Annotated in this window: 98 protein-coding genes (1 of these 98 only partly in view); 58 read left to right on the top strand and 40 right to left on the bottom strand. The window is 64.7% G+C overall.

Annotation, left to right across the window (positions count from 1 at the left end; genetic code table 11):
- Positions 1–316 precede the first annotated feature (316 nt).
- Complete coding sequence (locus LU671_RS12760) at positions 317–1192, top strand: formate/nitrite transporter family protein (RefSeq protein ID WP_232855828.1); 876 nt, start codon at positions 317–319, stop codon at positions 1190–1192.
- Here LU671_RS12760 and LU671_RS12755 read toward each other — a convergent pair.
- Positions 1189–2283 (bottom strand): MBL fold metallo-hydrolase, encoded by a 1095-nt coding sequence (locus LU671_RS12755; protein ID WP_203647721.1) that lies wholly within the window; start codon positions 2281–2283, stop codon positions 1189–1191. The two genes, LU671_RS12760 and LU671_RS12755, sit on opposite strands and share 4 nt — an antisense overlap.
- A 125-nt stretch (positions 2284–2408) precedes the next feature.
- On the opposite strand from LU671_RS12755, the gene LU671_RS12750 reads away from it, so the two are divergent.
- Together LU671_RS12750 and LU671_RS12745 are read left to right on the top strand one after the other, a co-directional pair.
- A complete protein-coding gene (locus tag LU671_RS12750) occupies positions 2409–3485 on the top strand; it encodes a diguanylate cyclase (RefSeq protein WP_232855827.1) in 1077 nt (358 codons plus the stop codon).
- Positions 3486–3535: 50 nt separating this feature from the next.
- A complete protein-coding gene (locus tag LU671_RS12745) occupies positions 3536–6121 on the top strand; it encodes a bifunctional diguanylate cyclase/phosphodiesterase (protein WP_232855826.1) in 2586 nt (861 codons plus the stop codon).
- Positions 6122–6336: 215 nt separating this feature from the next.
- Here the strand turns inward: LU671_RS12745 and LU671_RS12740 are convergent, their stop codons facing one another.
- Both LU671_RS12740 and LU671_RS12735 read right to left on the bottom strand, forming a co-directional pair.
- A complete protein-coding gene (locus LU671_RS12740; protein WP_232855825.1) occupies positions 6337–6657 on the bottom strand; it encodes a DUF2025 family protein in 321 nt (106 codons plus the stop codon).
- A 125-nt stretch (positions 6658–6782) separates the two neighbouring features.
- The gene (locus LU671_RS12735; RefSeq protein ID WP_232855824.1) at positions 6783–7703 is read right to left on the bottom strand and encodes a LysR family transcriptional regulator; all 921 of its coding nucleotides are present in this window, start codon (positions 7701–7703) and stop codon (positions 6783–6785) included.
- Between the two features lie 115 nt (positions 7704–7818).
- On the opposite strand from LU671_RS12735, the gene LU671_RS12730 reads away from it, so the two are divergent.
- A complete protein-coding gene (locus LU671_RS12730; RefSeq protein ID WP_232855823.1) occupies positions 7819–8577 on the top strand; it encodes an SDR family NAD(P)-dependent oxidoreductase in 759 nt (252 codons plus the stop codon).
- A 170-nt stretch (positions 8578–8747) separates the two neighbouring features.
- Here the strand turns inward: LU671_RS12730 and LU671_RS12725 are convergent, their stop codons facing one another.
- The gene (locus LU671_RS12725; RefSeq protein ID WP_232855822.1) at positions 8748–9527 is read right to left on the bottom strand and encodes a LysR family transcriptional regulator; all 780 of its coding nucleotides are present in this window, start codon (positions 9525–9527) and stop codon (positions 8748–8750) included.
- 101 nt (positions 9528–9628) lie between these two features.
- Here LU671_RS12725 and LU671_RS12720 point away from each other — a divergent pair, with 101 nt between their 5' ends.
- The gene (locus tag LU671_RS12720; protein ID WP_203647728.1) at positions 9629–10357 is read left to right on the top strand and encodes an SDR family oxidoreductase; all 729 of its coding nucleotides are present in this window, start codon (positions 9629–9631) and stop codon (positions 10355–10357) included.
- A 128-nt stretch (positions 10358–10485) separates the two neighbouring features.
- Here LU671_RS12720 and ccoM read toward each other — a convergent pair whose 3' ends face one another.
- From ccoM to LU671_RS12705, 4 genes are all read right to left on the bottom strand, one after another.
- A complete protein-coding gene (gene ccoM, locus LU671_RS29525; protein WP_023629476.1) occupies positions 10486–10602 on the bottom strand; it encodes a cytochrome c oxidase subunit CcoM in 117 nt (38 codons plus the stop codon).
- Between the two features lie 135 nt (positions 10603–10737).
- Positions 10738–10899: a hypothetical protein gene (locus LU671_RS12715; protein WP_177330824.1), complete on the bottom strand. Its 162-nt coding sequence runs from the start codon at positions 10897–10899 to the stop codon at positions 10738–10740.
- A 73-nt stretch (positions 10900–10972) separates the two neighbouring features.
- Positions 10973–11299 (bottom strand): aspartate-semialdehyde dehydrogenase, encoded by a 327-nt coding sequence (locus tag LU671_RS12710; RefSeq protein ID WP_110739592.1) that lies wholly within the window; start codon positions 11297–11299, stop codon positions 10973–10975.
- Between the two features lie 112 nt (positions 11300–11411).
- On the bottom strand, positions 11412–12107 hold the full coding sequence (locus LU671_RS12705) for a M949_RS01915 family surface polysaccharide biosynthesis protein (protein WP_203647730.1): 696 nt from the start codon (positions 12105–12107) through the stop codon (positions 11412–11414).
- A 127-nt stretch (positions 12108–12234) separates the two neighbouring features.
- Here LU671_RS12705 and rapA point away from each other — a divergent pair, with 127 nt between their 5' ends.
- Both rapA and LU671_RS12695 read left to right on the top strand, forming a co-directional pair.
- A complete protein-coding gene (gene rapA, locus LU671_RS12700) occupies positions 12235–15081 on the top strand; it encodes an RNA polymerase-associated protein RapA (protein ID WP_232855821.1) in 2847 nt (948 codons plus the stop codon).
- 317 nt (positions 15082–15398) lie between these two features.
- Positions 15399–17663: a putative bifunctional diguanylate cyclase/phosphodiesterase gene (locus tag LU671_RS12695; RefSeq protein WP_232855820.1), complete on the top strand. Its 2265-nt coding sequence runs from the start codon at positions 15399–15401 to the stop codon at positions 17661–17663.
- Here LU671_RS12695 and LU671_RS12690 read toward each other — a convergent pair.
- Positions 17563–18450, bottom strand: coding sequence for an NAD(P)-dependent oxidoreductase (locus tag LU671_RS12690; protein WP_232855819.1), 888 nt, complete (start codon positions 18448–18450; stop codon positions 17563–17565). The two genes, LU671_RS12695 and LU671_RS12690, sit on opposite strands and share 101 nt — an antisense overlap.
- 193 nt (positions 18451–18643) lie before the next feature.
- Between LU671_RS12690 and LU671_RS12685 the strand changes: the two genes are divergently transcribed.
- Positions 18644–20827, top strand: a complete 2184-nt coding sequence (locus tag LU671_RS12685) for a hypothetical protein (protein ID WP_186735307.1) — start codon at positions 18644–18646, stop codon at positions 20825–20827.
- A gap of 245 nt (positions 20828–21072) precedes the next feature.
- On the opposite strand, the gene LU671_RS12680 is transcribed toward LU671_RS12685, so the two are convergent.
- Positions 21073–21378, bottom strand: a complete 306-nt coding sequence (locus tag LU671_RS12680) for a DUF2288 domain-containing protein (RefSeq protein WP_062363838.1) — start codon at positions 21376–21378, stop codon at positions 21073–21075.
- Between the two features lie 357 nt (positions 21379–21735).
- On the opposite strand from LU671_RS12680, the gene LU671_RS12675 reads away from it, so the two are divergent.
- The 7 genes from LU671_RS12675 to LU671_RS12645 all read left to right on the top strand — a co-directional run bounded on the left by LU671_RS12675 (position 21736) and on the right by LU671_RS12645 (position 29354).
- Entirely contained in the window at positions 21736–22851 is a 1116-nt protein-coding gene (locus LU671_RS12675; RefSeq protein ID WP_186735311.1) for a branched-chain amino acid ABC transporter substrate-binding protein, read from the top strand.
- A gap of 236 nt (positions 22852–23087) precedes the next feature.
- Entirely contained in the window at positions 23088–24011 is a 924-nt protein-coding gene (gene livH / locus LU671_RS12670) for a high-affinity branched-chain amino acid ABC transporter permease LivH (RefSeq protein ID WP_028692119.1), read from the top strand.
- Positions 24008–25264, top strand: a complete 1257-nt coding sequence (locus LU671_RS12665) for a high-affinity branched-chain amino acid ABC transporter permease LivM (RefSeq protein ID WP_028692120.1) — start codon at positions 24008–24010, stop codon at positions 25262–25264. Before livH ends, LU671_RS12665 begins: the two co-directional genes overlap by 4 nt.
- A complete protein-coding gene (livG, locus tag LU671_RS12660) occupies positions 25261–26028 on the top strand; it encodes a high-affinity branched-chain amino acid ABC transporter ATP-binding protein LivG (protein ID WP_084856089.1) in 768 nt (255 codons plus the stop codon). Before LU671_RS12665 ends, livG begins: the two co-directional genes overlap by 4 nt.
- On the top strand, positions 26029–26730 hold the full coding sequence (locus LU671_RS12655; protein ID WP_203647733.1) for an ABC transporter ATP-binding protein: 702 nt from the start codon (positions 26029–26031) through the stop codon (positions 26728–26730). It abuts the gene before it with no gap.
- 235 nt (positions 26731–26965) lie between these two features.
- Positions 26966–27643, top strand: a complete 678-nt coding sequence (locus LU671_RS12650; protein WP_203647734.1) for a COG3650 family protein — start codon at positions 26966–26968, stop codon at positions 27641–27643.
- A gap of 103 nt (positions 27644–27746) precedes the next feature.
- Complete coding sequence (locus tag LU671_RS12645) at positions 27747–29354, top strand: NAD(P)/FAD-dependent oxidoreductase (protein WP_232855818.1); 1608 nt, start codon at positions 27747–27749, stop codon at positions 29352–29354.
- Positions 29355–29429: 75 nt separating this feature from the next.
- Here LU671_RS12645 and LU671_RS12640 read toward each other — a convergent pair whose 3' ends face one another.
- A complete protein-coding gene (locus tag LU671_RS12640; protein WP_050704227.1) occupies positions 29430–29894 on the bottom strand; it encodes a glycine zipper 2TM domain-containing protein in 465 nt (154 codons plus the stop codon).
- A 146-nt stretch (positions 29895–30040) separates the two neighbouring features.
- Here LU671_RS12640 and LU671_RS12635 point away from each other — a divergent pair, with 146 nt between their 5' ends.
- The gene (locus LU671_RS12635; RefSeq protein ID WP_028692125.1) at positions 30041–30271 is read left to right on the top strand and encodes a hypothetical protein; all 231 of its coding nucleotides are present in this window, start codon (positions 30041–30043) and stop codon (positions 30269–30271) included.
- Between the two features lie 111 nt (positions 30272–30382).
- Here LU671_RS12635 and pdxH read toward each other — a convergent pair whose 3' ends face one another.
- The 5 genes from pdxH to dinG form a co-directional block, all read right to left on the bottom strand.
- On the bottom strand, positions 30383–31030 hold the full coding sequence (gene pdxH, locus LU671_RS12630; RefSeq protein WP_203647735.1) for a pyridoxamine 5'-phosphate oxidase: 648 nt from the start codon (positions 31028–31030) through the stop codon (positions 30383–30385).
- A 19-nt stretch (positions 31031–31049) separates the two neighbouring features.
- Complete coding sequence (locus tag LU671_RS12625) at positions 31050–32027, bottom strand: OmpA family protein (protein ID WP_232855817.1); 978 nt, start codon at positions 32025–32027, stop codon at positions 31050–31052.
- Between the two features lie 99 nt (positions 32028–32126).
- Positions 32127–33272, bottom strand: coding sequence for a serine hydrolase domain-containing protein (locus LU671_RS12620; protein ID WP_232855816.1), 1146 nt, complete (start codon positions 33270–33272; stop codon positions 32127–32129).
- A 169-nt stretch (positions 33273–33441) separates the two neighbouring features.
- Positions 33442–35670, bottom strand: coding sequence for a beta-galactosidase (locus tag LU671_RS12615; RefSeq protein ID WP_232855815.1), 2229 nt, complete (start codon positions 35668–35670; stop codon positions 33442–33444).
- 81 nt (positions 35671–35751) lie between these two features.
- Entirely contained in the window at positions 35752–37896 is a 2145-nt protein-coding gene (gene dinG, locus LU671_RS12610; protein ID WP_203647739.1) for an ATP-dependent DNA helicase DinG, read from the bottom strand.
- A gap of 98 nt (positions 37897–37994) precedes the next feature.
- Here dinG and LU671_RS12605 point away from each other — a divergent pair, with 98 nt between their 5' ends.
- A complete protein-coding gene (locus LU671_RS12605; protein ID WP_232855814.1) occupies positions 37995–38459 on the top strand; it encodes a CopD family protein in 465 nt (154 codons plus the stop codon).
- A gap of 902 nt (positions 38460–39361) precedes the next feature.
- On the opposite strand, the gene LU671_RS12600 is transcribed toward LU671_RS12605, so the two are convergent.
- The 4 genes from LU671_RS12600 to LU671_RS12585 all read right to left on the bottom strand — a co-directional run bounded on the left by LU671_RS12600 (position 39362) and on the right by LU671_RS12585 (position 41987).
- The gene (locus LU671_RS12600; RefSeq protein ID WP_232855813.1) at positions 39362–40120 is read right to left on the bottom strand and encodes a collagen-like protein; all 759 of its coding nucleotides are present in this window, start codon (positions 40118–40120) and stop codon (positions 39362–39364) included.
- Positions 40113–40388, bottom strand: coding sequence for a DUF1145 domain-containing protein (locus tag LU671_RS12595; protein WP_050704046.1), 276 nt, complete (start codon positions 40386–40388; stop codon positions 40113–40115). The genes LU671_RS12600 and LU671_RS12595 overlap by 8 nt, the downstream gene beginning before the upstream one ends.
- Positions 40389–40485: 97 nt before the next feature.
- Positions 40486–41205: an OmpA family protein gene (locus tag LU671_RS12590; protein WP_203647742.1), complete on the bottom strand. Its 720-nt coding sequence runs from the start codon at positions 41203–41205 to the stop codon at positions 40486–40488.
- A gap of 89 nt (positions 41206–41294) precedes the next feature.
- On the bottom strand, positions 41295–41987 hold the full coding sequence (locus tag LU671_RS12585) for an OmpA family protein (protein ID WP_110738786.1): 693 nt from the start codon (positions 41985–41987) through the stop codon (positions 41295–41297).
- A 160-nt stretch (positions 41988–42147) separates the two neighbouring features.
- Between LU671_RS12585 and LU671_RS12580 the strand changes: the two genes are divergently transcribed.
- From LU671_RS12580 to LU671_RS12560, 5 genes are all read left to right on the top strand, one after another.
- Positions 42148–42642 (top strand): DUF6231 family protein, encoded by a 495-nt coding sequence (locus LU671_RS12580; RefSeq protein WP_232855812.1) that lies wholly within the window; start codon positions 42148–42150, stop codon positions 42640–42642.
- 4 nt (positions 42643–42646) lie between these two features.
- Positions 42647–43123 carry a YchJ family protein gene (locus tag LU671_RS12575; RefSeq protein ID WP_232855811.1) on the top strand — a complete coding sequence of 159 codons (477 nt, stop codon included), beginning with the start codon at positions 42647–42649 and terminating at the stop codon, positions 43121–43123.
- Between the two features lie 2 nt (positions 43124–43125).
- Complete coding sequence (locus LU671_RS12570; RefSeq protein WP_203647745.1) at positions 43126–43602, top strand: LEA type 2 family protein; 477 nt, start codon at positions 43126–43128, stop codon at positions 43600–43602.
- A gap of 7 nt (positions 43603–43609) precedes the next feature.
- Positions 43610–43813 (top strand): SEC-C metal-binding domain-containing protein, encoded by a 204-nt coding sequence (locus LU671_RS12565; RefSeq protein ID WP_012313055.1) that lies wholly within the window; start codon positions 43610–43612, stop codon positions 43811–43813.
- A 193-nt stretch (positions 43814–44006) separates the two neighbouring features.
- Positions 44007–46442, top strand: coding sequence for a penicillin acylase family protein (locus LU671_RS12560; protein ID WP_232855810.1), 2436 nt, complete (start codon positions 44007–44009; stop codon positions 46440–46442).
- 80 nt (positions 46443–46522) lie between these two features.
- Here LU671_RS12560 and LU671_RS12555 read toward each other — a convergent pair whose 3' ends face one another.
- Both LU671_RS12555 and LU671_RS12550 read right to left on the bottom strand, forming a co-directional pair.
- Positions 46523–46948: a type II toxin-antitoxin system HicB family antitoxin gene (locus LU671_RS12555; RefSeq protein ID WP_203647746.1), complete on the bottom strand. Its 426-nt coding sequence runs from the start codon at positions 46946–46948 to the stop codon at positions 46523–46525.
- Entirely contained in the window at positions 46945–47151 is a 207-nt protein-coding gene (locus LU671_RS12550) for a type II toxin-antitoxin system HicA family toxin (protein ID WP_232855830.1), read from the bottom strand. Before LU671_RS12550 ends, LU671_RS12555 begins: the two co-directional genes overlap by 4 nt.
- A gap of 236 nt (positions 47152–47387) precedes the next feature.
- On the opposite strand from LU671_RS12550, the gene LU671_RS12545 reads away from it, so the two are divergent.
- On the top strand, positions 47388–48503 hold the full coding sequence (locus LU671_RS12545) for a succinylglutamate desuccinylase/aspartoacylase family protein (protein WP_232855809.1): 1116 nt from the start codon (positions 47388–47390) through the stop codon (positions 48501–48503).
- 6 nt (positions 48504–48509) lie between these two features.
- On the opposite strand, the gene LU671_RS12540 is transcribed toward LU671_RS12545, so the two are convergent.
- Both LU671_RS12540 and dcd read right to left on the bottom strand, forming a co-directional pair.
- Positions 48510–48752 (bottom strand): hypothetical protein, encoded by a 243-nt coding sequence (locus LU671_RS12540; protein ID WP_203647748.1) that lies wholly within the window; start codon positions 48750–48752, stop codon positions 48510–48512.
- Positions 48753–48849: 97 nt separating this feature from the next.
- On the bottom strand, positions 48850–49416 hold the full coding sequence (gene dcd, locus LU671_RS12535) for a dCTP deaminase (RefSeq protein ID WP_050704036.1): 567 nt from the start codon (positions 49414–49416) through the stop codon (positions 48850–48852).
- Positions 49417–49744: 328 nt separating this feature from the next.
- Between dcd and LU671_RS12530 the strand changes: the two genes are divergently transcribed.
- Complete coding sequence (locus LU671_RS12530; protein WP_003254922.1) at positions 49745–49954, top strand: cold-shock protein; 210 nt, start codon at positions 49745–49747, stop codon at positions 49952–49954.
- Positions 49955–50173: 219 nt separating this feature from the next.
- Here LU671_RS12530 and apbC read toward each other — a convergent pair whose 3' ends face one another.
- The gene (gene apbC, locus LU671_RS12525) at positions 50174–51268 is read right to left on the bottom strand and encodes an iron-sulfur cluster carrier protein ApbC (protein WP_232855808.1); all 1095 of its coding nucleotides are present in this window, start codon (positions 51266–51268) and stop codon (positions 50174–50176) included.
- A 158-nt stretch (positions 51269–51426) separates the two neighbouring features.
- Between apbC and metG the strand changes: the two genes are divergently transcribed.
- From metG to LU671_RS12490, 7 genes are all read left to right on the top strand, one after another.
- Positions 51427–53469 (top strand): methionine--tRNA ligase, encoded by a 2043-nt coding sequence (gene metG, locus LU671_RS12520; RefSeq protein WP_232855807.1) that lies wholly within the window; start codon positions 51427–51429, stop codon positions 53467–53469.
- A gap of 89 nt (positions 53470–53558) precedes the next feature.
- A complete protein-coding gene (locus LU671_RS12515; RefSeq protein ID WP_232855806.1) occupies positions 53559–54107 on the top strand; it encodes an Rnf-Nqr domain containing protein in 549 nt (182 codons plus the stop codon).
- Positions 54108–54182: 75 nt separating this feature from the next.
- Positions 54183–55157 carry an RnfABCDGE type electron transport complex subunit D gene (locus LU671_RS12510; protein ID WP_232855805.1) on the top strand — a complete coding sequence of 325 codons (975 nt, stop codon included), beginning with the start codon at positions 54183–54185 and terminating at the stop codon, positions 55155–55157.
- The gene (locus LU671_RS12505) at positions 55154–55765 is read left to right on the top strand and encodes an RnfABCDGE type electron transport complex subunit G (protein WP_232855804.1); all 612 of its coding nucleotides are present in this window, start codon (positions 55154–55156) and stop codon (positions 55763–55765) included. The genes LU671_RS12510 and LU671_RS12505 overlap by 4 nt, the downstream gene beginning before the upstream one ends.
- Positions 55762–56286, top strand: coding sequence for an Rnf-Nqr domain containing protein (locus LU671_RS12500; RefSeq protein WP_232855803.1), 525 nt, complete (start codon positions 55762–55764; stop codon positions 56284–56286). The genes LU671_RS12505 and LU671_RS12500 overlap by 4 nt, the downstream gene beginning before the upstream one ends.
- A 4-nt stretch (positions 56287–56290) precedes the next feature.
- Positions 56291–56929, top strand: coding sequence for an endonuclease III (gene nth, locus LU671_RS12495; RefSeq protein WP_232855802.1), 639 nt, complete (start codon positions 56291–56293; stop codon positions 56927–56929).
- A gap of 104 nt (positions 56930–57033) precedes the next feature.
- A complete protein-coding gene (locus LU671_RS12490) occupies positions 57034–57210 on the top strand; it encodes a PA3496 family putative envelope integrity protein (protein WP_203647754.1) in 177 nt (58 codons plus the stop codon).
- A 46-nt stretch (positions 57211–57256) separates the two neighbouring features.
- On the opposite strand, the gene LU671_RS12485 is transcribed toward LU671_RS12490, so the two are convergent.
- Positions 57257–57883, bottom strand: a complete 627-nt coding sequence (locus LU671_RS12485) for a response regulator transcription factor (RefSeq protein ID WP_028690074.1) — start codon at positions 57881–57883, stop codon at positions 57257–57259.
- A 367-nt stretch (positions 57884–58250) separates the two neighbouring features.
- On the opposite strand from LU671_RS12485, the gene LU671_RS12480 reads away from it, so the two are divergent.
- Positions 58251–58706 carry a hypothetical protein gene (locus tag LU671_RS12480; RefSeq protein WP_232855801.1) on the top strand — a complete coding sequence of 152 codons (456 nt, stop codon included), beginning with the start codon at positions 58251–58253 and terminating at the stop codon, positions 58704–58706.
- Positions 58707–58748: 42 nt separating this feature from the next.
- On the opposite strand, the gene LU671_RS12475 is transcribed toward LU671_RS12480, so the two are convergent.
- Both LU671_RS12475 and LU671_RS12470 read right to left on the bottom strand, forming a co-directional pair.
- Complete coding sequence (locus LU671_RS12475; RefSeq protein WP_110738802.1) at positions 58749–59966, bottom strand: argininosuccinate synthase; 1218 nt, start codon at positions 59964–59966, stop codon at positions 58749–58751.
- Between the two features lie 128 nt (positions 59967–60094).
- The gene (locus LU671_RS12470; RefSeq protein WP_232855800.1) at positions 60095–61072 is read right to left on the bottom strand and encodes a flagellar protein MotY; all 978 of its coding nucleotides are present in this window, start codon (positions 61070–61072) and stop codon (positions 60095–60097) included.
- A gap of 130 nt (positions 61073–61202) precedes the next feature.
- On the opposite strand from LU671_RS12470, the gene pyrC reads away from it, so the two are divergent.
- Together pyrC and rnt are read left to right on the top strand one after the other, a co-directional pair.
- Entirely contained in the window at positions 61203–62249 is a 1047-nt protein-coding gene (gene pyrC / locus LU671_RS12465; RefSeq protein ID WP_203647756.1) for a dihydroorotase, read from the top strand.
- 59 nt (positions 62250–62308) lie between these two features.
- Positions 62309–62920, top strand: coding sequence for a ribonuclease T (gene rnt / locus LU671_RS12460; protein ID WP_225933324.1), 612 nt, complete (start codon positions 62309–62311; stop codon positions 62918–62920).
- Between the two features lie 201 nt (positions 62921–63121).
- Here the strand turns inward: rnt and LU671_RS12455 are convergent, their stop codons facing one another.
- Positions 63122–63724: a peroxiredoxin gene (locus tag LU671_RS12455; RefSeq protein WP_023629028.1), complete on the bottom strand. Its 603-nt coding sequence runs from the start codon at positions 63722–63724 to the stop codon at positions 63122–63124.
- Positions 63725–63938: 214 nt separating this feature from the next.
- Here LU671_RS12455 and LU671_RS12450 point away from each other — a divergent pair, with 214 nt between their 5' ends.
- Both LU671_RS12450 and bfr read left to right on the top strand, forming a co-directional pair.
- Positions 63939–64160 carry a bacterioferritin-associated ferredoxin gene (locus LU671_RS12450; RefSeq protein ID WP_203647757.1) on the top strand — a complete coding sequence of 74 codons (222 nt, stop codon included), beginning with the start codon at positions 63939–63941 and terminating at the stop codon, positions 64158–64160.
- Positions 64161–64361: 201 nt separating this feature from the next.
- A complete protein-coding gene (gene bfr, locus LU671_RS12445; protein WP_028690081.1) occupies positions 64362–64835 on the top strand; it encodes a bacterioferritin in 474 nt (157 codons plus the stop codon).
- 284 nt (positions 64836–65119) lie between these two features.
- Here bfr and grxD read toward each other — a convergent pair whose 3' ends face one another.
- Positions 65120–65455: a Grx4 family monothiol glutaredoxin gene (gene grxD, locus LU671_RS12440; protein ID WP_103449407.1), complete on the bottom strand. Its 336-nt coding sequence runs from the start codon at positions 65453–65455 to the stop codon at positions 65120–65122.
- Positions 65456–65546: 91 nt separating this feature from the next.
- Entirely contained in the window at positions 65547–67655 is a 2109-nt protein-coding gene (locus tag LU671_RS12435) for a molybdopterin oxidoreductase family protein (protein ID WP_232855799.1), read from the bottom strand.
- Between the two features lie 364 nt (positions 67656–68019).
- Between LU671_RS12435 and argF the strand changes: the two genes are divergently transcribed.
- Complete coding sequence (gene argF, locus LU671_RS12430; protein WP_232855798.1) at positions 68020–68940, top strand: ornithine carbamoyltransferase; 921 nt, start codon at positions 68020–68022, stop codon at positions 68938–68940.
- Positions 68937–70046, top strand: a complete 1110-nt coding sequence (locus LU671_RS12425) for an ABC transporter ATP-binding protein (protein ID WP_232855797.1) — start codon at positions 68937–68939, stop codon at positions 70044–70046. Before argF ends, LU671_RS12425 begins: the two co-directional genes overlap by 4 nt.
- A 132-nt stretch (positions 70047–70178) precedes the next feature.
- Here LU671_RS12425 and LU671_RS12420 read toward each other — a convergent pair whose 3' ends face one another.
- Entirely contained in the window at positions 70179–70958 is a 780-nt protein-coding gene (locus LU671_RS12420; RefSeq protein WP_203647760.1) for a PhzF family phenazine biosynthesis protein, read from the bottom strand.
- A 99-nt stretch (positions 70959–71057) separates the two neighbouring features.
- A complete protein-coding gene (gene ybaK, locus LU671_RS12415) occupies positions 71058–71528 on the bottom strand; it encodes a Cys-tRNA(Pro) deacylase (RefSeq protein ID WP_050704020.1) in 471 nt (156 codons plus the stop codon).
- Between the two features lie 306 nt (positions 71529–71834).
- Here ybaK and LU671_RS12410 point away from each other — a divergent pair, with 306 nt between their 5' ends.
- The 4 genes from LU671_RS12410 to glpD all read left to right on the top strand — a co-directional run bounded on the left by LU671_RS12410 (position 71835) and on the right by glpD (position 77359).
- Positions 71835–72686 carry an MIP/aquaporin family protein gene (locus LU671_RS12410; RefSeq protein WP_050704019.1) on the top strand — a complete coding sequence of 284 codons (852 nt, stop codon included), beginning with the start codon at positions 71835–71837 and terminating at the stop codon, positions 72684–72686.
- A 79-nt stretch (positions 72687–72765) separates the two neighbouring features.
- Positions 72766–74265, top strand: coding sequence for a glycerol kinase GlpK (gene glpK, locus LU671_RS12405; RefSeq protein WP_232855796.1), 1500 nt, complete (start codon positions 72766–72768; stop codon positions 74263–74265).
- A 157-nt stretch (positions 74266–74422) separates the two neighbouring features.
- Positions 74423–75178, top strand: a complete 756-nt coding sequence (gene glpR, locus LU671_RS12400; RefSeq protein WP_232855795.1) for a DNA-binding transcriptional repressor GlpR — start codon at positions 74423–74425, stop codon at positions 75176–75178.
- A 651-nt stretch (positions 75179–75829) separates the two neighbouring features.
- Positions 75830–77359 (top strand): glycerol-3-phosphate dehydrogenase, encoded by a 1530-nt coding sequence (gene glpD / locus LU671_RS12395; RefSeq protein ID WP_203647764.1) that lies wholly within the window; start codon positions 75830–75832, stop codon positions 77357–77359.
- Here glpD and LU671_RS12390 read toward each other — a convergent pair whose 3' ends face one another.
- A complete protein-coding gene (locus LU671_RS12390; RefSeq protein WP_232855794.1) occupies positions 77360–81490 on the bottom strand; it encodes an NEL-type E3 ubiquitin ligase domain-containing protein in 4131 nt (1376 codons plus the stop codon).
- 319 nt (positions 81491–81809) lie between these two features.
- On the opposite strand from LU671_RS12390, the gene LU671_RS12385 reads away from it, so the two are divergent.
- From LU671_RS12385 to LU671_RS12355, 7 genes are all read left to right on the top strand, one after another.
- Positions 81810–82727, top strand: coding sequence for a glutamate/aspartate ABC transporter substrate-binding protein (locus LU671_RS12385; RefSeq protein ID WP_232855793.1), 918 nt, complete (start codon positions 81810–81812; stop codon positions 82725–82727).
- Between the two features lie 147 nt (positions 82728–82874).
- Positions 82875–83621: an amino acid ABC transporter permease gene (locus LU671_RS12380; RefSeq protein ID WP_232855792.1), complete on the top strand. Its 747-nt coding sequence runs from the start codon at positions 82875–82877 to the stop codon at positions 83619–83621.
- Positions 83622–84293: an amino acid ABC transporter permease gene (locus LU671_RS12375; RefSeq protein ID WP_203647768.1), complete on the top strand. Its 672-nt coding sequence runs from the start codon at positions 83622–83624 to the stop codon at positions 84291–84293.
- A complete protein-coding gene (locus tag LU671_RS12370; protein ID WP_203647769.1) occupies positions 84290–85024 on the top strand; it encodes an amino acid ABC transporter ATP-binding protein in 735 nt (244 codons plus the stop codon). The genes LU671_RS12375 and LU671_RS12370 overlap by 4 nt, the downstream gene beginning before the upstream one ends.
- Positions 85025–85092: 68 nt before the next feature.
- Complete coding sequence (locus LU671_RS12365) at positions 85093–86997, top strand: sensor histidine kinase (RefSeq protein ID WP_203647770.1); 1905 nt, start codon at positions 85093–85095, stop codon at positions 86995–86997.
- Positions 86994–88322, top strand: coding sequence for a sigma-54-dependent transcriptional regulator (locus LU671_RS12360; RefSeq protein ID WP_203647771.1), 1329 nt, complete (start codon positions 86994–86996; stop codon positions 88320–88322). Before LU671_RS12365 ends, LU671_RS12360 begins: the two co-directional genes overlap by 4 nt.
- Positions 88323–88349: 27 nt before the next feature.
- The gene (locus LU671_RS12355; RefSeq protein WP_050704011.1) at positions 88350–88685 is read left to right on the top strand and encodes a GlpM family protein; all 336 of its coding nucleotides are present in this window, start codon (positions 88350–88352) and stop codon (positions 88683–88685) included.
- Positions 88686–88762: 77 nt separating this feature from the next.
- Here LU671_RS12355 and LU671_RS12350 read toward each other — a convergent pair whose 3' ends face one another.
- Positions 88763–89758: an alpha/beta fold hydrolase gene (locus LU671_RS12350; protein WP_232855791.1), complete on the bottom strand. Its 996-nt coding sequence runs from the start codon at positions 89756–89758 to the stop codon at positions 88763–88765.
- Between the two features lie 197 nt (positions 89759–89955).
- Here LU671_RS12350 and metR point away from each other — a divergent pair, with 197 nt between their 5' ends.
- Positions 89956–90873 (top strand): transcriptional regulator MetR, encoded by a 918-nt coding sequence (metR, locus tag LU671_RS12345; RefSeq protein ID WP_019097212.1) that lies wholly within the window; start codon positions 89956–89958, stop codon positions 90871–90873.
- Here metR and LU671_RS12340 read toward each other — a convergent pair.
- Positions 90857–91270 carry an NUDIX hydrolase gene (locus LU671_RS12340; RefSeq protein ID WP_232855790.1) on the bottom strand — a complete coding sequence of 138 codons (414 nt, stop codon included), beginning with the start codon at positions 91268–91270 and terminating at the stop codon, positions 90857–90859. The two genes, metR and LU671_RS12340, sit on opposite strands and share 17 nt — an antisense overlap.
- 175 nt (positions 91271–91445) lie before the next feature.
- On the opposite strand from LU671_RS12340, the gene LU671_RS12335 reads away from it, so the two are divergent.
- On the top strand, positions 91446–95732 hold the full coding sequence (locus LU671_RS12335) for a DEAD/DEAH box helicase (RefSeq protein ID WP_232855789.1): 4287 nt from the start codon (positions 91446–91448) through the stop codon (positions 95730–95732).
- Between the two features lie 75 nt (positions 95733–95807).
- Here the strand turns inward: LU671_RS12335 and LU671_RS12330 are convergent, their stop codons facing one another.
- Positions 95808–96059 carry a type B 50S ribosomal protein L31 gene (locus LU671_RS12330; protein ID WP_203647775.1) on the bottom strand — a complete coding sequence of 84 codons (252 nt, stop codon included), beginning with the start codon at positions 96057–96059 and terminating at the stop codon, positions 95808–95810.
- A 180-nt stretch (positions 96060–96239) separates the two neighbouring features.
- Between LU671_RS12330 and LU671_RS12325 the strand changes: the two genes are divergently transcribed.
- Complete coding sequence (locus tag LU671_RS12325; RefSeq protein ID WP_203647776.1) at positions 96240–97859, top strand: FMN-binding glutamate synthase family protein; 1620 nt, start codon at positions 96240–96242, stop codon at positions 97857–97859.
- 121 nt (positions 97860–97980) lie between these two features.
- Here LU671_RS12325 and LU671_RS12320 read toward each other — a convergent pair whose 3' ends face one another.
- A complete protein-coding gene (locus LU671_RS12320) occupies positions 97981–99390 on the bottom strand; it encodes an amino acid permease (RefSeq protein WP_232855788.1) in 1410 nt (469 codons plus the stop codon).
- Between the two features lie 425 nt (positions 99391–99815).
- Between LU671_RS12320 and LU671_RS12315 the strand changes: the two genes are divergently transcribed.
- From LU671_RS12315 to LU671_RS12305, 3 genes are all read left to right on the top strand, one after another.
- Positions 99816–102935: a transglycosylase domain-containing protein gene (locus LU671_RS12315; RefSeq protein ID WP_232855787.1), complete on the top strand. Its 3120-nt coding sequence runs from the start codon at positions 99816–99818 to the stop codon at positions 102933–102935.
- 104 nt (positions 102936–103039) lie between these two features.
- Complete coding sequence (locus tag LU671_RS12310; RefSeq protein ID WP_203647779.1) at positions 103040–103573, top strand: PadR family transcriptional regulator; 534 nt, start codon at positions 103040–103042, stop codon at positions 103571–103573.
- Positions 103570–104331 carry a siderophore-interacting protein gene (locus LU671_RS12305; protein ID WP_232855786.1) on the top strand — a complete coding sequence of 254 codons (762 nt, stop codon included), beginning with the start codon at positions 103570–103572 and terminating at the stop codon, positions 104329–104331. The genes LU671_RS12310 and LU671_RS12305 overlap by 4 nt, the downstream gene beginning before the upstream one ends.
- Before the next feature lie 161 nt (positions 104332–104492).
- Here the strand turns inward: LU671_RS12305 and LU671_RS12300 are convergent, their stop codons facing one another.
- On the bottom strand, positions 104493–105119 hold the full coding sequence (locus LU671_RS12300; RefSeq protein WP_203647781.1) for a Pr6Pr family membrane protein: 627 nt from the start codon (positions 105117–105119) through the stop codon (positions 104493–104495).
- A complete protein-coding gene (locus LU671_RS12295; protein WP_028690109.1) occupies positions 105119–105340 on the bottom strand; it encodes a VF530 family DNA-binding protein in 222 nt (73 codons plus the stop codon). Before LU671_RS12295 ends, LU671_RS12300 begins: the two co-directional genes overlap by 1 nt.
- 293 nt (positions 105341–105633) lie before the next feature.
- Here LU671_RS12295 and LU671_RS12290 point away from each other — a divergent pair, with 293 nt between their 5' ends.
- The 3 genes from LU671_RS12290 to LU671_RS12280 all read left to right on the top strand — a co-directional run.
- Positions 105634–107679, top strand: a complete 2046-nt coding sequence (locus LU671_RS12290; RefSeq protein ID WP_232855785.1) for a TonB-dependent receptor — start codon at positions 105634–105636, stop codon at positions 107677–107679.
- A gap of 283 nt (positions 107680–107962) precedes the next feature.
- Positions 107963–109309, top strand: coding sequence for a carbohydrate porin (locus LU671_RS12285; RefSeq protein ID WP_232855784.1), 1347 nt, complete (start codon positions 107963–107965; stop codon positions 109307–109309).
- A gap of 31 nt (positions 109310–109340) precedes the next feature.
- Positions 109341–111002 carry the 5' portion of a glucose/quinate/shikimate family membrane-bound PQQ-dependent dehydrogenase gene (locus tag LU671_RS12280; protein WP_203647784.1) on the top strand. It continues 750 nt past the right edge of the window, so only the first 1662 of its 2412 coding nucleotides appear in the window; the start codon lies at positions 109341–109343; its stop codon lies beyond the right edge, outside the window.

Genomic DNA, 111002 nt, shown 5'->3' with positions numbered 1-111002 from the left:
GATTCAATTTGTTAAAGAGCGTTTGGTTAAGAGCTTTTCGTCTCAACCGAGGCGCGCATTCTACGCTTTCCTCATTTGCTGTCAAGCGTTATTTTGAAGTTTATTTCGAAGTCGTTTTCTGCAAACACCTTCAACCTCAACAACTTACCGCTTGCCTCGTGGCGTTCAACGCTGCGAGGAGGCGAATAATACGCGGTTTGATTTCAGAGTCAACACCTTGATCTGAAAAAACTTTCGATCGCCATCCGGCGGCCGCTCGGCAACTATTCGGCGCGGTTGCCGCTCTGTAGAGAAACACGCAAGCGGAGCGGCTGCCATGAGCGATGCACAGAGCGAGAAGACCCCGGGGCTGTCGCCGGACGAAGAGCAGGAAGTCAGCCATAACCAGCCGCCCCGGGCGGCGGTGCTGCACGAGATCATCCGCGCCCAGGGCGACCAGGAGTTGGAGCGCACCCTCGCCGCCCTGTGGTGGTCGGCGCTGGCGGCCGGCCTGACCATGGGCCTGTCATTGATGGCCATGGGGCTGTTCTATGCTCGCCTGCCCGAGGGCGACAGCGCCCAGGTAGTCGCCAGCCTGGGCTACAGCGCAGGCTTTCTGGCAGTGATCCTCGCCCGCCAGCAACTGTTCACCGAGAACACCCTGACCGCCGTGCTGCCGTTGATGACCACCCCCACCCTCATCAACCTGGGCCGTCTTCTACGCCTGTGGACCATCGTCCTGCTCGGCAACCTGGCCGGCACCCTGCTGGTGGCCTGGGTAATGCTCGAACTGCCGATCTTCGATAGCAAGACCGACATCGCCTTCCTGGATGTGGGCCGCAAGGTGATGGAGAACGACATCGGCCAGATGTTCGCCAAGGGCATCGTTTCGGGCTGGATGATCGCCACCATGGTCTGGATGATCCCGTCCATGGAGCACGCCAAGATCTGGATCATCCTGATGATCACCTACCTGATGGCCCTGGGCGACTTCACTCATATAGTAGTGGGCTCGGTCGAGGTGTCTTATCTGGTCTGGGCCGGCGAGCAGAGCTGGAGCGCCTTCTGGCTCGACTTCGCCCTGCCCACCCTGGCCGGCAACATCATTGGCGGCAGCTTCATTTTCGCCTTGATCAGCCATGCCCAGGTGCGCAGCGACAGCGGCAAGCCGCCCTCGAAACTGTTGAAGGACGACAAGCAGGTCAAGGATTAGCGCGCGACAACCGCCCGCTCGGATGACCTGCCCCGCTGCGGCAATGGCCGCGGCCGCCACCAGTTCTGCCCCGGATGCGGCGAGTCGAGGCTGAGCCGCTCGCCCATCTGTGGCGTGCTCAGTTGCACCTGGGCGGCATTGGCCAGCGCCAGGATGCGCTCGAAGGGTTCCTGCCAGCTGTGGATCGACAGGTCGAAGGTACCGTTGTGAATCGGCAGCAGCCAACGGCCTTTCAGATCCCGGTGCGCCTGCAGGGTCTGCTCCGGCTGCATGTGCACATTGGGCCAGGCAACGTTGTAGGCGCCGGTCTCCATCAAGGTCAGGTCGAACGGCCCGTAGCGCTCGCCGATCTCGCGCAAACCGGCGAAGTAACCGGTGTCGCCGCTGAAGAACAGCCGCAGCCCTTCGTCGATCATCACCCAGGACGCCCACAGCCTGCGGTTGCTGTCGAACAACCCGCGCCCGGAGAAGTGCTGCGCCGGCGTGGCGGCGAAGCGCACGCCTTCGACCTCGGTTTCCTGCCACCAGTCCAGCTGCCGCACCTTGGCCGGCGGCACGCCCCACTCGATGAGCAGGTCGCCCACCCCCAGCGGCGCGAGAAAGTGCTCGGTGCGCGGCGCCAACCGGCGGATGGCCTGCTCGTCGAGGTGGTCGTAATGGTCATGGGACAGGATCACCGCGGTCAGCGGCGGCAGGTCGTCGAGCGCCAACGGTGGCGCATGGAAGCGCAGCGGCCCGGCCCACTGCACCGGTGAGGCGCGTTCGGCGAACACCGGGTCGGTAATGAAGAAGCGCCCGCGCAGCTTGAGCAGTACCGTGGAGTGGCCGAGGCGCCACAGGCTGTGATCCGGTGCTTCGGCCACCTGCTGGCGGGTCATCGGCTGCAGGCTCAGCGCCGCGTCTGGCCGGGTTTGCGGCGGCTTGCGCAACAGCAGGTACTTGACGCCGATGCGTAGCTTCTTGAGCACGCCATCCCGGGGCAGCTCGACCTGGTTGTGAAAGCGTCCGTCCCGGTGCGGTGCCGGCTCGCCGGCGGGGGTAGCCATGGGGACCATGAGCAGCAGCACTCCGCATAAGAGGAAAGCCTTCATATTACTCCACAGGGTCGGATCAACCGTGAAATGGCTTGTAAGGTCATTTTTCGCCGATGAACGATTGTTCAACAATATTCACACGACTTATGCGATAAACGGCGCCCCACAGAAGAACGACAACCATGATCGACAACCGCAGCGGCAAGGGGCTCTCTTTCGTCAGGCGCATCTACCTGCCGCGCATCATCGGCCTGGGGATCGGCCTGTTCAGCGTGATGGCCGCCATCGGCCCGCTGAACCCGCCGCAGTGGGCCTGGGCCCTGCTGCTGTTCAACGGCTTGCTCTGGCCTCATGTGGCCTATCAGTGGGCTCGGCGCTCGGCTACGCCCTACCAGGCCGAACAGCGCAACATCCTGCTGGACTCCTTGATGGGCGGATTCTGGACCGCGGCGATGCATTTCAACCCGCTGCCCACCGTGACCATCCTGTCGATGATGACCATGAACAACGTCGCCGCCGGTGGCAAACGGGTGCTGCTGCGCGGCCTGCTGGCCCAGCTGTGCGGCATGCTGCTGGCCAGCGCCCTGCTCGGCACCGGCCTGCAGCTCCAGGCCACGCAGTTGCAGGTGCTCGCCTGCCTGCCGATGCTCACCTTCTACCCCCTGGCCCTGGGCTGGGTGTGCTACCAGCTGGCGATCAAGCTGGCCGAGCACAAGCGCCGCCTCAGCGCCCTGAGCCGCACCGACAGCCTCACCGGCCTGCTCAACCATGGCTCATGGAAAGACCTGCTGCTGCTCAAGTTCCAGATCTGCCAGCAACAACAGCTGCCGGCGGTCATCGCCCTGATCGACATCGACCACTTCAAGACCATCAACGACACCTACGGCCATGTGGTCGGCGACTGCGTGCTGCGCCAGCTCAGCCAGGAACTGCGGCGCAGCCTGCGCGAGGACGACCTGGCCGGGCGCTACGGCGGCGACGAGTTCTGTGTGATCCTCCCCGGCGCCCAGGAGGCCCAGGCCTGCCAGGCCATGGAACGCCTGCGCGAGCGCGTCGGCGCCTACCGCAACCCGCAACTGCCGGACCTGCGCATCAGCCTGAGCATCGGCCTGGCGGACTTCCGCGCCACCCTCGCCTCGCCCGAGCATTGGCTGGAACAGGCCGACAAGGCCCTGTACGCCGCCAAGCACCAGGGTCGCGACCAGGTCAATTTCGCCCGCGGCGAGGCCGCCATGCTCAAGCTGGCCTATCCTGACTGAACCTTCGCCCAGGCCTGGGCGCAGACAGCAGTTGAAGGAGTCGCCCGTACATGGACAGGAACGTCGACCTTTCATCCTCCAGCCCCACCTCGCGCCTGCAGGTGCGCCGCCTGGTCGGCGGCTTCTGCGCGCTGTTCGGGCTTGCCTGCGTGTTCACCCTGGTGGCGCTGTTCAACATCGCCGCCACGCTGGACCACCAAGCGCAGCAGCAAAGCACCTTCCAGGCCACCCAGGCGCTGGAGCAGCGGCTGGTGGCCTCGCGCCAGTTCCTCTCCAGCTACGCCGTCTGGGACGTCGCCTATGAACATCTGGTCGGCAAGGTCGACTGGCAGTGGGCCTATGACGAGAAGAACGTCGGCGAGTCGCTGTACAGCGCCAGCGGCTACGAAGGCGTGTTCGTGGTCGAGGATGGCCGCACCACCTACGCCCTGTTCAAGGGCAAGCCCACCGACTCGCCGGCCAGCGCCCATATCGACAGCCCCCTGGCGGCGCTCATCGACGCGGCGCGCAAGGCGGCCCCCGCCCGCGAGCAGGTGACCCACTTCGTGCGTTTCAACGGCTGGCCCGCAGTGCTCAGCGCGGCGGCGGTGCGCCCGGATAAAGAGGTGAGCGAGGCGGATGTGCGCCAGGCGCCGGTGATGGTGTTCGTCGACCAGCTGACCGAGGCCAAGCTCGCCGTGCTGGGCAAGGGCGCTGGCCTGACCGGCATGCGCCTGGAGAAGAACGGCTCTGCCCAGGCCGGACAACCGTATATAGCCCTGGGCGAAACCGGCTATCACCTGGCCTGGAACACGCCGCTGCCGGGCCGCCAACTGCTCCACGCCTTCCTGCCACCGCTGCTGGCGGTGCTGCTGGTGCTCGGCCTGGTGCTGCTCTACCTGTTTCGCCATGCCCTGCGCAGCTCCCGCGCCATCGACGACAGCCTGCTGCGCCTGCAGCAGAGCAACCGTGCCCTGGAGGCGAGCGAACAGCGCTTTCGCGCGGTAGCCGAGGCCGCGTCCGACTGGATCTGGGAAACCGACCGCCAGCACCGCCTGACCTACCTGTCGCAGCGCTTCGTCAGCGTCACCGGTTACCGGCTAGAGGACTGGATAGGCCAGCCGCTCAACCAATTGCTGGCCTGCGACACTACACCGCTTTTGCCTTGGCTCGACAGCCAGGCCGACGAAAACCCGCAGCAACTGGCCAACCTGCGCTGCAACTACGATGACGCCAGCGGGCAGAACCGCTACTGCCGCGTATCGGCGCGCTCGATCATCTACGAGGGCAAGCTTGTCGGCTTTCGCGGTACCGCCAGCGACATCACCGACGAGGTCGCCGCCCATGCCCGCATCCAGCACCTGTCGATGCACGATGCCCTGACTGGCCTGGCCAACCGCAACAAGTTGTCACGCCACCTTGAGCAGGCACTGTTGCGCGGCAGCGATTCACCGCCGCTGACCTTGCTGCTGCTCGACCTGGACAGCTTCAAGCCGATCAACGATTCCCTCGGCCACCCGGCCGGCGACGCGGTACTGCAGGAGGTGGCCGGCCGCCTGCGCGACACCACTCGCGACAATGACCTGGTGGCCCGCCTGGGCGGCGACGAGTTCGTCCTGGTGCTGCATGGCCTGGACAACCGCAGCGAGATCGACCGCTTCTGCGCCCGCCTGCTCGACCTGCTGCAGCAACCCATCGCCTACGAGGAGCACCAGTTGCACATCGGCGCCAGCATCGGCATCGCCCAGACCCGGGTGCAGGGCTACGATGCCGGCGAGCTGATCCGCTGCGCCGACATCGCCTTGTACCAGGCCAAGGCCGACGGCAAGAACACCTGGCGTTACTTCTCGCCGGAGATGAACCAGCAGATCCAGTACCGCCGGCAACTGGAAAACGACCTGCGTCGGGCGATCAAACAGCACGAGTTCGTCCTGCACTACCAGCCGCGCTACCGCCTGGACGACCTGAGCATCGTCTCGGTGGAGGCCTTGTTGCGCTGGCAGCATCCCGAGGAAGGCCTGCTCGGGCCGGACACCTTCATTCCCCTGGCCGAGCAGAGTGACCTGATCGTGCCTCTTGGTCGCTGGGTGCTGGCCGAGGCTTGCCGCAATGCCCGCGACTGGCCCGACGAACTGCTGGTCTCGGTCAACCTGTCGCCGGCGCAGTTCTCCCGCAGCGATGTGGTCGCTGATGTGCGCCAGGTGCTGCTGGACACCGGCTTCCCGGCCCAGCGCCTGGAACTGGAGATCACCGAGAACGTGATGCTCAACGACATCGAAGGCGCGTTGGGCACCATGCTCGCGCTCAAAGAGCTGGGCGTGCGCCTGAACATGGACGATTTCGGCACCGGGTACTCGTCGCTGGGTTACCTGCGCACCTACCCGTTTGACAGCATCAAGATCGACAAGCGCTTCATCGCCGGGCTCAGCAGCCAGAGCGGCAACGACCGTGCGGTGGTCCAGGCCATCATCAACCTGGGCAAGGCCATGGGGCTGACGGTCACCGCCGAGGGGGTGGAGACCGAGCAGCAGCTGCAGGCGCTGGACAAGGAGCAGTGCCATGAGGTCCAGGGCTACTACCTGAGCAAGCCGGTGGACCGGGCGGGGTTCGAGGCGCTGCTGGCGGGCCGGGAGGTGCGCCAGCAGGATGTGTCCTGAGTCCCTCGGGAGAGGGAGCTGTATCTCTGTGGGAGCGGGCTTGTCGGAACGCCGCACCGCCCGGATCACCGGCAAAGCCGGTGCCAAACATCGCATCGCGGGGCAAGCCCGCTCCCACGCAGGTGATGCTTAAAACTCTGTTTCCTGCGCGACAGCGCAGCCCGAAGGACTGGGGGGGGGTCTACAGGGATTGCGTTTGCCCTTGGGAGACGCCTTCAGCGCAGGCTGCGTTCGGCCACGATCTCCGGCAGGTCGGTGCGCTTGAGGTAGATGCGCAGCGGCTCGCCGATGTTCAGCCGGTCGTCCACGTGCTGCTCGAGCAGCAAGGCCAGGCGCTCCCGGCACAAGGCCATGCGCGTGTCGGCCTCGGGCCGCCAGACGAACTCGTTGCAGGGGGTAATGCTGTCGTCGGCGACATCCATGCCGAACGAATCTTCGGAAAACCGCACGATATGAATGCCGCGCTTGCCGTGGAAGCCGACAAAGCCCTTGAGCTGGTCGGCGGCGTTGCAGATGTCCTGGGAAGTGATGGCCATGGCGTAACCTCGCAAAATTCGGAAGTGACGCACGCAGGGAACGGTCACCTCTGGCGGGCGACGCGCAGGTGCCAGCCTAACGCAACTGCCGGAATCTTCGCCACGCTTTCTCGCCCCTTCCCGTTTCAGCCGGTTGGCGCCGCCACCGGGTCGACCTGCGACGCCAGCAGCGCCGCCAGCCAGTTCATGAACGCCTGGACCCGGCGCGGCACATGGCGCTGCCGCGCATACAGCAGCGACACCGGCATGGCCCGCGCCTGCCAGGGCTCGAGCAGCGATACCAGTTCACCATTGCGCAGGTGTTCATCGACACCCACCGCCGGCACCTGGATCAGCCCGAGCCCGGCCAGGCAGGCGGCGGAGTAGGCTTCGGCATTGTTCACCGTGACCACGCCGGCCATGGCCTGGAAGCGCAGCTCGCCCTCCTGCTCGTATTCGAACCCGGCGCTGCGGGCACCGAGGTTGCGCACGTAGTGGACCAACCGATGGCCAGCCAGGTCCTGCAGGTTCTGCGGCACGCCGTACCGCTCGAGGTAGGCGGGGCTGGCGCAGTTGCGCATGCTCAGGCGCCCCACCGGACGGGCCACCACATCCAGGTCGCTGAGCGCGCCGATGCGCATCACGCAGTCGAAGCCTTCGCGCAGCAGGTCGACCTGGCGGTCGGTGCAACTGAGCTCCACCTCCAGACGCGGAAAACGCTCAAGGAACCCTGGCAGCGCCGGCACGATCAGCCGCCGCGCCATCATGGTCGGCAGGTCGATGCGCAAACGCCCGGCCAACTCGGCATCGTCGGCGCTGAACAGGCTTTCGATCTCGTCCATGCCCGACAGCAGGTCCTTGCTGCGCTCGTAGAGCAAGGCGCCGTCCTGGGTGGTCTGCACCCGTCGCGTGGTGCGGTTGAACAGGCGCGTGCCGAGCAACCGCTCCAGCGCCCGCACCTGCTCGGAGACGGTCGAGCGCGGCAGGCCCAGGCTCTCGCCGGCGAGGGTGAAACTGCTCAGTTCGCTGACCCTGACAAAGGTGCGCAACAGCTCCAGCTTGTTCATCACGGGCTCCGATTGTCCATTCTATGCGAACAGTATTTCCGGAATCCGTGGATTTAACAGCCATCAACCGATCAATAACCTGTCATTCAACAGCCACCCCACCGAGGTAATCGACATGACTCGCAAGATCGCACTGATCACCGGCGCCAGCCGCGGCCTGGGCAAGAACACCGCCGAACACCTGGCCGCTCGCGGTATCGACATCATCGGCACCTACCACAGCAAGGCCGACGAGGCCCGCGCCGTGGCCGCCTCGCTGGAGCAGGCCGGCGTGCGCGCCGCCATGCTGCAACTGGATGTCAGCGACAGTGCCAGTTTCGCCGCCTTCGCCGAGCGCCTGGGCGACACCCTCGAACAGCAGTTCGGCCGCCGCCAGCTGGACTTCCTGGTGAACAACGCCGGCATCGGCCTGAACGCGCCGTTCAGCGAGACCAGCGAGGCGCAGTTCGACCAGTTGCTGAACATCCAGCTCAAGGGGCCGTTCTTCCTCACCCAGCGCCTGCTGCCGCTGTTGGCCGACGGCGGGCGCATCGTCAACATCTCCACCGGCCTGACCCGCTTTGCCCTGCCCGGCTACGCCGCCTATGCGGCCATGAAAGGCGCCATGGAGGTGCTGACCCGCTACCAGGCCAAGGAGCTGGGCGCGCGCGGCATCCGCGTGAACATTCTTGCGCCGGGCGCCATCGAGACCGACTTCGGCGGTGGCGTGGTGCGCGACAACCCGCAGGTCAATGACTACATCGCCGGCAACACGGCGTTGGGACGCGTCGGCCTGCCCGACGATATCGGAGCGGCCATCGCCCTGTTGCTGGAGGACGGCAATGGCTGGATCACCGGGCAGCGGCTGGAGGTGTCTGGGGGGATGTTTCTCTAGGCGCGCGTTGTTCAGTCGATGCGCAGTTCCTGTGTAGGAGCGGCCTTGTGCCGCGAAAGGGCTGCGCAGCAGCCCCGGGATTTCAGCGTTGATGCAACGATTGCCGGGGCTGCTGCGCAGCCCTTTCGCGGCACAAGGCCGCTCCTACACGTAGAAACGCCTACCACCCTTCAAACGCGGCTCAGGGCCTGATGCAGCGCCGCCACGGCGGGCAGTGCCAAGGCCTCGTGGGACATGCACAGCCCGACCCGACGCCGCAGCGCCAGGCCACTGCCCGGCTGCCAGTAGACACCCGGGCAACGCTCGACCAGCGACTGCGGCAACCAGGCCGCGCCTTGCCCGGCGGCGACCATGGCCAGGACCAGTTGCAACGAACCGGCCTGGCCGACCTGCTCGCCCCCGTCATACAAGCCCATCAGGCGTTGGTGCGACGGGTGCTGCGGGCAGGTGACCCAGCGCCCGTCCGGCTGGCTGCCGGTGGCCATCACCCGCACGAACGCTTCCTCCCACAGCGCCAGGAACAGTTCATCCTCGCAACGCTGGGCCTCGTCAGCCAGGCGGACGTCGCCGTCGCAGCCTTCCAGCAGGGTCAACTGCAAACCAGCCACCGCCTGGCTGGCCAGGCGCACGCAGGCCTCGACCTGGGCCGGCGCGATGTCCGCCTCGATGCCCAGCGCCAATGGCACCCGCTCCTGCCCCTGGCGAAACCGCAGGCGCAAGGCCTCGGCCTCGGCCACCATGCGGCAGGCCTGGGGATACAGCTCGCGGGCGTGTTCGCTGACTTCGACGCCGCGGGCCTGGCGCAGGAACAGTTCGGCGCCAAGGTCCTCTTCCAGCTGGCGAATGGTCACCGACAAGGTCGGCTGGGCCACGCACAAACGCTGGGCGGCTACAGTGATGTTGCGCGCTTCGAAGACCGCGATGAATGCCTTGAGATGACGGATATCCATAGATAGAACCGATGCCAGCCAGAGAAATAAGCCGTTTTTCATGGCCGCGAGCGCTATCTAGAATCTTGGCCATCGAAAGTGATTATGCCTTGGAGGCAACCATGAACAAACCCCTGATCATCGTCACTGGCGCCAGCTCCGGTATCGGCGCCGCCACCGCCCGGCGCTTTAGCGCCGCGGGGCATCCGCTGCTGCTGATCGCCCGACGCCTGGAACGCCTCGAGGCGCTGGCGCTCCCCGATTGCCTGTGCCGCGCCGTGGATATCCGCGACCGGGCGGCGCTGGTCGCCGCCGTGGCCGAGGCCGAAGCGCTGTACGGCCCGGCCGATGCCCTGGTGAACAACGCAGGCGTGATGCTGCTGGGGCAGATGCACGAGCAGGATCCAGAGCAGTGGGAGCGCATGTTCGACATCAACGTCAAGGGCCTGCTCAACGGCGTGCATGCGCTGGTCAGCGGGATGATCGAGCGGCGCCACGGCACGCTGATCAACGTCAGCTCCGTGGCCGGGCGCAAGACCTTCCCCAACCATGTCGCCTACGTGGGCAGCAAGTTCGCCGTGCACGGGCTGTCGGAGAACCTGCGCGAGGAGCTGGCGCCGCACAATGTGCGGGTGGTGACCATCGCCCCGGGCGCGGTGGAGACCGAGTTGCTCGGGCACACCACCGACGAGGGCATCAAGCGCGACTACGAGGCGTGGAAGGCCAATGACATGGGTGGCGTGGTGCTGAGCGCCGAGGATGTGGCCGGAGCGATCGTCTGGGCCTACCAGCAGCCGCAGCAGGTGTGCATTCGCGAGATCGTGCTGGCAGCGACCGCCCAGCAGCCCTGAGATGGATGTATCCGGGGCGCGATGCGCCCCGTTCGTCGGCAAGCCCCACCCCGCGATAAAAATACAGGCAAAAAAATGGGCGACCGAAGTCGCCCTAAATGCCTTGCGTGCTCGTGAATCGGGAAGGATCAGCGCTGATTGCGCTTTTTCGAGTCCTTCCAGATGAAAATGCCCAGACCGGCGAAGAACGCCAACATCAACCCGACCGTTACCACACCGGCGATAACCACGTTGTCGAAGAACATGTCGGCCCCTCCCTTGATGTGCCGTCATCCGATGGGTGCAAGGTAACCAATGCCGGGAGGGGGAAAATTGACCGGAGTCAATGGCGCCCGAGGCCGGGCGCGCGAGGCGGGTGCAGGGTTGACCTGCATCAAGTTTCAGCGCTTCTTGGGTTTGCCCTTGGGCTTTTTCTTCTTGGCCTGGGTTAGCGGCATGGCCTGCTCGAAGGCCTGGCGCATGTCGTTCAGGCGCTTGTCATTGAGGTCGTGGATGCGTTTGGCGCGTTCGGCGCCGAAATCGATCAGGTTGTCTTGGCTCATAGTGGGCTCGACGGACAGCAGAGGCCTTCATGATGACGGCAAGCGGCAACGCTGACTAAGGTACAGAGCCTGGTCAGACTTCGATATCCACCAACAGCCCCTGACGCGTGCGCTCGCCCATCGGCGCCACCGGCACGGTGTTGTCGGCGTTGAGCTCCTCGCCGGGCACGGCTTCGTAGCGGTCCCCTTCGGCCTGCTTGCGCCGTTGCTGCTGGCGGCGCTGCTCCTCGCGCAGCAGCAAGGTCTGCTCCTCGGGGTCGCGGTGGTGCTTGAGGTCGATGGTGCCGTCACTGGAGGTCGGCTGCGCGGGTACCACCGGCGGGATGGTCGGCGGCGGCTTGACCGGATCCTGTTGCGAGGTCACGGGGGCGGCACTGAGCGGGATGATCGGCGGCAGCATGATGGGTCTCCTGTAGCCTTGTTATCGGCTGGTGGTGCGCCGCCTTGAATGCCCGCGGTCAAAGGTGTGCGGCGTATCACAAGGCCACACTGCGCTGGAGTATAGCGTGGGCTTACTCGGCTTCTTCGTCCGGGTCGTCGTCGGGCGCGGCGCTCGACTCGCTCCAGGGCCGCTTGTAGACCTGTTGCCAGACAGCATCCATGTGCTCGCGCACGACCTGCGGGGCGCTCTTGAGCGAGGCGCTGTCCTCGCGCTCGCCGCCGAACGCATCCTCACCGGGCGGGCTGATCAGCGACTGGCCGGTGATGGTGTAGATCGCCTGGCCCTCACGCATCTCGATGGCGATGTCATGGGGGTCGATGCCGCCGCCGCAGAAAGCATGGCTGGCCACCGTCACTTCGGCGACACCGTCCTTGTTCAGGTCGCCGACATCGCTGACATCGGTATAGAAGTCGACGTCCAGGTCCAGCCCGGCGCAGGTGGTCTCCTGCTCGATCTGCCAGCGCGCCTTGAAGGCGTCACCACCGGCAGCGCGGCCATACAGCGTGGCCTTGAGCACCACCTTGTCGACTTCCTCCTCGGTATCGGGGTCGGTGGCCTGGCCATCGGCCCGGCTCAGCACCAGCAGGCCTTCGCCCTCACGGTCGTGGAAGTGCACGCTCTTGATCGGCGTCTGCACACCGAGCACCTCCAGTTGCTCGACCGGAATAGGCGGCAGGACCTCGAAGCTCTTCTGTTCACAGGCGGCCAACAGCGCGAGGCTGCCCAGGCCCAGGGTGACGTTCAACCAGCGGTGCTTGGCAACCATGTTGGCGCGTGGCCCTCGTGACGGGACGGTGTTCGTCGATGAAAGCGCTAGACTCTTCACATTCATTGGTCTGGCGAAGCCGATCCGTTAACATAGTCGGCTTTTTCATCGCGGGAGTTTTGGCAGTATGGCGCAGCAGTATCAACCGGGGCAACGCTGGATCAGCGACAGCGAAGCCGAGCTCGGTCTTGGGACCATCCTGGCGCAGGATGGCCGCCTGTTGACCGTGCTCTACCCGGCCACGGGCGACACCCGCCAGTACTCGCTACGCAATGCGCCGCTGACCCGCGTGCGCTTCTCGCCCGGCGACCTGATCACCCACTTCGAAGGCTGGAAGCTGACCGTGCAGGAGGTCGATGACATCGACGGCCTGATGGTCTACCACGGCATCGACGGCCAGAACCAGCCGCGCACCCTGCCCGAGACGCAGCTGTCGAACTTCATCCAGTTCCGTCTGGCCAGCGACCGCCTGTTCGCCGGGCAGATCGACCCGCTGTCGTGGTTCTCGCTGCGCTACAACACCCTGCAGCACACCAGCAAGCAGATGCTCTCGTCGCTGTGGGGCCTGGGCGGCGTGCGCGCCCAACCCATCGCCCACCAGTTGCACATCGCCCGTGAAGTGGCCGACCGCATCGCCCCACGGGTCCTGCTGGCCGACGAAGTGGGCCTGGGCAAGACCATCGAGGCGGGCCTTGTGATCCACCGCCAGCTGCTGTCCGGGCGCGCCAACCGCGTGCTGATCCTGGTGCCCGAGAACCTCCAGCACCAGTGGCTGGTGGAAATGCGCCGACGCTTCAACCTGCAGGTGGCGCTGTTCGACGCCGAGCGTTTCATCGAGAGCGACGCCAGCAACCCGTTCGAGGATGCCCAGCTGGCGCTGGTGGCCCTGGAATGGCTGGTCGAGGACGAGAAGGCCCAGGACGCGCTGTTCGCCGCAGGCTGGGACCTGATGGTGGTCGACGAGGCCCACCACCTGGTCTGGCACGAGGAGCAGGCCAGCGCCGAATATGCGCTGGTCGAGCAACTGGCCCAGGTCATCCCGGGCGTGCTGCTGCTCACCGCCACCCCGGAACAGCTCGGCCAGGACAGCCACTTCGCTCGCCTGCGCCTGCTCGACCCCAACCGTTTCCACGACCTGGCCGCCTTCCGCGCCGAGAGCGAGCACTATCGCCCGGTGGCCGAAGCCGTGCAGGAACTGCTCGACGAAGGCCGTCTGTCGCCGAAGGCCCACGCCACCATCCAGGGCTTCCTCGGCGCCGAAGGCGAGGCTCTGCTGGCCGCGGTCAGCGATGGCGACAGCCAGGCCAGTGCCCGCCTGATCCGCGAGCTGCTCGATCGCCACGGCACCGGCCGCGTGCTGTTCCGCAACACCCGCGCGGCGATCCAGGGCTTCCCCGAGCGCCAGCTGCACCCCTACCCGCTGGCCAACCCCGACGCCTACGCCGAGCTGCCCTCGGGCGAGCGCGCCGAGCTGTACCCGGAAGTGGCCTTCCAGGCCCAGGGCGAGAGCGGCGACGACGAGCGCTGGTGGCGTTTCGACCCACGGGTCGACTGGCTGATCGACACCCTGAAGATGCTCAAGCGCACCAAGGTCCTGGTGATCTGCGCCCACGCCGAGACCGCCATGGACCTGGAAGACGCCCTGCGCGTGCGTTCCGGCATCCCGGCCACGGTGTTCCATGAAGGCATGAGCATCCTCGAGCGCGACCGCGCCGCCGCCTACTTCGCCGACGAGGAATTCGGCGCCCAGGTGCTGATCTGCTCCGAGATCGGCAGTGAGGGCCGCAACTTCCAGTTCGCCCATCACCTGGTGATGTTCGACCTGCCGGCCCACCCGGACCTGCTCGAGCAGCGCATCGGCCGACTCGACCGGATCGGCCAGAAGCACACGATCCAGCTGCACATCCCGTACCTGCAGGACAGCCCGCAGGAGCGCCTGTTCCAGTGGTACCACGAAGGCCTCAACGCCTTCCTCAACACCTGCCCGACCGGCAACGCCCTGCAGCACCAGTTCGGCCCGCGCCTGCTGCCGCTGCTGGCCGACAGTGACGAGAAGAGCTGGAGCAAGCTGGTGGCCGAAGCCCGCGCCGAGCGCGAGCGCCTGGAAGCCGAGCTGCATAGCGGCCGCGACCGCCTGCTGGAGCTCAACTCCGGCGGCGCTGGCGAAGGCCAGGCGCTGGTCGAGGACATTCTCGAGCAGGACGACCAGTTCGCCCTGCCGATCTACATGGAAACCCTGTTCGACGCCTTCGGCATCGACAGCGAGGACCACTCGGAAAACGCCCTGATCCTCAAGCCGAGCGAGAAGATGCTCGACGCCAGCTTCCCGCTGGGCGACGACGAAGGCGTGACCATCACCTACGACCGTGGCCAGGCGCTGTCGCGCGAGGACATGCAGTTCCTGACCTGGGAGCACCCGATGGTCCAGGGCGGCATGGACCTGGTGCTGTCCGGCTCGATGGGCAACACCGCGGTGGCGCTGATCAAGAACAAGGCGCTCAAGCCCGGCACCGTGCTGCTCGAGCTGCTCTACGTCAGCGAAGTGGTGGCCCCGCGCAGCCTGCAGCTGGGCCGCTACCTGCCGCCGGCCGCGCTGCGCTGCCTGCTCGACACCAACGGCAACGACCTGGGCCCGCGGGTGGCGTTCGAAACCCTCAACGACCAGCTCGAAAGCGTGCCCAAGGCCAGCGCCAACAAGTTCGTCCAGGCCCAGCGCGACGTGCTGGCCAAGCGCATCGCCGCCGGCGAAGCCAAGGTCCTGCCGATCCACGACGAGCGCGTGGCCCAGGCCCGGCAGCGGCTTACCGCCGAGGCCGACGAGGAGTTGGCGCGCCTGACCGCGCTGAAGGCCGTGAACCCGAGCGTGCGTGACAGCGAGATCGATGCGCTGAGCAAGCAGCGCGAAGAAGGGCTGGCGGCGCTGGAAAAAGCGGCGCTGCGTCTCGAGGCAATCCGGGTGCTTGTCGCCGGTTGATCAGGACTCACGCATCCTCTGTAGGAGCGGCCTTGTGCCGCGAAAGGGCTGCAAAGCAGCCCCAGGATTTCAGCGTTCATGCAAAGATCGCCGGGGCCGCTGCGCGGCCCTTTCGCGGCACAAGGCCGCTCCTACAGGGTTTGTGCGGGGCAGCGGTATCCGTTTAGACCATCCAGCTATTGCCTTCATATCCAAATGGTAGAAACCAAAGTGCCATTAATCAGGAAGGCTTAAGCACCCGTTTCTATACTCCTGCAGGAACAGTCTCCATCCGTGCTTTTTTGGGGACGAGTGAAGACTCGACGAAGAGGCCTGCAATGGAGTGGCTGGGACTGCAATTGTTCGCCGAGCTGCCGGCGACCGGACAGATCATCCTCGACTGTCGACACAACCCCTTCCTGGTGCTGCTCGCCTTTATCGTGGCCAGCGCCGCCTGTTTCGCCACGCTGGACATGAGCGAAAGGCAAAGCCACTGCGATGACCGTTTCGCCCGCCGGCAATGGCGGGTGCTCGGCGCCTGCTGCCTGGCCGGCGGGATCTGGGCCATGCACTTCATCAGCATGCTGGCGTTCCAGGCGCCGCTGGAGATCCACTTCGACGCGCCATTGACCGGCCTGTCGCTGCTGGTGGCCCTGCTCGCCGCCTGGCTGGCGATGAACAGCCTCAACCGCAGCGAAATGCGCCTGCGCCACTACCTGCAGACCGCGCTGTTCATCGGCCTGGGCATCAGCCTCATGCACTACACCGGCATGGCCGCCCTGCAGACCAGCGCCCAGCAGTACTACCAGACCGGCCTGCTGCTCGCCTCCATCGGCATCGCCGTGCTCGTCAGCCTGCTGGCGCTGCTGATGGCCCGTTATTTCAACAAGGGCAGCGGCACCTTGCACCTGCTGCTCAAGTACGGCGCCAGCCTGTTGATGGCCGGCGGCATCGTGCTGACCCATTTCACCGGCATGGCTGCCATGACCCTGGTGATTCCTGGCGAAACCGCCCTGCGCCTGCCCTCGGCCGACAACAGTCTGCAACTGGCGCTGACCATCGCCGTCATCACCCTGCTGATCAGCGGCGGCAGCATCAGCGCGGCGCTGGCCGACAAGAAGCTGCAGAGCAAGGAGCACGACCTGCGCCGGGTCAATGTGCTGCTCAGCCAGCTCGACCAGGCCCGTGCCTCACTGCAGCAGGCCGCCCACTACGACGCCCTGACCAACCTGGTCAACCGCCGCGGTTTCAACCAGGTGTTCGCCGAGCGCCTGGCCGAGCAGGCCGCCCATGAGGGCATGCTGGCGGTGATGTTCCTCGATATCGACCATTTCAAACGCATCAACGACAGCCTCGGGCATGCCGCCGGCGACGAGCTGCTCAAGGTCATCGCCGACCATATCAAGGCCGCCACCCGCGGCCAGGACCTGGTGGCCCGCTTCGGCGGCGACGAGTTCTGCATCGTCACCAGTCTCAACAGCCGCGACGAGGCCCGTCATCTGGCCCAGCGCATCATGCAACGAATGAAGGAGCCGATCGACCTGGCGGGCCGGCGCATGGTGATGACCACCAGCATCGGCATCAGCATCTTCCCCGACGATGGCCAGAGCACCGAGGAACTGCTGAAGAACGCCGACCTGGCGCTGTACCAGTCCAAGGGCTGCGGGCGCAACAGCCTGAACTTCTTCAACAACGGCCTGAAGACCCGCGCCACCCTGGAGCTGCAACTGGAAGAGGAACTGCGTGTGGCGCTGTTCGAGGAGCGCGGCCTGTGCGTGCACTACCAGCCGATCTTCGACCTGCGCAGCGGCCAGGTGGCCAAGCTCGAGGCCCTGGTGCGCTGGCAGCACCCGCAACACGGCTTGCTCAGCCCCGACCGCTTCATCTGCATCGCCGAGGCCAATGGCCTGATCGCCGAGCTGGACCTGTGGGTGCTGCGCCGGGCCTGCGAGGATCTGGCCCAGCTCAATCGCCATGGCTACGGCGAACTGAAGGTCACGGTGAACTGCTCGGCGCTCACCCTCGGCCGTGAGGAGCTGGCCACCGAGGTGGAAATGGCGCTGTTCCAGGCCGGCCTGGCGCCGCGCCAGCTGGAGTTGGAGGTCACCGAGAACGCGCTGATGGGTGACATCCACCACACTATCAGCCTGCTCAAGCGCATCCGCGCCCAGGGCGTTGCGCTGTCGATCGACGACTTCGGTACCGGTTATTCCTCGCTGGCCTACCTCAAGCGCCTGCCGCTGGACGTGCTGAAGATCGACCGCTCGTTCATCCAGGACGTACCGGGCAGCCAGAAGGACCGGGAGATCGTCCAGGCGATCATCATCATGGCCCACACCCTGCACCTGAAGGTGGTCACCGAAGGCGTCGAGACCGTCGAACAGCATGAATTCCTTGCCAGTCATGGCTGCGACTACCTGCAGGGCTACCTGCTCAGCCGACCAGTGCCGCTGGCCGAACTGCGGCCGATCCTCGAACGGCTCGACCGCCAGCCGGGCGAGCTCAGTCCTTGTTGCGATACAACGTTACCAGGGTCGCCGGATCTTTTTGCAGATAGCCCTGGCTACCGTGCAGGCGCATCAATTGCGCGGCGAGGCCACTGAGCGGCGTCGCCGAGCCCTGCTCGCGGGAGAATTTCACCGCGGTGTCGAGGTCCTTGAGCAAGGTGCGCACATGCCACTTGACCGGCTCGAACTGGCTCTCGGCCATTTGCGGAGCAAGAATCTGCAGCGGCCTGGAGTCGGCAAACCCGCCCGCCAGCGCCTCGGCGATCAGCCGCGCATCGACCCCTGACTGCTCGGCCAGCGCCACCACCTCGGCGATCACCAGCGCATTGCAGGCCACGATCATCTGGTTGCACGCCTTGGTCACCTGGCCGGCGCCCACCGCGCCCATGTGCGTCACCCGCTGGCCCAGGGTCTGCAGCAGCGGCCGCGCCCGCTCAAGATCATCGGCCTCGCCACCGACCATGATTGCCAGAGTACCCGCCTCGGCCCCCGGCGTGCCGCCGGACACCGGCGCATCGAGCCAGGCCATGCCGCACAGGGCAGCCAGCTCGGCGGCCATCTCCCGGGTGGCGGTCGGCTCAAGGCTGGAGAAGTCCACCAGCAACTGACCGCTGCGCCCGCCCTGGGCGACGCCCTGCTCGCCGAACACCACCTCGCGCACCACCGCCGTGTCGGCCAGGCACAACAGCACCATATCCGTCGCCTGGCACAGCTCGGCGGGGCTGGCGGCCAGTCGCGCACCGGCGGCGACCAGCTCGGCGCACTTGTCCGGGCTGCGGTTCCACACGGTCAGCGGATACCCGGCGGCCAGCAGCCGACGGCACATCGGCAGGCCCATCAGGCCGATCCCGGCAAACCCCAGCGAAGGCAATGCAGTACTCATGAGCGACTCCAGATTAAAGAAGCGTGACAAACGGACGATGCAATGCGGGTGCGAAGGGAAAAACCTTAGTCCGACTAAGGAAACCCCCTATCGCATAAGAAAAAGACGCACTGATAAAGTCGCGAAATTTCTCCGTGATGGCTAGATGATATTCATCACCGGGAAGCCAACCACTCCAGGCAAATGGCGCACTATGACCTCTACGAACACTTCTGCCAATGCGGCTCCCGAGCCGACCCTCAGCCCCACCTCGCTGACCGCCGGCAGTGCTCGAGACCTACCCGCCGCCCGCAGCACGCCGGCGCAACAGTACCTGTACTTCACCGAGCAGGACATCCAGCGCATCCTCGACAACCTCGACGGCCTGCGCGACCTGGTGTTTCCGCCGAACCTGCACGTCGAGGACGAGGACCAGCTGCGCCTGGAGCAGCAGTTCCCGTCGGTGTGCCTGATCGGCCTGGGCCGCTGCGGCTCGAACATCGCCCTGGACGTCGCAGAGCTGGTGTACAACGCCCGTACCTTCTTCCTCAACGAGTACAACAACGAGGACCGTTTCAAGGGCGAGGCCGGCTACAGCCCGGCGCGCTGGATCCGCCAGAACCTGCGCCTGGTGCAGAACAAGGCCGCCAAGCCGGTGTTCCTGGTCGAGCCGCTGGTGATGCTGGGCGACCTGGACAAGGACATCGCCGGGCGCATCCGCTTCTCGCGCAAGGGCGAGCGTGGCGGCTTCCTGCGCGACTACAGCAAGATGAAGATCATGGACCTGTCCGAGGTGCATGCCGGGGGCGCCGGCAACGCGCCGATCCTCGGCCAGTACCTGGCCAAGATCATCCTCAACAAGGACACCCAGCGCTTCTCCAGCGCCGACTGGAAGCTGATCCACTCGTACCTGATCGACTCCTGCGGCATCAAGGCCAACCAGTCGCGCCTGTACTTCTACATCTTCAGCGCCGGCGGCGGCACCGGCTCGGGGATGGCCTCGGAGTTCGGCCTGGCCCAGCAGTACTCGTACATGAACAAGACCTTCGACACCAAGCCGGCCGACGAGAACGACGGCAAGAGCGGGCACTCGTTCGTCTTCGAGCCGATCTTCACCAGCGGCATCTGCGTGCTGCCCAACGCCTCCGATCACCGCAGCGAGATGTCCGAGGCGCTGCACATCAACGCCGGGCGCCTGCTGTGCAAGTACCTGTCGGAGGAATGGGACTTCTCGTACAACTTCGACAACGAAGACAGCAGCGAAGCCAGCGTCATGGGCCGGATCCGCCCGTGGAACGCGATGATGCTGATCTCCAACGACATCATGCGCTACGCCGAGGAGAGCGATGACGGCACGATCCAGAACATCGACGTCAACGCCATGGAGAAGCACGCCAACCAGTACATCTCCCAGCAGATCTTCAACATCCTCACCGCCCAGGCGGTGACCACCGACTACGACCAGAACTACTTCCGCCGCGCCGGCATCGACATCGGCGAGACCATCCGCCTGGACGCCAACGACCTGTTCATGAGCCTGGCAGGCCCCGTGGCCATTGCCTACGCCGAATCGGTGGTGCCGGAAGTGCCGCCGGCGGGCTCGGACAAGTTCAAGGTGTTCGAGCGCGAGCAGCCGCGCCTGGACATCGACGACCTGTTCTTCCGCTCCATCGACCTGCCGCACTTCAACAAGCAGACCCAGGCCATCGAGGGCATCAGCCTGCTGCCGATCGAGTCGCGCCGCTACCGTGCCGCGCTGGAGCAGTACCAGGCCTCGGGCTACGACGCCGCAGCCTTGCACGACCTGCACTTCTTCAAGAACTGCTCGTCGGTGGTGTCGATCGTATCCCTGCCCAAGGACTACAAGCTGTCGTACATGGACCTGAACCGGCTCAAGACCCACCTCAACAGCCTGTTCCCCAACACCACGCTCAAGCGCTACGCACTGGTGATCGGCGCCTCGGCCAACCTGTCGCTGACCACCCTGATCGCCAAGAGCCCGTGCCTGTCGGATGACTTCCTGACCCTGATCGTGGCGTTCATCAAGCGTTGCTTCGCGCGCAACCCGTACCGCTTCGACGACACCATGGACAACGCGATCCTGGAGTTCATCACCAGCGAGCACTTCGATGAAGACAGCATCGACGACCTGCTCAACGAGTTCGAGAACCCGGCGAAGATCCTCGACACCAACTGGTATGCGATCAAACCGATGTACGAGAAGAAGTACCGCGAGCTGATCAACGACAAGAGCCGCTTCGTCTCGATCAACGATATCCGCCTGTCGCGCGAGTGCGTGAAGAAGGCGGTGAAGTACCTGCGCGAGATCTTCCGCCATCGCATCGGCAAGACCCGGGTGATTTCGCTGAACAGCCATACCGGGCGCGTGGATTACTGATAGAGCTGGGGCCACTTAGTGGCCCTTTCGCGGCACAAGGCCGCTCCTACAGGAAATCGCGCCCTCCTGTAGGAGCGGCCTTGTGCCGCGAAAGGGCTGCGCAGCAGCCCCATTTACGCATCCCGTAAACTGTTACCGCCCCGCCAAATCACCCCGCCACTGTTACCAACTTCCACCTTACGTGAGCGTCAACGCGCACCAACGTGAGGCGCCTGCGCGTTTTTGCGCACTAAAAAAGCGCGTGCTTATTCCGCTTTCTTCGCCTGGATCACGATGAACGGCGAAACCACCACCGCCCAGATCTCTGGATCGCGGGTTTGCAGGTCGAGCGCCTGCTCGGCGGAAACCGCCCCGACAGTGCCATCATTACGCCACTTGGCGAAGATCTCGCTGCGATTCTCGGCCATCGCCTCGGCAACGGTGATCAGGTCAAGGCTGGGGTCGACCCAAATCAGGTCACCCTTGGCCCAGAAACGCTCCAGGGCTTTCCACTCGATGACGGCGGTCTCGCCGAGCAATTTGGCATAGAGGGTGCTTACTTGATCAGTCATGGGTTTACCTGCGCAAAGATCGTCCAACAAAAAGGCCGGCATTTTTGCAGAAAAACCTGGTTTCAAATACGTAATTTGGTCGATCAGGCCCGAACTTGTGGGGGCGGGCCGCAGATACCGGCAAAGTGATGGCGCTTTTCTGTATCTTTATGTCGACCAGGCGACACCCCTCGAAACAGACGCTTTTCGCCCGCTTTTCAAGCGCTCGGACAGCGCTCTACACTGTACCGGTACAGTTCCGGGACATGTTCCGGGGGAAGGTGGGCTTACGGCATGGCGTAGCCAGGCCGAAATCCCGCCCGGTCTGTAGCCCTGGCCTCAGGACTATAAGAATTACAACAGAATGAGTGGAGCACTATGATCAAGATTTCCAAGCTGTTTGCCGCGATGGTTCTGGCCGGAGTCGCCAGCCATTCGTTTGCCGCCGACACCATCAAGATCGGCATCGCCGGTCCCAAGACCGGGCCGGTGACCCAGTACGGCGACATGCAGTTCGTCGGCGCCAAACAGGCCATCAAGGACATCAACGCCAAGGGCGGCGTCGATGGCAAGATGCTCGAAGCCAAGGAATACGACGACGCGTGCGACCCTAAACAGGCCGTGGCCGTCGCCAACAAAGTGGTCAACGATGGCGTCAAGTACGTGATCGGCCACCTGTGCTCCAGCTCCACCCAGCCTGCGTCCGACATCTACGAGGACGAAGGCGTGATCATGATCACCCCCGCCGCCACCTCCCCGGACATCACCAGCCGTGGCTACAAGATGGTCTTCCGCACCATCGGCCTGGACAGCGCCCAGGGCCCGGCCGCCGGCAACTACATCGCCGACCACGTCAAGCCGAAGGTCGTCGCGGTCCTGCACGACAAGCAGCAGTACGGCGAAGGCATCGCCACCGCGGTCAAGACCACCCTCGAGAAGAAAGGCACCAAGGTCGCCGTCTTCGAAGGCCTGAACGCCGGTGACAAGGACTTCTCCTCGATCATCCAGAAGCTCAAGCAGAACAACGTCGACTTCGTCTACTACGGCGGCTACCACCCAGAGCTGGGCCTGATCCTGCGCCAGGCGCAAGAGAAGGGCCTGAAGGCCAAGTTCATGGGTCCGGAAGGCGTGGGTAACGACTCCATCTCGCAGATCGCCCAGGGCGCCTCCGAAGGCCTGCTGGTCACCCTGCCGAAGTCGTTCGACGCCGACCCTGCGAACAAGGCCATCGTCGACGCCATCAAGGCCGACGGCAAGGACCCGAGCGGTCCGTTCGTGTTCCCGGCCTATTCGGCTGTCCAGCTGATCGCCGAAGGCATCAAGGCCGCCAAGTCCGAAGACACCGACAAGGTGGCTGCCGCCATCCACGCCGGTACCTTCAAGACCCCGACCGGCGACCTGTCCTACGACGCCAAGGGCGACCTGAAAGACTTCAAGTTCGTGGTCTACGAATGGCACTTCGGCAAGCCGAAGACCGAAGTCTCCCCTCAGTAACTGCGTGACTAATAGCTGACCGAGAAGCCCACTGTGCGAGCAGTGGGCTTTGTTTTACGAGGTTCTATGGACCTGATTCCCGTGATCCGGGAGCCGGTTCACCTGAAAATCTTAAAACCGTCACCCGCGGTTTCCTGGTTGTGCCCGCACAAGATCACGTGGCGTAGACCACGAGAACATGGGCCGGGGTCATCCCCCGCCAGAGAAATGCAAATCAGGTTTTTAGGAGCGCTGTAATGCCTGAGATCTACCATTTCCTACAACAACTGGTTAACGGATTGACCATCGGCAGTACCTACGCGCTGATCGCCATCGGTTACACGATGGTGTACGGCATCATCGGCATGATCAACTTCGCCCACGGCGAGGTGTACATGATCGGTTCCTACGTGGCCTTCATCGCCCTTGCCGGGCTGGCCATGATGGGCATTCACTCGTTGCCGATCCTGATGACCGTGGCTTTCGTCGCCACGATCTTCGTCACCAGCGCCTACGGCTACAGCATCGAACGGGTCGCCTACCGGCCGCTGCGCAACAGCAACCGGCTGATCCCGCTGATCTCCGCCATCGGCATGTCGATCTTCCTGCAGAACACTGTCCTGCTGTCGCAGGACTCAAAAGACAAGTCCATCCCCAACCTGATCCCCGGCAGCTTCTCGTTCGGCCCGGGGGGCGCTGAGGAAGTACTGGTCTCGTACATGCAGATCCTGGTGTTCGTGGTGACCCTCGTCGCCATGACCTGCCTGACCCTGTTCATCTCCCGTTCCCGCCTGGGCCGCGCCTGCCGCGCCTGCGCCGAGGACATCAAGATGGCCAACCTGCTGGGCATCAACACCAACAACATCATCGCCCTGACCTTCGTCATCGGTGCCGCGCTGGCGGCGGTGGCGGCCGTGCTGCTGAGCATGCAGTACGGGGTGATCAACCCCAACGCCGGTTTCCTGGTGGGCCTGAAGGCCTTCACCGCGGCGGTACTGGGCGGCATCGGCAGCATCCCGGGCGCCATGCTCGGCGGGCTGGTGCTGGGCGTGGCCGAAGCGTTCGGCGCCGACATCTTCGGCGACCAGTACAAGGACGTGGTGGCATTCGGTCTTTTGGTTCTTGTCCTGCTGTTCCGGCCGACCGGCATCCTGGGCCGCCCGGAGGTTGAAAAAGTATGAACAGAAATCTCAAACAGGCGTTCTTCAGCGCCTTGCTGGTCTGGGCCGTGGCCTTCCCGGTGCTGGGCCTGAAACTCAGCATCGACGGCATCAGCCTGATCGTGCACAGCCAGGGCTCGTTCACCATCAGCATCATCGCCGCTTGCTCGGTGCTGATGTTCCTGCGCGTATTGTTCGACAAGCAGTGGAGCGCGGTGATGGGCCGCCGCTCGGAGCGCAAGCTGGTTCCACCTTCGGTGACCAACTTCCTCACCCTGCCGAAGACCCAGCGCTGGGTCATCATGGGGCTGATCGTGGCGGCGCTGATCTGGCCGTTCTTCGGCTCGCGCGGCGCGGTCGACATCGCCACGCTGATCCTGATCTACGTGCTGCTGGGCCTTGGCCTGAACATCGTGGTAGGGCTTGCGGGCCTGCTCGATCTGGGTTACGTCGGTTTCTACGCCGTCGGCGCCTACAGCTACGCGATGCTCTCGCACTACCTGGGCTGGAGCTTCTGGGTATGCCTGCCGATCGCCGGCCTGATGGCCGCCACCTTCGGCTTCCTGCTCGGTTTCCCGGTGCTGCGCCTGCGCGGTGACTACCTGGCGATCGTGACCCTGGGCTTCGGCGAGATCATCCGCCTGTTCCTGCGCAACCTCACCGACTGGACCGGCGGCCCCAACGGCATCAGCAACATCCCCAAGCCTGAGTTCTTCGGCCTGACCTTCGAGCGCCGCGCCGCCGAGGGGATGCAGACCTTCCATGAGTTCTTCGGGCTGGAATACAACTCGATCAACAAGGTCATCTTCCTCTACCTGGTGGCCCTGCTGCTGGCACTGCTGGCGCTGTTCGTCATCAACCGCCTGCTGCGCATGCCGATCGGGCGCGCCTGGGAAGCGCTGCGTGAAGACGAGATCGCCTGCCGTGCGCTGGGCCTGAACCCCACCGTGATCAAGCTCTCGGCGTTCACCCTGGGTGCCTGCTTCGCCGGTTTCGCCGGCAGCTTCTTCGCCGCCCGCCAGGGGCTGGTGACACCGGAGTCGTTCACCTTCATCGAGTCGGCGATCATCCTCGCCATCGTCGTGCTGGGTGGCATGGGTTCGCAGCTGGGCGTGATTCTCGCGGCCATCGTGATGATCCTGCTGCCGGAGATGATGCGTGAGTTCAGCGAATACCGGATGCTGATGTTCGGTGCGCTGATGGTGTTGATGATGATCTGGCGTCCGCAGGGCCTGCTGCCCATGCAACGTCCGCACATGGAGCTGCCTCGATGAGCCGCGAAATTCTGCAAGTCAGCGGCCTGAGCATGCGCTTCGGCGGCTTGTTGGCGGTCAACGGCGTGGGCCTGACCGTCAAGGAAAAACAGGTGGTGGCACTGATCGGCCCGAACGGCGCCGGCAAAACCACCGTGTTCAACTGCCTCACCGGCTTCTACAAGCCCAGCGGCGGCACCATCCTGCTCGACGGCCAGCCGATCCAGGGCCTGGCCGGCCATCAGATCGCCCGCAAGGGCGTGGTGCGGACCTTCCAGAACGTGCGCCTGTTCAAGGAAATGACCGCGCTGGAAAACCTGCTGATCGCCCAGCACCGTCACCTGAACACCAACTTCTTCGCCGGCCTGTTCAAGACCCCGAGCTTCCGCCGCAGCGAGAAGGAGGCCATGGAGCGCGCGCAGTACTGGCTGGAGAAGGTCAACCTGACCGAGTTCGCCAACCGTACCGCCGGCACCCTCGCCTACGGCCAGCAACGGCGCCTGGAAATCGCCCGCTGCATGATGACCCAACCGCGGATCATCATGCTCGACGAACCGGCCGCCGGCCTGAACCCCAAGGAGACCGAGGACCTCAAGGCCCTCATCGCCTATCTGCGCGAATCCCACAACGTGACCGTGCTGCTGATCGAGCACGACATGAAGCTGGTGATGAGCATTTCCGACCACATCGTGGTGATCAACCAGGGCACGCCCCTGGCCGATGGCACGCCGGAAGAGATCCGCGGCAACCCTGATGTGATCAAGGCCTACCTGGGGGAGGCGTAAATGCTGAAGTTCGAGAACGTTTCCACCTTCTACGGCAAGATCCAGGCGCTGCACAGCGTCAACGTGGAGATCAACCAGGGCGAGATTGTCACCCTGATCGGTGCCAACGGCGCCGGCAAGTCGACCCTGCTGATGACCCTCTGCGGCTCGCCCCAGGCGAGCAGCGGCAGCATCAAGTACCTGGGCGAGGAACTGGTCGGCCAGCCGTCCTCGCACATCATGCGCAAGAGCATCGCGGTGGTGCCGGAAGGCCGCCGCGTGTTCTCGCGCCTGACCGTCGAGGAGAACCTGGCCATGGGCGGTTTCTTCACCAACAAGGGCGACTACCAGGAGCAGCTGGACAAGGTCCTGCAGTTGTTCCCGCGCCTTAAGGAGCGCTACATCCAGCGCGGCGGCACCATGTCCGGCGGCGAGCAGCAGATGCTGGCCATCGGCCGGGCGCTGATGAGCAAACCCAAGCTGCTGCTGCTCGACGAGCCGTCCCTGGGCCTGGCGCCGATCATCATCCAGCAGATCTTCGACATCATCGAACAGCTGCGCCGCGATGGCGTGACCGTGTTCCTGGTGGAGCAGAATGCCAACCAAGCGCTGAAGGTCGCCGACCGGGCATATGTGCTGGAGAACGGCAAGGTGGTGATGCAGGGTACCGGTGAAGCGTTGCTGACCGATCCGAAGGTGCGCGACGCATATCTGGGGGGTTGAATGATCAAAGGGCCTTCGCAAGGCCCTTTTTTCTGCCTGCCAGGAATATATCGCCTATGCCGGCCTCTTCGCGGGCAAGCCCGCTCCCACAGGTACATCACTGCATACAAGGGTGGTGGTGAACCTGTGGGAGCGGGTTTACCCGCGAAAGGGCCGACACACGGTCCACTTGTGATCAGCGCCCAGCCTCGGTACCGTGGCCCGTTATTCTGCAAAGTCTCCCGGAGCCCGCCCCATGCGCCTCACCCCTTCCCTGCTGCTCACCGCCTTGCTGCCGCTGTTCACCGGCTGCCAGATGCTGGCCGAAAAACCGGTAGACCCGAACCTGGGCACCACCCGCATGCAAGGCGAACTGAGCGCGGCCGGCGGTCATCTGCTGTTCAAGCCCTGCAGCGAAAGCCGCCGCTTCATCGTCAACGACGCCGCCGCCACCGGCATCCTGCAGGAAGCCGCCAACCTGGCCGACGACGCCGGTGACAAGCTGTTTGCCGACGTCCGCGCGCGCATGACCGGCAGCAAGCAGGCCGGCAGCGACGGCCAGCTTGACGTGACCCGCCTGTACCGCCTCGAAACCTCCGAATATTCCGGCTGCGAAGACCCGAACTTCAGGCAACTGACCCTGCGTGCCGGCGGCCACGAACCGGACTGGGACATCAAGGCCAGCGGCAAGGGCATGGTGCTCAACCGCATCGGCCAGGATCCGCTGGCGCTGCCTTACCTGGAAGAGGCAATGCCCGGCGGCGGCCTGAGCCTGTCCAGCGAGGCCAATGGCCAGCGCGTCGAGCTGTGGGTCGCGCCGCAACGCTGCGTCGACGGCGCCACCGGGGCCATCCGCCACCTCAAGGCCGAACTGCGCATCGACGGCAAGACCCTGCAGGGCTGCGCCTACTACGGCGGCGCCCGCGACCTCTGATCACCAGGCGCTTTTATCCTGCCTGTCGGGGCGGCTAACAGCTTATACTTGGCGGTTTGTGTAAAGCCGCCGGCCGCCCATGGCCGGGATACTGGACCCTGCCATGCTACGAATCACCGAACTGAAGCTGCCCCTGGACCACTCCGACGACGAATTGCGCGCCGCCATCGTCCAGCGCCTGGGCATCAGCGATGAGCAACTGCTCGGCTTCACCCTGTTCAAGCGCAGCTACGATGCGCGCAAAAAGAACAGCGAGCTGCTGTTCATCTACACCATCGACCTTGAAACCAGCAACGAAGACGAACTGCTGCGCCGCTTCGAAGGCGACGGCAAGATCGGCGTGGCCCCGGACGTCAGCTACAAGTTCGTCGGCCAGGCCCCCGCCGACCTGCCTGCGCGCCCGATCGTGGTCGGCTTCGGCCCCTGCGGTATCTTCGCCGGGCTGCTGCTGGCGCAGATGGGCTTCAAGCCGATCGTGCTCGAGCGCGGCAAGGAAGTGCGCCAGCGCACCAAGGACACCTGGGGCCTGTGGCGCAAGAGCGTGCTCAATCCCGAGTCCAATGTGCAGTTCGGCGAAGGCGGCGCCGGTACCTTCTCCGACGGCAAGCTGTACAGCCAGATCAAGGACCCGAACCACCACGGTCGCAAAGTGCTGGAAGAGTTCGTCAAGGCCGGTGCCCCGGACGAAATCCTCTACATCAACAAGCCGCACATCGGCACCTTCCGCCTGACCAGCATGGTCGAGAAGATGCGCGAGGAAATCATCACCCTGGGCGGTGAGGTGCGCTTCGAGCAGAAGGTCACCGACCTGCTGGTGGACGGCGAGCAGCTCACAGGCGTGGTACTGCAAAGCGGCGAACAGCTGCACTCGCGCCATGTGGTCCTTGCCCTGGGCCACAGCGCCCGCGACACCTTCCGCATGCTCCACGCCAAGGGCGTGTTCATGGAGGCCAAGCCGTTCTCGGTCGGTTTCCGTATCGAACACCCGCAGTCGCTGATCGACAAGGCGCGCCTGGGCAAGTACGCCGGCCACCCGAAACTCGGCGCCGCCGACTACAAGCTGGTGCACCACGCCAAGAACGGCCGTTCGGTCTACAGCTTCTGCATGTGCCCGGGCGGCACCGTGGTCGCCGCCACCAGCGAACCGGGGCGCGTGGTCACCAACGGCATGAGCCAATACTCACGCAATGAGCGCAACGCCAACTCCGGCATCGTCGTCGGTATCGACCCCGAGCGCGACTACCCGGGCGGCCCGCTGGCCGGCATCGAGCTGCAGGAGCGCCTGGAGGCCCATGCCTACGTGATGGGCGGCAGCAACTACCAGGCACCGGCGCAGCTGGTGGGTGACTTTGTCGCCGGCCGTCCGTCCACCGCACTGGGCAGCGTCGAGCCGTCCTACAAGCCGGGCGTGACCCTGGGCGACCTGGCCCCGAGCCTGCCGGACTTCGCCATCGAGGCAATCCGTGAGGCGCTGCCGGCCTTCGACCGCCAGATCAAGGGCTACAACCTGCACGACGCGGTGCTGACCGGCATCGAGACCCGCACCTCGTCGCCGCTGCGCATCACCCGTGATGCCAGCTTGCAGAGCCTCAACCTCAAGGGCCTGTTCCCGGCCGGCGAAGGTGCGGGCTACGCTGGCGGCATTCTCTCCGCCGGCGTGGATGGCATCCGTATCGCCGAGGCGGTGGCGCGGGACATGCTCGGCCTGTAATCGCATCGCGGCTACAGGTAAAAGAAAACCCCGAACAGGCCTGGCCCGTTCGGGGTTTCTTTATATGAGCCGGAATCAGTGAGTGACGCGGCTGGTGCCATCGACGGTCATGATGCGCACACGTTCGCCCACGCGGAAAACCTCGTTCTGCTGCACTTGCTGCACATAGGCGCGCATGCTGCCATCGTCTTCACGCACGGTGATCTCGACCCCCTGGGTGCGGGTCAGGCCTTCTTCGGCGGCAGAGCCGGCCAGACCACCGGCCACGGCACCGATCACCGCAGCCACGACGCTGCCACGGCCGCCACCGATGGCGCTGCCGGCGACGCCACCGACGATGGCGCCAGCACCACCACCGATCGGGGTCTTGGTGCCTTCGATCTTCACCGGACGCAGGGATTCGATGGTACCCATGCGCACGGTCTGCACGCGGCGGGCCTCATCACGGGAGTAGCTGTCGCCGGTCAGCGACGACTGGCAGCCGCCCAGCAGCAGCGACACGGTGGTGAAGCTGGCCAGCAGCAAAGCGGATTTACGCATGGGTCAATCTCCATAAGACAGGTGTCCATTAGACTCCGCGCCTTGACAAGTGTCACGGCGCAAACGTTATAAAATTGTTTTCATTCAGCCCAGGTACAGCCTGCGCCGACTGTGTGGCGGGCTTTTACGTTCGACCAAGGATAGCCATGGATTACTTCATCGTCGTCGTGGTGACGATCGCCGGCCTGTATTTTCACGGGTGGCTGTATGTGCGCATGCGTCGCTGGATGGACCGGGACCTGGCGCTGTCACTGGCCGGGGAGGATCCGGCGAAGCGGGATTTCATGCTCAAGCTGCTGGAGCGGGCACGGGTGGAGAAGGTGCGGCGCAAGGAGTTGGCGGCGTGGCTGGAGCGGGAGGCGGCGGGGTATCGGTAATGCTGGGGCTGCTTTGCAGCCCATCGCGGCACAAGGCCGCTCCTACAGGGGTTACGCGATCCCTGTAGGAGCGGCCTTGTGCCGCGATGGGCCGCGCAGCGGCCCCAGATGTCAGGGCGCCAAACGCTCGCGCAGCCACTGGCCATCGACCAACCGGAAGTTCAGCCGGTCGTGCAGACGACTGGCACGCCCCTGCCAGAACTCGACACGCTCCGGCACCAGGCGGTAGCCGCCCCAGTGTTCCGGGCAATGCGGTTGGGTGTCGGAAAAGCGCGCCTCGGTGGCCTTGACCAGCCCTTCCAGTTCCTCGCGGTCGGCAATCACCCGGCTCTGCGGCGACGCCCAGGCGCCCAGGCGGCTGCCTAAAGGACGTACCTGGTAGTAGTCATCCGACTCCTTGGCCGTGACCTTTTCCACCCGCCCTTCGATCCGCACCTGACGCTCCAGCGCCGGCCAGAAGAAAGTCATGGCCGCGAACGGGTTCGCCGCGATGTGCTGGCCCTTGGCGCTTTCATAGTTGGTGAAGAACGTGAACCCTCGGGCATCGAGGGCCTTGAGCAACAGCACCCGGCAATGCGGACGGCCATCGGCGTCGACGGTCGCCAGGGTCATGGCGTTGGCTTCCACCGGCAGCTGCTCGGTCTTCAGCGCATCGGCGAACCAGTGGTGGAACAGCGCGAACGGCTCCCCCGGGGCCTGGGCTTCAGCCAGGCCATCACGGGTGTAGTCGCGGCGCATATCGGCCAGGGATTGGGTCATGACTGCGTTTCCTTGACGATCAGTTGGTCTTCGCAGGGCTGTTGGCGGCGACTTTCTTGTCGGTGGCGGCCTTCTTCGCGGCGGGCTTGGCCGGAGCGGCTTTCTTCTTCGCGGCGGTGCTGGCCTTGGCAGGCGCCTTGGCCTTGGCGGCCGGCTTTTTCGCGGCTGGCTTGGCAGCGGCCTTGGCGGCTGGCTTGGCCGCCGGGGCCTTGGCGTCCTGGGTGGCGACCATTGCCGCCGGGGCTGGCGCCGGGGCGGCCTGCTGGTACTTGGCCAGCAGCGCGATCATGGTGTTCTGCGGGGTCAGCAGCAGCTCGACGCGGCGGTTCAGGGCGCGGCCCTCTGCGCTGTCGTTGGCGGCGCGCGGCATCACCGAGCCCATGCCCTTGAGCATCAGGCGGTCACGCTGCAGGCCGCTGAGACGGAAGATCGCCGACACCGAAGCAGCGCGCTCGAGGCTGAGCTTCTGGTTGGCGGCGGTGGCGCCGCTGCTGTCGGCGTGGCCAAGCACCAGCACGGCGGTCTTGGTGTCGGTCTCGATGGCCTTGGCCACCTGGGTGATCGGGCCGAGGGTGACCGGCAGCAGCATGTTCGGACGGTCCGGGTTGTAGGAGCTGTCCACCGGAATGGTTACCGCCAGCACATCTTCACGGCGTTCGAGTTCAAACTTGCTGCCCTTGATCGCCTCGCGGACCTTCGGCTCGTACTGGTCGAGCCAGGCCTGGGTGGCCTTCTGGTCGATCTTCGGCACCGTCGCGACCTTGTCCTTTTTCTCATCGCTACCGAACGGCCACCACCAGCGGCTGGCGCTTTCGGACTTGGCATCAGCCTTGGCGACGTTTTCGACGACGGCCTCCTTCACTTCCTTGTCGGCGACCTTGTCGGAGCCGAAGGGCCACCAGTTCAAGCCACTGTCCTTGGCGGCGTCCTGGGAATGGCTGGCGCAGCCGGTCATGGCCAGGCACAGGGCGAGTGCTAAGGTTTTATGTGAAGACATCAGCGATACACCATGAAATAGAAAGAAATTTTGCCCATACGCGTCAGGCGTTGGCATTGAGGATAGTCAAAGGGTCCGGGCAATACCCGCGTTACCCGATCAAAGGCAACTGCCAAGGACCCGCACCAGGCGTTGGGCGCGCGGGTCCATCAGCACGTAGGGGCCCAGGGTATTGGTGACGAAGCCAAAGGCCACGTCGTGTTCGGGGTCGGCGAAGCCAACCGAGCCGCCCGCGCCGGGATGGCCGAACGCCCGTGCGCCAAGGCCGAAAGTGGCGTTGGCCACTTCTGGCTGGTCGAGCATGCAGCCCAGGCCGAAGCGGGTCTGGGTCAACAGGGTGCGATCCTGGCCAAGGCTGTGCTCGCGGGTCAGTTCGTCGAGCAGTTCGGACTCCAGCAGGCTGCCGTCGAGCAGGCCGGCATAGAAGCCCGCCAGGCTGCGGGCGTTGCCGTGGCCATTGGCCGCCGGCTGCTGCATGCGCCGCCATTCGGGCTTGTTGGTGCTGGTGAGGATCGCCGGCGGGTTGGTGAAGGCCCGGGTGGACAGGGCCTCGGGCTCGCGCATGGTGACCTGCAGCAGGCGCTGGGCCGCGGCATCGCCGGGGTTGCCCTTGCCGCGGGCGATGTGCGCCACGCGGTGGAATTCGTCGTCCGCCAGGCCAACATGGAAATCCAACCCCAATGGCCGGGCGGTACGGGCCACGATCGAGTCGCCGGGCCCGCGACCGTCGGCGCGGCGAATCAGCTCGCCGATCAGCCAGCCATAGGTGATCGCCGCATAACCGTGTTCGCTGCCGGGCGTCCACCAGGGCGCTTCGGCGGCCAGGGCATCGACCATGGTCTGCCAGTCGTACAGCGCCTCGGCTGGCAGCAGCTCACGGATGGCCGGCAGGCCGGCGCGATGGCTGAGCAGCTGGCGCAGGGTGACCTGCTCCTTGCCGGCCTGGGCGAACTCCGGCCAGTAGCGTGCCACCGGCGCATCGAGGGCCAGCTTGCCCTCGCCCACCAGTTGCAGGGCGGTGACGGCGGTGAAGGTCTTGGTGCAGGAGAACAGGTTGGCGATGGTATCGCTGTGCCAGGCCTCGCGGCCGTCCTTGTCGGCGCTGCCGGCCCACAGGTCGACCACGGTCTCGCCGCCAACCTGGATGCACAATGCGGCACCACGTTCCTGGGGATCCTCGAACAACGCGGCGAAGGCATCGCACACCGCCTCGAACTTCAGCTCATAGTGACCCTGGATCTGCACCCGACTACCTCTCTGTACGACCTGGCTTGCAAAGGGGTGCATTGTTTCAGTAGTTGGGCGATTTGCAAACTGGATATGGCTGGGTGGTTGTCAGGGGCGTCCTTGTTCCCTGATGGAACGCTATCGCGGGGCAAGCCCGCTCCCACGAAAGCGCTCCCAGGGACAGCGCTCATTTTTTGGGGGCGGGCTTGTCCAGTTCGGTGCGTAGCTGCGTGAGGATCTGCAGGTTGCTCCGGCGCACGGTTTCGACGAAGCCCGGGTAGCTCACGTCGGTAATGGCTACCAGGCCCAGGTGGCCGTTTTCGCCATCCAGCAGCCTGCCGCTGGCCGGTTGGTCGAGATACTGGAACCAGTGCGCGCCGACGATCATCGGTTGGGCCATGGCGGCCTTGAGGAAGTTGGCATAGGCCGGGCCCCGATCCTCCTCGCGGGCCACTTCAAGCGGGCCGGGCCAGAACGGACCGCGATCGCGGGAGCCGAACTGGAACTCCGAGACCAGCACCGGCTTGTCCAGCTCGGCCAAACGGGCGAAGTCATAGCCGTCATCTGGCTTCAAGGTATAGAAGTTGAAGCTCAGCACATCGCAGAACCTGGCGCAGGCCTTCACCGCCTCGGGCGTGCTGACCGCATAGCGCCCGCCCAGCAGCAGATGGTTGGGCGCATGCCATTTCAGGGCATCGGAAATGGTCTTGAAATAGGTTTCGGCAAACACCTGCTGGAAATACTGGTAGTCGCGCTCGATTTCCGGGTGCTCCGGATTGGGCAATGGCGCCTCGAACCCTGGGTCTTCCATCAACTCCCAGGCGGTCAGCTCGATCCCCCAGGCCTTCGACAACCCTTGCTGGTTGCGGTATTTGTCGCGCAACTGCTTGAGGAAGGCACGCTTGGCCGGCACATCGGTGGTCAGGCGCAAGGTGCCATAGGCCAGGCCGTAGCGTGCCTTGGGGTCGTCGCCGGGGGCGGCCCAGGCCAGTTCGTTGTCGGCGAAGTAACCGATCAGCCAGGGGTCGTCGCGGTGATCCCGGGCGGCGATGGCCACGGCGCGCTCAGTGGCCATGGCGAAGCGCGGGTCGAACGGGTCGGGCATGCGACCCCACCAGTCCATGCCGGTGCTGATGCTGGCGTAGTCACCGACAATCGACAAAGGCAACGTGAACGGCAGGCGCCTGGCTTGAGCGAGCGCCGGGTCGCTCCAGTTGCCGAGTGTGTTGAAGCCCCAGGCCTGCAGGCGATCCAGGGTGTGGGCCTGCCAGCGCAGTTCGTCCAGGGCCGGCGCCGGGCAGGCCGTGCCATCCTGCGGGCAAGGCTTGCCGTACGTGCGCTGCAGGTTGGCCGCATAGAAATCGAACCAGCGCCCTTGCTTGAATCCCCGGCCTTGGGACGAGGCATTGCCGTCGTCGTTGTTGCCTTCGCCGTAGAAGGCAGTCAACGCATCGCCTTCGCCCGGCAAACCCTTGAACATGCCTTCGCGACCGGCAACATAGGTGCGCCCACCATCGGCGGCAACGGCATTGACGCCGAGCGAATAGAACGGATGCCCGTCCGGCGTCACCAGGTACCAACGCCCGTCGCGTTTCTCGGTGCGGAAGAAGCCCTTGGCTTCGAAGGCCGGCCCCGCGAGCAGACCGCCATAGGTGTCCAGCTTGAGTTTTTCGCGCTCGGCCAACCAGGCTTTGAGCAATGCCTGTTCGCGGTTGTCGGCGGCCTTGAGCTGCTCATCACCGACGATCTTCTCCGGCCAGCGGCCACGGGTCGATTGCCCATAGGCATCGATCAATTCGCTGTAGGCAGCCTTGAACGCCTGGTCGTCATCCTGCAGGCCGACCTTCTCGATCAGCAGGCTCTGGGCCACCTTGGGGCCGGGAATGCTCAGGCTGACCGAAGTAACCTGTGCCAGGTCCACCGCACCTTCGCTGCTGGTGAGCAGCAGGCGCTGTCCTTCGAAAGTCCAGGGCATCGGAGGCCCGGCGCGCATGCCCCGGCTCAATGGTGAACTGGCCTTGAGCGGAATCATCACGGTCTGTGCGGGCCCGGCCGGCAGATCGATGCGGCTGGTGAGGGTGCGCCCGTCGCTGCTTTGCACCGTCACATCGACGGTCAGCGCCCAGTCCATCCCGCTCTGCAGGCGCAGGGTCAGTGCCTGGCCGGTGCTCCAGTCCCACGCTCCGCCTTGCGGTGCGAGGCGCAGGGTCGGCTGCGCCACCGGGTTGAACACCACCCGCCGCAACACTTCGCCTTCGGCTGTCTGTTCCGCGTTGTACTGCGGCAGGCTGGCGTCCTGGGTGACGACATTCACCACCGAGGCCGGGCGCACGAAACTGAACAGCGTCTGTTGCCCGGCCAGCAAGGGCGCACTGAACAACAGGGAGAACACGACAGGCAGGGTGCGGCGGATCATAGGGCGGTGACTCTCCTTCGGAGCCCGTCATGGGCTCACAATCGAGTAATGGACAACGGGATGTGCGTCTTGCTCCGACGCTCAGCCGATTTCCCGTCGGAACGGTGGCAGCGCATTGAGGATAGCCTTGCCGTAGCGCTGCGTGACCAGACGGCGGTCGAGCAAGGTGATGACGCCTCGGTCCTGCTCGGTGCGCAGCAGCCGTCCGCAGGCCTGGATCAGGCGCAGCGAGGCGTCGGGTACGGCGATTTCCATGAACGGGTTGCCGCCACGGGCCTCGATCCACTCGGCCAACGCGGCCTCGACCGGATCATCCGGCACGGCGAAGGGGATCTTGGCGATCACCACGTGCTCGCAGTAGGCACCCGGCAGGTCGACACCCTCGGCGAAACTGGCCAGGCCGAACAGCACGCTGTGCTGGCCGTCGTCGACCCGCGCCTTGTGCTTGTTCAGGGTCTCCTGCTTGGACAGGTTGCCCTGGATCAGCACCAGCTTGCGCCAGTCGCGGTCCAGGCCATCGAACACGTCCTGCATCTGCTTGCGCGAGGAGAACAGCACCAGTGCGCCACGCGCGTCCTCGACGATGCCCGGCAGCTCGCGGATGATCGCCGCTGTATGGGCCGTTGCGTCCCGCGGGTCGGCGCCCAGGTCCGGCACCCGCAGCAGGCCGGCGTCGCCATGCACGAACGGACTGGGCACCACGCACTGCACCGCGTCGCGGGGCAGGCCCGAACGCATGCGGAAACGGTCGAATTTGCCCAGGGCAGTGAGCGTCGCCGAAGTCACCAGGGCGCCATAAGCGACGTTCCACAGGCTCTTGCGCAGCATCTCGGCGGCCAGGATGGGGCTTGCATTGACCTCGATGTCGAACAGCGCGCCGCTTTCGGCCAAGGTCAGCCAGCGGGCCATGGGCGGATTGTCTTCCGGGTCTTCGGCGGTGAAGGCGGTCCACAGTTCCCAGTTACCCTGGGCGCGGGTCACCAGGCTGCCGAACAGCGGGTACCACTCCTCGGCCTGGTGGCTGGCAATCCCGATGTTGTTCTCGCCGTCCATGCCTTCCTTGAGCAGGTCGGCCAGGCGGGTGAACAAGTCGTTGAGGCGGGCGAAGCCTTTCTTGAGCTCGATGCCGACTTCGCGGATCTGCTCCGGCACCACGCCACCTTCGAAACGGTAGCGCGGGCGGTCGCGGCCTTCCATGTCCTCGCCGGCGCGGAAATCCGCCACCTGCTCACAGAGGGTGAACATGAACTGCTGCTGGGTGCGGACCTCACGCGCCAGCTCCGGAACCTGCTCGATGTACTTGCCAAGGTCGCCCGGCAACGGATGCTGGGCCAGCAGCTTGGTCAGGTTCTTGGCGGTCTGCTCCAGCCAGTCGGCGGTGGAGCGCAGGCGCGAATAATGGGCGAAGTGGCCGATGGCCTTGTCGGGCAGGTGGTGGCCTTCATCGAACACGTACATGGTGTCGCGCGGATCGGGCAGCACGGCGCCACCGCCCAGGGCCAGGTCGGCCAGGACCATGTCGTGGTTGGTGACGATCACGTCGACCTTGCCCATGCCTTCACGGGCCTTGTAGAACACGCACTGCTGGAAGTTCGGGCAATGTCGGCCGGTACACTGGCCATGGTCGGTGGTCAGGCGAGCCCAGTCCTGGTCTTCGACAGCCTCCGACCAGCTGTCGCGGTCACCGTCCCAGCGGTTGCCGGCGAGCTTCTCGATCATGCTGTTGAACAGCTTCTGGCTGCGCTCGTCGACCTCGATGCGAAAGCCTTCCTCCTCGAACAGCTGGGCGGTGGCCGACTGGGCATGGCCTTCCTGCAACAGGACGTCGAGCTTGGACAGGCACAGGTAGCGCCCGCGCCCCTTGGCCAGGGCGAAGCTGAAGTTCAGCCCGCTGTTGCGCATCAGGTCGGGCAGGTCCTTGAAGACGATCTGCTCCTGCAGGGCCACGGTCGCGGTGGCGATCACCAGGCGCTTGCCGGCGGCCTTGGCGGCGGGGATTGCGGCCAGGCTGTAGGCGACGGTCTTGCCGGTGCCGGTGCCGGCCTCGACGGCCACCACGGCGGGCTCACCGGCACGGCGGCCGTCGTCGTCGCAGGCGATGTCGCCGAGCACCTTGGCCACTTCGGCGATCATCAGGCGCTGACCGTAGCGTGGCTTGAGGCTTTTGGCTTCGAGGAAACGCGAGTAGGCGCCCTGGATGGTGGCTTTGAGTTCGTTGCTGATCATGGTCTGCAGGCGCCCGGAGGGCTGGATATATTTTCAGTGTTTCGCATGGGCCGGCTATCATACCCCGCTATTGCCCTTTGTGCCGCATGGAGATCCGGATGCTTGCCTTTGCCCTGCCCTACACCTTGCATGTCCTGGCCGCCCTCGTCTGGGTCGGGGGGATGTTCTTCGCCTGGCTGGTGCTGCGGCCGGCAACGGTTGCCGCGCTGGAGGGGCCCGCGCGGCTGCGGTTGTGGGTGGAGGTTTTCCAGCGGTTCTTCAGATGGGTCTGGCTGGCGGTGGCGGTGTTGGCTGTCAGCGGGGTCGGGATGATTCACCTGCGGTTTGCCGGATTCGAGACCGCGCCTCGTTACGTGCAGGTGATGATTGGCGGGGGGATTGTCATGTTTGCGTTGTTCATGCGGGTTCAGTCTTTGTTGTTGCCTGAACTGCGGGCGGCGGTGGAGGCTGGGGATTGGGCTTCGGGGGCTGGGGTGCTGGGGCGGATTCGGCGGTTGGTGGGGGTTAATTTGTTGATTGGGGTGGTGGTGGTCGGGGTGGCTAGCTCGCGGATTTTGGTTTGAGGGCTTCGGCTTCGGCTTCGGCTTCGGCTTCGGCTTCGGCTTCGGCTTCGGCTTCAAAGATGATTGTTTTGGTTTTTGTAAGCACATTCGTAGGCGATGTCGACACTTAGTCACCTTTTCGCCTTTACGGCGACCTACTTTTCTCTAGGGAAAAGTAGGCAAAACCGTTCCGCTCCGTTCATCCGGCCCCTGCGCTTCGCTCCGGGGTTCCCTCGCTCCGTTCTTGCTCCCGGGAGGACCGCGCTGAACGCCCCATCCTGGGGCGCAGCGCTTGACGGCCATCCATGGCCGTCACCTCCCTCCGCAAGAACTCCGCTCGGCCTCCTGAAGTCGCAATTGGCGGCGCCTGGACTATTGCGCGTTTAGAAGCAAGAGCAAGAGCAAGAGATGCGAAGTTATTTGTTTTACAGTTATTTATATATTGGCTGTTCCGGCCCATTCGCGGGGCAAGCCCGCTCCTACAGGGTTATATATAACGGCGACTATTTCGTGGGAGCGGGCTTGCCCCGCGATGCGATCGAGAGATTAATTAAATTTCAACTAGCGACAGCTGCGCCAGTTCAGGCGCCGCCCGTAACTTCGCGACTTCAGGAGGCCGAACGCAGGCCTTGCGGAGGGAGGTGACGGGCATGGATGCCCGTCAAGCGCTGGGGCCCAGGATGGGCCCTGCAGCGCGGTCCTCCCGGGAGCAAGGCCGGAGTGAGGGAACCCGGAGCGAAGCGTAGGGCCGGATGAATGGAGCGAGGATTTTTTGGTGACTTTTTGATCCTTCAAAAAGTTACCCGCCGTAAGGGCGGAAAGGTGAATAAGCGTCAACATCGCAAATGAATGCACATACAACTCTCAACACCAACCAAAACAACCAAACAACCAAACAACCAAACAACACTAACCCAGAAAACTCAAAGCCGCTGAAGAATCAACTCCCCCGAGCCCCCAGCCAACCCAGGCTGCCCGGCCTGCCCAGGCCGCCCATTCCCCCCAGCATCAGTCCGATAAACCAGACACCCCTTACTGACCCCACCCAAACCAGCCTTCCCAGCAGCCCCCGCCTTACCCGGCGCACCACCATCAAGCCGCACCACAATCCGCTCCTTAGCAAACCCTTCAGGCACCGCCAGACGAACCCGCCCACCGGCAGCACCATCGTGCCCATTGCCACCATCATCACCATTGGCCCCCCGGCTGGCCTGCCCCCAGGTACACCCCCCGGGCTTGCCATTGGCCCCATCGAGCCCGACATACCCAGGCGCCCCAGCCCCACCCCGGGCATCGATCGACAGCCGATCCGCCTCCAGCGCCTGCAACCGCAGATCCAGGTTACGCCCCGGCCGCGCGGCACGTTCATAGGTCCCGGGCGCCCCGGGCGCGCTGAACTCGCTGCCTTCGCCCAGGTAGGCACTCAAAGCCTCGATACTCAGGTCCCGCTCGGCCGGCGCAATGGCGATCCGCGCATCACGCCCCAGCTCGAGCCGGTCGATCTTCAGTTCGGTAAGCGTGGCCGGCAGCAGCAACGTCGCCGAGTCGGCCACCCGCAACTGCTCCAGGTGCACGCTGGCCGCCTTGTTGGGCAGACGCAGCATCGAATGGGCGGCGACCTCCAGGCTTTCGGCCTGGACCAGGGGGCTGGCCAGTGCGGCCAGCAACATCAATTTACGCATGGCTCGACGCCTCCTGCGGACGGGGGATGGACATGACATGGAAGATACCGGTCAGCAGGATCTGCAGGCGGTCGAACCAGCGATGGCTGCGCCCGCGCAGGCTGCCATTGAAGAACAGCACCTCCAGCGCATGCAGCGACAGCAGGACGATACCCGCGGCATTGATCAGCAGATTGAGCGGCAACGGCTGCGGCATGAACAGGTTGAACAGCACCACGCCCCAGAACGCCACCGTCAGAGCCTTGCCCAGGCCCAGGATGAACTTCATGTCCGGCCCCCATGGATTGTTGTTATGTCGGCGCGGCCCGTTCGAGCGGACCGCGCCAACAACAGTAACCCTACTGCCGAGGTATGCGCCAGAGGGGTCAGTTCAGGTGCAGTTCCACCCGACGGTTGCGCGAGCGGCCCTCGTCGGTGTCGTTGTCGGCCACCGGCTCGCTCTCTCCGCGGCCCTGACTGGTCACCTTGTTCGGCGCCAGCCCCTGGCTGATCAGGTACTCGGCAACACCGCTGGCGCGGCGCTCGGACAAGCGCTGGTTGTAGGCGTCCGAACCCACACTGTCGGTGAAACCGAGAACCTTGACACTGGCCACGCCGGGCTCGTTGAGCTTGGGCAGCAAACCTTGCAGGCGCTGCTGGGCGCCCTGGGTCAGCTCGGCGGAGTCGAAGGCGAACAGCACCTGGCCCTGGTCATCGAGGGTGATCACCTCCGGGGTTGCCGCCGGCTCAGGTGGTGGCGCCGATGCCGGATACTGCGGCAACGGGCAGCCCATGTGATTGACCTGGGTGCCTGCCGGAGTATCCGGGCAGCGGTCGCGGCGGTCGAATACGCCATCGCCATCCTCGTCGCCATCCTGGGCATAGCAGATCAGGCCACCGGCAATCGCACCGGCAACACCGGCACCAGCCGCCCAGGTGGAACTCTCGATGGCGCCCAGGCCGCCGCCGACCAGTCCGCCAAGCAGGCTGCAGATGGGCCAGGTCCTTTGATTGAGGGGCGCGCTGCCATCGCTGTGGGTGGCGCAGCCTGTAAGCAGGCTTGTGGCCACCAGCAACGGCAGTGCCGCTTTCGACAAAACACGCATGGTGATTGCTCCTGTGTCACCGGCCGCTACCGGTCACACAGGAGTAAAGACGCGCCCGCGCCACTTCTCAAGGCGCGGGCGCACGGCACTCAACGCTGGATCTTGATCTCGGTGCGGCGGTTCATGGCACGGCCGTCGGCGGTGGCGTTATCGGCCACAGGCTGAGTCTCGCCAGCGCCCACCACCGAGACAAAGCTCGCACGCGGTACACCGCTTTCGACCAGGTAGTTGGTCACGGACTGGGCACGACGCTCGGACAGCTTCTGGTTGTAGCTGTCGGAACCGACACTGTCAGTGTGGCCGGAAACGCTCAGGCGGGCGCCCGGGGCTTCCTGCTTGAGGCGTGTCGCGATGGTGTTCAAGCGCTCCTTGTCAGTGGCAGTCAGGCGCGCCGAGTCGAACTCGAAACGCACGTCACGGATGACAATGACTTCTTCCTTCTGCACCACCACTTCCTCGACCACCGGCGCCGGCTCAGGCGGGCAACCGTTGGCATCGACCTGCACGCCTCGCGGGGTGCCGGGGCACTTGTCGCGGCTGTCCGGCACGCCATCGCCGTCCTCGTCGCCATCACCGTGGGCCCAGCAATAGCCAGCCGCCAGACCGCCACCGAGCAACGCGCCCCAGCCGGCCCAGCTGGAGCTTTCGATCGCGCCCAGGGCCGCGCCGCCCACGCCCCCGACGGCAGCACACTTCGGCCAGTCGGTTTTTTGCAAACCTGCACAACCAGTCAACACACTGGTGAGCAGAACCAGGGGTATCGCTGTGCGTACTATGCTCATCTTGTTGCTTCTCCTAGGGGGAATCGGTGCATTACCGATGCTCTGGGAGTAAAGACCGGCGATTACCGCTCTGCCAGCAATAAGCCACGACGTGGCGACGCGCCTCTTTGCCCGATCGCCTGGGACCGCTAGTCTTGAGCGACCTGAACGAGGAATGGCAATGACCGAGGTTTTCTCACAACGCACGCCGCAGCAGGCCCTGGCCGCCCTGCTCGATCGCTTCACCCCGCGCCACCTGCTGCTGGTGGGCAGCCGCTTCCCGGCCCTGGAGGCCTTCAGCGCCGCCCATCCCGAGACCCGGATCGAGGTCGCCGCACCCGGCCCGCTTCCCGCCGAACAGGCGGCCCGACGCTTCGATCTGGCGGTACTGGTCGACTGCCTGGAGCACCTGCCCAAGCGCACCGGCCTGGAGCTGCTGGGCGGTATCCGCAACCTCAATGCCAGCCGCGTCGCGGTGCTGGCGGATCTGAACGCCTGCGGCTGGCAGGACACCGACTTCTATTCACTGGCACTCTCGGCCAGCGAGAAATTCCAGCGCGACGAACAGGTGCTGAGCCTGTTCACCTATGATCTGCATGACTACAAGCAGGTCCCGGACTGGCTCAATGCAAAGTTCTGGGCCAACCCTGAAAACTTCGGCAAGTACTGGTGGTGACTGGATGAGTGTCTCGATCTGCCCCTGCGGCAGCGGCAACCTGCTCGACGCCTGCTGCGGGCATTATCACAGCGGCACCCCGGCGCCGGACGCCCAGGCCCTGATGCGTTCGCGCTACAGCGCCTACGTGCTGGGCCTGGTGGACTACCTGGTCGACACCACCCTGCCGGCCCAGCAGGCCGACCTTGATCGCACGGCCATGTCGGTGTGGAGCGCGCAGAGCACCTGGCTAGGGCTGGAGGTGGAAAGCGCCGAGGTACTGGGCGGGCAACCCGAACACGCCTTCGTCACCTTCACCGCGCGCTGGCACGACCTGGAAGGCGACCACCGGCACCGCGAGCGCTCGGCATTCGTCCAGCATGCAGGACGCTGGTACTTCATCGACCCGACCGTGCCGCTCAAGGCCGGTCGCAACGATCCCTGCCCCTGCGCCAGCGGGCAGAAGTTCAAGAAATGCTGCGCCAGTTACCTCGGTAGTTGAACATGCGCCCCCTGGCCCGCCTGCTCACACTCTGCCTGCTGCTGGGCTGGCTGACGGGCTGCGCCGGCTGGGGCGGCGACACCTGGCGCGAGCCACAGCTGCACCTGCTTGAGGTGGAGCCTGTGAAGATGCGCCTGCATCAGCAGGAGTTTGTCCTGCACCTGCAGGTCGACAACCCCAACGACGGCCGCCTGTTCATCCGCCACCTGGCCTACTCGGTGCGCCTGGGCGACCTGCTCCTGGCCGAGGACGAGGCAAGCCTGTGGCGTAGCGTCGGCGGCCAGGCCCGGCGCACCTTCAAGATCACCGTGCGTACCAACCTCTGGCAGCACCTCAAGCCCCTGGCGAAGCTGCTCAAGAGCGGCCAGCCACTGCAATACCAGCTGCGCGGCGAACTGGCCACCGGGCTGATCGTCCATCGGGACCTGCACTTGTCGCAAAGGGGTGAGATAATCCCCGGCGATCTACAACCGGAGTAACCCCGCAATGACCCAGCAACCCCATGTCCATGGCCCCGACTGCAACCACGGTCACGACCATCACCACGACCACGACCATGGCCATGTGCACGGCCCGCACTGCAACCACGGCCACCAGGAGCCGGTGCGCAACGCCCTGAAGGACGTCGGCCGCAACGACCCTTGCCCGTGCGGCAGCGAGAAGAAATTCAAGAAGTGCCACGGCGCCTGATCGACGTCAAATCAGGCCATCGCGGGTCAAGCCCGCTCCCATGCAAATCGTCATGGGAGTGGGCTTGACCCGCGATCTGCACCTACCAGCACTACCACTGGTAAATAAAGCTTCCCGGCACCTTGCACGGCGACTGCGCGCTCACTACCTTAGCGCCTTTCAGAACCCCGCCACGCCCTGCAGGAGCCTAGTCATGGCCGCCCCCGTCCTTCCGCCCTTCCCTCTCCGCCTCGGCAATGCTGCCGCGTTGCTTGGCCTGCTCGCGCTCGGCGGCTGCCAGATGGGTGGTCACCAGGACAGCGTACTGCCGACGACCGGCGTGCAACCGCTCAAGGGCCTGGCGCAGAACGTCTCGGTTCGGCGCAACGCGATGGGTGCGCCGCTGATCGAAAGCAGCAGCTTCCACGACGCGCTGTTCAGCCTGGGCTACCTGCATGCCGGGGATCGCATCGAGCAGATGGTCGCCATGCGCCTGCTGGCCCAGGGGCGCCTGGCCGAGCTGGCCGGGGCCGACGCCCTGGAGTTGGATCGCCTGATGCGCGCCGCCAACCTCAAGCAAAGCGCCGGCCAGCTCTATGCCGACGCCTCGCCGCGCCTGAAGCGCTTCTTCGAGGTGTACGCCCGCGGGGTCAACGCCTACCTATTCCGCTACCGCGACAAGCTGCCGGGCGAGCTCGCCCGCAGCGGCTACCGCCCGGAATACTGGAAACCGGAGGACTCGGCGCTGATCTTCAGTCTCTACGCCTTCAGCCAGTCGGTGAACCTGCAGGAGGAACTGTCGGCCCTGACCCTGGCGCAGAAGGTCGGTGCCGACAAGCTCGCCTGGCTGCTGCCCGGCGCCCCCGACGAGCCACTGGCCGAAGGCGAGGTCGACAAACTCAAAGGCGTGAACCTGGCCAGCCAGCTGCCGGGGCTCGGCGCACTCACCGCCGCCGGGCAGCAACTGGCCGATCTCGGCCTGCTGGGCGCCCCCGGCTCGGCCAACCTGGCCCTGGCGCCCCAGCGTAGCCGCAGCGGCAATAGCCTGCTGGCCAGCGACAGCCGCGCCGCCTGGGCGCTGAGCCCGGTGCAGATCCACACCACCAAGTATCGGGTCGCCGGCCTGTCGCTGCCGGGCCTGCCGATCGTGCTGGCCGGCTACAACGGCAAGCTGGCCTGGAGCAGCAGCGCGGTGATGGCCGACAACCAGGACCTGTTCCTCGAGCAGGTACGCCGCCAGGGCAGCCAGCTGAGCTACCTCGCCGACGGCAAGTGGCAGCAGGCCCGCGCACGCAACGAAACCTTCTTCGTGCGCGGCCAGCGCCCGCAGCGCGAGGTGATGTACGACACCCGTCACGGCACCCTGCTGCCGGGCCATGGCAGCCTGGCCCTGGCCCTGCACCTGCCGCAGCTCAAGGAAGATCGCAGCCTCGACGCGCTGTTCGACCTGACCCGTGCGCAGAACATAGAACGCGCCTTCGACAGCACCCGCGAGGTCACTGCGGCGGCGCTGAACTTCGTGTTCGCCGAGCCGCAGCACATCGGCTGGCAGGTCAGTGGCCGCTACCCCAACCGCCGCGAAGGCCAGGGCCTGCTGCCCTCGCCGGGCTGGGACGGGCGCTATGACTGGGACGGCTACGCCGACGCGATGCTGCACCCCTACGACCAGGATCCGCCCGCCGGCTTCATCGGTCACGCCAACCAGCGCAGCCTGCCCAAGGGCTATGGCATGCAGCTGTCGAGCAGTTGGTACTACCCCGAACGCGCCGAGCGCATGGCCCAGCTGGCCGGCAACGGTCGTCACGACAGCCGCAGCCTGATGGCGCTGCAGAACGACCAGGTGACGCTGCTGGCCGACAAGCTCAAGCAGATGTTCGACGCCCCCGGCATGGCCCAGCCGCTCAAGCAGTCCATCGATGCCCTGCCCGCCGCGCAGCGCGACAAGGCCCGCGACGCCCTGGCCCGGCTCAAGGCCTTCGATGGCCGATTGAGCCAGGTGTCCGCCGATGCCGCGCTGTATGAACTGTTCCTGCAGGCGGTCACCCGGCAGACCTTCCTCGACGAGCTGGGCCCGGAATCCAGCCCGGCCTGGCAGGCCTTCGTCGGCAATGCCCAGCTGTCCTACTCCGCCCAGGTCGATCACCTGCTGGGTCGCGACGACAGTCCGTTCTGGGATGATCGCGGCACGCCGCAGAAAGAAGACAAGCCGACCATCCTCGCCCGCAGCCTGGCCGCCGCAGTAGATACCGGCACCGCCCAGCTCGGCGCCGATCGCCGCGCCTGGCAATGGGGCAAGCTGCACCAGTACCGCTGGCCGGCACCGGCCTACCACGGCCTGGGCGACAAGCTCGACCGCGCGCCCCTGGCGGCGGGCGGCGACTTCAGCACCCTGGCCCTGACGCCCTTTGCCTGGGGGAGCAACTTCGACACCCAGCTACCGGCCTCGGCGCGGATGATCGTCGACTTCGGCCAGGCAGAACCGCTGCAGGTACTGACCAGCAACGGCCAGTCCGGCAACCCGGCCAGCCGCCACTACAGCGACGGGCTCGATGCCTGGTTCAAGGGTCGCTTCACCAGCCTGCCGCTGCAACCACAGAACTTTGCCCGTGCCTATGGCAGCCAGCGGTTGACGCTGGTGCCTGGCAAATAAGTCCTATTGCGGTCCATCCGCGGTAGCCCTGGATGGACCGCAATAGAAACTTCGCCAGGAGGTAAGCTCCCGGAGCCCTCTCAGGCAGCCACCACTGCAAGTTCGATGCGCTGCCCCAACACATGCAAGGCATGCTCGACCTGTTCGATCTTGGAGCGATGCAGCAGGTCGACCAGGCGATCCACCTGCGGTCGGTTAACGCCAAGCCGTCGGGCCATTTCAGTCTTGGTCACATTCTGGGCGATCATGGTGTTCCACAAGGCCGCCTTGGCTGCGGTCAGCGCCGGCAACCTGACAACGGCCTCGGCCGATTGCAATGACGTAGGCAACGGAATGGCGACCCGCCGCTCCACGTACAGTGAAAGCGCCGATTCCAGGCCATCCACGGCATCGAACAGCGCCTCATCGAGCGTATCCCCCGCACTGGCCATCTCGGGAATATCCGGGCAACTGATCCAGACACTGCCTGCATCACGGTGCACGTTCACCGGATAATCGAAATTCATTTAGTCACCTCGTTGCGTGGCCAATCGCGGAACCCAAGATCCTTGAGGATCTTCTTCCTCAATCCTTCACCCATTTCCTTGGCGCCATGATCGGGGAAGATGGTTTGTCGATCACCCAGGTAAACCTTGAAATGGCTGCCTTTGGCAGGAACAAAGGTGGCGCCCTGGGACCGCAGCCATCGACGTAGCTCGCTGTACTTCATGCGTGCACCAGAAGAAAAATGCAGCAAACAGGCCGCAATCGCAACATATTTGTTGCGCACTACGATGAAGCCCCAGTAAACAACACCTGAAGGTTCAGCATTTCTTCATTTCAGGTAGTCCGTGTCTGTACCGTGCTCCTCGGTCCCGCGATCTGAATAGTGCGCCACTCCCGAAGTTATGCTTCTATCCTTGATCCCAGCCTTCGCCCTACAACGCTGACGACATCAGGACCACCATGCACCACTCGACCCACGACCTGCTCTCCCCTGTCCCGGGTATCGCCCGCCAGCTGCACAGCTTCCACTTCGGCCCGCGTGGCGCCGGCAAGGTGTACATCCAGGCCTCGCTGCACGCCGACGAGCTGCCGGGCATGCTGGTGGCCTGGCACTTGAAGCAGCGACTCGGGAAAATGGAGCAGCAGGGCCGGTTGCACAAGGAGATCATCCTGGTGCCGGTGGCCAACCCGGTGGGCCTGGAGCAGGTGCTGCTGGACGCGCCGCTGGGCCGTTTCGAACTGCAGAGCGGCGAGAACTTCAACCGCAGGTTCGTCGACCTGTCCGACAGCATTGGCGACCAGATCGAGGGGCACCTCACCCAGGATCCGGCGCACAACCTGGCGCTGATACGCGAATACCTGCGCCGGGGCCTGGATGCCCACCCCGCGCACACGCCGCTGCAGTCGCAGCGCCTGACCCTGCAACGCCTGGCCTGCGACGCCGACATGGTGCTCGACCTGCATTGCGACTTCGAGGCCGTCGAGCACCTGTACACCACGCCGGAGGCCTGGCCCCAGGTCGAGCCGCTGGCCCGTTACCTGGGCGTGCAGGCCAGCCTGCTGGCCACCGATTCGGGCGGACAGTCGTTCGATGAGTGTTTCAGCCTGGTGTGGTGGCAGCTGCAGCAGCGCTTCGGCAAACGCTTCCCGATCCCCCAGGGCAGTTTCTCGGTGACCATCGAGCTGCGCGGCCAGGCCGATGTCAGCCACCCGCTGGCGACCCGGGACTGCCAGGCGATCCTCGACTTCCTTACCCATGCCGGGGTCATCGAGGGCCAGCCGGCGCCGTTGCCCGCATTGGTTCACCCGGCAACGCCGCTGGCGGCGGTTGAGCCGGTCATGACGCCGCTCGGCGGGCTGCTGGTGTTCCACGCCACGCCCGGCCAGTACCTGCAAGCCGGTGAGCTGATCGCTGAGGTCATCGACCCGCTCAACGACCGGGTCACGCCCCTGCGCAATACCCAGGCCGGGCTGCTCTATGCGCGCAGCATCCGGCGCATGGCCACGGCGGGCATGGTGGTTGCCCATGTGGCCGGCGAGCAGGTCTGTCGCAGCGGCTACCTGTTGGGCAACTGAGAAAAATCAGGCCACTGGGGCTGGAGGCGGCTCATCGGGCAGGGTCGGCTCGCCCGGCTCCATCGGCGGGTGCTCGCCAGGTTCCGGCGGTTGCGGCGTATCGGGATCGGGCTGGTGCGGCACGCCACCGGCCTGCATCGGCAGCGGTGTGTGGATCGGCGGGTGGGCCATCAGCGACCAGGCCAGCAATCCGATCTGGTTCGGCTGCAGGACGGCCAGCTTGGCACTGATTGAGGGGTCGAGTTTCATCGGCGGCTCCTGACGAGGCCCGGCGCACGGCATGCGCGCCGAAACTGTATTCTCGTTGGAGTGCCGGGCGCGGAAACAATTCCCGCGCTTTGTCGGCTCAGGTGCGTGGCAGGGTAACGCCGCGCTGGCCCTGGTACTTGCCGCCACGATCCTTGTACGAGACTTCACATGCCTCGTCGGACTGCAGGAACAGCATCTGTGCCACGCCTTCGTTGGCGTAGATCTTCGCCGGCAGCGTCGTGGTGTTGGAGAACTCCAGGGTCACATGGCCTTCCCACTCGGGCTCGAGCGGCGTGACATTGACGATGATGCCGCAACGGGCATAGGTGCTCTTGCCCAGGCAGATGGTCAGCACGTCACGTGGGATGCGGAAGTACTCGACGGTGCGGGCCAGGGCGAAGGAGTTCGGCGGGATGATGCACACGTCACTCTTGATGTCAACGAAGCTGCCGGCATCGAAGTTCTTCGGATCGACGGTGGCCGAGTTGATGTTGGTGAAGACCTTGAATTCGTCGGCACAGCGCACGTCGTAGCCGTAGCTGGAGACACCGAAGGAAATGACCCGGCTGTCCTGCTCGCCGCGCACCTGGCGCTCGACGAACGGTTCGATCATGCCGTGTTCCTGCGCCATGCGGCGAATCCACTTGTCCGATTTGATGCTCATGGCGGGGTGTCCTGAAGAGTGCGGGGTAAAAAACGAGAGGTGCATCTTACCGGTCCCGGCGCCCGGGTTAAAGTTTCCTCGCCCTATCCCGCGCCGGACGGGGCCTGCACCGGCCGTCGATCCGAATTTCATCAAAGCGCTTCTTGGCCATTGGCAGGTTGTGGAAAGTGGGTTAAGGTGGCGCCACTGTGCTGCACGTGACACCGAGAATCTCTAGTTTGATGCACGATCCTGATCGGCCCATCGCTGAATTTTCTGCTCTCTTTGCGCTCAGTCCCGGTCAGGGTGTTTCCTGACCGTTATCAACTTTGTCCAAGGAGACAGAAAAATGTCCAACCGTCAATCCGGTGTTGTCAAGTGGTTCAACGATGAGAAGGGCTACGGCTTCATCACCCCTCAGTCGGGCGACGACCTGTTCGTGCACTTCAAAGCCATCCAAGCTGACGGCTTCAAAACCCTGAAAGAAGGCCAGGCTGTTACTTTCGTCGCTACCCGCGGCCAGAAAGGCATGCAGGCTGAAGAAGTTCAGATCGCCTAAGTCGATCTCGCTTCCTCGCTTTCAAAAAAAACCCGCCATTGGCGGGTTTTTTTGTGCCTGAACAAAACAGAGGCTGGATTTGCGCATTTCCCTGTAGGAGCGGCCTTGTGCCGCGAAAGGGCCGCAGATAGCGGCCCCGGCAATATCTGCTTGATACACAGATTCTGGGGGCGCTTCGCCCCCCTTTCGCGGCACAAGGCCGCTCCTACAGGTAACGCGTCAATCTTCGCTGATGGTAATGCTCGGCATCGCCGGCGCCGCCGCTTCCTGCAGCACGATCCGCGCCCCCACCTGCCGCGCCAGCTCCTGGTAGACCATGGCGATCTGGCTTTCCGGCTCGGCGATGGCGGTCGGCTTGCCGCTGTCGGCCTGTTCGCGAATCAGCATCGACAACGGCAGCGAGGCCAGCAGCTCGACACCGTACTGCGCCGCCAGCTTCTCGCCACCGCCTTCGCCGAACAGGTGCTCGGCATGGCCGCAGTTGGAGCAGATATGCACCGCCATGTTCTCGACCACGCCCAGCACCGGGATGTTGACCTTGCGGAACATCTCCACGCCTTTCTTCGCGTCCAGCAACGCCAGGTCCTGGGGCGTGGTGACGATCACCGAGCCTGCCACCGGCACCTTCTGCGCCAGGGTCAGCTGGATGTCGCCGGTGCCCGGCGGCATATCGATCACCAGGTAGTCGAGGTCGTCCCAGGCGGTCTGGGTCACCAGTTGCAGCAATGCGCCCGAGACCATCGGGCCACGCCAGACCATCGGCGTGTTGTCGTCGGTGAGAAACGCCATGGACATGACCTCGACGCCATGGGACTTGATCGGCACGAACCACTTCTGCTCGCGCACCTGCGGGCGGGTGCCTTCGGCGATGCCGAACATCACCCCCTGGCTCGGGCCATAGATGTCGGCATCGAGAATGCCCACCCTGGCACCTTCGCGGGCCAGGGCCAAGGCCAGGTTGGCGGCGGTGGTCGACTTGCCGACCCCGCCCTTGCCCGAGGCCACGGCGACGATGTTCTTCACGTTGGCCATCGCCGGCACCTGGGCCTGGGCCTTGTGAGTGGCGATCACGCAGTCGATGCTGACGCTGGCCGAAGTGACGCCATCAAGGTTGCCGATGGCGGTCTGCAGCACCTGCGCCCAGCCGCCCTTGAACAGGCCGGCGGCATACCCCAGCTGCAACTGCACGCTGACCTGCCCGCCCTGGATGTCGATGGCGCGCACGCAACCGGCGCTGACCGGATCCTGGTTCAGGTAGGGGTCGGTGTACTGGCGAAGCACGCCTTCGACGGCGGCACGGGTAACGGCACTCATGGAGGCTCCCATTGGCAAACTGGATACGGAACAGGCGCCTATGCTAACCCGTCAATCGTCAGCAGATGCGTCCTTGGGGTGAAATAAATTCGCCAGCCCTTTATAGTGGCCGATCACCCTCATTTTTACCCCGTAGCCAGATAAGTAGCCGAGCCACCATGTCCGAGCCACGTCAGATTCTCGTCACCAGCGCCCTGCCCTATGCCAATGGATCGATCCACCTTGGCCATATGCTGGAGTACATCCAGACGGACATGTGGGTGCGCTTCCAGAAGCTGCGCGGCAACCAGTGCATCTATGTCTGCGCCGACGACGCCCACGGCTCGGCCATCATGCTGCGCGCGGAAAAGGAAGGCATCACGCCGGAGCAGCTGATCGCCAACGTCCAGGCCGAGCACAGCGCCGACTTCGCCGACTTCCTGGTCGATTTCGACAACTACCACTCCACGCACAGCGAGGAGAACCGTGAGCTGTCGAGCCTGATCTACACCCGCCTGCGCGACGCCGGGTACATCGCCACCCGTTCGGTCACCCAGTATTTCGATCCCGAGAAGGGCATGTTCCTCGCCGACCGTTTCATCAAGGGCACCTGCCCCAAGTGCGCGGCTGAGGACCAGTACGGCGACAACTGCGAGAAATGCGGCGCCACCTACGCCCCGACCGAACTGAAGAACCCCAAGTCGGCGATCTCCGGCGCCACACCGGTGCTGCGCGACTCGCAGCATTTCTTCTTCAAGCTGCCTGACTTCCAGGCCATGCTGCAGCAGTGGACCCGCAGCGGCACCCTGCAGGACGCGGTGGCCAACAAGCTCGCCGAATGGCTGGACTCGGGCCTGCAGGAGTGGGATATCTCCCGTGACGCGCCGTACTTCGGCTTCGAGATCCCGGGCGAACCGGGCAAGTATTTCTACGTCTGGCTGGACGCGCCGATCGGCTACATGGCCAGCTTCAAGAACCTCTGCGACCGCCGTCCGGAGCTGGACTTCGACGCGTTCTGGAACGAAGGCTCCAAGGCCGAGCTGTACCACTTCATCGGCAAGGACATCGTCAACTTCCACGCCCTGTTCTGGCCGGCCATGCTCGAAGGCGCGGGCCTGCGCAAGCCGACCGCGGTCAACGTGCACGGCTACCTGACCGTCAACGGCGCGAAGATGTCGAAATCGCGCGGCACCTTCATCAAGGCGCGCACCTACCTCGACCACCTGCAGCCGGAATACCTGCGCTACTACTACGCCGCCAAGCTGGGTCGCGGCGTCGACGACCTCGACCTGAACCTCGAGGACTTCGTGCAGAAGGTCAACTCCGACCTGGTCGGCAAGGTGGTCAACATCGCCAGCCGCTGCGCCGGCTTCATCCACAAGGGCAACGACGGTGTGATGGTTGCCGGCGATGCCGCGCCCGAGCTGACCGAGGCCTTCCTCGCCGCCGCGCCGTCGATCGCCGAGGCCTATGAGGCTCGCGACTTCGGCCGCGCCATGCGCGAGATCATGGCCCTGGCCGACCGCGCCAACGCCTGGATCGCCGACAAGGCGCCGTGGTCGCTGGCCAAACAGGAAGGCAAGCAGGATGAAGTGCAGGCCATCTGCGCCCAGGGCGTCAACCTGTTCCGCCAGCTGGTGATCTTCCTCAAGCCGGTACTGCCACTGCTGGCAGCCGACGCCGAGGCGTTCCTCAACGTCGCCCCGCTGACCTGGAACGACCACCTGTCGCGCCTGGAAAACCACCAGCTCAACCCGTTCAAGGCCCTGATGAGCCGCATCGAGCCGGCCAAGGTCGAAGCCATGGTCGCCGCCAGCAAGGAAGACCTGCTGGCCGCCGAAGCCAAGGCTGCTCCGGCGGGCAATGGCGAACTGGCCAAGGACCCGCTGTCGGCCGAGATCGAGTTCGATACCTTCGCCGCAGTCGACCTGCGCGTGGCGCTGATCGTCAAGGCCGAAGCCGTGCCCGGCGCCGACAAGCTGCTGCAGCTGACCCTGGACATCGGTGACGAGCGCCGCAATGTGTTCTCGGGCATCAAGTCGGCCTACCCGGATCCTTCCCAGCTGGAAGGCCGCCTGACCATGATGGTGGCCAATCTCAAGCCGCGGAAGATGCGTTTCGGCGTTTCCGAAGGCATGGTCATGGCCGCCGGCCCCGGCGGTGAAGAGATCTACCTGCTCAGCCCCGACAGCGGCGCCAAGCCAGGCCAGCGTATCAAGTAAGCCCTCCTGCCCCGGCCAATTGGCCGGGGCAGTTGCATCTGCCGCCCGCTACCCGATAATGATGGCACCCTCCGGCTTTCGACATCGCCATGAGTGACTACGTCCTGATCCTGGTCAGCGCCGCGCTGGTCAATCACCTGGTCCTGCAGGCCGAGCCGGTCGAGCGTGCGCGCCTGCATGCATTGGGTCTGTGTTCGGCCCTGTTGATCCTCGTCGCACTACCTGTCGGCGTCTGGCTACACCGGCAATTTTTCCTGCCCATGGGGTTGCAGGACCTGCAATTGTTCATCTTCCTGCCCTTGCTGGCGGCATTGGCCTGGACACTGCCAAACCTGCTCCGACATTTTCGGCCAGGCTGGCCCCTGCACGATCTGCAACCTCTGCTGAGCGCAAACGCCGTGGTGCTAGGCTTGCTGTTACAGCTTGCCAACGGCGCCGTCGACGGCTGGGGTATTCTGGCGTGGGCCACTGTCGGCGCGCTGGGATTCTGGCTGGCCCTGGCGCTGTATGCCGACCTTGACGCCCGCTGCCGCCATGCAGAGATGCCCGCAGCCCTGCGCGGCCTGCCCGTCCAGCTGATCGGGGCTGGGGTGATGGCCATGGCGTTTTCTGGACTCAACGGACTCTTCACCCAATGAGCCCGGCTCCACGCATCGCCCTGCCCCTGGCAACGGAAGCCATCGCTGTGCAACACCTCGAGGACCTGTAAAGCCATGCCGACCACTGATCCGCGCCTGCGCAGCACCATGCAGCTGGTTCTGCTGGCCTGCGTCCCTGGCCTGCTGGTGCTGTTCTGGCTGCATGGCTGGGGCGTGCTGATCAACCTGCTGTTGAGCGGTTGCGCGGCGCTGGCTACCGAGGCTGTGCTATTGCGCTGGCGGAGAATGCCGGTCGCCTGCGCCCTTGGCGACGGCAGTGCACTGGTCACCGCCGCGCTGCTGGCCGCAGCCCTGCCCAGCCTGGCGCCCTGGTGGCTGCCCGTGACGGCGGCCTGCGTCGCCATCGGCCTGGGGAAACAAGCTTTTGGCGGGGTCGGGCGCAACCTGTTCAACCCCGCCATGGTCGGCTATGCGTTCGTCCTGCTGAGCTTCCCTTTGCAGATGAACCACTGGCCCGGTCAGGCACCTGGGCTCGTGGAAAGCCTTGGCCTGACTTTCGGCGCCAGCGAACGCATCGACGCCTGGGCCAGCCCCACGGTGCTCGATGTGCTGCGCCACAACCGCAGCCTGACCATAGACGAACTGTTCGCCAGCCACCCGGCGTTCGGTCATCTGGGCGGGCGTGGTAGCGAGTGGGTCAACCTCGCCTTCCTGCTTGGCGGGTTATTCCTGCTGCAGCGCAAGGTCTTCGGCTGGCAGGCCCCCGTCGGTCTGCTCGGCGCCTTGTTCCTGTCCAGCCTGCTGGGCTGGAATGGCGCAGGCTCCGATTCCAACGGCTCGCCACTGCTGCACCTGCTGTCCGGCTCGACCATGCTTGCCGCGTTCTTCATCGCCACCGAACCGGTGTCTGGCTGCAAGCAACCACTGGCCCGCCTGCTGTTCGGTATCGGCACCGGCCTGCTGATCTACCTGATCCGCACCTGGGGCAGCTTCGCCGATGGCACGGCGTTCGCCGTCCTGCTGATGAACCTCGCCGTCCCCACCCTTGATCGCTGGGCGGAACGCCGCCAGCAGCAGGCCTGTTCATGACCGCCCGCTGGCACAGTACCGCAGCGCTGCTCCTGGTGGCAGGGCTGGCGATTGCCGCGACGCTGGTCTGGCACCGCTTCACTGCCGGGCCGATTGCCGAGGCTTCGCGCCAATGGCAGGAACAGCAGTGGCTCAAGGTGCTGCCGCCGGGCAGCTACGACAACCGGCCATTGCAAACACCCGTGGCCCTCCCGGATGCCAAGCTGAGCCATAGCCATCTGCTGGCCGGCTACCGCGCCAGCCTGGCAGGCGTTACCAGTGCTGTTCTGCTCCACAGCAAAGTCCAAGGCTATGGCGGTGCCATCGAGCTGGTGATCGCCATCGCCCCCCAAGGCAGGCTGATGGGTGTGCGCGTACTCGAACAGCAGGAAAGCCCTGGCCTGGGCGATCAACTGGTCGACCCGGCGCGCCACTGGCTGGACCAGTTCGCCGGTCGGACACTGCGCGATACGCCCGAGCAGGCCTGGGCAATCAAACGTGACCAGGGTGCGTTCGACCAGCTGGCCGGGGCGACGGTAACCTCGCGGGCAGTCATCGAGGCGATCCAGGATGCACTGCGCTATTTTGACCAGCATCGTCCCGCATTGCTCGGTGAGACGCCTCCATGAACCGTTTCTGGCTCCTGCCAATCAGCCTGGCGCCATTGCTCGGCGCGACCAGCACCATCGTCCAGGCGCTTGCGATCAGCCTTTGCACAATACTGCTGGTGGGCCTGCACCAGGCGTTGATGACTCCTCTGCGCCGTCACCTGGAACAAGCCCCCCGCCTGTGGATGAGCATTGTACTTGCCGCCACCTTGGCGACCTGCCTGCACCTCGGCCTGCAAGCCTGGGCAATGCCCCTGACCAAACAGCTTGGCCTCTACCCACTGCTGCTGGCCTTGCCCTGCCTCGCCAGCGAGCAACTGCCAGCACAGCCTGGCCGATATCGCCACCTGGGGTTCGGACTGCTCGGCTTACTGGCGGCCGGGCTGGCCCTGGGCATCTGCCGCCAACTCCTGGCCGAAGGTCTCGGCCTGCACCTCGCCGCACTGGCTCCCGGCGCGCTGATACTGCTCGGCTTGCTGCTGGGCCTGTACAATCACCTGCGCCCATCGAATACCGCCTCACGCCGTCAAGGAACCCGTTGACCCCATGAATGCCGCCAAACGCCTGGAGATCTTTCGCAGGCTGCATGAAGACAATCCCGAACCCAAGACCGAACTGGCCTACTCCACCCCTTTCGAACTGCTGATCGCCGTGATTCTCTCGGCCCAGTCGACGGATGTCGGCGTCAACAAGGCCACCGCCCGCCTGTTCCCGGTCGCCAATACCCCACAAGCCATCCACGCCCTGGGCGTCGACGGCCTGAGCGAGTACATCAAGACCATCGGCCTGTACAACAGCAAGGCCAAGAACGTCATCGAAACCTGCCGCCTGCTGGTCGAGCAGCACGCTGGCGAAGTCCCGCAGACCCGCGAGGCCCTCGAAGCCCTGCCCGGCGTCGGCCGCAAGACCGCCAACGTGGTGCTCAACACTGCCTTTCGCCAGCTCACCATGGCCGTCGACACGCATATCTTCCGGGTCAGCAACCGCACAGGTATCGCACCGGGCAAGACCGTGCTGGAGGTGGAGAAGAAGCTGCTCAAGTTCGTCCCCAGGGACTATCTGCTCGATTCCCACCACTGGTTGATCCTGCATGGCCGTTACGTCTGCCAGGCCCGAAAACCGCGCTGTGGCAGTTGCCGGATCGAAGACCTGTGCGAATACAAGCACAAGACCTCCGACGATTGAGGCAATAGCTGAAACCTGCTCGAGGCAATTGAAAAAATCTTTTTTACCCGCTCTGCGATTCCCGTTATAAGGACGGCCAATGGCCCTTTGGCTTGGAGTGACGCATGAGCACCGATAAAGAAGAGCTGGTAATCGACGACGATTTCCAGAGTGCGGACGACGATGTGGAGCCGCAGGCCGAACCGGCCAAGACCAACCTGAGTAAACGCCGCACCATCGACAACATGCTCGAGGAACGACGCCTGCAGAAGCAACTGGCCGACTTCGACTACGACTTGTAGAACAGGCACGCAAAAGCCTCCCGAACGGAGGCTTTTTCAATGATGCTCAGGCCAGCCCATGACGCTGGGCAAGCTCGATCAGGTCCACCAGCGAGCGGGCATTCAGCTTGAGCAGCAGGCGCGTCTTGTAGGTACTGACCGTCTTGTTGCTGAGGAACATGCTGTCGGCGATCTCCTTGTTGCTCTTGCCCCGGGCAAGTTGCTGCAACACCATCATCTCCCGCCCGGAAAGCCGCTCGACCATCTCCATCTCCGTGGCGCCGCTCACGCCCGAGCGTCCCTTGTGCAGCGCCTGGTTGGGGAAGTAGCTGTAGCCGGACAGCACGGCCTTGATCGCGCTGAGCAGTTCGGTCAGCTCCTGCTGCTTGCACACATAACCCGCCGCCCCCGCCTGCATGCAGCGCATCGAGAAGTGCCCCGGCGCCTGAGAGGTCAGCACCAGCACCTTGGTCCCGGGACTTGCCAGGGTCATCCGGGCAATCACTTCAAGCCCATCCAGTTTGGGGATCCCGATATCCAGAATGACAATGTCCGGCAGATACTCCCGCGTCAGTTGCAAGGCATCCACACCATTGTCGCTCTCCGCCACTACCTCGTAGCCATGCCGTTCCATCAGCATGCGTACGGCCAGGCGAATGACCGGGTGATCATCCACGATCAGCACTTTATTCATGCGATTCCCATTGATACGTTATTTTTAGTTCGATAGACCACCACACCCGAGCATAACGATTATTTATGCAGCGGTTTCCCTGGCAAATTCACCGAAAGAAGTGGACTACTGTTAATAGAGATTCTTCCTACAAGCAGCTAATTAACAAAATGTAATAGATGCATGTTCGTCGCCCCCAAAAAGTAACAGTCGGCAGAATTGGATCCAAGTGCCGCCAGGTGACACTTCATGCAGGAAATTTCGACTGTACAGACTGGATAAAAAGCGCTGCCGTAGCCTGTGGCATCACCCGGCAGGGAAATGATCCACGCTTATCGCATTCGGAAAAACGAGCTACTGATGGGCAAAGCATGGCCAGGCACTCATCATGAATCGCGACCCTATCAGTCCGTTGACCCTTATCGCTGTATTTGCCGGTGTGATCGAGGCGTCCGCCCTGGCCTCGCTGCCGTTTCTCAGCGACGACAGCCAGATTGTCTACACCTGGTTTCTGGTGGGGTTTCCGTTCTTCCTTACCGTGCTGTTCTTCCTTACGCTCAACTTCAACAACGGCTCGCTGTTTGCCCCGGACAGACGCGCCACGGGGGCGGACAGGCCGCCTCGCCCACCTGCCGCACGGGACAAAGGGGCGATGATCATCGCCATCTCCGGCGCCGACAGTCGAAAGCTCATCGAAAACCATGTGCAGCGGATGATCGAGCGTCCCCACGGCCAACAGCGACGCTGGATCCTGTACAACCTCGATACGCGAACCTGCATCCACCTGTCGGTATCGCCGATGCAGGAAGGCGAGGCCCCGCCTCCCCCTGAATCCCGGGCATGAAAAAACCCGGCCGAGGCCGGGTTTTTCGGGCACGCCAAAGGCTTACAGCAGCGAACGGCCCTTGTTGGCCGCGATGCGCATGCGCAGTGCGTTGAGCTTGATGAAGCCTGCGGCATCGGCCTGGTTGTAGGCGCCGCCGTCTTCCTCGAAGGTCGCGATATTGGCATCGAACAGCGAGTCGTCCGACTTGCGGCCAACGACCGTGACATTACCCTTGTACAGCTTCAGGCGCACGACGCCGTTCACGTTGACCTGGGAGGCGTCGATCATCTGCTGCAGCATCAGACGCTCCGGGCTCCACCAGTAGCCGGTGTAGATCAGGCTGGCGTACTTGGGCATCAGCTCATCCTTCAGGTGAGCGACTTCGCGGTCCAGGGTGATCGACTCGATGGCACGGTGAGCCTTGAGCATGATGGTGCCGCCCGGGGTCTCGTAGCAGCCGCGCGACTTCATGCCGACGTAGCGGTTCTCGACGATGTCCAGGCGACCGATGCCGTTGGCGCCGCCGATGCGGTTGAGGTCGGCCAGCACGGTGGCCGGGGTCTTCTCGACGCCGTCGATGGCGACGATGTCACCGTTGCGGTAGGTCAGCTCGAGGTAGGTGGCCTGGTCGGGGGCGTTCTCAGGCGAGACGCTCCATTTCCACATGTCTTCCTCGTGCTCGGTCCAGGTATCTTCCAGGACACCGCCTTCGTAGGAGATGTGCAGCAGGTTGGCGTCCATCGAGTACGGCGATTTCTTCTTGCCGTGGCGCTCGATCGGGATGCCGTGCTTCTCGGCGTAGTCCATCAGCTTCTCGCGGGACAGCAGGTCCCACTCGCGCCATGGAGCGATGACCTTGACGCCTGGCTTGAGCGCATAGGCGCCCAGTTCGAAGCGCACCTGGTCGTTGCCCTTGCCGGTGGCACCGTGGGAAATGGCGTCGGCGCCGGTTTCGTTGGCGATCTCGATCAGGCGCTTGGCGATCAGCGGGCGGGCGATGGAAGTACCCAGCAGGTACTCGCCTTCGTAGACGGTGTTGGCGCGGAACATCGGGAAGACGAAATCACGCACGAACTCTTCGCGCAGGTCGTCGATGTAGATTTCTTTCACGCCCATCGCCTGGGCCTTGGCGCGGGCCGGCTCGACCTCCTCGCCCTGGCCGAGGTCAGCGGTGAAGGTCACCACTTCACAGTTGTAGGTGTCCTGCAGCCACTTGAGAATCACCGAAGTATCAAGGCCGCCGGAATACGCCAATACGACCTTTTTTACGTCCGCCATGCCATCACTCCACGGGGTTGTACGGAAAGCGGATGATTCTACCGGCGTTGCTGAAAAATTTACAATGGGGCGACAGCTTGTGACGACAAAGCGACAGGAATTGTCGAGAGCGCGACCCGCTGTCGCACTCAGGATTTCGCTGGAGCGGACGGCGTGGCAGCGGCTGCAGGCGTCGTTGGCGCAGGCGTGGCGACGGGTGCCGGGGCCGACGGGGGCACCTGCGCTGCCGGTTTCTCCACCGGCTTCTCGACCGGCGTTACACGCTCGAGCTGGATGTTCACCCGACGGTTGCGCGCCCGGTTGGCGGCACTGTTGTTCTTGGCCAACGGATAGCGTTCGCCGTGGAAGCGTACGCTGATCTGCTCTTCCGGCACGCCATGGGCCTTGAGGTAGTCGGCCACCGCCAGGGCCCGTCGGCGGGAGGTGTCGCGGTTGGTCAGGCGATTGCCGCTGTTGTCGGAGTGGCCGTTGAGTTCGATGTGGTTGACCGTCGGATCGGCCTTCAGGTAGTCGAGCAGCACATCCAGACGGGCGCGCGCCGAGCTGTCCAGCTCGATCCCGCCGCCGGGGAAGCCGACCTGGGTCTGGCGGATCTGGTCGTAGTTCATCGGCAGCAGCTTGGCGGCGCACAGTTGGTAGTCGCTGTAGGCCTTGGCGAAGCTGACCGGCATCACATGCACTTCCATCGGCCGACCACCTTCGCCCCGGTAGTTGCGCACCACGGTGCTGCGACCATCGAGCAGGCCGTTGATCAGGCGGCTGGCCTGCCCCTGGCTGGAGGTGAACAGCACGCCGGTACGGGCCATGTGCACCGCACCGAGGTTGATGTCGCCGCGCCCGGGCTGCCAGGGCGCGGCGGCGGCCAGCAGGGTGGCGGAGCCAGCGCCCAGGACATTGCTGTCCGAACGCAGCTGGAAGGTCGGCTGCTCGCCGGCACGGCGCACGAACTCACCGCTGCCGAAACCGTCGATCGGCTGGATCAGGCGACATTCGAACTGGTCACCCTCGACTTTCCAGGCGACGTTCTCCACGCGGGTCTGGAAGGTCATTGCTCCGGCCGGCAGGCTGGCAACGAGGGTGAACAGGGCTAGGTAACGCTGGCGCACGGGCGGCTCCACAAATTCCGACGACTTACCTGAACGCTATCGGTCGCCCGTCGGAAAACTTGATAGCCGTGCTCGAACAGGGGTTTTCCGGTAGCATTGGCTTCTGAGTTCGACCCGCCTGGAATCTCCAATGTCCGATCGCCTGACCCTCCTGCGCCCCGACGACTGGCACATCCATCTGCGCGATGGTGCCGTCCTGCCCCACACCGTCGGTGACGTGGCGCGCACCTTCGCCCGTGCCATCATCATGCCTAACCTGGTTCCGCCAGTGCGCAACGCCGTCGAGGCCGCCGCCTACCGTGAGCGCATCCTTGCCGCACGCCCCGCCGGCAGCCGCTTCGAGCCACTGATGGTGCTCTATCTCACCGACCGCACCAGCGCCGACGATGTGCGGGCCGCCAAGGCCAGCGGGATCGTGTACGCCGCCAAGCTCTACCCGGCCGGCGCCACCACCAACTCCGATTCGGGCGTGACCAGCATCGACAATATCTTCCCGGCGATCGAGGCCCTGGCCGAAACCGGCATGCCCTTGCTGGTGCACGGTGAAGTCACGCGCAGCGAGATCGACGTGTTCGACCGCGAGAAACGCTTCATCGACGAGCACATGCGCCGCCTGGTCGAACGCTTCCCGACCCTGAAGGTGGTGTTCGAACACATCACCACCAGCGACGCCGCGCAGTTCGTCAGCGAAGCGCCGGCCAACGTCGGTGCGACCATCACCGCCCAGCACCTGCTGTACAACCGCAACCACATGCTGGTTGGCGGTATCCGCCCGCACTTCTACTGCCTGCCGATCCTCAAGCGCAACACCCATCAGGTGGCGCTGCTGGATGCCGCCACCAGCGGCAACCCGAAGTTCTTCCTCGGCACCGACTCGGCGCCCCACGCCAAGCATGCCAAGGAAGCCGCCTGCGGCTGCGCCGGCTGCTACACCGCTTATGCCGCCATCGAGATGTACGCCGAGGCGTTCGAACAGCGCAACGCCCTGGACAAGCTCGAAGGCTTCGCCAGCAAGCACGGCCCGGACTTCTACGGCCTGGCGCGCAACACCGACACCATCACCCTGGTGCGTGAGGAATGGACCGCGCCGGACAGCCTGCCGTTCGGCGACAACACCGTGATCCCCCTGCGCGCCGGTGAGAAGTTGCGCTGGCGCCTGCTGGAGGACAACGCGTGAGCGAAGATCTGTACGAAGACGACCAGGACAGCCAGGTCAGCAGCGGCTCGCGCCACCCGATGGCCGAGCGTTTCCGTGGCTACCTGCCCGTGGTGGTGGATGTCGAGACCGGCGGTTTCAACAGCGCCACCGACGCGCTGCTGGAGATCGCCGCCGTCACCATCGGCATGGACGAGAAGGGCTTCCTGTTCCCCGAGCACACCTACTTCCACCGGGTCGAACCGTTCGAAGGGGCCAATATCGAAGCGGCCGCGCTGGAGTTCACCGGTATCAAGCTGGACCACCCGCTGCGCATGGCGGTGAGCGAGGAAAGCGCGCTGACCGATATCTTCCGCGGCGTGCGCAAGGCGCTGAAGGCCAATGGCTGCAAGCGGGCGATCCTGGTCGGGCACAACAGCAGCTTCGACCTGGGCTTCCTCAATGCCGCGGTGGCGCGCAACGACATCAAGCGCAACCCGTTCCATCCGTTCTCCAGCTTCGATACCGCCACCCTCGCCGGCCTCGCCTACGGCCAGACCGTGCTGGCCCGGGCCTGCCAGAGCGCGGACATCGACTTCGACGGGCGTGAGGCGCATTCGGCGCGCTACGACACCGAGAAGACCGCCGAGTTGTTCTGCGGCATCGTCAATCGCTGGAAAGAGATGGGCGGCTGGCGCGATTTCAACGATTAAGCCGACCGTTCCCTGTAGGAGCGGCCTTGCGCCGCGAAAGGGCTGCGCAGAAGCCCCAGGATCTCAGTGCCGAGGCAGATATCGCGGGACCGCTGCGCGGCCCTTTCGCGGCACAAGGCCGCTCCTACAGGGCGCCGAACGCACTAACCGCGGGCATAAAAAAACCGGCCACCAGGGCCGGTTTTTTTATGCGCATGGCAATTACAGCTTGCCAGCGTTCTCGCTCAGGTAAGCAGCAACGCCTTCCGGCGAAGCGTTCATGCCCTTGTCGCCTTTCTTCCAGTTGGCCGGGCAGACTTCGCCGTGCTCTTCGTGGAACTGCAGGGCGTCGACCAGGCGCAGCAGCTCGTCCATGTTACGGCCCAGTGGCAGGTCGTTGACGATCTGCGAACGAACGACACCGTTGGTGTCGATCAGGAAGGCGCCACGGAAGGCCACGCCGCCTTCGGACTCGACGTCGTAGGCCTTGCAGATTTCGTGGGTCATGTCGGCTGCCAGGGTGTACTTGACCTGACCGATACCGCCGTTGTTGACCGGGGTGTTGCGCCAGGCGTTGTGGGTGAAGTGCGAGTCGATCGACACGCCGATCACTTCCACGTTGCGCGCCTGGAAGTCAGGGATGCGGTTGTCCAGGGCGATCAGCTCGGACGGGCAGACGAAGGTGAAGTCCAGCGGGTAGAAGAATACCAGGCCGTACTTGCCCTTGATGGCCGAGGCCAGGTTGAAGCTGTCGACGATCTCGCCGTTGCCCAGCACGGCTGGAACGGTGAAGTCCGGGGCTTGTTTGCCAACGAGTACGCTCATTCGATCTCTCCTGATGAGGGGTGAAAAACCTTGCCCGGGCGGAACATCTTCCCCCGGATCCAGCAAAGGCCGACCATCATACACAGCTTTGCGTGACAGGCCGAATCTCGACCGCCGGTCGCTCTGGCGCGCACCTTACACAAAGTGTTTTGACAAGCATTCTCATTACCATTACTCTCCAACGCATCGACTCAACCCGCGACGGTCAGCCTTTATGTATGTGTGTCTCTGTGTCGGTGTCACCGATGGACAGATCCGCGATGCGATCTACGAAGGATGCTGCAGCTACAAGGAAGTGCGAGCTGCCACCAATGTGGCCAGCCAGTGCGGCAAGTGCGCCTGCCTCGCCAAGCAGGTGGTGCGCGAAACCCTCACCGAGCTGCAACTGAGCCAGCAGGCCGCCCTGCCCTACCCCGCTGAATTCAACGCGGCGTAATTACCCCGAATTCGAAGAACCGGACCCAGAGTCCGGTTTTTTTATGCCTGCAATTCAATAAGTTAGCGCCCGAACGCAGTTCACAAACATTCTTATTCCGATTAATTTTCACTTATTATTCAATAACTTAGGTTTGACATAGATAGTTGAGGGGCTCAGACTTGTTTTCATTGGCTCAACATCTACAGGGCAGACCCCATCATGAAAGGCGACGTAAGCGTCATCCAGCATCTCAACAAGATCCTCGGAAACGAGCTGGTCGCAATCAACCAGTACTTCCTGCACGCGCGCATGTATGAAGATTGGGGCCTGAACAGGATCGGCAAGCTCGAGTACAAAGAGTCCATCCAGGCGATGAAGGACGCTGACAAGCTGATCAAGCGCATCCTCTTCCTCGAAGGCATCCCCAACGTCCAGGACCTGGGCAAGCTGATGATCGGCGAGCACACCAAAGAGATGCTCGACTGCGACCTGAAGCTTGAGAAAAAGGCCCATGCCGACCTCAAGGCCGCCATCGCCCACTGCGAAACAGCTGGCGACTTCGGCTCGCGCGATGTGCTCGAAGACATCCTCGAAGACCAGGAAGAGCACATCGACTGGCTGGAAACCCAGCTTGGCCTGATCGACAAGATCACAATCGAGAACTACCTGCAGTCGCAGATGGGCGAAGAGTAAGCTTTACGTCGGTCAGACAAAGCATCTCCAGCAGGTGATCGCGTAACCCTGTAGGAGCGGCCTCGCCGAGGCGTCGGACCGGCCGGAAAGGGGCGCGTAGCGGCCCCAGATCTACGCATCAAGCTGATATTGCCGGGGCCGCTATGCGGCCCTTTCGCGACACAAGGCCGCTCCTACACAAGCCGCATGCAGTCGACGAATTGTGGCCTTGCAATTACTGACGATTACCCAACAAAAAGCCCCGCTATCGCGGGGCTTTTTGCGTGCAGGCGAGTAGACCTGAATCAGGCCTCGGAAGCCTTGGCCTTGGCGGCCGCGTCCTTGATCAGGGTCTGCAGTTCACCCTTCTCGAACATTTCCAGCATGATGTCGCTGCCGCCGACCAGCTCACCAGCCACCCACAGTTGCGGGAAAGTCGGCCAGTTGGCGTACTTGGGCAGGTTGGCGCGAATTTCCGGGTTCTGCAGGATGTCGACGTAGGCGAACTTCTCGCCGCAACCCATCACGGCCTGCGAAGCCTTGGCCGAGAAGCCACACTGTGGGGCATTCGGCGAACCTTTCATGTAAAGCAGAATGGTGTTGTTGGCAATCTGCTCTTTGATTGTATCGATGATATCCATGAAGCACCTCGGCTGAACTTTCCGACAGGGTCGTCGGCACGGTGACGCATTGTATCGGAAAGCCGAGCAGCGTGCTCGGCCTTGCCGTGCTTCATGCGGCCTCGACCTGTACCGGCACGCCATTGAGGGCGGCATTGCCGGAAACGCCATCGCGCAGGTGTTCGTCAGTCAGGTCATTGGCACTCGCCCCCGGCTGCACAGCGGCCACCTGCAAGCGCGCGCCCTGGCGCCCATGGCCGTAGCCATGGGGCAGGCTGACCACCCCCGGCATCATCTCCTCGCTGGCCTGTACCGCCACCTCGATCACCCCGGTGCGTGAGCGCACCCGCACCATCTGGCCGTCCTGCAACTGGCGCCGGCTCAAATCGTCCGGGTGCATCAGCAACTGGTGGCGCGGCTTGCCTTTGACCAGGCGGTGGTAGTTGTGCATCCACGAGTTGTTGCTGCGCACATGGCGACGGCCGATGAGCAACAGCTGGTCATCCGTGGGCGCGGACACACTGGCAAGGCGCCACAGGTCTTCGAGCAGCACCGCCGGTGCCGCCTCGACCTGCCCGCTCGCCGTGCGCAGGCGCGTTGCCAGGTTGGCACATAGCGGCCCGAGGTCGAGACCATGGGGATACGCGTCTAGCGCCTCCAGCGAGAGCTTCCAGGGCGTCCCGTCGCCATAAGGCCCCTTGCGCAGGGCGAAGTCGATCATCTGTGCCGGCGGCAAGGTGGCCTTGAGCTCAACCTGCGCGCGCTCGGCAAAGGCCTTGGCCAGGCCCACGAAGATCTCCCAGTCGTGCAGCGCGCCATCGGGCTTGGGTAGGATCGCCCGGTTGAAGCGGGTGACGTTGCGCACCGCCAGCAGGTTGAAGGTGGAATCGTAGTGATCGTTCTCCAGCGCCGAGGTCGACGGCAGGATCAGGTCGGCATGGCGCGTGGTCTCGTTGATGTACAGATCGATGCTGAGCATGAAGTCGAGGCCGGCCAGGGCCTCGTCCAGGCGTCGCCCGTTAGGCGTGGACAGCACCGGGTTGCCCGCCACGGTCACCAGCGCCCGCACCTGCCCTTCGCCTGGTTCGAGGATCTCTTCGGCCAGGGCCGAGACCGGCAGCTCGCCGCCATACTCGGGCAAGCCCGAGACCCGGCTGCGCCATTGATCGAAATGCCCGCCGGAGGTGCTGGCGACCAGGTCGACCGCAGGCGCCGTGCACAGGGCGCCACCCTCGCGGTCGAGATTACCGGTGACCAGGTTGATCAACTGCACCAGCCAGTGGCACAGCGAACCGAAGGCCTGGGTCGATACGCCCATCCGGCCATAGCACACCGCCTTGTCGGCGGCGGCGAAATCCCGCGCCAGCTGGCGGATCGCCTCGGCCGGAATACCGCACAACGCGCTCATGGCAGACGCATCGAACGGCAGGATGGCTTCGCGCACCTGCTCCAGGCCCGCAACCGGCAGATGCGAGCCCCGGGCCAGGTTCTCGCTGAACAGCGTATGCAGCAAGCCACACAGCAGCGCCGCGTCGCCACCGGGGCGAATGAACAGGTGCTGGTCGGCCAGCGCAGCCGTCTCGCTGCGTCGCGGATCCACCACCACCAGTTGCCCGCCCCTGGCCTTGAGTGCCTTGAGGCGCTTTTCCACATCCGGGACGGTCATGATGCTGCCATTGGAGGCCAATGGATTGCCGCCCAGGATGAGCATGAACTGCGTATGGTCGATGTCCGGAATTGGCAGCAGCAGGCCATGGCCGTACATCAGGTGGCTGGTCAGGTGCTGCGGCAACTGGTCCACCGAGGTCGCCGAGAAGCGATTGCGGGTCTTGAGCAAGCCGAGGAAGTAGTTGCTATGGGTCATCAGCCCATAGTTGTGCACGCTGGGGTTGCCCTGGTACACGGCGACCGCGTTGCGCCCGTGGGCCTGCTGGATCGCCCACAGCCGCTCGGCGGCCAGGGCGAAGGCTTCGTCCCAACTGATTGGCAGCCACTGGTCACCGATGCGCCGGTGGGGCTGGCGCAGGCGGTCGGGGTCCTCCTGGATGTCCTGCAGGGCGACCGCCTTGGGGCAGACATGGCCGCGGCTGAACGGATCCTGCGGGTCGCCCTTGATCGAGCTGATCCGCGCCGGGCCATCGGCTTCGTGGGTGACTTCGATGTTCAGGCCGCAGATGGCCTCGCACAGGTGACAGGCTCGGTGATGCAGGGTCTTGGTCATGGCCGCCTCTGCCTTGTTATTGTCGAGGTTCGACTATGCGCCTGCCGACCGGGGCTCGCCAGCGAGGTTCGCGGCGTGAATCGGACGACATCAGGCGGGCGATTCGCGACAACGGGTTTGCCAAATACGCTCCGAGCCGTGTACAACCGCTGTAGCAAATAAAAAACAGCTAGCCGGCAAGGGCTTACGACACCCTTTGACACAGTGGCGCTGTTTCCCCTCTTGGTTTTAGGCGACATTTAATTATAGTATTGCGCCTTTCCCTATTCCGTCCGCCCCGTGCGGCTTACGCCGCAGGTCACCCCCGTTGTCAACAAAACCCATACGGTCGACCTGCAGAACGTTGCAGATAAGGTAGTCAATCATGAGCGCAAGGCACTTTCTCTCCCTGATGGATTTCACCGCTGACGAATTGCTCGGTGTGATCCGTCGAGGCATCGAGCTGAAGGACCTGCGCAAACGAGGCGTGCTGTTCGAGCCGCTGAAGAACCGCGTGCTGGGCATGATCTTCGAGAAGTCCTCGACCCGCACCCGGGTGTCCTTCGAAGCCGGCATGATCCAGCTCGGCGGCCAGGCCATCTTCCTGTCGCCGCGCGACACCCAGCTGGGCCGCGGCGAGCCGATCGCCGACAGCGCCATCGTGCTCTCGAGCATGGTCGACGCGGTGATGATCCGCACCCACGCCCACAGCACCCTGACCGAGTTCGCCGCCAACTCGAAGGTGCCGGTCATCAACGGCCTGTCCGACGAGTCGCACCCCTGCCAACTGCTGGCCGACATGCAGACCTTCTTCGAGCACCGTGGCGCGATCCAGGGCAAGACCGTGGCCTGGGTCGGCGACGGCTTCAACATGTGCAACTCCTATATCGAAGCTGCCGTGCAGTTCGATTTCCAACTGCGCATCACTTGCCCTGAAGGCTACGAGCCTGATCAGCGCTTCCTGGCGCTGGCCGGTGACCGTGTACAGATCATCCGTGATCCGAAGGAAGCCGTGCGCGGCGCTCATCTGGTGACCACGGATGTCTGGACTTCCATGGGCCAGGAAGAGGAAACTGCACGGCGCCTGGCGCATTTCGCGCCTTACCAGGTCACCCGCGAACTGCTCGACCTGGCGGCACCCGATGCCCTGTTCATGCATTGCCTGCCCGCCCACCGTGGCGAGGAAATCAGCCAGGACCTGCTCGACGACGCCCGTTCGGTCGCCTGGGACGAAGCTGAAAACCGCTTGCATGCGCAGAAGGCCCTTCTGGAATTCCTTGTAGAACCGGCTTACCACCACGCATGAGTCAACAGCTACTGCTCAACCTGCGCAACCTCGCCTGCGGCTATGGCGAACAGCGCATCGTCCAGAACCTCAACCTGCACCTGAACGCAGGCGACATCGGTTGCCTGCTGGGGTCCTCCGGTTGCGGCAAGACCACCACGCTGCGCGCCATCGCCGGCTTCGAGCCGGTGCACGACGGCGAGATCCAGCTGGCCGGCGAAGTCATTTCCCGCGCCGGGTTCACCCTGGCCCCGGAAAAGCGCCGGATCGGCATGGTGTTCCAGGACTACGCCCTGTTCCCCCACCTCACCGTGGCACAGAACATCGCCTTCGGCATCGGCAAGCACCCGCGCCAGACGGCGGTGGTCGACGAGATGCTCGAGCTGGTCAAGCTCGGCGGCCTGGGCGGGCGCTACCCGCACGAGCTGTCCGGCGGCCAGCAGCAGCGCGTGGCCCTGGCCCGGGCGCTGGCGCCCGAGCCGCAACTGCTGCTGCTTGACGAGCCGTTCTCCAACCTCGACGTGGAACTGCGTCGGCGCCTGAGCCATGAGGTCCGCGACATTCTCAAGGGCCGTGGCACCAGCGCCATCCTGGTCACCCACGACCAGGAAGAAGCCTTTGCCGTCAGCGACCATGTCGGCGTGTTCAAGGAGGGTCGCCTGGAACAGTGGGACACCCCCTACAACCTCTACCACGAGCCGCAGACCCCGTTTGTCGCAAGCTTCATCGGCCAGGGCTACTTCATTCGCGGCCAGATGAGCAGCCACGAGTCAGTAACCACCGAACTCGGCGAGCTGCGCGGCAACCGTGCCTACACCATGGCTCCTGGCAGTTCGGTGGATGTGCTGCTGCGTCCGGATGACATCATCCATGCCCCCGACAGCCCGTTGCGGGCGCAGGTCATCGGCAAGAGCTTCCTCGGCGCCTCGACCCTGTATCGCCTGCAACTGCCCACCGGCAGCCAGCTCGAGGCGATCTTCCCCAGCCACAACGACCATCAGGTCGGCCAGGACGTTGGTATCGCGGTAGCGGCGGACCACCTGGTGCTGTTCGCGGTACCCGGCAGCGTCGCAGCGCAGCTGGCCAGTCATGAGCAGGGCGTGCGACGCGTGAGCTCCGCGCATTGATGCAGGCGGCCTGACATCACTCTGTAGGAGCGGGCTTGTCCCGCGATTGCGCCAGATCTGGCTACAACTGTGCCGGATCGAACGCATTCGCGGGACAAGCCCGCTCCTACAGGGACACATGCCCATGCAGATTCACAACATCAGCGTACCGCTGGCCACCCGCCGAGCCATCCCGCCGATCTTCACCCGCTCCCCTTCCAGACGACAGAACAGCTCACCTCCCCTGGTCGAGCACTGGAAGGCCTGCAGCTCGGACTTGCCCAACCGCGCCGCCCAGTAAGGGATCAGCGAGCAATGGGTGGAACCGGTGACCGGGTCCTCCGGGATGCCGATGCCCGGAGCGAAATAGCGCGACACGAAATCATGCCGCTCGCCTGGAGCCGTCACGATCACCCCCAAGCCCGGCAGGCGAGCCAGCGCCGCCATGTCCGGCGCGCAATCGCGTACCGCCTGCTCCGAGTCGAGCACCACGAACAGCTCGCGGGTCTGGTAGACCTCGCGCACCTCGCATCCCAGCGCTTCGGCCACCGCCACAGGCTCGGTCAGCGGCTGCGGGTCGATGCGCGGGAAGTCCAACCACAGGCGGCCATGCTCACGGCTGACGCTGAGCAGGCCCGAACGGCTCTGGAAATCCAGGCGCGGCGCTTGCTCACCGTAGACGTCGAACAGGACATGGGCGCTGGCCAGGGTGGCGTGACCGCACAGGGGGACTTCGGTGCTCGGGGTGAACCAGCGGATCCGATAGCCATCACCTTCGGCCACCACGAAGGCGGTTTCGGCGAGGTTGTGTTCGGCGGCCACCTGCTGCATCAGGCCATCGTCGAGCCACTGTTCCAGGTGGTAGACCATGGCCGGGTTGCCAGCGAACGGGCGGTCGCTGAAGGCGTCCACCTGATGAAAATGCAACTGCATGCCACGACTCCTGTATCTGACGGTAAAGGTTCCGAGCATGCGGCATGCCGCCAGGGCCCGACAGTGACAGAGTCGTGGAATTTCAATCAGTACAGATGATCAGCCGCGACCGATCTCGGCGAACTGTCCCTGGGTATGGGTGGCCAGCACCACGGCGGCCAGCTCCACTTCCAACCCACGGCGGCCAGCACTCACATGAATCGTTTCATGTTGTTGCGCGGATTGATCGATAAAGGTGCGCAGGCGCTTCTTCTGCCCCAGCGGGCTGATCCCCCCGACCAGGTAACCCGTGGCGCGCTGGGCCGCCTGCGGATCGGCCATCTCGCATTTTTTTACCCCCGCCGCATGGGCCAGTGCCTTCAGGTCGAGGGTGCCGACCACCGGTACCACCGCTACCAGCAGCTCTCCCTTTTCGCTGCTGGCAAGCAGGGTCTTGAACACCCGCAGCGGGTCAAGGCCCAGCTTTTCCGCCGCCTCCAGGCCATACGAGGCGGTTTTCGGATCATGTTCGTAACTGTGCACGCGGTGCTCGGCGCGCGCCTTCTTCAAAAGGTCCAGGGCGGGGGTCATCAACGGCTCCAGTCGATCACAAGTCGCCCGGTACTTTAGGGCAATTCCACCGGTGCAGCCAGCGCAGGTCCCAGGCTAGAGCAGCGGCCATGGATTCACGACCCGGTGCGTCAGTCAGATTGTGGCCAAGCGTTCATTTTCGACCTTTGACATCAGCGTTTCTTGTCTATATTTTTTCGTTTATGAATACATGGTGCACCTATAAGGTGCACTTCCTGTACCCGCCCGGCGTCAATGGGGATCGACTCCGGGCTTTTTTGCTGTCGAGCGCCCAGCGCCTCACAACAACAAGAACCGAGGTCACACATGACAACTGCTCTACGCGAACCCACGTTATCCGCCCAATGCCTGGCCGAGTTTCTCGGCACCGCCCTGCTTATCTTCTTCGGCACCGGTTGTGTCGCCGCGCTCAAGGTCGCCGGCGCCAGCTTCGGCCTGTGGGAGATCAGCATCATCTGGGGGGTCGGCGTGAGCATGGCGATCTACCTGACCGCCGGCGTCTCCGGCGCGCACCTGAACCCGGCGGTCAGCATCGCCCTGGCCGTGTTCGCCGGCTTCGACAAGCGCAAGCTGCCGTTCTACATGCTGGCCCAGGTGTGCGGCGCGTTCTGTGGCGCCGCCCTGGTGTACTTCCTGTACAGCAACCTGTTCTTCGATTTCGAACAAAGCCACGCCATGGTGCGTGGCAGCCAGGCCAGCCTGGAGCTGGCCTCGGTGTTCTCCACCTATCCGCACCCGGCGCTGTCCACCGGCCAGGCCTTCCTGGTCGAGGTGATCATCACCGCCATCCTGATGGCCGTGATCATGGCCCTGACCGACGACAACAACGGTCTGCCACGCGGTGCCACCGCCCCCCTGCTGATCGGCCTGCTGATCGCCGTGATCGGCAGCGCCATGGGCCCGCTGACCGGCTTCGCGATGAACCCGGCGCGGGATTTCGGGCCTAAACTGATGACCTTCCTGGCCGGCTGGGGCGAAGTCGCCTTCACCGGCGGACGCGATATTCCGTATTTCCTGGTGCCGGTGTTCGCGCCGATCCTCGGTGCCAGCCTGGGCGCGGCCCTGTACCGCGGGCTGATCGCCCGCAACTTGCCAGCCACCCAGGCCGCGGCCCAACAAACAGACGATAATCCTCAGGGCGACACCCAGGTTTCCTGATGCCCGCGCCGGGCCCGGACCGCAAGGCCGGCGCCCGCCACGCCCTGACCTACTCCCATATTCGTGCAAGGCCACCGACATGACCGATACCCTGGACAAGAACTACATCATCGCCCTGGACCAGGGCACCACCAGTTCGCGCGCCATCATCTTCGATCGCGACGCCAACGTGGTGGGCACCTCGCAGCGTGAATTCGCCCAGCATTACCCGCAGGCGGGCTGGGTCGAGCATGACCCGATGGAAATCTTCGCCACCCAGAGCGCGACCATGGTCGAGGCCCTGGCCCAGGCCGGCATCAGCCACGCCCAGGTCGCCGCCATCGGCATCACCAACCAGCGCGAGACCACCGTGGTCTGGGACAAGGAAACCGGGCGTCCGGTGTACAACGCCATCGTCTGGCAGTGCCGCCGCAGCACCGAAATCTGCGCCCAGCTCAAGCGCGACGGCCACGAGCAGTACATCCGCGAGGCCACCGGCCTGGTCACCGACCCGTACTTCTCTGGCACCAAGCTCAAGTGGATCCTCGACAATGTCGAAGGCGCCCGCGAACGCGCCGAGCGTGGCGAACTGCTGTTCGGCACCATCGATACCTGGCTGATCTGGAAGTTCTCCGGCGGCAAGGTGCATGTCACCGACTACACCAACGCCTCGCGCACGCTGATGTTCAACATCCACAGCCTGCAATGGGACGACAAGCTCCTCGATATCCTTGGCATTCCGCGCCAGATGCTGCCTGAGGTACGCCCATCGTCCGAAGTCTATGGCAAGACCAAGAGCGGTATCGACATCGCCGGTATCGCCGGCGACCAGCAATCGGCGCTGTTCGGCCAGATGTGCGTGGAGCCCGGCCAGGCCAAGAACACCTACGGCACCGGCTGCTTCCTGCTGATGAACACCGGCGACAAGGCGGTCCAGTCGTCCCACGGCCTGCTCACCACCATCGCCTGCGGCCCCCGCGGCGAGGTGGCCTACGCCCTCGAAGGCGCGGTGTTCAACGGCGGCTCCACCGTGCAGTGGCTGCGCGATGAACTGAAGATCGTCAACGACGCCTACGACACCGAATACTTCGCCAGCAAGGTCAAGGACAGCAACGGCGTCTACCTGGTGCCGGCCTTCACCGGCCTGGGCGCGCCCTACTGGGATCCGTATGCCCGTGGCGCGCTGTTCGGCCTGACCCGTGGCGTCAAGGTCGACCACATCATCCGCGCCGCCCTGGAGTCGATCGCCTACCAGACCCGCGACGTGCTCGACGCCATGCAGCAGGACTGCGGCCAGCGCCTGAGCGAACTGCGGGTGGATGGTGGCGCGGTGGCCAACAACTTCCTCATGCAGTTCCAGGCCGACATTCTCGGCACCTGCGTCGAGCGTCCGAAGATGCGCGAGACCACGGCCCTGGGCGCGGCCTACCTGGCAGGCCTTGCCTGCGGTTTCTGGAGCGGCCTGGACGAGCTGCGCGACAAGGCGATCATCGAGCGCGAGTTCAGCCCGCAGCTGGATGAAGCGGCGAAAGAGAAGCTGTACAAGGGCTGGCGCAAGGCTGTCGATCGCACCCGCGACTGGGAAGATCACGACGCCTGATCCCTGAAGCATCGCGGGGCAAGCCCGCTCCCACAAGTGGTTGTGCGTGGGAGCGGGCTTGCCCCGCGATGGCTATTTACGCGATAACCAGACTGGTCCTACACCACGACCTACGGCATCATTGCAGAATTTGTCCGGCAGCCCCAAAGGACCGCCCATGAATCTGCCCCCACGCCAACAACAAATCCTCGAGCTGGTCCGCGAACGCGGCTACGTGAGCATCGAGGAGATGGCGCAGCTGTTCGTCGTCACCCCGCAGACCATCCGCCGCGATATCAACCAGCTCGCCGAGGGCAACCTGCTGCGCCGCTATCACGGTGGCGCGGCCTACGACTCGAGCATCGAGAACACCGCCTACGCCATGCGCGCCGACCAGATGCGCGACGAGAAGCAGCGCATCGCCGAAGCCGTGGCCCGACAGATTCCCGACCATGCCTCGCTGTTCATCAATATCGGCACCACCACCGAATCCATTGCCCGCGCCCTGCTCAACCACAACCACCTGAAGGTCATCACCAACAACCTGCACGTGGCGGCGATCCTGGCGGCCAAGGACGATTTCGAGGTGCTGGTGGCCGGCGGCACGGTGCGTCGCGACGGCGGCGTGGTCGGCCAGGCGAGCGTCGACTTCATCAACCAGTTCAAGGTCGACTTCGCCGTGGTCGGCATCAGCGGCATCGATGAGGACGGCAGCCTGCTGGACTTCGACTACCAGGAAGTGCGGGTATCCCAGGCGATCATCGCCAACGCCCGCCAGGTGCTGCTGGCGGCGGACTCGAGCAAGTTCGGCCGCAATGCCATGGTCCGCCTCGGTTCGATCAGGCTGATCGACTGCCTGGTGACCGACCAGGCGCCCACTCCTGCCCTGACCCAGTTGCTCAACCAGTACAAGATTCGTCTTGAGGTGGTTTGAGGCAGAGGGCGTGGGAGGGCAAAGGGCGCAGGCCTCACCCCTTGTATTGCCTGTGAGATCGAGCGCCGCCCGCGCGGCGCATCGCGGGACAAGCCCGCTCCCACATCTGTTTCGGGCCAGTCTGTCCTGTGACGTTATAGCTGTTCGCCTTGGTGCACATCTTGAGACAGGTGGAGCTGCAGTGGTGCCCACGCTGAAACCGCGTCGTACAAACTAGGCATACAGCCGCGGCGGCGCAGACATAACTGGCCCGAAACAGATGTGGGAGCAACTGTCTTGCTCAATTTTTAGAATCTGGCGCGATCCCTGTGGGAGCCGGTTTACCCGCGAAGCAGGCGACGCGGTGCCTGGCACCGGCTATGCCGGTGTTCGCGGCTGAAGCCGCTCCCACAGCGACCGCGCGGCCCTCAAGCCACGCGCTACGCCTGTGGGCTTGTCCCGCGATGCGCCGCGCGGGCGGCGCTCGATCTCAACACCCCTGAAAATCTTCAACCGTTCACCCCACCTTTTTCATAAATGTTCATTTCCCTGTCATCCGATCAGTTTTTTCTATAAAGACTGACTGGCAGCCGCCTGTTCATTGCGCTAGTATTTTCGAAAACGAACATCAATGTTCATATTCGATGTGAACAGCCCCAGGAGGCCTTGCCCGTGTCCCAGCCCGTTTCGTCCCAGCCACCACTCCAGGACTGCTACGACCTCGCCGTGATCGGCGGTGGCATCAATGGCGTCGGTATCGCTGCCGATGCCGCCGGGCGCGGCCTGAAGGTGTTCCTTTGTGAAAAGGACGACCTGGCACAACACACCTCCTCGGCCAGCAGCAAGCTGATCCACGGCGGCCTGCGCTACCTGGAGCACTACGAGTTCCGCCTGGTGCGCGAAGCGCTGGCCGAACGCGAAGTGTTGCTGGCCAAGGCGCCACACATCGTCAAACCCATGCGCTTCGTGCTGCCCCATCGTCCGCACCTGCGCCCGGCGTGGATGATCCGCGCTGGCCTGTTCCTCTATGACCACCTGGGCAAGCGCAAGCGTCTGGGCGCCTCGCGCGGCCTGCGCTTCGGCCCGGGCTACCCGCTCAAGCCGGCCATTACCCGCGGCTTCGAATACGCCGACTGTGCGGTGGACGATGCTCGCCTGGTGGTAGTCAACGCCATGGCCGCCCGGGAAAAGGGCGCGCACATCCACACCCGCACCCGCTGCCTGCGCGCCGAGCGCGTCGATGGCCTATGGCAGGTGGAACTGCAGCATGCCGATGGCAGCCTGCAGAGCATCCGCGCCCGGGCACTGGTGAACGCGGCCGGCCCCTGGGTCGCCAGCTTCATCAAGGACGACCTCAAGCTCGACGCGCCATACGGCATCCGCCTGATCCAGGGCAGCCACCTGATCGTGCCGCGCCTGTACGAAGGCGAGCACGCCTATATCCTGCAGAACGAAGACCAGCGCATCGTCTTCTGCATTCCTTACCTGGACCGCTTCACCCTGATCGGCACCACCGATCGCGAGTACAGCGGCGACCCGGCCAAGGTGGCGATCACCGAGCAGGAAACCGACTACCTGCTCAAGGTGGTCAACGAGCACTTCAACCACCAGCTCAGCCACGCCGATATCCTGCACACCTATTCCGGCGTGCGCCCGCTGTGCAACGACGAGTCGGACAACCCGTCGGCCGTCACCCGCGACTACACCCTCGCGTTGTCCGCTGCCCAAGGCGAGGCGCCGCTACTGTCGGTGTTCGGCGGCAAGCTGACCACCTACCGCAAGCTGGCCGAGTCGGCCATGGCCGAACTGCAACCGTTCTTCACCCAGATGCGTGGCAGCTGGACCGCCGGCGCACCGCTGCCGGGCGGCGAGAGCATGACCACCGTACAGGCGCTGGTCGATGCCGTGCTGGCACGCCATGACTGGTTGCCGGTGGACATCGCCAAGCGTTGGGCCGTCACCTACGGCAGCCGCGTATGGCGCCTGCTCGAGGGCGTGGAAGGTCCAGAAGGCCTGGGGCAATCCATTGGCGGCGGGCTGTTCAGCCGTGAAGTGGACTACTTGCGCGAACAGGAATGGGCGGTCGATGCCGCCGACATCCTCTGGCGCCGGACCAAACTCGGCCTGTTCACCTCTGCCGCCGAGCAGCAGGCACTCGAGGAGTACCTGCTACAGAACCAGGCTCGCGTCCAGGCTGCCTGATCACGCCTCGGCGACAGGCACAGCCGGCAGGAGGCGGGCGTACGCCTCCTGCGCCAGACTCAGGCGCAGCGCCTGCAGCGAGGCTTCGTACTTCACCCTCAGGGCCTCGGATCGAACCAGGTACATCTGCTCGGACAGCGACGCGGCCTGTGTCAATTGCTCATCGAGGGCAGAGACCAAGGCATCGACCCTCTCCGGGTAGCGCACATGCACAAAGCTGTCCCAAAACGGGCGTTGTGCCAGCGCCTCGCTCAGCCGTTGCGGCGTCTCCTCCCGCAGGACCTGAAGCCTGGCCGTGATCAGGTCACCCGGCGACACCCTGGCATCCATCAGGTAGTACATGCCGTCAGGCTGGGCAGGAAGGCCCAGCGGCTCGGCCAGATGCGTTCGATAGGCCATATAGACTTCGATCGGGTCCACCTCCCCACCTCTACGCTCGAGCTCCTGAACCTTGCGCGCAGCCAGCGTATTGACCTCATCCAGCCGATACAACGCCCGGCCGGCCTTCAGCAAGGCCTCCTCACGCTCGACCAGGCGCGTTCCCGCCGAAGCACGCTCCACGTACAACGTGACCTCCAGTTCGCTGAGGATCAGCAACAATCGATCCTCGCAGGCACGCTCCCCGCCAGCCTGGGCGAACATCACTGCACGCAGCTCGGTGTTCTGCTCGCACGCCTCGATCATTCGCCAGATGCGCCTGCGATAGAAATCGTCATGCTCGCGAAAATCCTCGGTCCGGGCAAAATCGGCAAAGAACTGGAACAGCGCCGTTGATTCAGGTTCCTCGCGCAATCTCAGCCACTGGGCTTCACGCCGACTACGCAGCTTGCCCGAGCTGCCGGCCAACCACAGCTCCCGAGCCGCCTGATCGATCAGCTGGTGCTCGATGGGGTTGCGATTGATCGGCTCACGGGACGCCAGGTTCACCAACGCCTGGCTGGCTTCATCCAGCGGATTGTCGTGCAGGACCATCCGCTGCAGGCGCAGCTGCAGGTTGTGCAAATCCTGACGCACATGCTGGATGCTGTTGTTGCGCAGGTCGACCACCCCCTGCCAGGGCAACTGCTGAACCCGCTCGGGCAACCTGGCGATCTCGCCCGAATGCAGCGATAACCGACGCAGGTGTCGCAGCCCATTCACATCCGGAGCCCAACCGAGCGGGTTATGGCCCAGGTCGAGTTCCCGTAGATTGACCAGGGCCAGCAGGCGCTGGTTGCCGGCACTGTCCATGGCGATCTGGTTGTACCCAAGGCGCAGGTAGCGCAGCGAAGTAAGGCGCTCGATGCCCGCCGGCACCTGAGTCAGCCTGTTTTCCCGCAGGTCAAGTTCCACCAGCCCGGTGAAACGTGACAGGAAGTCCGCATCGACGTTGGCGAGGTCCATGTCGCGCAGGGTCAGACGGGTCACATGACCATAGCTGATGCCCGCGGGCAGGCTCGGCAGGCTGCCGACCTGCTCGCCACGGACCATCAGCCAATGGCCACCATCGCCCAGGACTCGGCTCTTGCGGCGCCAGCAACGACGCATGACGGTGGCCACACGCCGGCGCCTGAGCTTGGCGAGTATGCCGCCGCCTGCGCGGCACCAGCTCTGCAAGCCTTCGCGCAGGCGGCTCAACTGATGTTTCAACTGGTTGTAGTGCACCCATGGATCGACATGCCTGGAGACCAGGTCCAGCAGATAGTTTTCCAGCTCATCCTCGCCGAGGGTCGGATAGATCTGATGAATCCCCCGTCGACTCGCCTGTCGGCCACCTGGAGTACGGCCACATAATGGATATCCCAGGCGGCCGTCGGCGAAACGGGCCAGTGGACGGATACCCTCTCCGACCGGCGCCTGCCTGATCAATGTAGCCACCTGCTCGCGCTGGGTGGCAGCCAATGCTGCCAACTTGTCGGTCAACGCCTTTTCGTCCAGCGAAGCATCACCCAACAACAGTTTCTGCGACGGTTGCAGATGCAGGCATATCGCCTGGATCAGACTGTCCTGCTCCGTTGCCTGCGGTAACGGGATGCCGTTGCCATCCCGGGCCTGATAACCCTGGGTGCCGCGAACGATATAGCGAATATCCGCGGCTTCCTCACTGCCTACCTGTGTGCGCAACGTGCCTGCATGAGAACCGTCACGCAATTCAAGACGCAGGTTCTCAGCCCACGGCGCTTGCTGGTCGATCAACCCTAGGGCCAGACGCTCACTGTCAAGATTCACCGCGCTTGCCTGGCGCAAGCCAGCGCAAGCCCGATCCAACCGACTGTCACGCAGAAACCAGTACGCGTGCTCGGCAAGCTCCAGCGGAATGCGCTGCTTATCGAGCATCTCTGCGAGCTGCCGCCCATTGGCCTGTTCGATGATTTCCCGCGCGCCCCGATGGCTCAATCCCGGGAAATCCCGCCTCAGCAGCAACGCTTCTGGTGTCTCGGTGCCTTGCCTGGATCGCACCTCGGCCTCAAAGGCTTCGCCACGCAACGCAGGAAACTGCTCGTGCAGCTGGTAGCGCTCCCAGGCATCGAGCAACCGGGCTGGGGGCGACGCCTGCTGTACATGCAATCGACGCAGTTGCTCCTCGCCAAAACCGGTACCTTCGGCCAGCCACAGGGCCTGCTCATCGGTCATGTTACTCAGTTCTCGGCCAAGCCGACGCATCAACAGGCCTGAGCCGGACCATTCATGTGGTTCCATTGAGTTCCTGAACAGCTTGGCCTGCCCTGCGTCATCGACTATCGGTACCAGGTTGTCTACCGCCAGCGAACGCTCCAGCACCTTCCCGGTCGCCACTCCCCCCGTGGCGAGGATGGCAGCCACCGCAAGGTTCTCTGCCACCCCGAACATATGCTGCAAGGCGGACTGACGATCACCTATTGCCCAGTCCTCGTAGCCCTCGTAGACCTCATTGGCAATCTGGACGGCGGCCACCCCCAGCATGACCTCGCCAAGCAGTGGCACGAAGAAGGCCGCCAGATTGAGCAGGGTAAGCCCAGCTTCCAGGTAACGGTCGAATCGCTCGCGACACGCGTCGGCATCTGCTTCAGCGGTGGGCACCGCAAGCACACGCGCGTCATCCAGGATTTTCTCGATACGCAACTTACCCAGGTAGGCAATCAACGTGCCTTCGAAGTCCAGATGACGTCCATCCAGTTCGATATCCCGGGAGCTGTCCGTCTCCTTGAGCAGCTTTTTCAGGACAGTGGCGAACACCGGCCTGTCCCGCTCACGGACGAAACGCATGAAAAAGTCGACATAAGGTGATTGCCGCATGCGCCTGGCCAGCGTCTGGTACAACGCAGACCAGGAGGCATGATGCTGGACGGGCTGGATCGGATCGCCCGGAATCCAGCTGAGAATGCCCGTGACAGCCCCCAAGGCGTGCTCCCGGACTTCCACGGTCACCACGCCCTCCACGCGCTTGCCCAGCAGGTGCAACTGACGGCAGGTCAATACGGCCGGATCGCCCGGAACGATCGGCGCAGGCGCACACAATGGCAGCAGTTGCAGGTAGGCGCGCTCATCGATATGCCCTTCGAGAATGGCCCGGCGCACGGCAACCTCCATGCGTGCCCGAAGGTCCTCTTTGACCTGCGCATGAACGGCCTCCTTCTCCAGCAAATCGCTCGGTCGCAGGTGCGCCCTGAGCAATGTCTGATACTGACCGCCCAGGTCGAGACTGCGGCAAAGTTTCGCGAACTGAGTAAAACCGATATTCAGCCGTTTTTTATCGGCATCCAGCACCGTAGCCACGGTCAGTTCGCCAGGCGTGGTTTCATCCTCGGTGTAGTTATGCAGTGCCGCAGTCAACAGCTCCCTGCTGGACGTGCGCCGGTCCCATAGCTTCGGCGCCGAGTTCAGCGGCACCGGATGATAGATCTCCTGCACGATCTTCACAGTGCTGTTGCGCACGTCAACGTCGAGCTTGAACTGCTGGTGCAGTGCCTGCCTGAGCAAGGGCTCGGCAAAAGCATCAAGTGCCGACACAGGTGCCAGCAGTTCACGCATCTTCTCGGCACTTTTCTGCTGTGCCTTGAGCGCACGGTGTAGCGCCTGCAAGCGGTCGACCGCGGCGGTTTGCAACCAAGCCGGCAAACGCTTGGCAATCAGCGCATCGATGGAATCGGGGGCAATCTCGTGAAAACTCATCCAGCTTCTCCTGATGGGAAAAGCCACAGTTGACCCGCGACCCGCCAAGCCATGTCGGTAGATAGCTACATGTCTTCATTCGGATTTCCGAACAGCATGGCACCATGCGTTCGGTTTGACGGACATCAAATGACATCCAAAAACCTTCAACAAAGAGTCATCCCCAGCATTTTCACGGCGTTATGATCAAGGTTGGGGCTTGGCACGACTCATGCTCTACACTTGAACGCCGAATGCACCACGCTTCATGCTGTATTCGTTGAACGAAAGAGTCCGCCAACGGCTCCATAAAAAAAACAAACACGTCGAGGAAAATTTGATGCGCATCGTTCGTCAATTGCTGGGCGCCGCCATCGCGGCCGCTGTCATCGCATCGCCGGTCATGGCCGAAGAGCTCACCGGTACTCTGAAGAAGATCAAGGACTCCGGCACCATCACCCTGGGCCACCGCGACTCCTCCATCCCGTTCTCCTACCTGGCCGGCAAACCGGAACCGGTGGGCTACTCCCATGACATCCAGCTAGCCGTTGTCGAAGCTCTGAAGAAGCAACTGGGCACCGACATCAAGGTCAAGTACAACCTGGTTACCTCGCAGACCCGCATCCCGCTGGTGCAGAACGGCACCGTGGACCTGGAGTGCGGCTCCACCACCAACAACGTCGAGCGCCAGCAACAGGTCGGCTTCTCGGTGGGTATCTTCGAAGTCGGCACCCGCCTGCTGACCAAGGTCAAGGATGGCCAGCCCTCCTATAAAGATTTCGCCGACCTGGCCGGCAAGAACGTGGTGACCACCGCCGGCACCACCTCCGAGCGCATCCTCAAGGCGATGAACGCCGACAAGCAGATGAAGATGAACGTGATCTCCGCCAAGGACCACGGTGAAGCCTTCAACATGCTCGAAAGCGGCCGCGCCGTGGCCTTCATGATGGACGACGCCCTGCTGGCCGGTGAAATGGCCAAGGCCAAGAAGCCTGCCGACTGGGTCATCACCGGCACGCCACAGTCGTACGAAATCTACGGCTGCATGGTGCGCAAGGACGATCCGGCCTTCAAGAAAGCGGTCGACGAAGCCATCGTCGCCTACTTCAAGTCGGGTGACGTCAACAAGAGCTACGACAAGTGGTTCCAGCAGCCGATTCCGCCAAAGGGCCTGAACCTGCAGTTCCCGATGAGCGACGAGCTTAAAAAACTGATCGCCGAGCCGACCGACAAGGCAGCGGACGAGAAGAAGTCCTGACCTCCGGCAAATAGTGGCCTGAAGCGCATCCGCGCGAATCCATCCAACAGGCCACTTAGTTAGTGTCTAACCTTTACATCCGAGGGCGTCGAACGCCCCCGGATGTATCGAGGTGCCCGTGAAACAACCGTCTGAGGGGAAATCCCGATGAATTACAACTGGGACTGGGGCGTGTTCTTCAAGTCCACCGGCGTGGGCAGCGAAACCTATCTGGACTGGTACATCACCGGCCTGGGCTGGACCATCGCCATCGCCGTCTCCGCCTGGATCATCGCCTTGCTGCTGGGCTCGCTGCTCGGCGTGATGCGTACCGTACCCAATCGTCTGGTGTCAGGGATTGCCACCGCCTACGTCGAGCTGTTCCGCAACGTGCCGCTGCTGGTGCAGCTGTTCATCTGGTACTTCCTGGTACCGGACCTGCTGCCCGAAGGCCTGCAGGAGTGGTTCAAGCAGGACCTCAATCCGACCACCTCGGCGCTGATCAGCGTGGTCATCTGCCTGGGCCTGTTCACCGCCGCCCGTGTCTGCGAGCAGGTGCGCACCGGCATCCAGGCGCTGCCCCGCGGCCAGGAGTCGGCCGGGCGCGCGATGGGCTTCAGCCTGTCGCAGATCTACATGAACGTGCTGCTGCCCCAGGCCTACCGGATCATCATTCCGCCGCTCACCTCGGAATTCTTGAACGTGTTCAAGAACTCCTCGGTGGCCTCGCTGATCGGCTTGATGGAGCTGCTGGCGCAGACCAAGCAAACCGCCGAGTTCTCCGCGAACCTGTTCGAAGCATTCACCCTGGCCACCCTGATCTACTTCACCCTGAACATGGGCCTGATGCTGCTCATGCGCATGGTCGAGAAGAAAGTCGCGGTACCGGGCCTGATTTCCGTGGGAGGCAAGTAAATGGACATGGATTTCAGTGAAATCATCCCGGCCCTGCCCGCCCTCTGGGACGGCATGGTCCTGACCCTGCAACTGATGGTCATGGGCGTGGTCGGCGGCATTGCCCTGGGTACCATCCTCGCCCTGATGCGCCTGTCGTCGAACAAGCTGCTGGCCAATGTCGCCGGCGCCTACGTCAACTACTTCCGCTCCATCCCGCTGCTGCTGGTGATCACCTGGTTCTACCTGGCGGTGCCGTTCGTGCTGCGCTGGATCACCGGTGAAGACACCCCGGTGGGTGCGTTCACCTCCTGCGTCGTGGCGTTCATGATGTTCGAGGCGGCCTACTTCTGCGAAATCGTCCGCGCCGGCGTGCAGTCGATCTCCAAGGGCCAGATGGGCGCCGCGCAGGCGCTGGGCATGAGCTACGGCCAGTGCATGCGCCTGATCATCCTGCCCCAGGCGTTTCGCAAGATGACCCCGCTGCTGCTGCAACAGAGCATCATCCTGTTCCAGGACACCTCGCTGGTCTACACCGTCGGCCTGATCGACTTCCTCAACTCGGCCCGCTCCAACGGCGACATCATCGGACGCTCCCACGAGTTCCTGATCTTCGCCGGTGTCGTCTACTTCCTCATCAGCTTCTCCGCTTCGTGGCTGGTCAAGCGCCTGCAAAAAAGGATCACCGTATGATTTCCATCAAGAACGTCAACAAGTGGTACGGCGACTTCCAGGTACTGACCGACTGCAGCACCGAGGTCAAGAAGGGTGAAGTGGTGGTGGTCTGCGGCCCGTCCGGCTCGGGCAAGTCGACCCTGATCAAGTGCGTCAACGCGCTGGAACCGTTCCAGAAAGGCGACATCGTGGTCGACGGCACCTCCATCGCCGACCCGAAGACCAACCTGCCCAAGCTGCGCTCGCGGGTCGGCATGGTGTTCCAGCACTTCGAGCTGTTCCCGCACCTGACCATCACCGAGAACCTGACCATCGCCCAGATCAAGGTGCTCGGCCGCAGCAAGGAAGAAGCCACCAAGAAAGGCCTGGCACTGCTTGAGCGCGTGGGACTGTCGGCCCATGCCCACAAACACCCCGGCCAGCTCTCCGGCGGCCAGCAGCAGCGCGTGGCCATCGCCCGTGCCCTGTCGATGGACCCGATCGTCATGCTGTTCGACGAACCCACCTCGGCACTGGACCCGGAAATGGTCAGCGAAGTGCTCGATGTAATGGTGCAACTGGCCCACGAAGGCATGACCATGATGTGCGTGACCCACGAAATGGGCTTTGCGCGCAAGGTGGCCAACAGGGTCATCTTCATGGACAAGGGCAGCATCATCGAAGACTGCACCAAGGAAGAGTTCTTCGGCGACCAGGGCGCCCGCGACCAACGCACCCAGCACTTCCTCAGCAAGATCCTGCAACACTAAGTCCGCCTCAGTGACGCTGCCCGGCCCTTCGCCGGGCAGCGGAAGCTGGTCGTGACAAGGCCACTGTGATGAAATGCGACCCCTCGCTCCTTCGCCCTGCCCAGCCTGCCGTGAAATCCCGTCTGATCCGCCAACTGCTCGTCCCGCCCCTGGTCATCCTGCTGATGGTCGGGCTAGGCTTCGCCGGCTTCCTGATCAGCGAGAGCAACGGCATCCGCACCCTCAGCGAGAACGGCGAGCGCCAGCTGGAACTGCACGCGCGTACCGTCGAGAGCGAAATCAGCAAGTACACCTACCTGCCCAGCCTGCTGGAACTGGAAGACAGCGTCTCGCGCCTGCTCACCGACCCCGAGGCTGGTGATCGCCAGGCCGTCAACGAATACCTCGAAGGCCTGAACCGACGCAGCCGCAGCCGGGCGATCTTCGTCCTCGACACCAACGGCCGGGTCCAGGCCACCAGCAACTGGCGCGACGCCGACTCCTTCCTCGGCGAGGACCTGGCGTTTCGCGCCTACTTCCAGGTCGCCGTGCGCGGCGAGCCGGGGCGCTTCTACGGCATCGGCAGCACTACTGGCGAGGCCGGCTACTACCTGGCCCACGGGCTGGAGGAGCACGGCAAGATCATCGGCGTGGCGGTGATCAAGGTGCGCCTGGACACCCTCGAGGAGCGCTGGCAGCGCGCCCGCCTGGAGGCCTTCGTCAGCGACGAGAACGGCATCATCATCCTCTCCAGCGACCCGGCCCGGCGCCTGAAATCGGTGCGCCCGTTGACGCCGCAGATCAAGGAGCGCCTGGCGCGCAGCCTGCAGTACTACTGGTGGCCGCTCAACGAACTGCAACCGCTGGCCCGCGAAACCCTGGCCGACGGCGTGGAGAAGCTCACCTTCCCGGCCAACAGCGAGACCGACCAGGGCAAGCAGCGAGAGGTGTCCTACCTGGCCCAGACCCGCCGCCTGGTCGACACCCCCTGGCATTTCACCCTGCTCACCCCGCTGCAGGACCTGCGCCGCGAATCGATGATGCAGGGCATCCTGGTGGGCGTGGCCTTCGCCCTGCTGGCGATCCTGGCCATCGCCTGGAACGAGCGGCGCAAGGTGATCGCCACCCGCCTGGCCGCCCGCGAGGCGCTGGAAGAAGCCAACAGCCAGCTGGAACGCAAGATCACCGAGCGCACCGCCGACCTGCGCGCCAGCAACGAACGGCTCAAGGGCCAGATCCGCGAGCGGCGCCACGCCGAGCAGACCCTGCGCCACGCCCAGGACGAACTGGTCCAGGCCGGCAAGCTGGCGGCCATCGGGCAGATGTCCACCAGCATCGCCCATGAACTCAATCAGCCCTTGGCGGCCCTGCGCACCCTGTCCGGCAACACCGTGCGCTTCCTTGAGCGCGGCGCGCTGGAAACCGCCAGCGCCAACCTGCGCACCATGAACGACCTGATCGACCGCATGGGCCGCATCACCGCCAGCCTGCGCTCGTTTGCCCGTCGTGGCGACGACAGCGGCCAGGCTTCGCTGGAAAAGGCCGTCGAAGCCACTCTGCAGGTGCTGGCCAACCGCATCAGCGCCTGTCACCTGCAACTGCACCGGCAGTTCGACGACCAGCTGCTGGCCATCGACCAGACCCGGCTGGAACAGATCCTGGTCAACCTGATCGGCAACGCCCTCGACGCCATGGCCACCCAACCCCTGCCGCAACTGTGGCTGGAAGGCGAAGTCCAGGGCGACAAGTACCGCCTGCGGGTGCTCGACAACGGCCACGGCATCGATGCCGAGGCACGCAAGCACCTGTTCGAACCCTTCTTCACCACCAAACCGGGCGAGCATGGCCTGGGCCTGGGCCTGACCCTGTCGGCGAGCCTGGCCACCGCCGCCAAGGGTACACTGAGCGTCGAACATCCCGCCGGTGGCGGCACCGCGTTCGTGCTTGCCCTGCCCCTGGTCACGCCCCCTAGCGAATTGGCTGAGCCTCTATGAAACAAGCACCTCTCACCGTCCTGATCGTCGAAGACGACCCGCACGTGCTGCTCGGCTGCCAGCAGGCGCTGGCCCTGGAAGACATTGCCTGCGAAGGCGTCGGCAGCGCCGAGCAGGCCCTGGAACGCATCGGCGATGACTTTGCCGGTATCGTCGTCAGCGATATCCGCCTGCCGGGCATCGATGGCCTGGAACTGCTCAACCGCCTCAAGGCCCGCGACCGCAGCCTGCCGGTGGTGCTGATCACCGGCCACGGCGACATCGACATGGCGGTCGGCGCCATGCGCAATGGCGCCTACGACTTCATGGAGAAACCCTTCTCGCCCGAGCGCCTGGTCGAGGTGGTACGCCGCGCCCTGGAACAGCGCGGCCTGTCTCGCGAGGTATTCGCCCTGCGCCGCCAACTGGCCGAGCAGAGCAGCCTGGAAGGGCGCATCATCGGCCGTTCGCCGGCCATGGAGCAGCTGCGCGAACTGATCGCCAACGTCGCCGACACCTCGGCCAACGTACTGATCGAAGGCGAGACCGGCACCGGCAAGGAACTGGTGGCCCGCTGCCTGCACGACTTCAGCCGACGCCAGGGCCAGCCGTTCGTGGCGCTGAACTGCGGCGGCCTGCCGGAGAACCTGTTCGAAAGCGAGATCTTCGGCCACGAGGCCAATGCCTTCACCGGCGCCGGCAAGCGGCGCATCGGCAAGATCGAGCACGCCAACGGCGGCACGCTGTTCCTCGACGAGGTCGAGAGCATGCCGCTCAACCTGCAGATCAAGCTGCTGCGCGTGCTGCAGGAGCGCACCCTGGAACGCCTGGGCTCGAACCAGAGCATCCCGGTGGACTGCCGGGTGATCGCCGCGACCAAGTCTGACCTCGCCACCCTGGGCCAGAGCGGCCAGTTCCGCAGCGACCTGTACTACCGCCTCAACGTGGTCACCCTGGAGCTGCCACCGCTGCGCGAGCGCCGCGAAGATATCCTGCAACTGTTCGAGCATTTCCTGCAGCAATCGGCCCTGCGCTTCGACCGCGAGGCGCCGGAGCTGGACAGCCAGACCCTGTCGCGGCTGATGGCCCACGACTGGCCGGGCAACGTGCGCGAGCTGCGCAACGTCGCCGAGCGCCATGCCCTGGGCCTGCCTGCGTTCAAGAAGGGCCCCAGCGGCGGCGCCAGCCAGGGCCTGGGTTTTGCCGAGGCGGTGGAGGCGTTCGAGCGCAACCTGCTCAGCGACGCCCTGCAGCGCACCGGCGGCAACCTCAGCCAGGCCAGCCAGGAGCTGGGCATGGCCAAGACCACGCTGTTCGACAAAGTGAAGAAGTACGGCCTCGGCTGATCGGCAACCTGACCCTGGAAATTCAACGTGGACCTGGTATTCAAAGCGGCCCTGGGCGCCGGCGTGGTGGTGCTCCTGGCGATCCTGTCGAAGACCCGCAACTACTACATTGCCGGCCTGGTGCCGCTGTTTCCCACCTTTGCCCTGATCGCCCACTACATTGTCGGCAAGGGGCGGTCGCTGGAAGACCTGAAGACCACCATCCTGTTCGGGATGTGGTCGATCATTCCGTACTTCGTGTACCTGGCAACGCTCTACGTACTGGTCGACCGCCTGCGCCTGGAGGCGTCGCTAGCCCTGGCCACGGTGGCCTGGCTGGTGGCGGCGACGGTGCTGGTGAGCGTTTGGGTGCGGATGCATTGAACGAATCGCGGGGCAAGCCCGCTCCCACGAATGGTGCGCAGGGCTATCGTGGGAGCGGGCTTGCCCCGCGATGGGGTCTAGAGCCGGGCGATATGCGTGACATCCTGCCGATGCGCCTGCAGGTAGGGTAAAACCGCCCCCAGCAACGGTGCCTTGAACGGCTCCTGGAAACGATGCGCCAGCCCCGGAATCAGCCGCAACTGGCTGCCCTGGATATGCGCCGCCAGATGCACCCCGTGCATCACCGGCAGCAACGGATCGGCGGTGCCATGCACCACCAGCGTCGGCACCCGCAGCTGGTTGAGCAACTCGACCCGACTGGGTTCGGCAAGGATCGCCATGATCTGGCGCTTGACCCCTTCCGGATTGAACGCCCGGTCATAAGCCACGGCGGCTTGTTCGAGCAGCGCAGTCCGGTCGTCCCGCACCTCGGGGCTGCCCAGCGCTGCCAGCAGGTCGGCCTGCTGCTCGATGGCCACCTCGCGACTCGGCGCGCTGCGCCGCGCCAGCAACTGCACCAGCGCCGGATCCGGCGCCGGCAGGCCGACGGCGCCCGAGCTGGACATCACCAGGGTCAGGCTGCTCACCCGCTCCGGGGCCATGGCCGCCAGGTGCTGGGCAATCATGCCGCCCATGCTCACACCCAGCACATGGAACTGGCGGATGCCCAGGGCATCCATCAGTCGCAGACCGTCACCGGCCATGTCGGTGAGGGAATAAGGCGCCGACACCGGCAGGCCCAGCTTGTAGCGCAGCAGTTCGACGGTCAGGTTGGCCGAGGCCGGCAGCTGGTTCCAGCGCGACAGGCCGACATCGCGGTTGTCGTAGCGGATCACCCTGAAACCCTGGCGGCACAGGGCCTCGACCACGTCGTCCGGCCAGTGAATCAGCTGCCCGCCCAGGCCCATGACCAGCAACAGCGCCGGATCGCGGGGCGCACCGACACTCTGGTAGACCAGGCTCAGCTCACCCAGCTCGGCCCGTTGCACCGGCACATGGACGTCGCAGCGACCCTCGGCGAAACTCGCCGGCACGCTGACCAGCAGCAAGAAGAAAAGTAGTAAAGCCCGCATGAAAGAAACACCAGAATGCAGATCCCCAGTAGAGCGCGAGTCTGATGAAATCCGTTCGGGCGCGCTGCCACAAAACCGTGACAGTTTCGTGAACCTTGCCGAGCGGTCGTGTGCATCCTGTTATCGACAGCACATGGCAACATGAGGGAAACTCAACGCAATCTCGTTTTAGCTCAAAGAATGCTCACGGAGCCGTCGTGCTGGAAATCCGCCACCTGAAAACCCTTCATGCCCTACGCGAAGCAGACAGCCTGGTGGAGGCCGCCGAGCGCCTGCACCTGACCCAGTCGGCGCTGTCGCACCAGTTCAAGGAGCTGGAGGAGCGCCTGGGCCTGCCGCTGTTCGTGCGCAAGACCAAGCCCATCCGCTTCACCAGCGCCGGCCTGCGCCTGCTGCAACTGGCCGATGCCACCCTGCCGCTGCTGCGCGGCGCCGAGCGCGACATTGCCCGCCTGGCCGGCGGTACCGCCGGACGCCTGCACATGGCCATCGAGTGCCACAGCTGCTTCCAGTGGCTGATGCCGACCATCGATCAGTTCCGCGATGCCTGGCCGGAAGTGGAGCTGGACCTGGCCTCGGGCTTCGCCTTCGCCCCGCTGCCGGCCCTGGCCCGCGGCGACCTGGACCTGGTGGTGACCTCCGACCCGGTGGACCTGGCCGGCATCACCTACGTACCGCTGTTCACCTACGAGGCCATGCTCGCCGTGGCCAACCAGCATGCGCTGGCGAGCAAGCCCTATATCGTGCCCCAGGATCTGCTCGACCAGACCCTGATCACCTACCCAGTGGAACGCGACCGCCTGGACATCTTCACCCGCTTCCTGGAGCCGGCCGACATCGAGCCGGCGGCGGTGCGCACCTCGGAGCTGACGGTGATGATGATGCAACTGGTAGCCAGCGGTCGCGGTGTGTGCGGCATGCCGCACTGGGCGCTGCACGAATACAGCTCGCGGGGCTACGTGAAGGGCAAGCGCCTGGGCGAGAAAGGGCTGTTCGCCACGCTCTACGCCGCGGTGCGCACCGACATGCTCGATGCACCGTACATGCGCGACTTCCTGCTGACCGCCAAGGACACCTCGTTCGCCACCCTGGACGGGGTCAGCGCGGTGCGTTGAGGCCTTCGCGCCACAGCGGCAGGATCAGGTCGCGAGTCAGGGGGGCCAGATCCAGGTCCGGCGCCTGGTCGGCGGACAGCCAGGTCACCTCTTCGATTTCCGCCGCCGGGTTTACCGTCGCGGTGCATTGGACGCGAAACAACTCGGCCTGCACCTCGAAGCCCGGTTCGTTGGCGGCCGGGGCGCTGAAACGGCCCAGGTGAATGGCCTGGACCGGGTCGACGCGCAGGCCCAACTCCTCGTGCAGCTCGCGTACCAGCGTCTGGGCCGGCGATTCGCCTGCATCGATCTTGCCGCCAGGCTGCATGAACGCCTGGGTGCCGCGCTTGCGTACCAGCAGGGTGCGGCCTTGCGCGTCGATGAGCAGGGCGGCGGCGATGCGGATAATGTTGGGCATGGTGGACTCACGAGCGAATGAAGGGGCGCAGGATACCTGACAAGGCCCTATCGCGGGGCAAGCCCGCTCCCACCAGAGCCCTGCCGAGTACGCGTGGGAGCGGGCTTGCCCCGCGATAGGCCTCCCGGACGAACGGCCCCTTGCCAATCCGCTGGCAACCCGCCATAACCAACCCATGAACCTCCCCGCCCACCAACACCCGGTGCTCGGCCTGTTCCACCCCGCCGTCGCCACCTGGTTCCGCCAGCGTTTCGCCACGGTCACCGAGGCCCAGGCCGGCGCCTGGCCGCTGATCCACGCTGGCCAGTCGATGCTGCTGGCCGCGCCGACTGGCTCGGGCAAGACCCTCAGCGCCTTCCTCGCCGTGCTCGATGAGCTGTTTCGCCAAGGCCTGGCGCACAACGGCGAACTGCCAGCACAGACCCAGGTCGTCTACGTCTCGCCACTCAAGGCGCTGTCCAACGACATCCGCCTGAACCTCGACGCGCCGCTCGAAGGCATCGGCCGGCAGCTCGAACAGCTTGGCCTGAAGGCCCCGCGCATCACAACCGCCGTACGTACCGGCGACACCCCGCAGAAGGAGCGCGCGGCCATGCGCAAGCTGGCGCCGCATATCCTGGTGACCACGCCGGAATCGCTCTACGTGCTGATGGGCTCGGCCTCGGGCCGCGAGGGGTTGGCCAACGTGCACACAGTCATCGTCGACGAGATCCACGCGCTGGCCGGCAACAAGCGCGGCTGCCACCTGGCGCTGACCCTCGAGCGTCTGCAGGCCCTGGCCGGCCGACCGCTGCGACGCATCGGCCTGTCCGCCACCCAGCGCCCGGTAGAGCGGGTGGCGCGGTTCCTGGTCGGGCATGAACGCCCCTGCGCCATCGTCGATATCGGCCATGCCCGCCATCGTGACCTGGCCCTGGAAGTGCCACCCGTGCCGCTGGGCGCGGTGATGGCCACGGATGTCTGGGAGCTGGTCTACGACCGCCTCGCCAGCCTCGCCCGCGAGCACCGCACCACCCTGGTATTCGTCAACACCCGGCGCCTGGCCGAGCGCCTGACCCGCCACCTTGGCGAGCGCCTGGGCAACCACGCCGTGGCCGCGCACCACGGCAGCCTGGCCAAGGAACATCGCCTGGCCGCCGAGCAGCGCCTCAAGGGCGGCGAACTGCAGGTGCTGGTGGCCACCGCCTCACTGGAGCTGGGCATCGATATCGGTGAGGTCGACCTGGTCTGCCAGATCGCCTCGCCGGGCTCGATCGCCGCCTTGCTGCAACGGGTCGGGCGTTCCGGCCACCAGGTCGACGGCGTGCCCAAGGGGCGCCTGTTCCCCACCTCGCGGGACGATTTGATCGAATGTGTCGCCCTGCTCGACTGCGTGCGCCAAGGCGAGCTGGACGAATTGCACATCCCCGAGGCGCCACTGGATGTATTGGCCCAGCAGATCGTCGCCGAAGTCAGCAACCAGCCCTGGGACGAACGGGCGCTGCTCGACCTGTTGCGCCAGGCCAGTCCCTACGGCCAGCTCGACGAAGGCCACTACCAGGCCTTGCTGCGCATGCTCGCCGAGGGTTTCAACGGCCGCCAGGGCATCCGCAGCGCCTACCTGCACCGTGATGCGCTGAACCACACCCTGCGCGGGCGGCGCGGCAGCCAGCTGACCGCCCTGACCAGCGGCGGCACCATCCCGGAGACCGCCGACTATGCGGTGCTGCTCGAACCCCAGGCGCTGAACATCGGCAGCGTCAACGAAGACTTCGCCGTGGAGAGCATCGCCGGCGATATCTTCCAGCTGGGCAACGCCTCCTATCGCATACTACGGGTCGAACCTGGCCGGGTACGGGTCGAGGACGCCCACGGCCTGCCGCCGACCATCCCGTTCTGGCTGGGCGAGGCGCCAGGTCGCAGTGACGAACTGTCCGCCGCAGTGGCCCGCCTGCAGCAGCGGATCGACCAGCAATTGCAGGCCGGCGACAGCCAACAGGTGCGCGCCTGGCTGCAAACGGCCTACGCCCTGGATGAAGGCTGCGCAGAGCAACTGCTCGACTACCTGGGCCGCACCTGGCAGGTACTGGGCGCCCTGCCCTCGCAGCAGACGCTGGTGATGGAGCGCTTCTTCGACGAATCCGGCGGCACCCAGCTGATTATCCACTCGCCCTACGGCAGCCGGATCAACCGTGCCTGGGGCCTGGCCCTGCGCAAGCGCTTCTGCCGCACGTTCAATTTCGAGTTGCAGGCGGCGGCCAGCGAGGACGCCATCGTGCTGTCGCTATCCACCAGCCACAGCTTCGCGCTGGACGAGGTATGGCGTTACCTGCACAGCCGCACGGCCGAACCGATCCTGGTCCAGGCCCTGCTCGATGCGCCGCTGTTCGGCGTGCGCTGGCGCTGGAACGCGGCGGTAGCGTTGGCCTTGCCGCGCTATGTGGGCGGACGCAAGGTGGCGCCGCAGATCCAGCGCATGAAGAGCGAGGACTTGGTGGCCGCCGTGTTCCCCGACCAGATCGCCTGCCTGGAGAATATCGTCGGCGAGCGGCAGATCCCCGACCACCCGCTGGTGCAACAGACCCTCGACGACTGCCTGCACGAGGCCATGGACAGCGAGGGCTGGCTGGCATTGCTGCGGCGCATGGAAAATGGCGAGGTACGCCTGCTAAGTCGCGACCTGCCGGCCCCTTCGCCGCTGGCTTCGGCCATCCTCAACGCCCGGCCCTACACCTTCCTCGACGACGCGCCGCTTGAAGAGCGGCGTACCCAGGCCGTGCTCAACCGACGCTGGAACGACGTGCACAGCGCCGACGACCTGGGTGCGCTGGACGGCGACGCCATCGCCGCGGTTCAGGCCGAGGCCTGGCCGCGGGCAAACAACGCCGACGAAATGCATGAGGCGCTGATGAGCCTGGGCGCCATTACCCAACCTGAAGTAGAGGGCAATCCCGGCTGGCCGCAACTGCTGCTGCAACTGGCCAAGGCAGGTCGCGCCTGTCATCTGGATGCCGGGGAGCGACGCCTGTGGTTCGCCCGCGAGCGCCTGCAGGCAATGCTGATCCTGTATCCCGACGCACGCCCGCACCCGGACGTTGCGGTGTTGCCGGGCTTCGCCGACCCGCCCGACCTCGACACGGCCCTGGTCGAGTTGCTGCGCGCACGGCTCAGTGGCTTCGGTCCATTGACCCTGACCGAGATCGTCAACCCGCTTGCACAGCCGGCGGGTAATGCCGAACAGGCCCTGGCCCGCCTGGAAGGCGAAGGCTATGTGATGCGTGGCCACTTCAGCCCAGGCCAGACTGGCCTGCAGTGGTGCGAGCGGCACCTGCTGGCACGTATCCACCGCTACACGGTCAAGCGCCTGCGCCAGGAAATCGAGCCGGTCAGCCTGCAGGACTTCATGAGGTTTTTGTTCGACTGGCAGCACCTGGGTGGCGAAGCACGCCTGCGCGGGCCGCAGGCGCTGGGCGAAGTGCTCGCCCAACTGCAAGGTTTCCCCGCCGCCGCCGGTACCTGGGAAAGCGACCTGCTGCCGGCTCGTATCAAGGACTACAGCCCACACTGGCTGGACGATGCCTGTCGCAGCGGCCAGTGGGCCTGGAGCCGGCTGGCCTCGACACAGTCAGCCAGCACCCTGGCCAGCACGCCCCTGGTGCTGCTGCCCCGCGAGCACCAGGGGCTGTGGCGCAGCCTGGCGCCCACAGCCGACCTCGAACAACTGGGCGCACGCGCACGGCGGGTAATGCAGACGCTGCAGGAACAAGGCGCCTTGTTCTTCGATGAACTGGCCCATGAGGCCCACCTGCTACCCAGCGAGCTGGAGACAGCCCTGCAGGAACTGGTAGGTTCCGGCCTGGCCAGCGCCGATGGTTTCAGCGGCCTGCGCAGCCTGATCACACCCGCGGCCAAGCGCACTTCACGCAACAGCCGCCGCGGCCATCCTGCGCTGTCGAGCAGCATGGTCCACGCCGGACGCTGGGCGCTGTTGCGTCGTTCGAGCATTGCAGTGGACGCAGACCTGCGCCTGGAACATGTGGCCCGCAGCCTGCTGCGCCGCTATGGCGTCATGTGCTGGCGCCTGCTGGAACGCGAAAGCGACGTGCTGCCGTCGTGGCGGGACCTGTTGCGCTGCTACCACCGCCTCGAGGCCCGCGGCGAAATCCGTGGCGGGCGCTTTATCGCCGGGCTGGCGGGTGAGCAGTTCGCCTTACCTGAAGCCGTGGGGCTGTTGCGCCAGGTGCGCAGACGCACGCCACAGGGCGAGCTGGTGGTGGTCAGCGGCTGCGATCCGTTGAACCTGGTGGGTACCTTGTTGCCGGGGGCCAAGGTACCGGCGGTGGCGGGTAACCGCGTGCTGTACCGGGAGGGTGTCACGGTGGCCACTCGGGTGGCGGGGCGATACCAGTTTCTGATCAAGGCGTCGGCGACCGAGCAGGAGCAGTGGCATCAACAGCTGTTGCGCCAGACGCCGCCCCTGTAGGAGCGGCTTCAGCCGCGATCACCCGCAAAGCGGGTGCCACACTCAGCTCAGCCTGCTTCGCGGCTAAAGCCGCTCCTACACCTGGAAACCGGCGAAGCGCTTGTTGAACCCGGCCACCCGGCCTTCGACCGTGGTCTTACGCTGCTGCCCGGTGTACACCGGATGCGAGGCACTGGACACATCCAGCGCCACATAGGGGTAAGTCTGACCGTCGCTGTGCATCTGGGAGCGATCTGTCTCGACGGTCGAGCCGATCAGGAAGAACACATCGGCGGCAGTGTCGTGAAACAGCACGGGGCGATAGGCGGGGTGGATACCAGCTTTCATGGGGTCAATCTCCTGCGAGCAATAGTTACTTTATAACATATCTCATTGCGAATGATTTTCGATACCCCAATTTTCATTTTTCTCGTCCGCCCCACGCTGGCATAGCGGCGCCCAACCGGGCTATGGTCGGGCTTTGCCCCAGGCCCCTGAGCCTGACCGAGCCATTCGCAAGGACACCGTATGAGCCTGTCACTCCTCAGCCGTTACGCCTTCTTCGCCGCCTGCGTGCTGTTCACCCTCGCCAGCCTGCCGTTCCTCACCCACGACTGGTTGTGGCCGTTCACCCTGACCACCGGGGTGCTCAGCCTGATCGGCGTGTTCGACCTGCTGCAGCAACGCCACGCGGTCCGCCGCAACTACCCGATCCTGGGCAACATCCGCTACCTGGTCGAGGGCATCCGCCCAGAGATCCGCCAGTACCTGCTGGAATCCGACAGCGACGCCCTGCCCTTCTCCCGCGCCCAGCGCTCGCTGGTCTACGCCCGGGCCAAGAACGAAGCCTCGGACAAACCCTTCGGCACCCTGATCGACGTCTACGAGTCGGGCTTCGAGTTCATCGGCCACTCCATGCGCCCGGCGCCGTTGGCCGACCCGGCCAGTTTCCGCGTCAGCGTCGGCGGCCCGCAGTGCACCCAGCCGTACTCGGCATCGATCTTCAACATCTCGGCCATGAGCTTCGGCTCGCTCAGCGCCAACGCCATCCGTGCCCTCAACCAGGGCGCCAAGCTGGGCAACTTCCACCACGACACCGGCGAGGGCAGCATCAGCCCCTACCACCGCGAACACGGCGGCGACCTGGTCTGGGAACTGGGCAGTGGCTACTTCGGCTGCCGCACCGCGGACGGCCGCTTCGACCCCGAGCGCTTCGCCGCCCAGGCGCAGAACCCGCAGGTGCGGATGATCGAGATCAAGATGAGCCAGGGCGCCAAGCCCGGCCATGGCGGCATCCTGCCCAAGCACAAGGTGACCCGGGAAATCGCCGAGACCCGTGGCGTCATGATGGGCGAGGACTGCATCTCGCCATCACGCCACAGCGCCTTCTCGACCCCGATCGAAATGATGCAGTTCATCGCCCAGCTGCGTGAACTGTCCGGCGGCAAGCCGGTGGGCTTCAAGTTCTGCCTGGGCCACCCGTGGGAATTCATGGGCATCGCCAAGGCCATGCTGGAAACCGGCATCCTGCCCGACTTCATCGTCGTCGACGGCAAGGAAGGCGGCACCGGCGCCGCCCCGGTGGAGTTCACCGACCATATCGGCGTGCCGCTGCGTGAAGGCCTGCTGTTCGTGCACAACACCCTGGTCGGCCTGAACCTGCGCGACAAGATCAAGCTCGGTGCCAGCGGCAAGATTGTCAGCGCCTTCGACATCGCCAGCGTGCTGGCCATCGGCGCCGACTGGGCCAACTCGGCGCGTGGCTTCATGTTCGCCATTGGCTGCATTCAGTCGCAGAGCTGCCACACCAACAAGTGCCCGACCGGCGTGGCCACCCAGGATGCCCTGCGCCAGCGTGCGCTGGTGGTGCCGGACAAGGCCCAGCGAGTGCTCAACTTCCACCACAACACCCTGCGCGCCCTGGCCGAAATGCTCGCCGCCGCGGGCCTGGAGCATCCGGCGCAACTGGAGGCCAAGCACCTGGTGCGGCGGATCTCGGCCACCGAGATCAAGCTGTTCTCGCAGATGCACGTGTTCCTCAAGCCGGGCGAGTTGCTGACTGGCGAGGTCAATGGGCAGTTCTATTCGCGGATGTGGCAGCTGGCCCGGGCCGATAGTTTCGAGCCGCATAGCGAGGTGGCGGCCTGATCGATCACAGGGGCCGCTTTGCGGCCCTTTCGCGGCACAAGGCCGCTCCTACAGGGGGACGCATAATCCCTGTAGGAGCGGCCTTGTGCCGCGAAAGGGCTGCGCAGCAGCCCCCGCTATTTCAGCTTGTCAGCGCCTGCGCCTCTTTCGGCGCCAGACGGAAGCTGTAGTACAACGCCGTCAGCAGCACCAGGAACGCCGGGCCGATATACAGGGCCACGCGGGTATCCTCGAAGTACGCCATCAGCCCCACCACCAGCACCAGGAACGCCAGCGCCAGGTACGAGCTCAACGGCCACAGCCACATGCGGTACTTCAGCGCGTTGCGCTCGGCAGTGCTCAGCCCGGCGCGGAACTTCAGCTGCGCCAAGAGGATCATCACCCAGGTCCAGATCGCGCCGAAGGTGGCGATCGAGGTCACCCAGACGAACACCTTCTCCGGCACCAGGTAGTTGGCCAGCACACCCAGCAGCAGCGCGGCGATCGACAGCAGCAGCGCGTTGCGCGGCACGCCGCTTTTCGAGGTGCGGGCGAAGGTGGCCGGGGCCTGGCCGTTCTGCGCCAGGCTGTAGAGCATGCGCCCGGTGCTGAAGATGCCGCCGTTGCACGACGACAGCGCGGCGGTGATCACCACGAAGTTGATGATGCCGGCGGCGGTCTTGATGCCCAGGCGCTCGAAGGTCATCACGAACGGGCTGCCCTGGCTGCCGATCTCGTTCCACGGGTAGATCGACAGGATCACGAACAGCGCGCCCACGTAGAACAGCAGGATGCGCCAGAACACCGAGCCGATGGCCTGGGGGATGGTCTTCTGCGGGTTGCGCGCTTCGCCGGCGGTCAGGCCGATCATTTCCACGCCCAGGTAGGCGAACATCACCATCTGCAGCGACATCAGCACGCCGGTCACGCCGTTGGGCATGAAGCCGCCGTTGCTCCACAGGTTGGAGATGCCCATGGCCACGCCGTCGTTACCGAAGCCGAAGGCGATGATGCCGATACCGCCGAGCACCATGGCAATGATGGTGACGATCTTGATCAGGGCGAACCAGAACTCGAACTCGCCGAATGCCTTGACCGCGATCAGGTTGATCGCGCCCATGCTGCCCAGGGCCATCAACGCCCAGATCCAGCGCGGCACGTCGGGGAACCAGATGCCCATGTAGATGGCCACCGCGGTGATCTCGGCGACACAGGTCACCAGCCACAGGAACCAGTAGTTCCAGCCCGTGAGGAAGCCCGCCAGGGGGCCTAGGTAGTCCTGCGCGTAGCGGCTGAAGGAACCTGCCACCGGGTTGTGCACGGCCATCTCGCCGAGGGCGCGCATGATCACCAGGATGGCCAGGCCACCGATAATGTAGGAGAGCATGATGGCGGGGCCGGCCATTTCGATGGCCTTGGCCGAACCCAGGAACAGGCCGACGCCGATACAGGCGCCAAGGGCCATCAGACGGATGTGCCGTTCGCCCAGCTCGCGCTTGAGCGGGCCGCCCTGGACGGACTCGTCGTGGGCAGGATGGTTGCCGACTGGCATAGCAATACAACCTCATTTTGTTATTGGATTTGACCTTCGTGCAGCACCGGCCGCGCCGATAGGCGGGGCGTCGTCTCGCCAGGCCGCCTTGTGGGCGGGCCTGTCCACCGGGCGCGGGGCGTCGGCGGGTCGAAGGGGGCGAGCAGTATAGGAAGCCACTTGCAGGGCTTTTCACTTTATACAGTGGGATATTTGGCGAGAATTCTCGGCAAAAAGCCCTTTACCGGAGGGGCATTCTGGCCTCGCTCCGCCCATGCACAGGAATGGGGCAGCTACATTAACAACATTGCCGAAGAATGGAAGTCGCACCAAAGGCGCATGTTCATACGCGATTGCTCGAAGCTTCTTACAAATTTTTCACCAAACTGGGCCAGCGTCTAAGCTTCAGACAAGTAACGCGAAAACACCTGGCCGGACTCAAGACTATGGGCGCACTGTGGCAATCGGAACCAACCGGAACGGAAGCACCCAAAGCACCTCAGGCTGAAGCCCCCTTGCCCAAGACCCCACGTCAGCGCCGCCTGTGGTGGCGCCTGATCCTGCTCATCCTGTTGATCGGGCTGGTCGCGGTGGGCCTTGCCGCTTATGACGAGTTCCAGACCTCACGCCTGCAATCGCGCGAGTTCAGCCGTCTGGCCGGCACCCTCACCTACGCCCTCGAGCCCGGCCCGAGCGATGCCATCGTCTACCCGGGCGAGGGTCCCTTCGACAGGCGCCTGGGCTACAGCGCCCTGGGCGAGTTCCTGCCACGGCTGCTCAAGCGCGACTACCTGATCAACCAGCAGGTGCGTTTCTCCCCGGCGCTGATGAACTACGTCGATCACGGCCTGTTCGTGCCCTACGTGGAGAAGATCCAGGCCGGCCTGTCGATCACCGACTGCCGCGGTGACATGCTCTATCAGTACAACTACCCGCAGCACCTGTACCCGAACTTCGCGGCGATCCCACCGGTGATGGTCAACAGCCTGCTGTTCATCGAGAACCGCGACCTGCTCGACCCGAAAGACCCGCAGAACAACCCGGCGGTGGACTGGCCGCGCTTCGCCAAGGCCGCCTACAGCCAGGTGGCCAAGTACCTGGCGCTGCCCGGGCAGTCGGCCGGCGGCAGCACCCTGGCCACCCAGCTGGAGAAGTACCGGCACTCGCCGGACGGGCTGACCGTCTCGGGCGCGGAGAAGATCCGCCAGATGATTTCCGCCAGCGTGCGCGCCTACCAGGGCGGCCCGGACACCACCGAGGCCCGCGAACGCATCGTGCGCGACTACCTCAACAGCGTGCCGCTGTCGGCGGTACCCGGCCACGGCGAGGTGCACGGCATGGCCGAAGGCCTGCGGGTGTGGTACGGCGCCGACTTCGACCAGGTCAACCAGGCCCTCACCTCCACCGCCAGCGATGAAAAGAGCATGGCCGAACGCGGCCTGGCCCTGCGCCAGGTGCTGTCGCTGATGATCGCCCAGCGCCGCCCCTCGCACTACCTGTCCAAGGGCCGCATCGAGCTGGCCGAGCTCACCGATTCGCACATCCGCGTACTCGCCGCCAACGGCATCATCGAGCACCCCCTGGCCGACGCCGCCCTGGCCAGCAAGGCGGTGTACCGCGACTGGGTGGCCCAGCCGACCATCGTGCCGATCATCACCAACAAGGGCATCAGCCTGGCCCGCAACCGCCTGGCGGCCATGCTCAACCGGCCGCTGTACGACCTCGACCGCCTCGACCTGTCGGCCACCAGCACCCTGCAGGCCGACCTGCAAGTGCAGGTCAGCCAGTACCTGAAAAACCTCGCCGACCCGGAGTTCGCCGCACAGATCGGCCTGATCGGCGAACGCCTGCTCACCGCCAAGACCACCGACCAGGTGAGCTACAGCTTCACCCTGTTCGAACGCACCGCCGACGGCTCGCGGGTGCGGGTGCAGACCGACAGCACCAACCAACCCTTCGACATCAACGAAGGCAGCAAGCTAGAACTGGGCTCCACCGCCAAGCTGCGGGTGCTGACCACCTACCTGGAGATCATCGCCGAGCTGCACGACAAGTACGCCGGCAAGCCGGCGGCCGAGCTGAAGAAGGTCCCGGTGGCCGAACTCGACCGCATCACCCAGTGGTCGCTGGAATGGCTGATGCAGAACAGCAAGAACCAGAGCCTGGACGCCATGCTCGACGCCGCGCTCGAACGCAAGTACTCGGCCAACACCGGCGAGGCCTTCTTCACCGGTGGCGGCATGCATGTGTTCAACAACTTCCGCAAGGAAGACAACAACCGCAATCCGACCCTCAAGGATGCCCTGCGCGAGTCGATCAACCTGCCGTTCATTCGCCTGATGCGCGACATCGTGCGCTACGTCACCTACCAGCAGCCGTTCAACCGCGAACCGCTGCTCAGGGACGACAGCGACCCGCGCCGCCAGGAATACCTGGCGCGCTTTGCCGACCGCGAAGGCTCCAACTACACCATGCGCTTCTGGAAGAAATACCAGCGCAAGACCTCGCAGCAGCGCCTGGACACCTTCCTCGACAGCCTGCGCGTAACCCCGCAGCGCCTGGCTGCGGTGCACCGCTACCTGTTCCCCGAGGCCGGCCAGGAGACCTTCAACGCCTTCGTCCGCGCCCACAGCAAGGAAGACAAGAAGGCCATGGCCAAGCTCACCGACGGCCGCCTGGTGGAGATGTACGAAGCCTACGGCCCGGGCAAGTACGACCTGCCCGACCAGGGCTACATCGCCAAGGTCCACCCATTGGACCTGTGGCTGCTCGGCTACCTGCTGAAGAACCCCGGCGCCTCGCTCAAGGACGCCCTCAACGCCAGCCGTTTCGAGCGTCAGGAGGTCTACAGCTGGCTGTTCAAGAGCCGCCACCAGGGCGCCCGCGACAGCCGTATCCGCACCATGGTCGAGATCGAGGCGTTCACCGACATCCACCAGCGCTGGAAGCGCGTCGGCTACCCGTTCGACCACCTGGTGCCGTCGCTGGCCACCGCCATCGGCAGCTCCGGCGACCGCCCGGCGGCGCTGTCCGAACTGGTCGGGATCATCCAGAACGACGGCGTGCGCCTGCCCACGCTGCGCATCGACACCCTGCACTTCGCCCAGAACACCCCCTACGAGACGCAGTTGATCAGCGACCCGGACCGTGGCCAGCGGATCCTCCCGGTGGAAGTCGCCCGGGCGCTCAAGGGCGCCATGTCGCAGGTGGTCGACGCCGGTACCGCACGGCGCATCTCCGGCAGCTTCAAGCTGCACGACGGCACCCCGCTGGTGATGGGCGGCAAGACCGGCACCGGCGACAACCGCATCGAAAGCTTCGGCGCCGGCGGCCGGCTGATCGGCTCGCGTTCGCTGAACCGCACCGCGACCTTCGTGTTCTTCCTCGGCGACAACCACTTCGGCACCCTCACCGCGTTTGTCCCGGGGCGCTCGGCCGAAGCGTTCAAGTTCACCTCGGCATTGCCGGTGCAGGTGCTCAAGGGCATGGCGCCGATCCTCATGCCGTACCTGGAGCCGGGCAACCCCACCGCCTGCAAGGCGCCGCAGGTGGCGGGCCAGTCCTGAACTATCAAAAAATTAGATGATAATCATCTGCATTTGAAGGCTTGTCTTTAGATATATCTTGAGTAATATCTTGAGATATATCTTAACAGACGGAGCCCTTCCCCATGCGCGACCACGACCCCTTCGAACGCCGCCCCGGCCGCGGCGAACGTGGCCCGCGGGTGTTCGCCCCGGGCGACCTGAAGCTGCTGATGCTGTCGATGCTGGCCGAGCAACCCGGCCACGGCTACGACCTGATCCGTCAGATCGAGACCCTCTTCGACGGCAGCTACAGCCCCAGCCCCGGGGTGATCTACCCCACCCTCAGCTACCTCGAGGAAGCCGAGCTGGTCACCGGCGCCATCCAGGGCAGCAAACGCCTCTATGCCATCACCGCTGCCGGCCGCAGTGCCTTGCAGGAACAGGCCGTCGCCCTCGACGGCGTGCGCATGCGCATCGAGGTGAGCAAGCGCGCCCTGCGCGGCCACGACCGCCCGCCGGAAATCCACGAAGCCGTCGGCAACCTGCGCCACGCGCTGCACATGCACAGCGGCCGCTGGACCAGCGAAGAGATCGAGCGGGTGCGCAACCTGCTCAACGACACCGCCAAGGCCATCGCCTCCGGGCCGGCCACCCCCGTTACGGAGAACACCCCATGAGCGACACTATTCATCGCGTCAATCACGAGATCCGCCAGCGCCGTCTCGAAGTGCTGCGGGTCACCGACCTCACCCCGCGCATGCGCCGCATCACCCTCGGTGGCGCGGAGCTGGCCGGTTTCACCAGTGTCGGCACGGACGACCACATCAAGCTGCTGTTTGCCTGCAGCCCCGAGGAACAACAGGCCATCGACGCGCGCAACCTGGGTCGCGACGGCGGCGCCCGGCCGACCATGCGCGAGTACACACCACGGCGCATCGACCTGGTGAACAACCAGCTGGATATCGATTTCGTCCTGCATGGCGATGGCCCCGCCTCCACCTGGGCAGCCCAGGCCGCGCCCGGCCAGACCTTGGACATCGCCGGCCCGCGGGCCTCGATGGTGGTGCCGGATATCTTCGACAGCTACCTGCTGATCGGCGACGAGACGGCAATCCCGGCCATAGCCCGGCGCCTGGAGGAACTGCCGGCGGGCCGCCAGGTGCTGGCGGTGATCCAGATCGAGGACGAGCAGGAGCGCCAGGCGCTGACGAGCAAGGCCCAGGTCGAGGTGATCTGGGTGCGTCGGCACCAGGAGGATGTGCTGGAGCGGGTCAAGCACCTGGCGTTGCCCCAGGGTCGGTTGTATGGCTGGGTGGCGCTGGAGAAGGCACTGACCCGCCAGGCCAAGGCGCTGCTGCTGGAGAAAGGCGTGCCCGAGGATGCCCTCAAGGCTGCGGCTTACTGGCGAGCTGACGGTACCGCCGACGACGAATGATCGGGATCTGCACACCCCGGTGTAGGAGCGGCCTTGTGCCGCGAAAGGGCCGCGCAGCGGCCCCCGGGGTCTCAAATTGCTGGGGCCGCTGCGCGGCCCTTTCGCGGCACAAGGCCGCTCCTACAGGGCTGCGCATGATCTGAATGGCGAGGTCGGCAATCTCATGAAGGCCTGCGCCAGCGATCCAACCCCAGCAGTACCAACCCGATCCCCCAGAACCCCGCCAGCACCATCAGGGCATTGCCCAGCACCTGCCCATATCCCAACCGTGCCACATCGATGAACGGATAGGGATAGACCCCGATCTCATGCCCGCGCAGCAGCACGAAGGCGAAATACAACGCCGGGTACAACGTCCAGGCCGCCAGGTGCCAGAGCCGCAATCGCCCCTTGGGCACCTCCAGCCACCAGTACAGGAGGAACACCAGCGGCATCACATCGTGCAGCAGTTCGTCCGCCAGCCACTGCCAGCCCTGGGGCTGCCACAGGTGGCGCAGCAACAAGCTGTAGGCCAGCGCCACCAGCAGGATGCTCGCGGCGATGCACGAGCTCACCGCCGGCGACAGGAACCAGCGCCTGGCCGCCGACTCGCGGCCGAACGCGGCCTGGCTGAGCACGGTGGCCACCAGCGTGTTGCTCAACACGGTGAAAAAACAGAACAGGTTGACCAGCCCGCCGATCAGGCTGGCCTGCTCCTGCCAGCGCGCCAGCAGCACCAGGTACAACTGGATCGCCAGGCCGGTCCAGCCGAGGACGGCTGCCAGGGTCAGCCAGGGGCGGCGCGGCATCAGCCTTTGCGCTGCAGCTTCACGTACAGCTGCTCGACCTTTTCCCGTGCCCACGGGGTCTTGCGCAGGAAGGTCAGGCTCGACTTGATGCTTGGATCGCTCTTGAAGCAGCGGATGTCGACGCGCTCGGCCAGGCCCTGCCATTGGTAGTGCGCCACCAGCTCGGTGAGGATCTGCTCGAGGGTCTTGCCGTGCAGCGCGTTGTGATTGGCCGTGCTCATGCCAGTGCTCCAGGTTCGGGAAGGTGCGCACCTTACACGAGTGTAGTGGCATCTACAGCCTCTACCGCTGTGCCCTGTAGGAGCGGCCTTGTGCCGCGAAGGGCTGCAAAGCAGCCCCGACGACATAGGTCATGGCCAAGATCCTGGGGCCGCTTTGCGGCCCTTTCGCGGCGCAAGGCCGCTCCTACAGGGTAAACGCGTCACCTCACAAAGTACTGGCCAGTGGCAAACAGCTTGTGATGAAATGTTATAAAGTAACTATTAACAATTCTGCCAAGGAACGCCACATCCCCATGCGTCACATGCCGCTGCACCTCTCCCCCCTTGCCGTCGCGCTCTGGCTGGCCTCCACCTCCAGCCAGGCCGTGGAGCTGCAACCCCAGGTGATCACCGCCAACCCGCTGGGCAACGCCCAACTGGCCGCGCCCAGCACCGTCCTCGAAGGCGACGACCTGCTGCAGCAGCAACACGGCAGCCTCGGGGAAACCCTCAACAAACAGCCCGGCGTCGCCTCCACCTGGTTCGGCCCCGGCGCCAGCCGCCCGGTGATCCGCGGCCTGGACGGCGACCGTATCCGCATACTGCGCAACGGTGTCGGCGCCCTGGACGCCTCGTCGCTGTCCTATGACCACGCCGTGCCACTGGACCCGGTGACCGTCGAACGGGTCGAGATCGTCCGCGGCCCGGCCGCGCTGCTGTATGGCGGCAACGCCATCGGCGGCGTGGTCAATACCTTCGACAACCGCATCCCCGACTCGCCCATCGACGGCATCCACGGCGCGGGCGAACTGCGCTACGGCGGCGCCGACACCACCCGCAGCAGTGCCGGCAAGCTTGAGGCCGGCAACGGCGCCTTCGCCCTGCACCTGGACGCCAACAGCCGCCAGTTCAACGACCTGCGCATCCCCGGCTACGCCCGCAGTTCGAAAGTCCGCGATGCCGACGAGCCCGGCAGCAAGCATCGCCTGAAAAACAGCGACGGCCGTCAGGACGGCGGTGCGATCGGCGGCTCCTACCACTGGGACCACGGCTATACCGGCCTGTCCTACAGCCGCTACGACAGCAACTACGGCTCGGTGGCCGAGCCCGGCGTGCGCCTGGACATGCAGCAGGACCACTACGGCTTCGCCTCGGAACTGCGCGACCTCGACGGGCCGTTCAGTTCGGTCAAGGTCGATGCCGGCTACACCGACTACCAGCACCGCGAAATCGAAAGCGGCGAGGTGCACACCACCTTCAAGAACAAGGGCTACGAGGCGCGCATCGAGGCCCGTCACCAGCCGCTGGGCCCGGTCGAGGGCGTGATCGGCGCCCAGGTCAGCCGCAACGAGTTCTCCGCGCTGGGCGAGGAAGCCTTTGTCCCGCACACCGACACCGACAGCCTGGCGCTGTTCCTGCTCGAACAATGGCAGGCCAGCGAACGGCTCAACCTGAGCCTGGGCGCGCGCCTGGAGCACACCCGGGTCGATCCGGACGCCAAGGGCAACGAGAACTTCGCCGGGGCCGACAGCGCCAGCAGCTTCAACGCCTTCAGCCTGTCCTCGGGCGCGGTGTACCAGCTCGACCCGATCTGGTCGCTGGCCGCCAACCTCGGCTATACCGAGCGCGCGCCGACCTTCTACGAGCTGTACGCCAACGGTGCCCACGTGGCCACCGGCGCCTACGAGATCGGCGATCCGAACCTGAACAAGGAAAAGGCCATCTCCACCGACCTGGCCCTGCGCTTTGACAACGGCACCCACAAGGGCAGCGTCGGCGTGTTCTACAGCCACTTTCGCAACTACATCGGCCTGATCGGCACCGGCAACCTGCGTGAAGGCCATGATCACGGCCACGACGATCATGACCACGATCACGACCATGATCACGGCGATATCCCCGAGTATGCCTACCAGGGCGTGCGAGCACGCTTCTACGGCATCGAGGCCCAGGATCGCTGGCAACTGCTGGAAAACCGCTACGGCAGCTTCGCCCTGGAACTGTCCGGCGACTACACCCGGGCCAAGAACCTCGACAGCGGCGAGCCGCTGCCGCGCATCGCGCCGCTGCGCCTGAACAGTGGCCTGGTCTGGGAGCTGGACCGCTGGCAGGCGCGGGTCGATGTACAGCACGCCGCGTCACAGCACCGCAAACCGGCCAACGAGACCCGCACAGACGGTTACACCACCCTCGGCGCCAGCCTGGGGTATCGCTTCGACATCGGCCAGAGTGAATGGCTGGCCTTCGTGCGCGGCGAGAACCTCACCGACCAGACCGTGCGCTATGCCAGCTCGATCCTGCGCGATATCGCGCCGGCGCCGGGGCGCAGTGTGCAGGTGGGACTGCGCACTTCCTTCTAAGGCTCCTCTGTGGGAGCGGGTTTACCCGCGAATGCGTTAGTGGATTCAACATTGCATTCGCGGGTAAACCCGCTCCCACAGAGGCCCCTGTACCTCGAACTGTTACCTAGTGAGCAACAATCCCCTGCGACATTTTGTCTTTTTTTCTTACAACTTCCCCTATATCCTCCCTGCCGCAAGCTGAATCGCTTCACTCGATCCCCAACGCAGTCATTTCCCTTCGAAGATCTCGCACTTCGTTGCGCTTGCCGTTTCCTCAACAATCAAAAGATAGCGCTATCTCATGCTCCAGCTGCCCAATACCCGCTACTCCGGCCTCGCCCTCGCCACCCTGCTCGGCGCCCTGTCCCCCACCACCAGCGCCAGCGAGATGTTCGCCAAGGACTCGCCGTGGATGCTCGGCGACTGGGGCGGGACCCGCAGCGAGCTGCTGGAAAAAGGCTATGACTTCACCCTCGGCTACACCGGCGAGATGGGCAGCAACCTGCACGGCGGCTACAGCCACGACCGCGCTGCGCGCTACAGCGACCAGTTCACCTTCGGCGTGAACATGGACCTGCAAAAGATCCTTGGCTGGCACGACACCGAGTTCCAGCTGACCGTCACCGAGCGCCATGGCGACAACATCAGCAACGATCGCATCAACGACCCGCGTGTCGGTGGCTTCACCTCGGCGCAGGAAGTCTGGGGCCGTGGCGAGACCTGGCGACTGACCCAGATGTGGATCAAGCAGAAGTACTTCGATGGCGCGCTGGACGTGAAATTCGGCCGCTTCGGCGAAGGCGAGGACTTCAACAGCTTCCCCTGCGACTTCCAGAACCTGGCGTTCTGCGGCTCGCAGGTGGGCAACTGGGTCGGTGGCATCTGGTACAACTGGCCGGTCAGCCAGTGGGCCCTGCGCGTGCGCTACAACCTGAACGACGAACTCTACGCCCAGGTCGGCGTGTTCGAGCAGAACCCCTCCAACCTCGAGAGCGGCAACGGCTTCAAGCTCAGCGGCAGCGGCACCCAAGGCGCGGTGATGCCGGTCGAACTGGTCTGGAGCCCGCGGGTCAATGGCCTGAAAGGGGAATATCGCGCCGGCTACTACTACAGTAATGCCAAGGCACAGGATGTACTCAAGGACAGCAACGGCGCGCCAGCCGCCATCAGCGGCGCCGCCTACCGCAGCAGCTCGAGCAAGCATGGCCTGTGGCTGGGCGCCCAGCAGCAGGTTACCGCGCTGGCCTCGGACCAGTCGCGTGGCCTGAGCCTGTTCGCCAATGCCACGGTGCACGACAAGAAGACCAATGCCATCGACAACTATGTGCAGGCAGGTGTGGTTTACAAGGGGCCCTTCGATGCCCGCGCCAAGGACGACATCGGATTCGCCCTGGCCCGCGTGCACGTCAATCCCGGCTACCGCAAGAACGCCCGCCTCATCAACCAGACCAACGGCCTGGACGACTACGACAACCCCGGCTTCCTGCCCGTGCAGGACACCGAGTACAGCGCCGAACTCTATTACGGCATCCACCTGGCCGACTGGCTCACCGTGCGCCCGAACCTGCAGTACATCCGCCATCCGGGCGGGGTGTCGCGGGTCGACGACGCCCTGATCGGTGGCCTGAAGATCCAGAGCAGTTTCTAACCCGACCCTTTCACACTACGGAGAACAGACGATGAGCACTGACGGTGCCAAGAATGGAACCCGCTGGCTACCGCGCCTGATGGGCGTTCTGCTGCTGCTGATGGGCCTGGCCCTGCTGGCCGGCGGCATCAAGCTGAGCCAGCTGGGTGGCTCGCTTTACTACCTGATTGCCGGTATCGGCTTCGCCCTGTCCGGCATCCTGCTGCTGGCCAAGCGCCGCATCGCCCTGGGCCTGTATGGCCTGGTGCTGCTGGGTAGCACCGCCTGGGCGCTGCTGGAAGTCGGCCTGGACTGGTGGCAACTGGTGCCGCGCCTGGCCATCTGGTTCGCCATCGGCGTGGTCCTGCTGCTGCCGTGGGCGCGCCGCCCGCTGGTCGGCCCCGCGTCGAAGGTCAACACCGCCCTGCTCAGCGTCGCCGTGGTCGCCTCCGGCGCCACCGCCGTGGCCAGTCAGTTCACCCACCCGGGCGAGATCCGTGGCGAGTTCACCCGCGACAACAGCGAGATGGGCAGCGCCGCCCCGGCCATGCCGGACGGTGAATGGCAGGCCTACGGCCGCACCGAACACGGCGACCGCTACTCGCCGCTGCGCCAGATCACCCCGCAGAACGCCTACCGCCTGGAAGAGGCCTGGCGCATCCGCACCGGTGACCTGCCGAGCGAAAACGACCCGGTGGAGCTGACCAACCAGAACACCCCGCTGAAGGTCAACGGCATGCTCTATGCGTGCACCGCCCACAGCCGCCTGCTGGCCCTGGACCCGGACACCGGCGCCGAGATCTGGCGCTACGACCCGCAGGTCAAGAGCCCCACCGGCACCTTCAAGGGCTTCGCCCACATGACCTGCCGCGGCGTCTCGTACTACGACGAGAACAGCTACGTCAGCCGTGACGGCAGCCCCGCGCCGAAGATCACCGACGCAGGCCAGGCCGTGGCCCAGGCCTGCCCGCGCCGCCTCTACCTGCCCACCGCCGACGCCCGCCTGATCGCCATCAACGCCGACACCGGCAAGGTCTGCGAAGGCTTCGCCAACCAGGGCGTGATCGACCTGACCCGCGGCATCGGCCCGTTCACCGCCGGTGGCTACTACTCCACCTCGCCGGCGGCGATCACCCGTAGCCTGGTGATCATCGGTGGCCACGTCACCGACAACGAGTCGACCAACGAGCCGTCCGGCGTGATCCGCGCCTACGACGTGCACGACGGCCACCTGGTGTGGAACTGGGACAGCAACAACCCGGACGACACCAAGCCCCTGGCCGACGGGAAAATGTACAGCCGCAACTCGGCCAACATGTGGTCGATCGCCAGCGTCGATGAAGACCTCGGCATGATCTACCTGCCGCTGGGCAACCAGACCCCCGACCAGTGGGGCGCCGACCGCACTCCCGGCGCCGAGAAATACAGCGCCGGCATCGTCGCCCTGGACCTGGCCACCGGCAAGGCGCGCTGGAACTACCAGTTCACCCACCACGACCTGTGGGACATGGACGTTGGCAGCCAGCCGACCCTGGTTCACCTGAAGACCGACGACGGCGTCAAGCCGGCGGTCATCGTGCCGACCAAGCAAGGCAGCCTGTACGTGCTCGACCGCCGCGACGGCACGCCGATCGTGCCGATCCGCGAGATCCCGGTACCGCAGGGCGCCGTGAAAGGCGACCACACCGCGCCGACCCAGGCCCGCTCCGACCTC

This window comes from Pseudomonas sp. NMI760_13 (assembly GCF_021283245.1).
GTDB lineage: Bacteria > Pseudomonadota > Gammaproteobacteria > Pseudomonadales > Pseudomonadaceae > Aquipseudomonas > Aquipseudomonas peradeniyensis.
This window is presented reverse-complemented; position numbering and strand designations above follow the sequence as displayed.

What these genes read in the sequence shown, in the direction of transcription:
- LU671_RS12285 (WP_232855784.1), top strand. Translation starts at nt 107,963, where the DNA reads ATGCTCCAGCTGCCCAATACCCGCTACTCCGGCCTCGCCCTCGCCACC.
- LU671_RS12565 (WP_012313055.1), top strand. Translation starts at nt 43,610, where the DNA reads ATGACCCAGCAACCCCATGTCCATGGCCCCGACTGCAACCACGGTCAC.
- LU671_RS12625 (WP_232855817.1), bottom strand. Translation starts at nt 32,027, where the DNA reads ATGTCTTCACATAAAACCTTAGCACTCGCCCTGTGCCTGGCCATGACC.
- livH (WP_028692119.1), top strand. Translation starts at nt 23,088, where the DNA reads ATGCCTGAGATCTACCATTTCCTACAACAACTGGTTAACGGATTGACC.
- LU671_RS12530 (WP_003254922.1), top strand. Translation starts at nt 49,745, where the DNA reads ATGTCCAACCGTCAATCCGGTGTTGTCAAGTGGTTCAACGATGAGAAG.
- LU671_RS12340 (WP_232855790.1), bottom strand. Translation starts at nt 91,270, where the DNA reads ATGCCCAACATTATCCGCATCGCCGCCGCCCTGCTCATCGACGCGCAA.
- LU671_RS12370 (WP_203647769.1), top strand. Translation starts at nt 84,290, where the DNA reads ATGATTTCCATCAAGAACGTCAACAAGTGGTACGGCGACTTCCAGGTA.
- LU671_RS12385 (WP_232855793.1), top strand. Translation starts at nt 81,810, where the DNA reads ATGCGCATCGTTCGTCAATTGCTGGGCGCCGCCATCGCGGCCGCTGTC.
- rapA (WP_232855821.1), top strand. Translation starts at nt 12,235, where the DNA reads ATGGCGCAGCAGTATCAACCGGGGCAACGCTGGATCAGCGACAGCGAA.
- LU671_RS12760 (WP_232855828.1), top strand. Translation starts at nt 317, where the DNA reads ATGAGCGATGCACAGAGCGAGAAGACCCCGGGGCTGTCGCCGGACGAA.
- LU671_RS12365 (WP_203647770.1), top strand. Translation starts at nt 85,093, where the DNA reads ATGAAATGCGACCCCTCGCTCCTTCGCCCTGCCCAGCCTGCCGTGAAA.
- LU671_RS12330 (WP_203647775.1), bottom strand. Translation starts at nt 96,059, where the DNA reads ATGAAAGCTGGTATCCACCCCGCCTATCGCCCCGTGCTGTTTCACGAC.
- LU671_RS12750 (WP_232855827.1), top strand. Translation starts at nt 2,409, where the DNA reads ATGATCGACAACCGCAGCGGCAAGGGGCTCTCTTTCGTCAGGCGCATC.
- pyrC (WP_203647756.1), top strand. Translation starts at nt 61,203, where the DNA reads ATGTCCGATCGCCTGACCCTCCTGCGCCCCGACGACTGGCACATCCAT.
- LU671_RS12635 (WP_028692125.1), top strand. Translation starts at nt 30,041, where the DNA reads ATGGATTACTTCATCGTCGTCGTGGTGACGATCGCCGGCCTGTATTTT.
- LU671_RS12755 (WP_203647721.1), bottom strand. Translation starts at nt 2,283, where the DNA reads ATGAAGGCTTTCCTCTTATGCGGAGTGCTGCTGCTCATGGTCCCCATG.
- LU671_RS12560 (WP_232855810.1), top strand. Translation starts at nt 44,007, where the DNA reads ATGGCCGCCCCCGTCCTTCCGCCCTTCCCTCTCCGCCTCGGCAATGCT.
- metG (WP_232855807.1), top strand. Translation starts at nt 51,427, where the DNA reads ATGTCCGAGCCACGTCAGATTCTCGTCACCAGCGCCCTGCCCTATGCC.
- apbC (WP_232855808.1), bottom strand. Translation starts at nt 51,268, where the DNA reads ATGAGTGCCGTTACCCGTGCCGCCGTCGAAGGCGTGCTTCGCCAGTAC.
- LU671_RS12375 (WP_203647768.1), top strand. Translation starts at nt 83,622, where the DNA reads ATGGACATGGATTTCAGTGAAATCATCCCGGCCCTGCCCGCCCTCTGG.
- LU671_RS12425 (WP_232855797.1), top strand. Translation starts at nt 68,937, where the DNA reads ATGAGTCAACAGCTACTGCTCAACCTGCGCAACCTCGCCTGCGGCTAT.
- LU671_RS12655 (WP_203647733.1), top strand. Translation starts at nt 26,029, where the DNA reads ATGCTGAAGTTCGAGAACGTTTCCACCTTCTACGGCAAGATCCAGGCG.
- LU671_RS12675 (WP_186735311.1), top strand. Translation starts at nt 21,736, where the DNA reads ATGATCAAGATTTCCAAGCTGTTTGCCGCGATGGTTCTGGCCGGAGTC.
- LU671_RS12720 (WP_203647728.1), top strand. Translation starts at nt 9,629, where the DNA reads ATGAACAAACCCCTGATCATCGTCACTGGCGCCAGCTCCGGTATCGGC.
- LU671_RS12615 (WP_232855815.1), bottom strand. Translation starts at nt 35,670, where the DNA reads ATGATCCGCCGCACCCTGCCTGTCGTGTTCTCCCTGTTGTTCAGTGCG.
- LU671_RS12645 (WP_232855818.1), top strand. Translation starts at nt 27,747, where the DNA reads ATGCTACGAATCACCGAACTGAAGCTGCCCCTGGACCACTCCGACGAC.
- LU671_RS12640 (WP_050704227.1), bottom strand. Translation starts at nt 29,894, where the DNA reads ATGCGTAAATCCGCTTTGCTGCTGGCCAGCTTCACCACCGTGTCGCTG.
- LU671_RS12515 (WP_232855806.1), top strand. Translation starts at nt 53,559, where the DNA reads ATGAGTGACTACGTCCTGATCCTGGTCAGCGCCGCGCTGGTCAATCAC.
- LU671_RS12335 (WP_232855789.1), top strand. Translation starts at nt 91,446, where the DNA reads ATGAACCTCCCCGCCCACCAACACCCGGTGCTCGGCCTGTTCCACCCC.
- LU671_RS12665 (WP_028692120.1), top strand. Translation starts at nt 24,008, where the DNA reads ATGAACAGAAATCTCAAACAGGCGTTCTTCAGCGCCTTGCTGGTCTGG.
- LU671_RS12710 (WP_110739592.1), bottom strand. Translation starts at nt 11,299, where the DNA reads ATGCTGCCGCCGATCATCCCGCTCAGTGCCGCCCCCGTGACCTCGCAA.
- LU671_RS12590 (WP_203647742.1), bottom strand. Translation starts at nt 41,205, where the DNA reads ATGCGTGTTTTGTCGAAAGCGGCACTGCCGTTGCTGGTGGCCACAAGC.
- LU671_RS12475 (WP_110738802.1), bottom strand. Translation starts at nt 59,966, where the DNA reads ATGGCGGACGTAAAAAAGGTCGTATTGGCGTATTCCGGCGGCCTTGAT.
- LU671_RS12480 (WP_232855801.1), top strand. Translation starts at nt 58,251, where the DNA reads ATGAATCGCGACCCTATCAGTCCGTTGACCCTTATCGCTGTATTTGCC.
- LU671_RS12575 (WP_232855811.1), top strand. Translation starts at nt 42,647, where the DNA reads ATGAGTGTCTCGATCTGCCCCTGCGGCAGCGGCAACCTGCTCGACGCC.
- LU671_RS12705 (WP_203647730.1), bottom strand. Translation starts at nt 12,107, where the DNA reads ATGGTTGCCAAGCACCGCTGGTTGAACGTCACCCTGGGCCTGGGCAGC.
- LU671_RS12420 (WP_203647760.1), bottom strand. Translation starts at nt 70,958, where the DNA reads ATGCAGTTGCATTTTCATCAGGTGGACGCCTTCAGCGACCGCCCGTTC.
- LU671_RS12390 (WP_232855794.1), bottom strand. Translation starts at nt 81,490, where the DNA reads ATGAGTTTTCACGAGATTGCCCCCGATTCCATCGATGCGCTGATTGCC.
- LU671_RS12350 (WP_232855791.1), bottom strand. Translation starts at nt 89,758, where the DNA reads ATGCGGGCTTTACTACTTTTCTTCTTGCTGCTGGTCAGCGTGCCGGCG.
- ccoM (WP_023629476.1), bottom strand. Translation starts at nt 10,602, where the DNA reads ATGTTCTTCGACAACGTGGTTATCGCCGGTGTGGTAACGGTCGGGTTG.
- LU671_RS12295 (WP_028690109.1), bottom strand. Translation starts at nt 105,340, where the DNA reads ATGAGCACGGCCAATCACAACGCGCTGCACGGCAAGACCCTCGAGCAG.
- LU671_RS12455 (WP_023629028.1), bottom strand. Translation starts at nt 63,724, where the DNA reads ATGAGCGTACTCGTTGGCAAACAAGCCCCGGACTTCACCGTTCCAGCC.
- grxD (WP_103449407.1), bottom strand. Translation starts at nt 65,455, where the DNA reads ATGGATATCATCGATACAATCAAAGAGCAGATTGCCAACAACACCATT.
- LU671_RS12740 (WP_232855825.1), bottom strand. Translation starts at nt 6,657, where the DNA reads ATGGCCATCACTTCCCAGGACATCTGCAACGCCGCCGACCAGCTCAAG.
- LU671_RS12490 (WP_203647754.1), top strand. Translation starts at nt 57,034, where the DNA reads ATGAGCACCGATAAAGAAGAGCTGGTAATCGACGACGATTTCCAGAGT.
- LU671_RS12510 (WP_232855805.1), top strand. Translation starts at nt 54,183, where the DNA reads ATGCCGACCACTGATCCGCGCCTGCGCAGCACCATGCAGCTGGTTCTG.
- LU671_RS12715 (WP_177330824.1), bottom strand. Translation starts at nt 10,899, where the DNA reads ATGAGCCAAGACAACCTGATCGATTTCGGCGCCGAACGCGCCAAACGC.
- LU671_RS12605 (WP_232855814.1), top strand. Translation starts at nt 37,995, where the DNA reads ATGCTTGCCTTTGCCCTGCCCTACACCTTGCATGTCCTGGCCGCCCTC.
- LU671_RS12690 (WP_232855819.1), bottom strand. Translation starts at nt 18,450, where the DNA reads ATGAGTACTGCATTGCCTTCGCTGGGGTTTGCCGGGATCGGCCTGATG.
- LU671_RS12585 (WP_110738786.1), bottom strand. Translation starts at nt 41,987, where the DNA reads ATGAGCATAGTACGCACAGCGATACCCCTGGTTCTGCTCACCAGTGTG.
- LU671_RS12305 (WP_232855786.1), top strand. Translation starts at nt 103,570, where the DNA reads ATGAGCGACACTATTCATCGCGTCAATCACGAGATCCGCCAGCGCCGT.
- LU671_RS12435 (WP_232855799.1), bottom strand. Translation starts at nt 67,655, where the DNA reads ATGACCAAGACCCTGCATCACCGAGCCTGTCACCTGTGCGAGGCCATC.
- glpR (WP_232855795.1), top strand. Translation starts at nt 74,423, where the DNA reads ATGAATCTGCCCCCACGCCAACAACAAATCCTCGAGCTGGTCCGCGAA.
- pdxH (WP_203647735.1), bottom strand. Translation starts at nt 31,030, where the DNA reads ATGACCCAATCCCTGGCCGATATGCGCCGCGACTACACCCGTGATGGC.
- LU671_RS12600 (WP_232855813.1), bottom strand. Translation starts at nt 40,120, where the DNA reads ATGCGTAAATTGATGTTGCTGGCCGCACTGGCCAGCCCCCTGGTCCAG.
- dcd (WP_050704036.1), bottom strand. Translation starts at nt 49,416, where the DNA reads ATGAGCATCAAATCGGACAAGTGGATTCGCCGCATGGCGCAGGAACAC.
- livG (WP_084856089.1), top strand. Translation starts at nt 25,261, where the DNA reads ATGAGCCGCGAAATTCTGCAAGTCAGCGGCCTGAGCATGCGCTTCGGC.
- LU671_RS12360 (WP_203647771.1), top strand. Translation starts at nt 86,994, where the DNA reads ATGAAACAAGCACCTCTCACCGTCCTGATCGTCGAAGACGACCCGCAC.
- dinG (WP_203647739.1), bottom strand. Translation starts at nt 37,896, where the DNA reads ATGATCAGCAACGAACTCAAAGCCACCATCCAGGGCGCCTACTCGCGT.
- LU671_RS12650 (WP_203647734.1), top strand. Translation starts at nt 26,966, where the DNA reads ATGCGCCTCACCCCTTCCCTGCTGCTCACCGCCTTGCTGCCGCTGTTC.
- bfr (WP_028690081.1), top strand. Translation starts at nt 64,362, where the DNA reads ATGAAAGGCGACGTAAGCGTCATCCAGCATCTCAACAAGATCCTCGGA.
- LU671_RS12745 (WP_232855826.1), top strand. Translation starts at nt 3,536, where the DNA reads ATGGACAGGAACGTCGACCTTTCATCCTCCAGCCCCACCTCGCGCCTG.
- LU671_RS12570 (WP_203647745.1), top strand. Translation starts at nt 43,126, where the DNA reads ATGCGCCCCCTGGCCCGCCTGCTCACACTCTGCCTGCTGCTGGGCTGG.
- argF (WP_232855798.1), top strand. Translation starts at nt 68,020, where the DNA reads ATGAGCGCAAGGCACTTTCTCTCCCTGATGGATTTCACCGCTGACGAA.
- LU671_RS12550 (WP_232855830.1), bottom strand. Translation starts at nt 47,151, where the DNA reads ATGAAGTACAGCGAGCTACGTCGATGGCTGCGGTCCCAGGGCGCCACC.
- LU671_RS12545 (WP_232855809.1), top strand. Translation starts at nt 47,388, where the DNA reads ATGCACCACTCGACCCACGACCTGCTCTCCCCTGTCCCGGGTATCGCC.
- LU671_RS12695 (WP_232855820.1), top strand. Translation starts at nt 15,399, where the DNA reads ATGGAGTGGCTGGGACTGCAATTGTTCGCCGAGCTGCCGGCGACCGGA.
- ybaK (WP_050704020.1), bottom strand. Translation starts at nt 71,528, where the DNA reads ATGACCCCCGCCCTGGACCTTTTGAAGAAGGCGCGCGCCGAGCACCGC.
- LU671_RS12555 (WP_203647746.1), bottom strand. Translation starts at nt 46,948, where the DNA reads ATGAATTTCGATTATCCGGTGAACGTGCACCGTGATGCAGGCAGTGTC.
- LU671_RS12450 (WP_203647757.1), top strand. Translation starts at nt 63,939, where the DNA reads ATGTATGTGTGTCTCTGTGTCGGTGTCACCGATGGACAGATCCGCGAT.
- LU671_RS12540 (WP_203647748.1), bottom strand. Translation starts at nt 48,752, where the DNA reads ATGAAACTCGACCCCTCAATCAGTGCCAAGCTGGCCGTCCTGCAGCCG.
- LU671_RS12500 (WP_232855803.1), top strand. Translation starts at nt 55,762, where the DNA reads ATGAACCGTTTCTGGCTCCTGCCAATCAGCCTGGCGCCATTGCTCGGC.
- nth (WP_232855802.1), top strand. Translation starts at nt 56,291, where the DNA reads ATGAATGCCGCCAAACGCCTGGAGATCTTTCGCAGGCTGCATGAAGAC.
- LU671_RS12410 (WP_050704019.1), top strand. Translation starts at nt 71,835, where the DNA reads ATGACAACTGCTCTACGCGAACCCACGTTATCCGCCCAATGCCTGGCC.
- LU671_RS12325 (WP_203647776.1), top strand. Translation starts at nt 96,240, where the DNA reads ATGAGCCTGTCACTCCTCAGCCGTTACGCCTTCTTCGCCGCCTGCGTG.
- LU671_RS12290 (WP_232855785.1), top strand. Translation starts at nt 105,634, where the DNA reads ATGCGTCACATGCCGCTGCACCTCTCCCCCCTTGCCGTCGCGCTCTGG.
- LU671_RS12595 (WP_050704046.1), bottom strand. Translation starts at nt 40,388, where the DNA reads ATGAAGTTCATCCTGGGCCTGGGCAAGGCTCTGACGGTGGCGTTCTGG.
- LU671_RS12310 (WP_203647779.1), top strand. Translation starts at nt 103,040, where the DNA reads ATGCGCGACCACGACCCCTTCGAACGCCGCCCCGGCCGCGGCGAACGT.
- LU671_RS12580 (WP_232855812.1), top strand. Translation starts at nt 42,148, where the DNA reads ATGACCGAGGTTTTCTCACAACGCACGCCGCAGCAGGCCCTGGCCGCC.
- LU671_RS12505 (WP_232855804.1), top strand. Translation starts at nt 55,154, where the DNA reads ATGACCGCCCGCTGGCACAGTACCGCAGCGCTGCTCCTGGTGGCAGGG.
- LU671_RS12485 (WP_028690074.1), bottom strand. Translation starts at nt 57,883, where the DNA reads ATGAATAAAGTGCTGATCGTGGATGATCACCCGGTCATTCGCCTGGCC.
- LU671_RS12680 (WP_062363838.1), bottom strand. Translation starts at nt 21,378, where the DNA reads ATGACTGATCAAGTAAGCACCCTCTATGCCAAATTGCTCGGCGAGACC.
- LU671_RS12735 (WP_232855824.1), bottom strand. Translation starts at nt 7,703, where the DNA reads ATGAACAAGCTGGAGCTGTTGCGCACCTTTGTCAGGGTCAGCGAACTG.
- LU671_RS12300 (WP_203647781.1), bottom strand. Translation starts at nt 105,119, where the DNA reads ATGCCGCGCCGCCCCTGGCTGACCCTGGCAGCCGTCCTCGGCTGGACC.
- LU671_RS12685 (WP_186735307.1), top strand. Translation starts at nt 18,644, where the DNA reads ATGACCTCTACGAACACTTCTGCCAATGCGGCTCCCGAGCCGACCCTC.
- LU671_RS12730 (WP_232855823.1), top strand. Translation starts at nt 7,819, where the DNA reads ATGACTCGCAAGATCGCACTGATCACCGGCGCCAGCCGCGGCCTGGGC.
- glpK (WP_232855796.1), top strand. Translation starts at nt 72,766, where the DNA reads ATGACCGATACCCTGGACAAGAACTACATCATCGCCCTGGACCAGGGC.
- LU671_RS12725 (WP_232855822.1), bottom strand. Translation starts at nt 9,527, where the DNA reads ATGGATATCCGTCATCTCAAGGCATTCATCGCGGTCTTCGAAGCGCGC.
- LU671_RS12380 (WP_232855792.1), top strand. Translation starts at nt 82,875, where the DNA reads ATGAATTACAACTGGGACTGGGGCGTGTTCTTCAAGTCCACCGGCGTG.
- LU671_RS12315 (WP_232855787.1), top strand. Translation starts at nt 99,816, where the DNA reads ATGGGCGCACTGTGGCAATCGGAACCAACCGGAACGGAAGCACCCAAA.
- rnt (WP_225933324.1), top strand. Translation starts at nt 62,309, where the DNA reads ATGGCCGAGCGTTTCCGTGGCTACCTGCCCGTGGTGGTGGATGTCGAG.
- LU671_RS12320 (WP_232855788.1), bottom strand. Translation starts at nt 99,390, where the DNA reads ATGCCAGTCGGCAACCATCCTGCCCACGACGAGTCCGTCCAGGGCGGC.